Source organism: Tistrella sp., from assembly GCF_002684955.1.
GTDB lineage: Bacteria > Pseudomonadota > Alphaproteobacteria > Tistrellales > Tistrellaceae > Tistrella > Tistrella mobilis.
Genome location: NZ_NYWI01000060.1, coordinates 1 through 115,343 on the forward strand (window position 1 = coordinate 1; position 115,343 = coordinate 115,343).

The window sequence follows — 115,343 nt, forward strand, 5'->3', positions numbered from 1 at the left end:
ACCAGCCTGCCGCCCGTCGCGGCAGCCTGACTATCCCGGACAACCCTGCCGGAGATCAAACGGCGACTGCGCTGTTACACCAATTCTCGGGACACGATCCAGATCTGCTCCCCTCAGATCGGAGACATTCCAGCCGTGACCACAAGCGTATGAGGCCGTCTGCGCATGTCCGACAGGACATGGACTTTGGTTGTCGGCCCGCGCGAGCAGAGCTGTGCCGATCGGCTAAGTTTCCGCCTCCTTTCCAGCATACGCAGACCAGTGGATGTTCAAGTACGTCTAGTGGCGTGTCCAGAGAAGGCAAACGACCGTCGGTCACATAAAAGGCTGCACAATGCCCCGCCTGCCATGCAGGACGCGCAGGATCTCCACCTGTTTCGGCGTGACCCGGTAGAAGACCAGATACCGGCCGGCGAGCAGGTGCCTGATGCCCGGGCCGATATCCTCGCGCAGCATGCCTGAATATGGGTGTCGCGTCAGTTGATCCAGGCGCCGGTGGATGCCGTTGACCAGGGCATCAGAAGGTCCGCGCGCGCCTGCGGCGTGTGGCACAGCGCCCGCGTGGTCAATCGCGTCGTGCCTTGAGTGGTCGTGCCTTGAGTGGTCGGGCCTCGACGGGGCGGGCCTTGAGCAACCGTGGACTCTCGTGGTTGATGCTTTCAGGATCGAAGGGGGTTGCGGGGCCGCCGTCGATGCCGTCCTGCACCAGTGCGCGCAACTCGGCAAGGGTGTAGCCGGAAAGAGTGTGGTGTTCCCGCAGGGAATCGTGATCGGTCGGCATCGGGCGCTTTCTGTGGTCGGGAGATGAGCAAGCCTGTCAATCATGGCGCGACGGCGGCGCCGTGTCTTTGCCGGCTGTCCGACGGGTGAGCCAGGCATCGACCTCCTTTGCAGTCAGAGGCAGACGTGCAGGATCACCGCCCGTTTCCAAAAAATCAACCTGAGGGCGCATTTCTATTGTTGTCTTGTGAAAACATTATATAGTGAACTGCATGTTCTATACGATCTACTTTCATGCGTGGAACCCGCCACCCTGTGAACGAGCGATGCACGGATTGCTGAAAATGGCGATGACAGGGGAAAGATTGCTCAGTCTTTTCGCGAATATTATATCAATCGGGACATTTGCAGCGACCATTCTTGGGTATATGAATATTGATATATTTCAAGGCTATATGGCTCCCAATATTAAATCGGTTGTCATGATATGTTGCGTCATATCTCTAACTATGGGATGCGCGAAATCGCGCTTCATCAAGGCAATGATTGATGAGAACCGTAGAATAGGGCATGTTGTCATAGCATTCTGTGTCTCCTTTTCTTTTTCTGTATCTTATGCTTTTCACGCATTATACGGAAATTTGCCTGCGGAAAAATTCATGGAAATATATATAAAGTCGATGTTTTTGTCAGGATTTATATATATCGCCATGCAATATAGTATGTATTTGAATAAAATGGCGTATCCGAATGGATTCTCATGGTGGAGAAAACACTTCGGGATGTTTACAAAAGAGGGGGTGCGCGTTAACACAATCGTTTTTCCTCAGATATTTATTATGGTTCTCATGTTTGATGCGCTCGTGGGAGATTACTGAGAGTGCAGGTAACCTGGGCCACGCTTGAGCCGACCCGGATGAAGACGGCAGGGTGTGGCTTATCCTGAGAGAGCCGTTCCGCCCTCATTGCCTAAATACCTAAACACAGGCATTATACCCCCAACCCATAAGAACGCGCCCCGCCCATGCAGGCGGTGGCCAGGGAGGAAATGCCTGATGCCCATCGCCGTCGAGCGTCGCGGACGTGTCGCGCAGATCGTGTTGAACCGGCCCGAGACCGGCAATCTGATGAATGCGACGCTGTTCGCGGCGTTGCGGGATGCGCTGCGCGCGGCGGCGGGTGATCCGGCGGTGCGGGTGGTGCGGCTGGGATCGACCGGCGATGCCTTCACCCGCGGCGGCGATCTGCATGAATTCGTTGAAAACCCGCTGAAGGGCGGCTGGGAACAGTCGGCGCTTTACGAATGCACGCTGGAGCTGGCGCGGTTCCAGAAGCCGATCGTGGCCTCGGTGCAGGGGCCGGCGATCGGGGGCGGGTCGACGCTGATCCTGAATTGCGACATCGTGATTGCCTCGGACCGCGCCGGCTTCGTGTTCCCGTTCTCAAGCCTCGGCATCTGCCCCGAGATCGGCTCCAGCTATCTGCTGCCGCTGGCGGTGGGGGAGCGGCGGGCGCGGGACTGGATGCTGACCAGCCGCAAGATCGGCGCCGAAGAGGCGCTGGCCGCGGGGCTCGTGACCGAAATCGTGCCCCATGACATGCTGGAGGCCCGCGCCGATGCGGTCGCCGACCAGATCGCGGGCTATGCCGGCGAGGCGGTGCGGGCCACCAAGAAACTGTTGCAGGACGTCCATCTGGCGGCGCTTGAAGGCGCCATTCAGGCCGAGATGCGCGCGCTGGCCACGCTGATGGAAGGCCCCGCCGTGCGCGAAGCCGTGGGTGCCTTCTTCGAGAAGCGCAAACCCGATTTCTCGGGCCTCGCCTGACCGGGAGGGCGGGGCGATGGCGATGCGTGACGGCGGCAATCCGCGGGTGATGCTGATCGGGCCGGAGCGGCTGTTCTATGCCGGGCTGCTCGGCCGTCCCACCACCCGCAATCTGGGCGGGATCGGCATCTATGTGGCGCCGGAAGGCCGGATCGCGGTGCAGGTGTCAGGCGGCCCCGACCGCGTCGGCAGCTGCGCGGTCGTACCCGCCTACACCCCCCACACCATCCGCGCCGAGGGCCGCGACATTCTGGCGGTGAAGATCGAGCCCGAGACCGTCGATCCGGACGGCCTGCCCGGTTTCATCCGCCGGGCGCTGGCCGCGCCCGAGGCCGCCGGCATCGTCGAGGCGCCGGAAGCGGTCGCCCGCATCCGCGCCGCCCATGCCGATCTCGCCGCCCGCCCGGGCGGTGCCTGCCCCGACAGCCCCGATTTCGACCGCGCCTTCTTCGGCGCCGCCATTCCGCCCCGCCCGATGGACCGCCGCATCCGCGCGGTGGTGCGCCAGGCCCCGGCGGACATCCAGGCCTTCCCCTCGGCCGAGGCCTGTGCGGCGCTGTGCGAGCTGTCGGTGTCGCGCTTCCTGCACCTGTTCCGTGACCAGACGGGGGTGAGCTTCCGCAACTGGCGCGCCTGGAAACGGGCGCGGATCTCGCTCGCCCATGTCAACCGCAATCCCAATCTGGCGCATCTGGCGCTGGATTTCGGCTATCCCGACCAGACCCATTTCAGCCGGTCGATCCGCAACATCTTCGGCCTGCGCCCCCGCGACATCGTCGCCGGCTCCCGCCGGCTCGACATCCGCCTGACCGACGGCGTGCTGCCGCCGGCCATGCGGCCGCCCGCCGTCGCAGGGCTTTCCCGAAGCTGATCCCGACCGGCCGGGATGGGCGGTCCCTCGACCAGAGGTGACGTGACCCCATGACCCGGACCGACGCTTCCACCCCCACCGACCAGCCGGCAACCGACCAGCTGGCCGCCGACCTGACCGCCGCCCATCCGCGGGTGATCGATCTGGTGGCGCGCGGCGCCCGCCTGAACCCCGAGGGCGTGGCGCTGGTGCATCTGCCCACCCCCGACCATCCGGGCACGGACCCCGTCACCCATGACCGGATGATGGGGCTGGCGGCCGCCGCCGCTGCGCGCTTTCGTACCCTGGGTGTCGGCCCCACCGATGCGGTCGCCATCCTGCTGCCCAGCTGCCCGGCGCTGATGGTGTCGCTCTGGGCGGCGATGTGGGCGGGGGTGGCCCAGCCGCTGAACCTGCTGTTCACCCGCGATGCCATCGCCGGCCAGCTGAAAGCGGCGAAGGCGAAACTGCTGATCGTGCCGCCGGAAGGCGCGCCGGCGGGGCTGTATGAAAAGGTCGCGGGGCTGGAGGCGGAGGTCCCCGGCCTGCGGATCCTGACCGCGCCGATCGACGGCAGCGTCGCCCTGGACGGCGAGGCGCTGGCACCTGATCCCGACTGGCGCACCCGGCTCGACGAGGGGCGCGTCGCGGCCGATCCCGACCGGGTGGCGGCGCTCTATCCCACCGGCGGCACCACCGGCGCGCCCAAGCTCGCCCGGTTGACCGAGCGCAGCATGGTCGCCTCGGCCCTGGGCTCCATGCTGTCGATCGATTATCGCAGGGACGACCGGCTGCTGGCCGGCCTGCCGCTGTTCCATGTCGGCGGCGCCTTCGTGGGCGCGCTGGCCGCCGCCGCCGCCGGGGCCGGCATGTGGTTTCCGACCATCGCCGGCTTCCGCAACCCGGCCGTGGTCGCGGCCTTCTGGCAGATGGTCGCCCGCCACCGCATCACCGTGGGCGCGCTGGTGCCGACCAGCCTGGGGGCGGTTGCCGGCACGCCGACCGAGGGCGCCGATCTGTCGTCGCTGCGCGTGGTGCTGACCGGCGCTTCGACCTGCCCGCCGGAGGTGGTGAAGCGCTTCCTGGCCGCCTGGGGCGGCGATGCCGTGCGCCAGGTCTATGGCATGACCGAATTTTCCGGCGCCATCGCCCAGGTCCATCACGATGTCATGCCCGACGGCGCCGCGGTCGGCCTGCCGCTGGCCCAGGTGGAGGTGGCGGTTCTGGCCGAGGGCGTGCTGCACCGCACGGCGCCGACCCCTGCGGGCGAGCTGCTGGCCCGGGGCCCGCAGGTCTTCGCCGGCTATATGGACCCGCGCCAGACCGAGGCGGCGTTTCATGACGGCTGGCTGCGCACCGGCGACATCTGCCGCATCGCCGAAAGCGGCCAGCTGCACATCACCGGCCGGATCAAGGATCTGATCATCCGCGGCGGCCACAATATCGACCCGCTGATCCTGGAGGATGCCGCCATGGCCCATCCGGGCGTCGCCATGGCCGCGGCGGTGGGCCTGCCCGACGCCTATGCGGGCGAGGTGCCGATGCTGTTCGTGGTGCCGGCCGAAGGTGCTGATCTGGCCGATCTGGCGGGCTTCATCGAAACCCGCATCACCGAGCCGCCCGCCCGGCCGAAGCGGATCGAACCGCTCGCCGACATGCCGGTAACGCCGGTCGGCAAGATCTTCAAGCCGCGGCTGCGCGAGCTGGCGGCAGAGGCCGCCGCCCGCGCGCTGCTGGCCACGATCGATCCGGCCGCGACGGAGGCCGTGAGCGCCGCCACCGACGGTGCCAACGGCCTGCATCTGCGGCTGGACCTGCCGCCCGACTGGCCCGCCGCCGGCGCGGCGCGCATCCGCGCCGCCCTTGGGGAATTGCCGCTGCCGGTGGTCGAGGTCGGCTGAGCCGGGGTGCAGAGCAGGGAGGGGGGATCAGACCTCCGCCGCGCCGCCGTCGCAGGGGATGGTGGCGCCGGTGGTATAGGCGCCGGCGCGCGAGGCCAGGAAGATCGCGACGCCGGCGATGTCCTCGGGCTGGCCGATGCGGCCCAGCGGCACCTCGGCGATCACCTCGTCGCCGCGTTCGGCCAAGGTCGCCGCCATCATCTGGCTGGGGAAGGGGCCGGGGGCGATGGCGTTGACCAGGATGTTCTCGGCCGCCAGCCGTTTCGCCAGATGGCGGGTCAGCATGATGCAGCCGGCCTTGGACGAGGTATAGGCATAGGTTTCAAGGAAAGTGGGGTTGATACCGTTGATCGAGGCGATGTTGATCACCCGGGCGGGCGAGGCGGCCGAGGCCGAGGCCCTGAGCAGCGGCAGCAGCTTCTGGGTCATGAAGAAGACCGACTTCATGTTGAGGTCGACCACCTTGTCCCAGCCGCTTTCCGGATAGTCGTCGATGGCCGCCCCCCAGGTGGCGCCGGCATTGTTGACCAGGATGTCGAGCTTCTGTTCACGCGCGGTGATCTCGGCGACCAGGCTTTCGATGCCGGCCAGGGTCGAGACATCGGCCGGCAGGGCGATGCAGGTGCCGCGTTCCGACAGCTTGTCGGCGATCTGCTGGCAGACCGTCGCCTTGCGCGACGACACATAGACCTTGGCGCCGTTCTCGACGTAGCCGGTGGCGATCATCTCGCCGATACCGCGCGACCCGCCGGTGACCAGTGCCACCTTGCCGGAAATGTCGAACAGGTTCTGCATGGGGCCGCAGCCTCCCTTGGATACGGTTCTTGTGGTTCCGCGGGAGCATAGGCGCGTGCGGGGCGGCTGGGAAGGGGCGGTCACCTCTGGTCCGCTCTGCGGATCAGAGGGCAATCTCGACCGTGGTGCCGGCGCCGGGGGCGCTTTGGATGTCGAAACGGCCGCCATGCAGGTCCACCAGATGGCGGGTCAGCGGCAGGCCGAGCCCCGTGCCGGCATGGCGGCGGCCCATGGCGTTGTCGACCTGGCCGAAGGGGGTGAGCGCGACCTGCACCTGGTCGGGCGTCATGCCGATGCCGTCGTCGCGCACCCTGAGCCGGATCAGCCAGGGCGTGCCGGCATCGACCGGCACGGCGGCGAGTTCCAGCCGCACCTGGCCGCCCTCGGGCGTGAATTTCACCGCATTCGACAACAGGTTGAGCAGAATCTGGCGGAGCCGCAGCGGGTCGGCGATGATCCGCTGTGGCGCATCGCCGGCATCCAGCACCAGTTCCACCCGGGCCTCGTCGGCCATCGGGCGGATCATGTCGATACAGCCCTCGGCCACCGACACCGGATCCAGCGCTTCAAGTTCCAGCTCCAGCCCGCCGGCCTCGACCTTCGAGAAGTCGAGGATGTGATTGATCATGTCGAGCAGATGGCGGCCGCTGAAGGTGATGTTGCGGGCGAAATCGACATAGCGCTCATGGCCCACCGGGCCGAGGATCCGGCTTGCGATCGCGTCGGCATAGCCGATGATCGCATTCAGCGGCGTGCGCAGCTCGTGGCTGACATTGGCGAGGAAGCGCGACAGGATGGTGTTGGCGCGGGCGAGTTCCGCCGTGCGTTCCTCCACGCGCCGTTCCAGATCTGCCTTGGCGGCCTTGAGCCCGTCGGTCAGCGCCAGCTGCCGGCGCTGCGCCTGTTCCTGCGCTCTCAGATAGACGAAGGTCAGGATGATCAGGCCCAGCACCGAAATGCCGGCCAGCAGGCCGCCGGCACGGAAGCTGATCAGGACATCGGCGGTGTGGGTGTCCAGTTCCTGCTGTTCGCCCGTGCGCAGATCGGTCAGCAGGCTGCGGATCTGGTCCATGGAGGCGGCGCCCCGGCCCTCGCGGACCTGATCGATCGCGGCGGCAAGCCCGCCCACCCGGCGCAGGATGATGGTTTCCTCAAGCTCGGTCATCTTGCCGAAGACGAGCCCAGGCAGCCGGTCCAGCAGGGCGTGCTGGCGATCGATGCTGCTGAACAGCCGGTCCAGCTCGTCCAGATGGCGGCCGACCAGGGGGCGGGCGCTGTAATAGGGGGCGAGATAGGCTTCGTCGCCGGTGAGCAGATAGCCGCGCTGGCCGGTTTCGGCATCGGTCAGCGCGGTCAGCAGCCCGTCGGCGGCGGCGATCACCGCCCGGGTCTCGCGCACGCGATCGAAGGCATCCGCCATGCGGGTGCCGGCAATGGCGAAGGCGCTGCAGATCGCCAGCGCCAGGATGGCGGCCACGGCGACCTTACTGCGGAACGTCCAGCGTCGTTCCGACGTTTTCAGATCCTCGTCCTCTGCCACCCGATCATCCGACATGAGGATCATCCGTCCACAGGCGGGTGCCGTTCCCCTGCCACATCCGGCATGGACACCCGCCCTTTTGTGGCATGATCATCACGAAGAAAGTGTAAACAAACAGGGTCTGTTCCCCTATTTGAGGTGCGACGCCGGGCCGCATGCTGAAAACCGTCGGACTGTTCGTGATCACCGCGCTTTCCGAGATTATCGGATGCGTATTGCCCGCGCTATGGTTGCGTGGTGCGGCCGGGGCCTGGGTGCTGCTGCCGGGGGTGGCGGCGCTCGCCCTGTTCGTCTGGCTGCTGACCCTGCACCCGGCGGCGAGCGGCCGGGTGTTCGCGGCCTATGGCGGCATCTATGTCGCCACCGCCCTGGTCTGGCTGCGGGTGGTCGACGGCGTGCGGTTGAGCCTGTCCGACTGGGCCGGGGCGGGGCTGGTCTTCGCCGGCGCGCTGGTCATTCTGGCGCAGTGGCAGAGGTAGGGTTGGGGGCAGAGGTAGAGAGGGGGGCAGAGGTAGAGAGGGGGGCAGAGGTGAGCCCCAGCATCCCCCGTGCCCGTGCCGCCCGGTCGTCTGCCGCGCCATCCGCGGCAAGATGATGCCAGTCCGTCGGGCCGCCGCTGCCGGCGGCCCGGGCCAGCTGGGCGCGGACGACATCGGCATCGGCATCCGACGGGTCGCCCCGCCTTGCGGTCACGCGCTCGACCAGCACCGCCTCGGGCGCCTCCAGCCACAGCCCGTCGAAGGGCAGGCCGGCGTCGTCGGCCACGGCGCGGATGCGCGCGCGGGTATCGGCGCGGTCGAAGACGGCATCGGCGATCACCGAATGGCCGGCAGCCAGCGCCGCCGCGGCCTCTGCCGCCATCTCTGCATAGACCCGTTCCGACACCTGGGGGGTGTAGGCCTCGGCGGGCAGGCGGGTGGTGGCGGCCTGGCCGAAGGCGCGTTTGCGCAGCCGGTCGCTGGCGATGATCCGGGCGCCCGGTGCGGCGCCCAGATCGGCCGCAAGGGCTGCGGCGATGGTCGATTTGCCGCTGCCGCTGAACCCGCCCACGGCCACCAGCCGGGGCGGGGCGGGGGCCAGCAGCCGGCGGGCCAGATCCAGATAGGCGCCGGCCTCGGCCGCGATCCGGTCGCGATCCGCACCGCTCGCATCCATCGCGGCGGCGGCCCCCACATGGGCGCGCACCACCGCACGCATGGCCAGGAACAGGGGCATCAGCGCCAGCCCCGGGCCCCGGTCATGGGCGGCACCGGCATCGTCTTCCGGGGCGGCATCCAGATAGCGGTTGAACACCGCGGCGGCGGCGGCCGGGCGGCCCCGATGCAGCAGGTCCATGATCAGAAAGGCCAGATCATAGAGCACGTCGGTGATCGCCAGATCGTCGTCGAATTCGATGCAGTCGAAAGCGGTGGGGCGGCCGTCGATCAGCACGATGTTGCGCAGATGCAGATCGCCATGGCCATGGCGCACCCGGCCGATCCGCCCGCGCGTCTCCAGCAGGGCGGCATGGGTGGCGAAGGCGGCCTCGCTCGCCCCGATCACGGCGCGCACGACCTCGCCATCCAGCAGCCCGGCGGCAATGCCCGCCTCCAGCCCCTGGCGGTTGATCTCCAGCACCCGCCGCACCCGGTCGGCCCCGCCATCGGGCCCGATCACCCGGGCGGCGGCATGGAAATCATGCACCGCCTGGCCCAGCGCCTCGATCAGGCCGCGGTTCAGCCCGTCTCCCTCTCCTGCCCCGTCACGCTCCGCCAGCCGGTCCAGCAGCCCGTCCTCGTCGAAACGGACCATCTCGACCACGGCATCGACCAGCGGGCCCGCACCCTCCATCACCACCCGGCCGTCGGGGCCGGCGGTCAGCCGTCGGACCCCCAGATAGATCCCGGGCGCGGTGCGCCGGTTCAACGCCACCTCGCGCCCGCAGGCGGCCGCCCGCAGCGCCGCGGTGCCGAAATCCAGATAGGGAAACCGCACCGCCTTCTTCAGCTTCAGCACGCGGGTCCGGCCGATGAAGACCAGCGAGATATGGGTCTCCACCAGCCGCGGCGGCACGCCGTCGCCTGCCGCCAGATGCTCTTTCACGCAGGCGATCGCAGCGCTCTGGTCTTCGGTGTGCATCGGATGTCCATCCCCTCGCCGGACCATCGGGCAGCGCCATCATAACGCAAGGCGCGGGTGGGGTGGGGCGGGGATCGGGGGGTGCGGCGATGTGGCGGAGCCTGCGCTCGACCGGTCAGAACATCAGCAGATACACGATGATCATCGCCAGCACCGCCAGCGACAGGCTGATCCACAGCACATGGCGCATGCGGCCGGTGGTGCGGGCCTGGCGGGCGGCGGTGCGGTCTTCGACCGGGGGGTGGCCGGCCGGGTTGACCGGGGCGTCGGGGCCGGGGGTGCGGGGGGCGTCGGCGGCCGGATGGGGGCCGGGGGTGATGCCCTGGCCCTGCTGGCGGGCGCGTTCCTGGGCGGGGGTGGGCTCGTTCATGCGGGCCTCCGCGTCATGTCGCTTCGGGCGCCCGGTTGGGCGTCCGCTTGACCTCAGAACTGCCGGGCCGGGCACAAGGTTCCGGGCAGGGGTCATGTTGCGGGGCAGCAATCCGCCTGCCGCATACGCAAAATAACGTATGGGAGCCGGCCCCCGGCGCCGCTAGGCTGATGGTTCACGGGCGTTGAACCGCGGGGAGGCGGCAGGCGGGCGTATGGCGGATGCCGGGAGGGTCAGCAGCGGGCAGGCGGGTGGCGGCGGCGTGTCGGGCTTCAGGCCGGGCACGGCCGCGCCGCAGCGCATCGTCCGGGTCCGCCGGCAGTACAATCAGTGGGTCGCGAACCAGACGCTGGAAGATTATGCGCTGCGCTTCACCGCCAAGAGCGCGCGGCGCTGGTCGCCCTGGCGGGTGGCGAATACCGCGCTCGGCTCCATCTCGTTCCTGGCGCTGGAGGCGATCGGCGGCGCGATCACGCTGGCCTATGGCTTCGACAATGCGGTCGCCGCGATCCTCACCGTCTCGGCGCTGATCTTCCTGACCGGCCTGCCGATCGCCGCCTCGGCCGCCAGATGGGGGGTGGATATCGATCTGCTCACCCGCGGCGCCGGCTTCGGCTATATCGGATCGACGATCACCTCGCTGATCTATGCCAGCTTCACCTTCATCTTTTTCGCGATCGAAGCCGCGATTCTGGCGATGGCGCTTCAGGATCTGTTCGGGGTGCCGTTCTGGATCGGCACGATCGCCTCGTCGATCGCGATCATCCCGATCGTCACCCACGGCATCACCCTGATCAACCGGGTGCAGAACCTGACCCAGCCGGTCTGGATCGTGTTGCAGCTGCTGCCCTTCATCGCCCTGGCGCTGGCCGATCCGGGGATCTTCAGCCGCTGGCAGGGCTTTGCCGGCACCGAGACCGGCGGCGGCGCCGGGATGTCTGCGGGCGGCTTCGACCTGATGGCCTTCGGTGCCGCATCGGGCGTGCTGTTCGCCCTGGTCGGCCAGATCGGCGAGCAGGTGGATTTCCTGCGCTTCCTGCCCCGCCGCCGCGGCCGGCGCGATCTGCGCTGGTGGGCGGCGATGACCGCGGCCGGGCCGGGCTGGATCATCCCCGGCGCGCTGAAGCTGCTGGGCGGGTCGCTGCTGGCGGTGCTGGCGCTGGAGGCGGGCGTGCCCGCCGCCCATGCCGACGAGCCGACCCGGATGTATCTCGTCGCCTTCGGCCGGATGGTCGGCACCGATCAGGCGGCGCTGGCGCTGGGGCTGACCGGGGTGTTCGTGCTGCTGGCCCAGGTGAAGATCAACGTCACCAACGCCTATGCCGGCTCCATCGCCTGGTCGAACTTCTTCTCGCGGCTGACCCACAGCCATCCGGGCCGGGTGGTCTGGCTGATCTTCAACGTCGCCATCGCCGTGCTGCTGATGTCCTTCGGTATCTATGAAGGGCTGGAACACATCTTGGGGTTGTATTCGATCGTCGCCATCGCCTGGGTGGGGGCGATCACCGCCGATCTGGTGATCAACCGGCCGCTCGGTCTGGCGCCTGAGCGGATCGAGTTCCGCCGCGCCCATCTCTACGACGTCAACCCCGTGGGGCTGGGCGCCATGGGGCTGGCGGCGGCGGGCGCGATGCTCTGCCATTTCGGCGCCTTCGGCGCGGCCATCCAGCCCTTTGCGGCCTTCATCGCCCTGGGCGTGCCGATGATCGCCGCCCCGGCCATCGCGGCGGCCGGCGGCCACCGCTTCTATCTGGCCCGCCAGCCGGCGCCGGTGAGCGATGAACTGGGTGAAGAGGGGGCGGCGCCTGAGCCCTGCGTGATCTGCGAATACAGTTTCGAGCCCGAGGACATGGCGCATTGCCCGGCCTATGGCGGGCGGATCTGCTCGTTGTGCTGTTCGCTCGATGCCCGCTGCCACGACGTCTGCAAAACCGATGCCCGGCTGACCGACCAGTTCGCCCAGCTGCTGCGCCGGGTGATGCCGGCGGCGGCGCGCAGCCGCACCCTGCATCCGCTGGGGCTTTATCTCACCATCCTGACGGTGTCGCTGGGGGTGATCGGCGCAGCACTGGCGCTGGTGGGGGTGCAGGCGCATCTCGACGGCGGGCCGCCGGGGCCTGGTGCCGGGGCCACGCTGTGGAAGGCCTTTGCGGCCATGGCGATCATCGCCGCCGTCGCCGCCTGGCTGTTCGTGCTGGCGCGCGAAAGCCGCCGGGTCGCCCAGGCCGAAAGCAACCGCCAGACCCGGCTGCTGCTGGAAGAGATCGAGGCCCACAAGGCGACCGATGCCGAGCTGCAGCGCGCCAAGGAGGCGGCAGAGGCCGCGAACCTTGCCAAGACCCGCTATGTGGTCGGCATCAGCCATGAATTGCGCGCGCCTTTGAACGCCATCTTCGGCTATGCCCAGATCCTGGAACGCGATGCCGGCATGCCGCCGGCCCGGCGGGATGCCGTGCGGGTGGTGCGGCGCAGCGCCGAACACCTGGCCGGGCTGATCGACGGGCTGCTCGACATCTCGCGGATCGAGGCGGGGCATGTGACGCTGGCGCGGGAACGCATCCGGCTGGGGGATTTCCTGGATCAGCTGGTCGGCATGTTTTCGCTCGCCGCCGCCGAGAAGGGCATCGGCTTCGTCTACGATGCGGCCCCCGACATCGCCACCGTCCAGGCCAGCGGTGCGCCGGTCGAGGTCTGGACCGACGAGAAGCGGCTGCGCCAGATCCTGATCAATCTTCTGTCCAATGCGGTGAAATTCACCGATCGCGGCCAGGTGACCTTCCGCGTCCGCCGCCGCAGCCAGGTGGCGGAGTTCGAGGTGATCGACACCGGCATCGGCATCGCGCCGGCCGATCTTGCGAAGATCTTCGAACCCTTCGAGCGCGGCGGATCGGCCCGGGCGCGGGAATTGCCCGGCACCGGGCTGGGCCTGACCATCGCCAAGCTGCTGACCGAGATTCTGGGCGGCGAGATTTCCGTCACCAGCCCCCCCGGCCAGGGCAGCCGTTTCCGCATCCGCCTGTTCCTGTCGGATGCGGGCGTGCACGACACGGGCGAGCCGGCGGCCCCGCCCCGGCCCGCCCGCGACGTGACCGGCTATGCCGGCCGGCGGCGGATGGTGCTGGTCGTCGATGACGACCCCTCGCACCGGTCGCTGATCGCCGATGTGCTGGCGCCGCTGGATTTCACCCTGCTGTTCGCGGCCGATGGCGAAACCGCCCTGGCGCTGGCCGAACGCTTCCGCCCCGATCTCGTGCTGCTCGACATCTCCATGCCCGATATGGACGGCTGGACGGCGGCCAGGGAGATGCGCCGGGCGGGGCTGGACCATACTGCCATCGTCATGGTCTCGGCCGATGCCCAGATCGACCGCGACCTGATCGACCATGCCGCGAACGGCGGTCCGCCGCCGCCCCATGACGCCTTCGTGCCGAAACCGGTGGATCTCGACCGGCTGGTGGAGACGGTGGGCCGGCTGCTGGCGCTGCGCTGGCTGCATGCCGACCCCGGGGCCGAGGCCGAGGCGGCGGCGGACACGACACCATCTCTGCCCCGGCAGGGTGTGGGCGCGGTTCTGGCGCCGCTGCCGGCAGAGCTGGTTCAGGATCTGCGGCGGCTGGCTGCCATCGGATATGTCCGCGGCCTGATCCAGCGGCTGGAGAGTGCGGCGGCGGACATGCCTGAACATGCAGCGACCGCCGGGCGGCTGGTCGCCATGCTGCAGCGGTTCGAACTGGCGGGGTTCGATGCGGTGCTCGACGGCTGGGATGCGGAAACCGGCCGTGCGGAAAGCCAACGGGAGAGCGGGGGATGATGATGACCAGGCCGCGCGATATCGTGCTGGTGGTGGACGACCGGGCGGAGACGCTGGCCCTGCTGACCGATGCGATCGAGGCGGCGGGGTTGACCGTGCTGGTCGCGGCAGAGGGCGCCCGCGCGCTGGACCTGGTAGAGCGGGTGACGCCCGATATCGTGCTGATGGATGCGGTGATGCCCGGCATGGACGGGTTCGAAACCTGCCGGCGGCTGAAGACCCGGCCCCATATCGCCCATGTGCCGGTGATCTTCATGACCGGGCTGGCGGAAACCGAGCATGTGGTGCGCGGCTTCGCGGCCGGTGGGGTGGATTACGTGCCCAAACCCATCGTGCCCGACGAGCTGATCGCCCGCATCCGCACCCATCTGGCCAATGCCCGGCTGGCGCAGAGTGCCCGCGCGGCGCTGGATGCCACCGGCCGCCATCTGCTGGCGGTGGACGGTGCGGCACGCCTGCTCTGGTCCACGCCCCAGGCCGAGGCCCGGCTGGCGGCGGCCTTCCCCTCGCGCTGCGGCGGGGGCGGGGCGGGGCTGCCAGGTGGGGGCCAGCCCGGTGGGAGCCAGCCCGGTGGGAGCCTGCCGGCAGGCTTCCGGCTGGGGGCCGAGGCGACGGCCTGGCTGGCTGTGCCGGGCGCCGCCGAGGCGGGGCCGCTGACGCTGGCGGTAGAGGCGGGGCTGCCGCTCTGCCTGGCGCTGATCGGCCGGCTGGGGCCCGACGAGATCCTGCTGCGCCTGACCGAAGGCCGCGAGGTCCGCGACGAGGATCTCCTGCGCGAGGCCTTTGGCCTGACGGCGCGCGAGGCCGAGGTGCTGCTCTGGGTCGCCAACGGCAAGGCCAACCGGATGATCGCCGAGATCCTGGAGCTTGGGCCGCGCACGGTCGACAAGCATGTCGAGCGCATCTTCGCCAAGCTGGGGGTCGAGAACCGCACCGCGGCGGCGGCGGCGGCGCTGAAAGTCCTCGCCGGGCGGTGACCGGTCGCCGTAGAAACCGGCGCAGGGCAAAACCGGCGGGGCCTGAACAGGTGCGGGCGCCAACGATCCGTGGCCGAAACCGGACCTTCCGGCGTTATTTGCGCCGGGCTGTGACCTCATGATGGTCGCTTCGTGGCTTCTGCCGTCACCGGCTTGTGCCTGTCCCTCTCCATGCCGATGTCTGAACCAGGACGGCGGATACGAGCCTCCGCCGCATCGACAGCAATGGAGACCGAAGATGGACAAGGATCGCGTTGAAGGCACCGCCCGCCAGGTCACCGGCAAGATCAAGGAAGTCGCCGGCCGTGCCACCGACGACCCCACCACCGAGGCCGAGGGCCGCACCGAAAAGACGGCCGGCAAGGTGCAGAAGGAATACGGCAAGGCCAAGGACGAGGTCCGCGACACGCTCAGGAAGTGAGCCGCCGCACCGCCGACCTGTCCCACCCCGTTACCGGAGACGCATCATGAACGTTACCGACAGGATCATTCGCCTGAAGGTCGATCTCGCCGCGGACCGGCAGACGGTGTGGGAGGCCCTGACCGGCGCGCAGCATGTTCAGGCGTGGTGGGGGAGGCATGTCTCCCTCACACCTCGCGCCGGGGGCAGGTTGTTCGTCCGGGGCGACGGGCGGGAGCAGTCGCGCGAAGTGCGCGGCCGCGTGCTCCGCTGGTCGCCGCCTTCCGCACTCGAACTGGCCTGGGCAGATGCCGCCTGGCCTGCCGAGACGCGGGTCAATATCCGCCTGACGCCCACCCCCGACGGCGACACCCGCCTTCAGCTGGACCATGTCGGCTGGTCGGGCTTCGAGGACAAGGCCCGCCTGCATCTGATGCAGGCCGCAGAACGCGACTGGACCGCCCGGCTGGACCGGCTGGAAGACTATCTCCGCGCCGGCGACATCGCAGGCACGGTTTCCCAGGCCCAGAGCGGCGGGGCACGTGCCTGGTAGGGCACGACCCCGACCTGCATCTATAAGACGACGCGCCGCCGCCGCCCCACATTCAAGGGTTGCGGCGGCGGTGTGCGTGCGGGCCCCAACCTTTTTGCCGGTCGCCCCGCCCTGAAAACCTGTGGTGACATGGACCTGCCGGGATTATCCTCCCCGGGCAAGACTTCCGACCAGCCGGGGACGCGCGCCGATGGCCCAGCACCACGTTTCCGCCGATCTTCCGTCCGATGCCGCCCTGCCGGCCCGTCTGGACCGGGATATCACCCGGCGCCTGACGGTCTGGCTGGCCGCGATCTGCCTGGCCGCCGCGGCGCTGGAGCTGGCCTCGGCCGCCGGCGGAGTGGCGGTGGTCAATGGGCTGTGGTGGAAGCTGGCGGCGGTGGCGCTCTGGATCGGCGTCGCGGGCGGCTTTTCCACCGCCCTCAACGGGGCCCTGTTCGGCAGCCGCAGCATGTCGCCGGCCCTGCGCAGCCACCGCCAGGTGGTGGCGGGCCGGCTGCCGCTGGTGCGGCTGCATGGCAGCTTCCCGATCGCCATCCTGATCTGCGCTGCCCTGCCCGGCGGCTTCGCCTGGCAGACCGGCGGCAGCCTGCCGGTCCAGCTGTTCCAGATGCTGGTCGTGGCCACCTGCCTGGCCCATCGTCCGCCCGTGCGGGGTGCTGCCGTCTGGCGGTGAACGGCCATCCGGGGCCAGCATGCGTGCCGCATCAAAGGAGTAAGTGGTCAGCCGATCGCTGGACGGGCCATTCTCAGTCGTCAGTCTTGGTCCGCGCTCATGTCGCCGACATGGATGGCGCATGCGCCCCAGTTCCAGACCGGCACTCGACCAGGATCCTCCAGCGCCGAGACCATCGTATCGATCTCGCGCTCGCTGAGCGCCCCCCTGGTGGACAGGTGGCGGACAAAGGGCGGCGCGTCGGCGCTGAGTTCGATCACAATGATGCGATGGGGGCCGTTGGTCGTGAACCGCCACCGCCGTTCAGGGGGTAATCTCTGCGGATTCTGTCGAAATATTCCGTCGAAGGTGGCTCCTGGAACATGGAGGAACAGGCCTTCGGGAGCATCTACCAGCAGGTACATCGATTTACCCCGGATGCGCTCCACGTAAACTGAAAAGTGCTGGCCGAGCTTGAGACAGTGTGTTCCGGGCACCGGCTCGACCATCTCGTCCATCATACCGAGCGCATCCTGCGCCGGGTCCAATGTGATCTTGACCTTTGGCTCACGGCTCTTGAGCAGGGCACACAAGTTGCGCCAGTCCGGACGCGGAAACAGCCCGTCCCGAAACACCTCCGCTGAAACATAGCGCCAGTAGCGATACGCCTCCTCAGCAAGAATCGGGCCGGGCGCAAGTAAAGCATAAAGCCGCGCCAACTCCTCGACATGTGCGTTCTGGACGCTGTTGACGGGCCGGTTCTTGTCGTCGTCGGCCTGGGTCCATTCGGTGACGCGTGCGCGCGGGATGTTGAGGTGACGGGCAATCGCTGCCTTGTCTTTGATGGGGAATGGCCCGCCGATCGCCTGACCGGCGAACTCGAAAAAATGGTGCAATTTTAATGGTAGGGCCGTGCAAGAAACCAGAGCCATCAAACTCCTTCCCGAGTCCCCCAGGCGAACTTTGCCCGCCTTTTGGTCCCCGCCCTTCCGGACCACCTGAGATCAATGATTGCTGGTGCTCGAATAGAAGGAGGCACCAGATGATGAATACCTTTCCACTCCCGACGATAATGCTGGCGGACGCGCAGCGCAACGCGCTGAGTGCCCGGATCGCCGCAGAGACGTACCCTCTCAACGGCCCCTTCGCACCTTATATCGCGCGCACCGGCGCAGCAGTTTCCGCGGTTTTGGAGGACGGCCAGCGCCGCATGCTGGCCGATCTTCCCCATCTCGGCGCACTGGTTATCGACAATGTGCCAGTCGATGCGAATGTTCTCTCGGGACCGATCGACCCGGAAGCGCCGATCCGTGCGAAGCCGACCGGTATCAGCGAGGCTGTCCTCACCGGCTTTGTCGCCCAGTGCGGCGTGCCCTATGCGATCGTCCAGGAGGGCCGCAGCCTGGTCAGCAACGTCGCGGCCAAGCTTGGCCGTACGAAGACGCTGACCGGTCTGGGGGCGGTCCAATTGAATCCGCATATCGAGAACGCCTTTGGCCGGACCTTCCGGCAGGACCGTTCGCCGGCAGGGCTCGCTCTGATCGGTGTATGCCGCGAGCCTGGCGGGTCGCCCGCGACTTATGTGGCCGATGGGCGGATCGCGCTCGATATGCTGAGCGAGGAGGACCGGGCGATCCTGTTCGAAGAGCGCTTCTGGATCCGTCGGCCCGAGCGCTGGCGGCGAACGGACATGCCGACCGAACGGCGCACTGCGGTTGTCGTCCCGGGCCCCGGGGACCGCATCGCCCTCATCATCGCCACCTATGGCGATATGATTCGGGCTGACGACGACCGTGCCGCGGTGGCGCTGCAGGCTTTCATCCGGGCGCTGCAGACGGTCGCGGTCGGTGTGGTGATCGACCCTGGCCGGCTCATCCTCATTGACAATCGCTGCATGCTGCACGGTCGCTGCGGCTATGCTGCGACCTTCACCCGCGATGGCGCTCCGTATCGCTGGCTGCAGCGGCTGTTCTGGACTGATGCGCTCGATCAGTTCGGCGGTTGGCAGGCGGGAGATCACCTGATCGATACCTTGCGGGAACCGTGATCTTGCGTCGACTGCTGTTCAAGAGGGACGGGCTGAAGGGCCCGTCCTTTCGTCTATGACGTAGCGACGCGGGATAGTGCCGTCAGAAGACCGGACCACCGCCGGTGGATCCGATCGGGCCGCACCTCGAATCGATGCTGTGCCAGACCCTTGGCCACATAATGTGCCCAGACGTCCGACGGTGCAGAGGGATTGATCAGTCGGCGCAGCCGCTCGGAGGGTGACGGATGATTAAACAGCCTGCTCACGATTGCATCGGCACGGGACTCATCAAACCCGGCGCTGGCCGCGATCGAGCGATATACCGCATCATAGACCGACAGGATCGAGACCGCGGCCGCCCCCATGAGGCTCGGATCATAGTTCCAGAAGCGGCAAACGCAAAGGACCACCGCACGCGCATTTGCATCCGCCTCGGCTTCGATTGAGTCGGTTCGCGCTTTTTGATATCTGGCTGCCTCTTCATCATCGTCCTCGCATTCTTCCATCATTCGAAGAAATTGACCGTGATCGTCGAAATGACCAAGGTGCGCATGAGAGTATTCATGCGCAAGGATGAAGATGGCCGCCAATTGGACAAAGGTCGCCATCACGTCGCGCGAGAACCGGCTTGGCCGGGCAGGCGGGATCGCCATCAGGCTTGAGCCATCAATGATGAAGCCGCGGACGATCTTGCCGAATTGCGTGATCGGACCATCCGCCTTGGTCAGCAATTCCTCGGCGCGGTGCGAGTCGAGGATCATCGTGTCGCGGTGCTCGCCGATGATCTCTGCAAATAGAAATCCCATCTGCGACGCGAGCCGCACGATTTCATCGTCGATCGTGATCGCGAAACTACGGCGGTCTGCACTCGCCCGGATCCAGGCGTCGCATCTCCCGAGCGGGGCGGTGGCGAGCAGGGTCCTGTCGATCGTCTGGATCATGTCGCGACGTGGATCACCTGCGGGCAATTTATCAAGCGCAGCACGTATGAGAGAGCGTATCTCGAGCAGGAAGCTATGGTCGTCGCGACGCTGGTAGCGCGAGACGGGTGCGGGGTCGCGAGCGGTTCGTTCCGCTGTCAGCTTACGCAGCAGCGGCGCCTCGCGCGACCGTTCGCGCGCGTACTCGATGAAGGAACCGATCTCCTCTGCACGATCGCGATGCCCAGTGATCCGGAAGATCAGTCGCAAACCACGTGAAGCGATCCGGATTGGCAAGGTGACTTCGTCAGCGTCCGAGCGCTGAGCAAATGTTTCGGGATCGAATCCAGCGCGAATCAACAGTCGATGCTGAAAGCTCTCCACCTCTGCAATGAGAGCCGGATCGATTGCCGTTGCATCGGACGTCATCGCGTTGTTTCTCCTCAAATCACTGGTGATCAAAGGGGTGTCTCCAGATGCCGGCCGGGTATCTCTCACGCTTGATACCCGATTTCCGCACCGCGATGACGGTATTGAGATCGGCACGCCGGACGATGAGGTTCTGGCGTGTAGTCATGTCCGACGATGAAGCGATCCTCGGGTGGGGGGTCTTGTCTTGGTCACGCCCCTACCCGATCGCCGAAACCAGCTTCTGCAGTTCCAGCAGCGGCCGGTCCAGGTCCGGGTCGGTGGTGGAATAGAGGCTGATCGAGAAGCCCCAGACCGCGCCGGTGGTGACGGGCTGTGTCGCCTGCTGCCACTGGCCGACGGCCTGGATGATCCCCGACACCGTGCCGTTGGTATAGTCGTAGCGCGGGTGCAGCAGCACCGGCAGCAGGGTTTCGATCGAATCGGCCCCCGCCTGGACCAGCGTATAGCCATAGCGGATCGACACCGCGATCTGCTGGCCGGCCGGCTGGCCGTCGAACATTTCGTTGAACACCGCGGTCAGCGGGTTGGTGGCGGGGTCGGTGGTCCAGGCGCCGATATCGATCCGCTCCTGCACCGTGATCAGCGGCACCAGCGGTTCGGGGAAGCCCAGCTGCGGCGTGCGGTAGACGAAGGCCGAGCTGGTCTCGGGCCCCTCGGCGCCCAGCAGCCGGGCATTGCGGATCACCGAAACGCCGGCGGTGGCGTTCTGGAAGGCGGCGATGTGCAGCCCGCCGATGGTGTAGCGGAAGGAGAGCCGCGAGAAGGCCGGCATCAGCGTCGCCCCCTCGCCCAGCGGGAAATCATAGATCCGCATGGTGCCCGTGGGCTCGCGCCCGGTGAGGGCGGCGGTGGCGCCGTCGTCGCGGATCACCAGGATTTCCGGCCAGTCGAAGGGCACGGCCTCCTCGCCCAGCTGTTGCAGCGTGAGGGTGGCATAGACCTGCACCGGTTCGGTGATGCCGATCACGGTGGTGTTCAGCGTCGCCAGATAATGGAAGAAGCTGTTCACCGGCCCCTCGGAGCCGTCGAGCGCCCGGCCGAGCAGGGCCGCCCGGCCCCTGGTGGTGCGGTGGGCGGGGACCAGCCCTTCATGGGCGGGGCGCACCAGGCTCCGTGCCGCCACCAGATCGTCGCAGCTGCCCACCCCCCACCAGGCCGACCAGCGCGCCGCCACCTTGCCGGCCAGCGTCGCATAGGTATCGAGCGTGGCGGCCAGCACCGTGTCTCCCGGCCCGGCGGTCGGCGCCTGGAGCCCGGCCAGGATCTGCCAGAAGGTGTCGGCGGCGGAGGCATACTGGGCGAGCAGGGCGAAGAGGCTTTCATCCTCGTCGAGCATCGCCCGCAGCGTCGGGGCGGGCTGGCGGTTGAATTCCAGCTCGATCCGGATCTGGTCCTGATCGGCGCTCTGATGGGTGTAGGTGAAGACATAGGCCCAGTGCACCGCCTCTGCCACGCTCTGCGGATCGTCGGGCGTGGTCGCGGTCTGCGAAATCAGCGCCGGCAGGTCGGGATAGGCGCGCAGCGGCACCGGCACCTGGGGCGTCTCCAGATCGGCGGTGAAGGCCGGTGGTGCATCGGTTTCGAAAGGCAGAACAAAGGTCAGCCAGTTGGAGGCGTCATAGCCGCTGTCGACGGGCGTGATGCCGAATTCGATCTCGTTGACCGCATAGACCGGCTTCAGCCGCACCGAGCGGTGCAGCGCCGGCTGCGAGACGTCGAGCGTGAACGAGACCGGTGCTTTGGCATCGGCCGGGGCCGCCTTCAGCGGCAGCTTGGCGTTGCCGAGCTGGGAGACCTTCCAGGCATTGGGGTCGCCCTCCGCACCCACGCCGCCATTGCCGTCGACCGGCACCTCGGTCAGCTTGCCGGCGCCCGAGAGACGCGCGGTCGCGGCCGCGGCGGGGGCCGTGACCTCGGCTGCGAATTGCAGCACCGCGGTGGTGTCGTAGCCGGCAGCCAGCGTGCGCAGCAGGCGCTGATACAGCACCTCGCGCGCCGCTTTCCAGCCGGCACCGTTGATGGCGCCGGGGCCCGTATCCTGCTCGGCCAGGATCGCCGACAGCCCGTCGGCCACCGCACAGGCGGTGAGTTTCTTGGCGGCCAGGATCGTCTCCAGCGCCGACGGGTTCACCCGATAGGCCGGCGCGGCATAGGGGGCGGTGCAGATCAGATCCAGCCCGGCCAGCCAGGAGCGGGCCCAGACCTCCAGATCAATCCCCTGAAAGTCGTAGGTTTGAGATTTTCCCCAGGTTCCGGTTGCAGGATCCAGGATACTGATCGTGACCCCGCTTTCCGCTTCCAGCGTGTTGGAGAGCGGGCGGAGACCGAAGCTCCAGGGCTGGGGAGAGGGGTTCCAGTCGACCGTCAGCGGCGGTGCCAGATCCACCCTGGTGATGCCGCCCGGATCGACGAAAGACACCGCCCAGACATCGGTGGGCGCCGGGTCGCGTTCGGCCGAGAGCACCTTGCCGGTGGCGATCTTCAGCCCGTCGATCGCGGCTTCGATGGCCGCGGCGAAGACGTCGAGGGTGACGGCGCCGTCTTCCTGCTGCTCTGGCGCCGCACTGCGGGTGACGGCGATCGGGCTCGCCACCTGCGCCACGGGGCCCGGATCGGCGCCCTCGCGGAGGAAGGCGGGGTCCACCAGCCGCGGGTCGCGCGCCAGCGTGATCCAGGTTCTGAGCGGGAAGATGACGTCGGGGAACTGCCAGCCGCCGGTGCCGAAACCGGCCTCCAGCCGGGTATCGGCCGGCGGCAGCAGCAGTTTCGCGGCCGCCGCGATCCAGGCCTGATCGGCATTGCCGGTGACCACATCGCCGATGGTGACCGCGATGCCGGCCGCGGCGAAGCGGCGAATGATGGCGTTCAGGCTGTCGTCCGCCGCCGTGGTGACGGTGGGGGTGGCGGCAACGGGTGAGGGGCGGAGCGTCAGCCCCGCCACGATCACCCCGGGTGTCGCGGCATTGGCCGACAGGATCAGGGTCGGGTCCAGCCCGTAGCGCGCGCCCAGATCGGGCGGAGTGAGGGCGGCATCTCCCGTCAGCGCCGGGCCGCAGAGCAGCAGCCCGCCGGTCGCCAGCGCGTCCGGATCGTCGGCGATGGCGGCGGCGAAGGCCTCGATCGTCACCGGCGGGTCGGCGCGGGCGATCACCGCATCGAAACTGTCGCCCGGTTCGGTCGCCAGCGCCTGGCCGTCGACGGTGATGCTGCGCCCGCCCGCCACCGTGCCGGGCATGGCGCGGTTGGCCTGGGTCAGCGCCACCTCCGCATCGCTACCGAGGGGCAGGAAGCGTGCGGCGATCGCCGTCATGGTGGTACCGCCCAGGATCCGCCAGGGGATACGGATCGTGGTCGGATCCTGGGGCCAGGCCGAGAGGCCGGGGACGGGCAGACCGCCGCCATTTGCGGGGGCCACGGGCGCCAGCCCGGCATTGTGGCGCAGCAGATCGCCCGGCTCCACCCCATAGGCGCGGGCGGTAGCACCGAGCGGGGCATCTGCCAGGCCGGTGACGCTGGTCGTCTTCAGGAACAGCGGCGCGCCGGCCGGGAAGAGATCGATGGTGGCGGTGTTGAGCCCGGCGAGCGTTGCCGCGGTCTGGCCGGTGTCGTTGTCGTCGAGCGTCCAGCCGTCGCGGATCAGCTTGCGGTCGACGGTCAGGGTCACGCCCGGCCGGAACATGCCCCCGGCCGCGGCATTGGCGCCGACGGTCATCACCGCATCATAGGGCACGCCATTGTCGCGGAAGGTGGCGGCGATGTCGTCGAGCGTGGCATCGGCGCCGGGCTCCCCGGTTGCCGGCACCTCTACCTCGATGCCCTGGGCGCTGAACACGAAGCCGGGGGCAAGCAGGGCCGGGCGGTCCATATTGGCGGTGGTCAGGCTGGCGAGCGTCACGCCGAAAGCCTCGGCCAGCTCGCCGGCCGAGAGACCATCTGCCGGCTGGGCATGTTCCGCCGCCGGGATCACCAGCTCGGTGCCGGGCAGCAACGGCAGCACGATGTTGTCGTCATCGGCGAGCACCGTCGCCGGGTCGAGCCCCGTGGGCACGAGTTGGGCGACCGTGCTGCCGGCGGTAAAGACCACGTAGTCCGGCACCGCAAGCCCCGCCTCGGGCAGGGCGACCAGCTGCCCCACCGGCCGTTCGCCGGCCGCCAGGCCCAGCGCCTGCCAGTCGAGCCCGTAGCGGGTCACCACATCGGCAAGCGTCGGGGTGACGGTTGGATCGGCGAGGCTGGCGCCCATCAATGCGGCGGCGGTCGAGAAGGCATAGCAGGCCGAGACATGGGCGCGCAGCCCGTCCATCGGCACCGGCAGCGCCGTGGGGCTGGCGGCGGCCGGCTGATCCAGTGAGGTGGAGAGTGCCGCGGTCACGTCGGGCTGCATGATCTGGTACCAGATCGCGCCGAAGCGCGCGCCGATATCGGCCGCGGTCGCCGCCGCGGCATCGCCCGCGACCGTGCCGCCGGCGGTCAGCCCCCCCGGCTGCATGGCGATGCGCAATTGCAGCCGGGCACCCACCTGTCCTTCCGCCGCCGAGGTGACCCCCCAGGCGACGCTGGTCACCGGCCAGGAGGTGACGCCGATCATCGGGTCGGTATAGCCGACCACCATGTCCACGGTGCCGGAGGCGGCGTCGAACGAAACTGCGGCGCTCATCATGCGTCTCCTTCGGCGGTGGCGTTGCCGTAGACGTCGTGGAAGCCCAACACCACGGTCGCGACCGGCGGTGCCGTGCGCCCTGTGGCCGAGATGCCGGCATAGGGGTCACCCGCCTGGGGCGGCAGGCCCGGAATCGCCGGCACCGTCGGCGTCTTCGCATAGCGGTGGATGGGGATGACCTGCGACAGGGTCTGGTCGTTTTCATCCACCGCATCGGCCGTCATCCGGGGCGTCATGCGCATCCGGTCCACCGCCGCGGCGCTGCCGTCGACCCGGGGGCCGACCGGGCTGCCGGCATTGCTGGCGGCGAAGACCTCGGTCTCGGGCAGCTGATAGCCGGCCAGGTTGTACAGTCGGCGGGCGCGCAGATCCGGGTCGTCGCCTGCATCCGGCGGGTTCACCAGCCCCATGGTGAAGCCGACATTGCCCTGGGCGACGGTCGCCTGGCGGGTCTGGTCGCGATCATCGGGGGCCGCCACGAACAGGGCGGTGGCGGCAGGGTCGATCGGGTCGGCGACCAGGGCGGCGGTGTTGAAGGAATGCAGCTGCCGGTCGGGATTGGCCGCCGACTGGCTGGCCAGCAGGGCGATGATGGTGACGGTGGCGGTGCCTTCCTGGCTCCAGATCTCGTCGCCATAGCCGTTGCCGTCGCCATCGGTCAGCTCCAGCCAATAGCCGCCGCCGCCCACCACACTCGCCTCCCACACCAGTTTCAGGAACATTTCGGCATCGCCGACCGGGGCGAAATAGGGGCTGGAGGGCGGCAGGTCGCCGTCCGCCAGCGCCAGCCGGTTGGCCGAGAGATTGCCCGAACGGGTTTCGGTCGACAGATTGGTGCGCACGATATAGCTGGCGCTGCGGTCGATGCCGGTGGTGGTCAGCCCGCCGGGCAGGCCGGCGGCCGGCGACAGGCGGAAGCCGAAATACAGCACCGCATTGTCGTCGGGGTGGGTTTCCAGATAGCGCCAGAGTTCCAGCAGCAGCTGGCGGCCCGCCGTATCGGCGCCGGTGACGCTGGCGGTGTTCGGCCGGCCGGGAATGCGGCTGATGCCGATATCGATCAGGCTGGCCCAGATGGAGCGGTGGACCGGCAAAGCGGGGCTGTCGGGCCCCTTTTCCGGATCGGTGCGATAAAGCTGCCAGGGCCCGCCATCGGCCGCGGCGGCAATCGCGGCCAGATCGCTGCCGAAGGGCCAGAAGGACGGCATGCCGATGCTCGCCGTTTCGGCGCCCTCGCCCAGCGCCGGCAGATTGATCTGGTTCGGCGTCTGCCAGATCACCATCTGCGACAGGCCGTGGCGCACCGGCACGTCTTCCCAAAGCTGCAACGGCGCCGGCGGTGCGCTCAACACCGGCGTCAGCGTATCGGCCGGATAGCCGTCTTCCAGCATCTTCTCGGTGACCTGGATGACCAGCTGCGTGGTGTCGTCCACCTCCAGGATCATGCCCGGGCGGATGCGGCCCGCGGCGGCGGCCGGGTTGCGGGCGGCAAGATCGGTGTTGCGGGCGGTGAAGGCGGCGAGCCCTTCGGTCGGCGGCGCGGTTTCGGTCGCAACCAGGGTCAGCCAGGGCACCTCCACCGTTTCGGTGACGGTCAGGGTCAGGCGCACGGTTTCGGGCGGCTGGGTGGTGTCGGGGGCGGGGCCGGTGACCTGCTGGCCGATCAGGTCGTAGAGACCGCTCAACTGGCTGTCGTCGCCCTGGGGGGCGGGCAGGCGCTGGCCATGGAGCATGAAGCGCGAGACCTGGCCCGCGACATCGCGCACCGGCGCATCGCCGGTCAGCGCCGGCATCAGCCGGGCCAGCCCGATGGCGGCAAGATCGGGCACGATCAGCGGCAGCGCGGCATCCACCGCGAAGACCCCCGGCACATCGGCCACCACCATGCCGGTGGTTTCGATCGCCAGGTCGTAAGAGGTGGCGAAGGCGCGCAGCGTCTGATTGTCGATGGTGGTCAGCCGGCAGTCGGTCACCACCACCGGGGCCAGCGGCGCCAGCAGATCGGTGGTCGCCACAACCGTTCGGAAGTTTTCCGAGGGTGTCGCCGGAATTGCGGTTGCATCGGCCACCATCAGCAGCCGCGCCGCCAGCGCGCGCAGGCTTTCATCGGGCAGGAGGGCGGTGGTCGCGGCGGGCAGGGTGACCGGCCCGCCGGCATAGCCGGGGTTCAGCTCGGCGACCGCGGCCGCCCAGGCGGCGAAAGCCGGATCGGTATCGGGGTTCTGCCACAGCATGGTGACGGCGGCGAGCATCGGCAGGGTGTCGCCGGCCAGCCGCGTCCAATCGACCGGATCGGTCAGCACGTCGAAGGCCGAGGGCAGCTTCACCACCGCCGGCAGGCTGCCATCGGCGCCGATGGTATCGCCGTTCAGGCTGGTGATCGCTTCCGCATACCAGCCGGTTTCGGGGAGCAGGGTGACGGCAGGGGTGCCGGCATTCAGCCGGACGTAATAGAGCGCCGCCGCCTGGGTGATGGTCAGGCCCTGAAGCGCCACACCGGCGCCCTGGGGCAGGGCGACCGGCGCGCCCGCGCGGGTGATCGCCGACACGTCGAGGGCGGCCGCCGTCTGCAGCCAGGCATCGACCGAGGCACCCAGCCGGGCGCAGAGCCGGTCCGGGGTGTCGCCGGTCCGGATCTGGGTTTCCAGGGCCGCAACCTGTGCGGTCTTGCCCGGGGTCAGCAGCCGTTCGGGATTGGCGGCGGCGATCGCCGCCGGGGTCACGCCCAGCGTCACGCTCAACACCGTGCCGGGCGCCGCCGCGGCCAGCTCTTCGGTGATGCCGGGGTTCAGCGCCAGGATCTCGTCGGTGTCGTAGCCGAAGGTGGCGGCAAGCTGGGCGACCGTATCGCCCAGATGCACCACATAGGGCATCTGAACCGTCGGGAAGCTGCCGGCCAGGGCGGCGAGGGTGGTGTCGGCGTCGATCTCGACGGGGAAGCGCGCAAACAGCCCTTCGGCCGCCTGGACCATGTATTTGGCGACCAGCAGCATGTATTCGCGGAACACCACCGAGGCGAGCGGTTCGTCGGGCTGGATGCCGGCAGAGGGCTGGCCGCCATCGCCCATGGGCTGCGGCGACAGCTGGCGGAAATAGGCCGCGATCCGGTCGGCATAGGCGTCGTCGACCGGCTGATACACCGCGAAGTTGCGGTCGTTTTCCGGCGGCGGCAGATCGGGGCTGGTCCAGCCCAGCACCGGCGGGATCGGGAAGGCGACGCCGGGCAGGGGGTCGGGATCATCCCCCGAGGGCGGGCCCGAGAGGTGGAAATCGACATTGCCGCCCAGGAAGCCGCTCAGATTGTCGAAGCCGAAGCCTTCGGCAAAGGTTTGCGGGCAATCCATCTGTGCGGCCAGCTCGGCCAGATCGCCGGCGGTGAGCGTGGCGCTGATCGGATCCAGCCCCAGCGCCGACACCGCCCAGCGGAACATCGCCTCGGCCAGCAGGGCGAAGGGCGTCTCCGCCTGGTCTTCCGCCCGCGCGGTGGCGGTGAAGGCGGCTTTGCGGCGGGCCTCCAGCGTCTCGGCATCCACCGCCACCGGGCCGTCGATCGCCAGCATCATCACCATCCGCCGGGCCGGATCGGCGGCAGGCGGGGTGCTGCCGCCGGGCCAGGCCACCGTCATATCGGCGATGGTGAAGCCCGGCACCATGCGCAGATCGAGCGTGTGTGGGTTTGCGAAGACCTTCGCATCCGGTGCGAAGTTCAGCCGGTAGACGCCTTCGGCGCAGGGATCGAGGACTGCGGCGGCGGTCTCTGCCAGCACCGCCATCTGGCGGGCGATCGGATGGGTCAGGCCATGGGCGGCGTCGCTGCGCAGCCGGGCGCGGGTCAGCATCCGGGTCATGCGCGCCATGTCGCCGGGCCGTCGGCGGAACCGCTGGCCCTGCCCGCGTGAGGCATTGGCGAGCGGCACCACGCCGATGGCGGCATAGCGGCCGAGGGCAGCCCCGCCCAGAGCCGCAGAATTCCGCTGATCCAGGCTCCGCCCGGACTGATCGGCGGACAGAATCCAGGGCGTGGTCGAGGCCGAGCCGATGGTGAACGAGACGTCGAGGCTGGTCGAGAAAGAGAAGGAGAATTTGACGAACACGATCTTGATCGAGGCATGGACCCGCACGCCCACGCTCATCGCGATCACGGTCGGCCGATAGGCGGCAAGCGTCAGGGTTGCCGAGGCATAGGCTTCGAAGCTGACATCGACCGCGATGACCTTGAAATCGACCTTGCCATAGACCTTGCCGACCAGGGCCGCGGTGCCCTGCGCCCAGTAATACATCGCCTTCGATGCGGCGGCATCGTCGGGGTGGAACCAGGCGAGCACGCCTTCGAACACCACCTCGACCTGCAGATAAAGCCCGGCCTTCAGCGGCCCCTTGTTGAATTCGCGGCCGACACCGACCGCAAGCCCCAGCCCCAGTTCCAGCACGGGGGAGAAGGTGCCGTTGGTGATGGCCGGCACCCGGGTGGAGGTAGCGCCGTTGAGCAGGCCGAAATAGATGCCGCCTTTGCCCAGGAACGGCCCGTATTGCAGACCGAAGGAGACCGAGAAATCCCGCTTGTGCGGGAAGCCCAGATCGACCTTGAAATTGCCGTTGGTGAAGACGTCGACGGTGATGATGCCGAGCGTGATCGCGACCGCGCCGAAATCCAGCTGGCGGAACATGTCCGGCACCTGAAGGCGGGCATGGAACACGCCGATATCGTCGGTGACCTTCTTGTAGAGCAGTTCGAAACTGAAGCCCGACAGCGTGCCGGCCTCGGGCCCCTGCAGCGCGATCAGCACGCCGTAGAGGATGGGATCGTTCATCACCAGCTTGACGGTCGCCGTGCCCATCAGGGTGACGTCCAGACCGATCAGCCACTGGCTGGATTCCTGGAAATGCAGCTGGTTGCCGCTGGGCTGGTCCAGCGGGTTGCGGTTCGGATCATCCACGGGCCGGAGCTGGGCGCGCATCAGCCGGATGACGTCGGCGAGCGAATCCGGCCGGGTCAGCCCTTCCAGCGTGACATGCTGGCCGAAGCCCATATAGCGCAGATCGACCAGCGAATTGCCCTTGCCCGGCACGGCGGGCGGGCTGTCGTTCAGGGCATCCCAGCCCAGCGGCGACATGCCCGGCTCGCGGCCGTAATCCTTGCCGAGGAAATTGCCGGTGATCTCGATATTGACCTGCGGCTCGCCGGTCTTGCGGTCGTAGCGGATGCCGACCGTCTTGATGGTGATGAAGCCGAGGGTGAGATTGATGGCGTAGTTGAGCGTCACCGACTGTTCGGTCGGGTCGATGATCAGCGTGAAACTGCCCAGATTGATGTCGTTCAGGAAGGTCCAGGGCGCCGACAGCCGGTAATTGGCATTGGGGTTGGCCAGCGCCGCGAAGCTTTCGACCATGGCGCCGAGCGTGACGCCCTTCATCTCCACCGTCAGCACCTGATGGCGCTTCGCTCCCTCGCCGGTCCACGAGGTGCGGGCCTCCAGCGAGAAGCGGTCGAGATCCAGCCGGAACAGCCAGGTGAGTTCCTGGGCAAGGAACGAGAAACCCAGCGTGACGATCAGATTGTTGATCTCGAAGGCGCCTTTGACATTGCCCTCGTAGATCATCTCGGGCGCATCGCCCGCCGCGGCGTCGCGCAGGACCACGGCATGCAGCTGCGGGCGGGCGCGGGAGAGGCCGTCGAGGCGGATGCGGTCGCTGATGGCGAGGGCGCCGGTGCCGGCTTTGGGGCGGCGGCGGATATCGGCCTCGGCAATCAGCGACAGTTTCAGGCCCAGGACTTCGGGGTCCCAGCGCACGGCAACTGCGGCGGAGACCGAATAGGGGTTGCCGGTGCCGGTCGAATAGGCGGCCCAAAGCTTCGTGAGCAGCAGGTCGGGCAGCCAGTCCGGCGGGGTTTCGCCGAGGAAGGCGTAGACGAACTCGCCGAGATTGAGTTCGCCCACGGCCAGACCGCCCTGGAAGCTCCAGCTGCCGTCACCCGGATAATACGCCCCGGCAGAGAGGATGGTGGCCTGTTCTCCGTTGACGTTGACGCCGATCATGCCCGACAGACCGCCCCAGATCCGCGCCTGTGACACCGTCACTTCGAAGGTCACGTTGTCCAGCGTGAAAGTGACGTTGCCGATCGGGATCTCCCAGGTGCCATGGGCGGTGAGGGTGGCGCCATAGGTCTGGGTCGGCAGGGTGGCACTCATCGTAATCCGGTCGACGATCAGCGAGGCGTCGACGTCGGGTTGGGTGCCTGGAAAGAACACCGACATGGCCGAGGCAAGGTCGATTTCGATGGCACCGCGGGTCGCGGCATTGACCGACAGGTTCGGCAGGCTGGCGACCACGTCCAGATAGACCGGCTCGCCGTTGCTGCCGGTCACCTCATCGCCCGGCGGCACATTGCCGTCACCGGTCTTGGAGCCGAACCGCATGGTTCCGAACAGGCTCGCGGTCCAGTTGGGGCGGGCGCCATCCCACATCACCAGCCAGCTTGCGCCGAGCTGATCGATGCGCATGAAAGGGATCGGCACGTCCCAGGCCGTGGTCGAGACCAGCGTGGCGCCGGTGAAGGAAATGCCCGTCGGCATCGGGAAGGTGCCGCCGGTGTTGGGGATTCCGAACCGGAGCTGGGAGAGGCCGAAAGCATCGAGGGCCGCCACCCCTGGCGGCAGCGAGAAGGTGTCGGGAGAGGTGCCCGGGAACAGCTGCAGCAGCGCGATGATACCGTCCGACAGCGTCAGCGGCGGATCGATGTTGCCGTCAATGTCCCAGAGTGATTCCGCCTGAAGCAATGGTACGGTCACGGCCACATCATGACGGGTACCGGTATTGACCTGCAGGACGAGGCGCAGCAGGACTGCCGAGATGAGCGCCGGTGGCTCTTCAAGGCTGTAGATGTCGACATAGTTGGTCGTCAGCACCAGATCGAGCGCTTCGACGTTCATCTTCGACCAGGCAGTGTCGGCATCAGGCGCGCTCGCCTGAAGGTCGACCTTGTCGGCAATGGCGGCCTCGGCCCGCGGATCGAACACGCCCGACAGCGCAAGCCGTGTGCTGCCGAGAAGCTGGGCGTAGGGGGCGAGCGGCGTGTCGGTCAGGACGAGCGTGCCCGAGAGGCCGGGACGGGGCGCTGCGGCCGTCCCGTCGTCGACTGCCGTCGCCGTGACCGTCGCCTGTTGTGGTCCAAGGCCCGCCAGCACCGAAGTGCCGAGCATAACGGTGCCGTTCGACCCCGGCACGGGCACGCGGGATGACGGCAGATCGGGGATCAATGTCGTCAGATCGACGAAACCGTCGGTGGTTCTCGCTTCAAGCGACAGGGCCAGCTGGTCACGGCCCGCATCATCGACGGTGCCGGTGAGTATGAGTGTCCAGCCGGTACCATCGGCCCAGCTGGACGTGCCTGTCAGCCGCGCCGTCGACGGCAGGCGCTCTGCCCGCCCGCCCGTAACCGGCAGGACATCGACCCCCAGAACCGCCACCAGCTTACCCATCAACGGCAGGATCGCCGCATCTAGCCTGCCCTGAGCCGCAGCACGCACGAAGGCGTCATAGAGGGTGGCGACGGACATGATGCGGATCTCCTGGCATCAGCGGGACGATATGGATCAGCGAAGGCAGGGAACTCAGGAAGGCGAGGCGGGCAGATCAGACGGCGATGCGCGGTCTGACCCGGCGCGGTGGCGGGATCGGACGGGCGGATCCGATCGTTGATGCCGCGCGGCCTCTGTCGAGGATCTGGCGGGCCAGGATTTGGCGGGATCGTACGAGATGGCCGCGCTCAAGGCCCGGCAGGACATCGCCGACACGTAGCGGGCCGGGTGGTGCGGTGACGGCAGAAATACCGTCACCACCACCACCACCGCCGCCGCCGCTGCCGTCTTCCTCCAGGATCATCGTGGTCGAATCAGTCTGTGGAACACCGATGATCTGTCGGGCGCCGCCTTCGAAGAACCGGGCATCGGTGCCGAAATGGCCCTGGTCATTGATCCAGAACAGCCAGTCGGCCGATTGCAACGGCTTGTCGGGGTCGAGATCGAGGACCGTGGTGTAGACGTTCCGGTCGACCTCTGGGAGCAGGGTCCAGCGCGCCGTATCGGCCTCATAGGCAACGACCCCATGCGGGTCAGGGTATTCGTGAGAGCCTGTATGTTTAGACAGAGCGACCAGGATGGACAGATAGGGATGCTTGTGATGACTGTAATATCCGGCGCTGGCAAAGATGGAATAGGGTAATGTCAGTTCGACGAAGGTATTCAACTCGGCAAGGTCGCTCTTATCACCGATATTCTTGCGCGTCATGGTATCGAGGGAACCATGATGTGGCGCCGACATCATGTAGATATTGGGCAGCGGCGACTGCGTCCACGCCTGCAGAAGAGTATTGGCAAAGTCCAACGTCTCGTAGGTGGCATCGCCTGGGAGGATGAAAGCCGTCTGGCCATACTGAACGACTGCCACGGCCGAACTGCCGTTCTTGATCAGCGCTTGGGATTTCGTGGCGCTCGGCACATTGGACACGATGGTCCGGATCGAGACCGGGCCGAGTGCCATGGTCTCCGTGACGTCACCATTCGCATCGCCATAGTCGCTGGCATTGGTGAGGTAGGAAACGGGGCCGTCGCCTTCGGGCAGAAATTTCGCGAGACGGCCGATGGTCGCCCTGGCCTGCGGGCCCCAATTCGTGCCGCCGAGCTGGATGCGACCGACCTCTAGTGGAATGTTGCGCGTCGCGACCTGATCCAGGAACTCCTTGGTCAGCGTCCAGTGGTCTGTGTCCTGATGGCTGAACAGCACCAGATCCAGCTTCGGAGGCTTGCCTTGGGCCATTTGCAGCTCAAGCGCTTCGATCAGCGTTCGCACTGGCGGGGTAATGCCCAGAACTTCCTTCGACTGGCTGAGACCGCCGCCCGAATTACCGAAGTCGAACAGCGCCATCATCTCGGCCGCATCCTTGTCCGGCCGCGCATAGCGATCAGTATAGAGCCTGAGCAGATGTGCCATGCCCTGGCCGCACCACATGCCGTCCATATAGGCGAGTTCGATGGTCATGCGGCGCCCTCGTCTCTGGTCCGGTCTGGCGTGGGGCGGATCAGGACGCTGGCGCGTCTGACCGGGGCCGTCATGCCATTGCGGCCTTCCGGAGAGGACCGGAAGCGGAGCGGTGCAGATGGCAGGGGCGTGATGACGGTCATGGCCTCCGTCATGTCGCCATTCATGTCATCGTCCTCGCTGATCTCCATCTCCAGCCCGAACACATCGGGGGAGGTATCGGGGACATTGATCAGTGCCTTACAGGCGCCGTAAAAGGTTTCGACATTGGTCACCATCGGATCATCGGGGGTGAGCGTGTAGAACCAGTTTGCGACCGGTACCGGCGTGTTGAGACCCAGTACGGTGGTGTAGAGGTTGGCCATCACTTCCTTCTGCACACGAAATTCCTTGGCCAAGAGGTCGTAATAGACCACGGGGTGGAGAAGGAACGCCCCCGACCCGGCATATTTGATCAGCTTTTTCAGAACGATCGCGTGCGGGTGGCTGTGGCTGTTGGCGATGCCGGCGCTGGTGATGACGCTGTTCGGCTGCGTGAGTTCGGTGAAGCGGATCAACTCGCTCAGATCGGCGTCGTTGTCGGTCGTGCTGCTCTTGGTCATTGTGGCCAGCGCCCCGTGATGAGGGGCGGACATGAGCGAAACCGGCTGAACCGGACTGTTCTTCCAGGCGCTGAGATAGATGTTGATCTGGTTCAGGGTCTCGTAGGTTGCATCCCCGGGCAGGATGATCCGCTCGCCGGCATAGTCGATCACCATGACCGCCGATGTCGCGTTCTTGCGCTCGTTCGACTTCGCCTTGGAGGTGGTGGGCGAATTGGCGATGAGCGTTCGGATCACGATGTCGCCCAGCGCATCTGCCTGGGTCGGCGGTTTACTCGGATTGCTATAGTCCGAAACCAGCGTGTCCCAGTAGGTCAGATCCTTTTTCGGATTTGCGGTATACGTCCCGAGTTCGATCAGTGTGTTGCGTGCCGTGTTACCCCAGTCGCTGCCGGCATAGATGATCTTTCCGACCGTCATCGGAATTTTGCGCAGTTTGACGGCGTCCATCAGGTAGCGAAGCAGCTTCCAGTGATCTTCGTCCTGGTGACTTATCACCACCAGGTCGATGCGTGGTGGCTTGCCGGCCTGTTCCTGGCTTTCCAGGACCTCGCAGACCCTCTCGACCGCCGGTGCCGCAAGCTTCGGCACCAGGGTTTTCGTGATGAACCTGACGGTGGTCCCGAAGTCGAACAGGGCGACCACATCGGGGATATAGTCGTCCTCGTATTCATTGGCCGTCAGCATGTTGGCCATGCCCTGATCGCACCACAGGCACGACATCGTCACCCGCGCGGCGTTCTCGATCCGGAGCAGATGGGCAAGAGTGATGTCCGGCGTGTCTGTCATGCGCTCTCTCCGCCATCCGCCCGGAGTCTGGCGCCGCGCGCCGCGCGTATGGTCGCCCCGGTCCTGTGTGCCGGCGGCGCCTTCCGGCCGGGGCCGGCGAGACGGCCTTCGGTGGCAGCCGACTTGTTTGCGGGCACCTCCTTGCCGTCGTCATAGGCGGCATACCAGCCGAGTTTGGTGTTCGAGGTCTGGTCGGGATTGCCGAAGACGGTGATGTCGTTCTTGCCGGGCGGGAAGGAGAGGCCCAGGACATGCAGCCCGAAATCCCTGAGCCGCATGAGATACTGACGGCCGTGCTGCTCGTCTTCATAGGTGGTGAACTGAATGGTCCGGAAGCCGATATCCAGGATGCCCTGCAGTGGCAGGCTGACGCCCAGCATGTTTTCGATCCCGGGCAGGGCCACGCCGAAATAGATCCCGGGATTGCCCTTGTCGCCGCCGCCGGCACTCCAGGCCGCCAGCAGGCGCACGGTGATGCCCACCGACCCCGCCAGCGCGCCCAGCGTGCCGAGGTCGACCTCGTAGACCAGCCCGTACCAGGGCTGAGTGAGCTTCCCCTGCTGAAGGGGGGCCGAGATCGATACGAAACCCGCGGCCTCGGGCGTGCGGGTAGACGCCTGGCCGGTGGCCGCCGGATCCGGGGTGCCCATCAACCCCGCCAGCCTCAGCGGGAAGCGTGCGAAGAGCGAGTTCGGCCGCGCCCGGCTGTTTGCCGCATTCAGGGTCAGGTCGGCATCCTGGACCGTGAAGGTCACCGCCGTCGGATCGGACAGCGAAAAGCTCATGGTGATGGCATAGTTCGAATAGGCAAGGCCTGCCGCCGATGCGGCATCGGTCGTGTCTGCCTCGGCCGGCAGGTCGATCCCGCCGTCCACAATCGTTCCGGCCGCGGTCAGTGGCGGCCCCCAGCAGAAGGGGTCGAACTTCTCAGGCTCGGCAAAGCGCAGGCGGCCGGCCATCTGGAAGGCCGCGGTGACCGTGGTGTTGCCGGTCTCAGGGTCGGCGGCGCGGGCCGTGACCATGCGCGTCTGATCGACGGCCATTTCCGACAGCTGGCCCAGCTGCAACTGAAACGCCCCTGCCTCGCGCATCGCGAAGACATAGGTGTCGCGCCGGTCGCCGCCGTCGGCCGCTTCCGACTGATAGACGCCGTCCAGGATCAGATTGTTGCCATGGCCGGTGGGGAAGAGCCGGGTCTGGGCGCCGAACACCCGGTTCCCCATCAGCTGCGCCGAGCTGGTGAAACTCGCCAGCCGGCCGTTCTCGAAGCCGACGGTCAGCTGCTGGACCTTGAAGGCGAAGGCGATGTCGCTGGAGAAATACTGGTCGATCGGATTCTGATAGTCGATCAGGCCGAAGGTGGAGGTGGTGTCGAAGCTGAGCGTGCCGTTGTCCGAGGTGAACGAGGTGGCGGTCAGCCCCAGATGATGGGCATAGAAGCCGGCCGGGTCGATGCCGGCGGCCAGCGGCTGCAGCGGTTCGGGCAGGGTGTCGAGCGGAACCTCGACCGACAGCGCCAGCACGCCCGCCCAGTCGGGATCGTCGATCACCTCGACGAAGCGGTCATAGGGCGAGGCGGTGTTCTTCAGCCGGGCGGTGGCGACGCTTTCGCGCGCCGTGCGGATGATGGCCTGAATGTCGCTGCGCGCGGTTTCGGCCTTGCCGTCGTCCGACGATGCCTCGGGCCAGTTCCAGGCGGCGGTGTCGGAAACCAGATCGGCGAGCGTGCGGCCGCTGACGAATTTGAAGATCATCCGCGCGTTTTTCGGCCCCTGGCGATCGGGGGCGGCCCAGTTGCGCGGGCTCATCCGGAACAGCCAGTCGCCGATCACCGGGGTCAGCAGCCCGGCGAAGCGCTGGAAGACCAGGGTTTCTTCGGCGGTGATCGTGCCCGATGTCGCCTGGGTCAGCATCTGGTCGAAGGCGGTTTCGGTGTCGTAGACCGGATAGCCGGCGCGCGAGACCGTGGCCGAGACCTGGTTCCACACCGTGTCCGACACGCCCTTGCCCGGCGGCAGGGCCTTGATCAGGTTCATCGACGCCTGGGTCAGCTGATAGGCGACCGAGCCCGACGCCATCACGGTCGCGGCCGAGCCCAGCACCATGAACAGGCGGTTGGACAGCAGCGCCTGACGGAAGGCGCCGTCGATGGCGGTGAAGCGCAGATCCGGCAGGCCGTCGCTGCTGCCCATATTGCCGATGCCGAGCCAGGCCCAGGGCTGATTGTCGCCGGCATAGCCGATGGCGATACCGGGCGGGGAGACCGCCGGGGTTACCGTGCCGGCCAGGGCGGTTGCGGCATCCGCGGCCCTTGCCACATTCCATTGCGTGCCGGTGGCGAGCCCGATCCGCCGGCGGCGTTCGGGCGCGATGCCGCGCGCCTCGATGTCGCGCGCGAAAACCGCATCTTCCGCGGCAAGCCCGGCATAGCCGACCATGGGGAAGGCGGGGGCGGGATCGTCGGTCACCAGATCGGTGGCGGCCATTTCCAGATAGGACAGAAAGCCCGAATAGCCGCCGGCATAGAAGGGCGCATCCTCGGGCTGGGCGTATTAGCGCGGCGCGCTGCCGGCCGAAATCCAGCTCCAGGCGGTGGTGCCCAGATCGGTCAGGGCCGGCGGTGCCGGCGCATCGTCCTGGGTGAGCACCGGCGCCTCGTCCTCGGCGCGGGCGGGCGGGGCATAGGCGGCGCGGCCGGCGCGGAAGCTCAACACATTGCCGTCGGCCGTGTTCAGCCCGACATAATCGAGCCCGGTGGTGCCGCAGAGCACGCGCACCGCCGGGGCGGCGGCGGCGATGTCTTCCGACAGCTGCGCCGTCGCCAGCTGGCCGCCCTGGTCCAGCCCCAGCAGGGTGAAATCACCGTCCGGCGTCAGGTAATACGCAACCGGCACATCGCCCGGGGCGCCGCCGATGGCGCCGGTGGTCAGCGGCTGCACCGCCAGCACGAAACCGGGCTGGGTCTGGCTGGCGATCTGCACCGGTTTCAGCTGCACGCCATAGCCGAGGGCGGTGACATAGCCGCTGTCGAAAACCGGCGCGTCGCCCGATGCCGTGGTGCCGAAAGGGGCAAGGCCGAACCGGGTGCGGGCGGGATCGAGCGGTGCCAGCGGGTCGAAGGCGCAATAGAGCGTCACCGCCGCGCGCTGGCGCAGCGGCACCACCTGCAGGCTGCGCACCGCCCCGGTCGGCACCGGCGGTGCCCCGATCGGCAGCATCTCGGCCATTTCGGGGGCGAAGAAGCGCAGGCTGGCGCCCATGGCGGTCAGCACCGGCACCGCGCCCTCGCCCGCCTCATCTGTGGCCGGGGCCGGCAGATCCAGCGTCCAGACCAGCGCGCCCGGCCGGAGCGGGTTGTAGCTGATGCCCCAGAGGTTCTGCGTGGCGGCAAGGCTGGCATCGCCCGCCAGCAGGGTAAGGGCGGTGCCGTCATGAACCCGGAACAGCCAGCTCTGATCGCCGGAGGCCTGTTCCACCATCACCCGGCCGCCGGCCGGCGCCACCACGATGATGCCGCCGGCATCGAAGGTCTGGCCGCCGGTGACGGAGGTGACGTCGCCGCTGCGGGCCATGTCGACGGCAGACCCGGTCCAGCCGTAAACGCCCAGCGCCACGCCCGCGATCCACAGGAAACGCGGGCCCCGGGCCGGCGGCAGCAGGGTGAGAAAGGCCTGAAGCGGGCCGGCGAACCCGGCCGGGTCGGCGGGCGCCTGGTCCAGCCAGAACCACAGCCCCCGGGCATCGGTCCAGCTGGTGGACAGCGTGATGCTGTCGCCGAACCCCGCGGCATCCGAGGCAAGGAACCCCGCCCGGTTGCCGCCATCCGTCAGCCAGTAGAGCGGCGAGCCCGCGGCCGCCCGGCTGAAGGCGGGCTCTGCCCCGCCGCTCATGCGGCACCTGCGGGCGGGGTGCCGATCTCGATCCGGTCGCCGGCCATCAGCGGCAGGGCGGTCATCGCGGCATTCGCCGCGGGCGCCCAGTCGACCCTGAGCGGCTGGCCGCCGCCGGCATTGTAGCTGGCGGGCGTGCCGGCGGGCGACGGGCCGGTGCCGCGGGTCAGGCGGATGCCGGTCAGCGGCAGGCCCACCGTCGCCGGCTCCTGCGCGCGGGGGGCCAGCACATCGCCCAGCGTCGTGCCCAGCGGCACCAGCTGTTCCACCCCGTTCACCAGGATGCGGATCTCGGCCACCAGCGTGGTGCGGCCGCGGAAATAAAGCACCGCCGCCCGGGCGCTGGCATCGGTGCCGTTATGCGCGGCTTCGGTCGCCGCCTCCAGATCCGACAGTTTCGAGGCGGCGAGCAGCACCGCATTCAGTTCCGGATAGGGCGTGCCCGGCTGGGCGCAGGACGGGAAGGCCTGGGGATAGACCAGGCGGAGCAGCGGCTGCTGCATGGTCGACCAGCCGGTATCGATCAACCCGCCGGCACCGGCGACCTTGCGGTTCGACGGCAGCGGCCGCGGCACCGTGGTGCCGCCCTGGCTGGTGACCAGGCCCACGAATTCATCCAGCACCGTGCAGGTGACGCCGTTCTTCACGATCCGCCCCACCTGCCAGCGGGCGACGCCAGAGGTCACGAAGCCGTTCAGATAGGCCTGATCGGGGGATCCGGCCGGCATGGTGGTATAGGCTTCGAATTCCGCGCGCAGCACCATGCCCGGCAGCAGATCGACATGGCCGTTGACCGGGTCGAAGCTGTAGCCGAAGAGCAGGGTTTCGGCGAAGGTCTGCGGCATGGCGCGGGCAATCGCCGCCTGCACCGTCTGGATGGCGAGCGGGGTGGCGGTCGCCGTTTCCAGCGCCGTCAGGAAACTGTTCCAGGCGGTCACCAGCGGCTGGCGCACCGCCTCGGCGGTGAAGGTCCAGGGCAGGGCGTCCGGATCGCCGGCGATGGTCAGGGCATAGGTATAGGGGGCCGTGCCCTCGACGATCGCGAAGGGGGCGACCGCCGGCAGATCGGCCGCGGCCGGCGGGGTGGTGAACAGCTGCGGCAGGCCGATGGTGATCTGATAGGCGGTCATCGCCGGCGCGGTCGCGGGAATGATCGCGGCCGCGGTGTCCTGGGCGAAGGTGGGGTAAAGACCGGCCGTGAAGAGCTGGGCTGCCGCCGCGGGGCCGGTGGTGACGCCGCTGATCGCCTGAACGCTGAGCGTCGGGTTCTGATCGCTGGCATAGGCGATGCCGACCTGGAGTGCGGTCGCCGTGGTCAGCACGCCGGTGGAGTTCGGAATGCCGGTCACCAGATAGGCCGACGCCCCGGCCACCGCCTGCCAGGACAGCGTGGCGGTGGCACCGTCATAGGCGATGGCAAGGCCCGCGGGTGCGATGTCGGCGAGCGGGGTGAACGTGCTCCAGGGCCCCTTGACGGTGGCATTGGACCGCGTCGCCCGGCCGCGCACGGTATAGCTCGCCGGATCGGCGAGGGCGGCGGCGGGGATGGTGACGGTGGTGGTGGCGCTGGTCAGGCTCTGGCTGAGCGTGCCGTTCTTCCACAGCTCCAGCGCATAGCCGTCCTCGCCCTGGCCCGCAGCGCTGAGGGTGACGGCGACGTCGCCGCCGGCGGCGGGGAAGGCGATGCCGGTCACGGCGACCGCCTCGCTGATCAGCGCCAGTGCGACCGAGCCCGGCCCGGTGGTGCTGCCCGTGGCGCCGGAGCCGATGGGGGGGACGACCAGAGACGGCGCGGCACCCTGGGCGCCGGCCGGCAGCTGCGGCACGGACAGGCTGCCGGTCCCGCCGCTGAAGGTGCCCGAGGCCATGACGCCCAGGCCCGAGACACTATGGCCCGAGACCAGATCCAGCCGATAGCCGGTGACGCCGGTATCGGTGACGGTGTTCCAGCTGGCCGTGACCACGCCGCCATCCAGCGTGGCGCCGGTCAGCGCCGCGGCCGAGGTCAGCACCGGCAGGCCGGTGGTGGTATAGGGGCCGGTGGACGAGCCGCGGCAGGCGGCGGCGATCACCGTATAGGCGGCGCCGATGGTCAGGCCCGCGGGGCCGACGCTGTGGCTGAGCCCCGTGCCCGAGGCCTGGCCCCCCGCAACCGGCTGGCCGTCGGCGCCGAGCAGGTTGATCGCCGAGCCGCTGATCGCCGGGCTGCCCGCCGGGGGCGTGATGGTGACGCTGATCGTCCGGTCGGTGCCCGAGGCGGTGGTGACGACGTCGAGCGTGGGCGAGAGCAGCACCAGCCCCATCGACGCGCCGTCGGGCCCGGTTGCGACACCGGCGGTCTGCGACGACAGCGCCGCCGTCACCGCATAGTCATGAGCCAGATCGGCGGCGATGCCGAAGCCTGCGGTCATCGTCCAGGTCCGGGTGCCGGTCAGCGTGCCGGCCAGCGGCGCGGTGGTGGCGACCACCCGGCCCGCCTGCACCAGGCTGGCGACGAACCAGACATCGCCGCTGTCGGGCAGACCGGCGCCCGACACCGTGATCAGCGTGTTGACGGTATCGAGCGGTGTCGTCACCGCCACCGCGCTGACATCGGGGCGGGCATAGAGCACCGTGGCCGGATCGCTGACCGGGCCGCTTGAGATGTCGAAGACCGGCGTGACCTTCACGGTCCAGCTGCCGCCGGCCGTGCGCAGATTGGGGGCGACCACGAATTGCGCGACGGTGCCCGAGGTGACCGAGGCGACCTGCGACCCGCCGCCGGTGGTCAGCCGGATCTGGGTCTGGCCGGCCGGCATGGCCGAGGCGGCCGCCGTCCAGCCCACCGACAGGGTGATGCCGTCATAGGCGGTGGTGATGTTGGTGACCGGCACAAACAGCAGGGGCGCCCGGTCGGAGATGATGGTCGGATCACTCTGAACGGCGACCTGGACGTAATACATCGTGGTCTGGGCGTTCATGTCCTCGCCCGCCGTCCAGGTGCCGCCACTGGGCGTCATGCCCGATGCGGTGCCGGTGACGGCTGTCCCGCCGGCGGTCGTCACGATGATCGTGAACGGGCCGGTATATCCCTGCTGGATAAGCCAGGCCAGGGAGAAGACCGGGCGGGTGCCGCCGGTGGTGCAGGAAACCGACGAGATGACCGGCGCGGCCGGCGTGGTGGCGGTGGACATGCGCTCTTCCCCCGATGCAGAAGCCCGCGCACCCCGCAGGCCCCCATGGGACCGGCGGGATGCGTCGTCGTCCGTCGTGATCTGTGGGTTGGGATCAGCCGTCGATGCGGGCGATCGGCGCCAGGCCGGCGGCGATCCGGCGGGCGTTGGTCACGTCCAGCCGCCAGTCGTCGCCCAGGGTCTGGCCCAGAATCTCGACCGGGTCGGGCAGATCGGCCGGCAGCGCCGCGCGGGCGGCATGCACCGCCTGCATGCGGTTGTCGCCCACCAGAATGCCGCCGGCGATGAAGCCGGTGATGGCGTCGTCGTCGATATCGGCCAGGCTTTCGGCCCCGTCGGGCAGCAGATCCAGGTTGAAGACCTGGCCGTCATGGGACACCCGCTCGACCAGCACCACCCGCGCGGGGCCGTGATCGGTGGTGACGACGGCGCCGGTCTCCAGCGCCTCGGCCAGGATCACGCCCGCGGTGGTCGGCACCGGGTGGTTGTGGGTCAGCAGCACCTCGCCGCCGCCCTCGGTCACCACGCGGACCATGGGCTTGTCTTCGGTGCCGCGCCAGACTTCGGCGATGCGCAGGCTGCCGCCCAAGCCGTCGGCCACCCGTTCGCCCGCGGTCAGGCTCTCGATCGGCCGGGTCGTGCCGTCGGCCAGCTGCACCAGGCTGCCGGCGGCCACGCAGCCCCAGACGAACTGGATCGGCGCGGTCACGCCGATATTGGCCGGCGGCGTGCCAAGGCCCAGCGGCACGCTCGTCACCCGGATGAAGGCGTTCTCGCCGGTCGACAGGCTGAAGTTCAGCAGGAAGTCGAGATCGATGGTCTGGCCCTGATCCCAGGGCGCGCCCTGCAGCCAGTCGGGGCCGATCGCCCAGCTGATCGCGCCGCCGGCCCCGGTGCACAGCCCCGGAATGGCATCCGACGGGAAGGCGATCGCCGCACCATCGCCCTGGCCCGAGCGGCGGAACAGGATGCAGCTGCCGTTGAAATTCGGGTTCTGGGCGACGGTATAGCCCTGAAGCAGGGTCGCCGAACCATTGACCGCCAGGCCCACGATCGGCTTCGAGCCGTCATTGCCGTACTGGTAATAATAGTCGCAATCGCCGACCTGGTTGTCGGTGCGGTTCAGGCCGACCTTGATGTAGTCGCGGGTGGGGTGCGAATTGTGGTTCGGGTCGACCACGGTCAGGGTGTCGATCGCGTCCACGCCGCGCAGATCGGCGGTGGCGACCACGGTTTCCAGGGCATTGGCGCCGGCCGGCAGATAGGCCGCCGACAGCGTGGCCGTCACATCCAGCTTGCCGTCGACCACCGAGGCGCCGGAGGTGAGTTCCACCACCTGGGTGGTGCTGTTGTACTGCTGCGGGATCGAGCTGCTGCCGATCTGCTGACCGGTATGGTTGTCGACCAGGATGAGGTTGAGCGCGGTGACCGTCGAGATGCCGGTCAGCGTCACGATGCCCTGGGCCGAAACCTGGTTGCTGTTCGGCTCCACCCCCAGATAGGTCAGCGTCACCGCCGGCACCCAGCTGCCCGGCTGGGGATCGTCCATCTCCAGAAGCGTGGCCTTGCGGGGCCCGCCGGTGGCGGTGTGATGGGCCTCCGTCAGCTTGATCAGCCGGCGGGTGCTGGGGAAGTGGCGCTCCAGATAGTCATCGCCGCCGAAGCGGTCCAGGATGAACTGCCGATGCGTCTCGTTGCGCATGTCGAGCGACATCACGCCGTTGGGGGTGGCCGCGGCTTCGCGGGTCACCGTCTGGAAAACATCGGCCTCTGCCTTGCTCATCGGGCTTGCCAGCCTGCCGAAGCGGTCGACCCCGATATCCGTCATGCGCCTTTTCATGATCCGATCCCCTTCCCCTCATGTCCTTGATCCGGGAATAAGCGAAACCGTTCACGCCTCTGGGAGAGACGTGTCTGCCGGTATGCTCGTTCCCACTTTCAGGATTATTGCGTGAAAGGTTAGATTTGAGCCGAAAGGGTGTCAATGACCGTTCTTTGAAAACCAACGGTCGTTAATCTGCTGCATAATGCGATGGACAGGCGCCGTGAAGGTGTGCTGCCGGTCAACGCCGATTGGCGAGATGCGCCCGGAACGCGAAGGCGGCGCCGGCAAGGGAGACCAGGCCGAACACCGCGAAGGTGGCGGCATAGCTGCCGGTCAGCCCCTGGGCGGCGCTGAAACCGGCCGGGCCGATCACCACGCCCCCGAAGGTGAGGATCAGCACGCCGCCGGTGACGGCACCGACCAGCCCGGTGGGCGCCCGGCGGGCGGCTTCCGCCAGCATCACGCCATTCCAACCATTAGTTGTGTTACCAATCAGACAAAGCAGGGCCAGTTGCACCCCCGGTCCGGCCGCCGCGGCCGGGCCGATGGCGAGCGCGCCGGCGCCCGAGATGGCGCCCACGATGGCGAGCACCAGGAAACCGGCCCCCAGCCGGTCGGCCAGGAACCCCCAGATCACCCGGCCGAGCGCGCCCGAGGCCTGGATCAGCGCCAGCGCGCTGCCGGCGGCCACCGGCGACCAGCCGTGTTCCGTGACCAGCATCACCACGGTGAAGGTGGAGAGCGACAGCTGGAGCATGGAATAGAGCAGGCCCAGGAGCCCCAGCGCCCTGAGCGGCGCCTCCCGCAGCGTCAGGCGCGGGCCCTGCATCCAGTCCTGCGCGATCCGGGCCCCCGGCTCGCGATCGCCGTCCCAGGCCGGGCGCAGCCGCTGCAACACCAGGATGAGCGCAAGCGGCGCGAGCGCGGCCAGCCACAGCCCCGACTGCCAGCCCAGCGCCACGGCCATCGCCGGGAAGGCGAGCCCCGCCGTCACGCCCCCCAGCGGCACGCCGGCCTGTTTGAGCGAAAACACCGTGTTGCGCCGCCCTTCGGGCGTTACCCGGATCAGGATCTGAGAGGCGGCGGGGTTGTTGAGCCCATAGCCGAAGCCGGCGATCAGGGCGGCCGCCGCCATCAGGGGCAGGCTGCCCGACCCGAAGGCGGGCAGGGCGATCACGAAGGTCGCCATGCTGATCTGCGAGGCCCGGGCCGGACCGAAGCGGCGCACGATGCCGCCCGCCATCACCGAGGTGATGGCAGCCGCCAGATAGACCAGGCTGACCTGGAAACCGACCAGAGACGGCGCGACGCCAAGGGCAGCCCCGGCGATGGGTGCGATGGTCGACAGCGCCAGCGCGCCCCCGGTCGAGACCATCTGCACCGCCATGGTTACCAGCAGCGCGGTCAGAAGCCGCGGCGGCCCTGGAATATCGGCAGGTGTGGAAGGGTGGGGGTTGTCGGCTTGGGCCATGGGGCGGATCCGTTCGGTCTGGTGGTCCCGAATTGTACGGACAAATTATCGGCCGGGGCCAGGCGTTTTCCTGCAAGGGTGTCCTGCGGCCATCGTCATAAAGGTTTCACGAGCGCGGCGCTCATATTTCCTATATTCCGGAATCATGGAAAATGAACTCGCCGCCTATGCCTTCGCCACGCTCGGCCATCCGGGACGTCTCGCGGTCTTCCGCCTGCTGATGCGCTTCGCACCGCAGGGGGTGCGGCCGACCGAGATCGCGGCGGCGCTGGGCCTGAAACAGAACACGCTTTCCCACCACCTGGCCGATCTGGCGGGTGTGGGGCTGATCACGGCCGAACGCCGGGGCCGGTCGCTGCTCTATGCGGTGGATCTGGCCGCGACCGAGCGGCTGATCGGCTATCTGGCGCTCGATCTGGGGCGCGCCCGCCCGGATCTGCTCGGCTCCATTCTGGGGCCTCAAAAGGACACCCCCGCGATGCGCGATGCCGGCTTCAACGTGTTGTTCATCTGTTCGGCCAATTCCGCCCGCTCGATCATGGCCGAGGTGCTGTTGCGTGATCTGGGTGGCGGCCGGTTCACCGCCTTTTCGGCCGGCACCGGCGGCGACGGCCGGCTGAACCCGGCGGCGCTGGAGGTTCTGGCCCGCAACGGCCACGACATTTCGGGGCTGCGATCGAAGCCCGTCGCTGAATTCCAGGCAGCCGGGGCCCCGGTGATGGATTTCGTCTTCACCGTCTGCGACACGGCGGCCGCCGAGGACTGCCCGTCCTGGCCGGGCCGGCCGATCACCGGCCATTGGGGCCTGCCCGACCCGGTGAAGGCGCAGGGTACCGAGAGCGAAAAGGCACTCGCCTTCGCCCGCACCTATGGCGCCCTGCGCCGACGCATCGCCATCTTTACGGCACTCCCCTTCGCGGCGCTCGACCGGCTGGCCCTGCAGGGCCGGGTGGATCGCATCGCCGCCGAGGCTGCGACCAGTGACGAGGTCTGACCCGATGTCTCCCCGCATCGCCCTCAACGGCCTCGGCCGGATCGGCAAGCTGGTGTTGCGCCGCCTGATCGATACCGGCGCCGGTGGCGATATCGTCCTTCTGAACGATGCCGCGGGCGATGCCGCCCAGCATGCGCTGCTGATGGAATTCGACAGCGTCCACGGCCGCTGGCCGACGTCGGTGCAGGTGGCGGACGGCGCCCTGATCCTGGGCGGCCACCGGGTCCGCCTCACCCACGAGAAGACCATTGCGGCGCTGCCGCTCGATGGCGTGGATCTGGTGATCGACTGCACTGGCGTGTTCAAGACCGCCGCGGCACTGGCGCCCTATCATGCCGCGGGCGTGAAGACGGTGGTGGTCAGCGCGCCGGTGAAGGATGGCGGCGCGCTCAACCTGGTCTACGGGGTCAATCACGGGCTTTATGATCCGGCCGCGCACCGCCTGGTGACGGCGGCATCCTGCACCACCAACTGTCTGGCGCCGGTGGTGAAGGTGATCCACGAGGGCATCGGCATCCGCCATGGCGCGATCACCACCATCCACGACGTCACCAACACCCAGACCATGGTCGACCGGCCGGCAAAGGACATGCGCCGGGCGCGCTCGGCGCTGATGAACCTGATCCCGACCACGACCGGCAGCGCCACCGCCATCGGGCTGATCTACCCCGAACTCGCCGGGCGGCTCGACGGTCATGCGGTGCGGGTGCCGCTGCTCAACGCCTCGATCATCGACTGCGTGTTCGAGGTGGCGCGGCAGACGAGCGTGGCCGAGGTGAATGCGCTGTTCGAGGCGGCGGCCGCGGGCTCGCTCGCCGGCATTCTGGGTTATGAGACCCGGCCGCTGGTCTCGGCGGATTTCGTCAACGATCCGCGCTCGGCGATCGTCGATGCCCCCTCGACCCTGGTTGTCGGCGGCACCCAGGTGAAGATCTATGCCTGGTACGACAATGAATGGGCCTATGCCTGCCGGATGGCCGATATCGTGAGCATGGTGGCCGGCAGATGGTGAAGCAGGCAGCCCCCGCCAACCCCTTGCGCGCCTATGCCGCCGTCACCGCCGCCTATTGGGCCTTCATGCTGTCCGATGGCGCGCTGCGCATGCTGGTGCTGCTGCATTTCAACGCGCTGGGCTTCACGCCGGTGCAGCTCGCCTGGCTGTTCCTGCTCTATGAACTGGCGGGGATCGCCACCAATCTGGCCGCGGGCTGGCTGGCGGCGCGGTTCGGGCTGGCGGCGACGCTTTATGGCGGGCTGGGCCTGCAGATCGCGGCACTTGCTGCCCTCACCCGGCTCGATCCGGGCTGGGGCCTGGCGGCTTCGGTCGCCTTCGTCATGGCGGTGCAGGGCGCATCGGGTGTCGCCAAGGATCTCGCCAAGATGTCGTCCAAATCGGCGGTCAAGCTGCTGGCGCCGGCGACGGGTGGCGGGCTGTTCCGCTGGGTGGCGCTGCTGACGGGCTCGAAGAACGCGGTCAAGGGGCTGGGCTTCTTCCTGGGCGCCGCCCTGCTGGCGCTGGCGGGTTTCGAGGCCGCACTCTGGGCCATGGCGGCGGTTCTGGCGGTGATCCTGGCGGCCGTGATCCTGTTCCTGCCCGCAGGGCTGCCGGGGCGGATCAAGGCATCCGAAAGCTGGTCCGGCTGGCGGTCGAAGGATGCACGGATCAACCGGCTGTCGCTGGCGCGGATGTTCCTGTTCGGCGCCCGCGATGTCTGGTTCGTGGTCGGCATCCCCGTCTATTTCCAGGCCGTGCTGTCGGACGGCACGGCCGAGGGGCGGCGCGAGGCTTTCTTCATCGTCGGCGGCTTCATGGCGGTCTGGATCATCGCCTATGGTCTGGTTCAGGCGCTGGCGCCGCGCATCCTGAAGGCCGCCGGCCGGCCGGAGCGGGAAATCCTGCGCAAGGCGGTCCTCTGGGCGGGGCTGCTGGTGCCGGTCCCGCTCTCCCTCGCCGCGATGGTCTGGCTGGCGGGGGATCCGGCGCCCTGGCTCACCCTGCTGCTGGTCGCAGGACTGCTGGTCTTCGGCTTCGTCTTCGCGGTCAATTCCTCGGTCCATTCCTATCTGATCCTGGCCTTCGGCGATGCCCGGCGGATCACCCGCGATGTCGGCTTCTATTACATGGCCAATGCCGCCGGCCGGCTGATCGGCACCCTGCTGTCAGGGGTGAGCTATCAGCTGGGCGGGCTTGGCCTCTGTCTTGCGACCGCAGGTCTCATGGCCCTGTTCAGCTGGCTGGCCGCCCGCCGGATCTGACGCAAAACCAGCGCTCCATGTTGCGTTATGCAGCGTGCTAGACTTGCGGCATGACAACGGCCGGGCAACACGGCCGGGATCACCGGAGGAACGTCTGATGAGCGTGAACGCGCAGGAATTCGGCCCCAGGGTGCAGGCCCTGCTGGACCAGGCGGCCGCGGCCGGCGATGTGCCGGGTGTGGCGGTGGCGATCGGCGATGCCGACGGCCAGATTTTCGAGGCGGCGGCCGGCACCCGCACCGCCGGTGGCGACCAGGCGATGACGCCCGACACCGTGGTCTGGATCGCCTCGATGACCAAGGCGGTCACCGGCACCGCCGCCATGCAGCAGGTGGAGCGCGGGGCGCTGTCGCTCGACGGCCCCGCCGCCGATGTCCTGCCCGAACTCGGCCGGGTCCAGGTGCTGGACGGGTTCGATGAGGCCGGCAATCCCCGGCTGCGCGCCCCGCGCGTCCCGGTGACGCTCCGCCATCTGCTGACCCACACCTCCGGCTTTTCCTACGACTTCTGGAACGCCGATGTGGTGCGCTGCCAGGAGGTGATGGGCCTGCCGCCGGTGGTCAGCTGCCAGCTGGCGGCGCTCGACGTGCCGCTGATGGCAGATCCGGGGACGCATTGGGATTATGGCGTCGGCATCGATTTCGCCGGTCGCATGGTCGAGGCGGTGACCGGCCGCCGGCTGGGCGCGTATCTGGCCGAAGAGGTGCTGGGGCCGCTGGGCATGACCGACACCGCCTTCCGCATCCGCGACGACATGCGCGCCCGGCTGGCGCCGATCCATGCCCGCGGGGCCGATGGCGGGCTGACCGCCACCGACCTCGAAATCCCGCAGGAGCCGGAATTCGAAATGGGCGGCGGCGGGCTTTACGGCACGGTGCGCGACTATCTGCGCTTCTGCCGCCTGTTCCTGAACCAGGGCCGCGCCGATGGCGGGGGTCAGGTTCTGAAGCCCGAAACCGTCGCGCAGATGAGCCGCAACGCCATGGGCGATCTCCGCGTTCGCCCGCTCAAGGCCGTGCTCCACGACCTGACCAATGATGCCGAGTTCTTCCCCGGCCTGCCCAAAAGCTGGGGCCTCAGCTTCATGATCAACGAGGAAGACGCCCCCACCGGCCGCCCGGCCGGCTCCCTCGCCTGGGCGGGGCTCGCCAACAGCTATTACTGGATCGACCCCAAAACCGGCATCGCCGGGGTCTATGCGACCCAGATCCTGCCTTTTGCGGATGTGAAATCGCTGCCGCTTTATCTGGCGGTGGAGGGGGCGGTTTACGGGCGGTGAGGGCGCGCCTTCCTGACGACGGCACCGCCGGATTGCGCGTAACGGTCGGGTAGGGGCGAAGATATACGATCGTGTTCTTCATGCCGTCTTTTGGTAAGACAAGGCAGGCAGCCGGACGCCGGCTGTCTGCCGGCTGCATCCGTGCCGGCGTACCCCCCCCGGCAGGGAGACTGCGAAGATGTCTGACCACATGATCGTCTCCGACGCCAAAGACGCGTCCGCCGAGGATCGCGAGATCTGGGTGAAGCCGGTGGCGCGAACCCGGAATCTGGCCGCCGCGGAGCTCGGTCCCACCGGGAGCACAGATTTTTCCGCGAGCTCCTGATTGAAAAGTTGTCTGCCGTTTCAAAGTCTGGCGTCCCTGCGATGAACTCGGGAACACCACGGCCATGACCGATCGCAACGACGCGACCGTGCAGTTCATGCGCGCCAGTTTCGACGGCTTCATGGCCGGCCGGGGCACCTATCATGTGTCCTGGCTGGGCCATGAGACGATCAAATATCCCACCGACCTGATCATGTATCAGGAACTGATCTGCCGGCGCCGGCCGGCGCTGATCGTGGAGACCGGCAGTTTCAAGGGCGGCAGTGCGCTGTTCCTGGCGTCGGTCTGCGATCTGATCGGCGTGGGGGAGGTGATCAGCATCGATGTCCGCAATGACGAGCGGCGGGCGGTGCTGCCGGTTCACCCGCGCATCACCTTCCTCGCCGGCAGTTCGACGGCGCCCGAGATGGTGCAGGCGGTCCATGACCGCGCCGCGTCCCTCGGCCCCGATGCCGAGGTGATGGTGATCCTGGACAGCGATCACCGGCTGCTGCATGTGCTGGCGGAGCTGGAAGCCTATGCCGGGCTGGTCCGGCCGGGCGGCTATCTGATCGTCGAGGACGGCCATGTCAACGGCCGGCCTAACTGGCCCGATTACGGGCCGGGGCCGAGCGAGGCGATCGCCTTCTTCCTGCCCCGGCATCCGGAGTTCGAAGTCGACCCGGCCTGCGAGCGCTTCATGATGACGCTCAACCCCGGCGGCTATCTCCGCCGCCGCGACGATCCGGCGTGATGAGCCCGACCCGGCTATATCTGGATCTGCTGAAGCAGGTGCTGCTCAACCAGACCGGGCTTGAGGCGGAGCTGCGCCTTGCCCATGTCGCGGCCTGCCATGCGGCCGGGACCGAGCCCGACCCCCGCCATCTGCGTGACATCCGCTTCACCGAGGCAGAGGCCTTCGCGGCGGCGGCCGCGCGGCGGGATGACGGGCGCTGGACGGCGGCCGATCGGGCGGGTTTGGGGCTTGCCTATACCATGACCGGCCGCCAGCGGCTGGATCATCTGGAAGCCTGCCTGGATGACATCCGCACCGGGGGTGTGCGGGGGGATCTGATCGAAACCGGGGTCTGGCGGGGCGGGTGCGGCATCTTCATGCGCGGCTATCTGGCGGTGCATGCCATGGCCGATCGCCGGGTCTGGCTGGCCGACAGCTTTGCCGGCGTGCCGGCGCCGTCGCATGCCATCGATGCCGGCGACACCCTGTTCCGGCAGGACGACCTGCTCGCGATCTCGCGGCCGCTGGTCGAAGACGCCTTCCGCCGCTTCGATCTGCTCGACGATCGGGTCCGCTTCGTCGAGGGGCTGTTCGAAGAGACGCTGCCCGGGCTGGAGACGGGGCCGCTGGCCCTGCTGCGCCTGGATGGCGATCTCTTCACCTCCACCCGCGCCGCCCTGGAGGCACTGTACGACCGCGTGGTGCCGGGCGGCTGGATCATCATCGACGATTACGGCGCCGTGCAGGGCTGCCGGATCGCCACCGACATGTTCCGGCATGTCCGCGGCATCACCACGCCGCTCGACCGGGTCGACTGGACCTGCGTCGCCTGGCGCAAGAGCTGAACGGAACCATCATGACCCAGCCCGGCCCCACCTCGTCGGTTCTCTCGCCCGAAACCCTGGTCCGCATCCGCCCCGGCATCCTGACTGCCGAGATGGATGGCGAGACGGTTCTGCTCGATGCCGAGAGCGGGGCCTATTCGGCGCTGGGCAGCACCGGCAGCCGGATTGCGGCGCTGATCGCCGAGCCGGTCTCGCTGGGGGATCTCTGCCGCCGGCTGACCGCGATCTATGCCGTCGACCCCGAAACCTGCCTGGCCGACGTCACCCCCTTCCTTGAAGGGCTGATCGGCGACGGGCTGGTCGACATCGCCGGCTGAACCGGCCCCGAATGGCCTGGTTCCATACCGCCGCCGGGCTGGTGATCGCATCCGACCGCCCCCTGCCGGCGGCGGCCCTGCCCGCAGCCGTCACCGCCGACCTCGCCACCGCCGACCTCATCATGGCCGATGCGGCCGATCCGCCCGGGATCGGGCGCGACGGAGATGCATCCGGGCCGAACTGGTGCATCCGCCGCTGGAGCGGGGAAGGCGGGCTCTGGATGATCCACGAGCCCGATGGCCGGGCGGTGTGGATGACGCGTCCGGACCGGCTGAACGTCTATGCGCCCGACCCGGTGTTGCGGGATCTGGCCTGGATGACCGCCGCCACCTCGGGGCTTGCCGCCGCCCTGCTGCTGCGCGGCCGGCTGCCGCTCCATGCTGCCGCCGTGGTGGTGGAGGGGCGGGCGGTGCTGATCGCGGGCGCCAGCGGCCGGGGCAAATCCACCCTTGCGGCGGCGCTTATGCGGGCCGGCGGGCAGGTGATCGCCGACGACATGGTTTCGCCCATGGTCACCGGTGGCCGGGTGGTGGCGGCACCGGTTCTGCCGCGGCTGCGCCTGATGGCCGATGCCGCCGGGCATTTCGGCCTGACGGGGCCGGTCGCGCCGGATGGCAAGATCCTGGTGACGCCCGCTGCCGACCCGCCCCCCGATCCGGTTCCGGTGGCGGCGCTGCTTCTGCTGGGCGACAGATGCGATGGCCCCGTCCGGTTGAGCCGGCTTGCCGCCCTGGCGGCGGTGCCGGCGATCCGCGGGCAGATCACCGGCGGGGCCGCGACACTGCCCCTCTATGATCGGACCGCGGCGTTTTCGACCGCCTTGCTGGATCTGGCGTGCCATATGCCCGTGCTCACCCTCTCTCTGCCCGAGGGATTTGGCCGGCTGGAGGAGGTGAACCGGACACTGCCGGCGCTGATCGACCAGATGCAGGCCGTATGCTGACCGGGGCCGCCGCGCTGATGGCCGAAGGCCGCCGCCGCGCGCTGGCCGGCGGGCTGGAAGAGGGGGCCGAATTGCTGCGCCGTGCCCTGGCGATCGACCCCGCACCGCCGGTACGGGAGGCGCTGGCCCGTATCCTGGTCTGGCTCCGGTGCTTCGACGAGGCGGGAGAGCTGGTCACGGCCGGGCTTGTGTATCACCCCGCTCATCCGGGGTTGCGGGCGCTGGCCGGTGACGAGGCCATCCGCCGCCGCCGCCCCACCGAGGCAGCAGACCATGTGGCCGCGGCCTCGGCGATGACGCCCGATCTCTGGCGCATCGCCGGCAATGCCCGCCTGCTGCTCACCGATACCGACGGCGCGGTGGCCGCCTGGGACCAGGGGCGGAGGCTCGATCCGGCCGACTGGCGGCTGGCGGGCAATATCCTCTATGCCGCCAATTGCGACCCGGCCATGACCACGGCCGGGCTGGCCCGGCGGCAGGCGGCCGTCTTCGCCGGGCGGGATTTTCCGCCCCGACCGGCGCCGCGGCCGCGGGCCGCCGATGGCCGGCTGCATATCGGCTATGTCGGCGGCTGTTTCGCCAATCATGCGGCGGCGCGCGTGGTGCTGCCGATGATCATGGGCCATGACCGCAGCCGGTTCCGGATCACCTGTTATCCCACCCTGCCGGCCCCGGTCGATCCGCAGCTGCTGCGGCTGCGGCTTGCGGTCGACGGCTGGTGCGGGCTGGCGGGGCTGGACGATGCGGCCGCGGCCGACCGCATCCGCGCCGACGGCATCGACATTCTGGTCGATCTGGACGGCCATGTCGGCGGCAACCGGATCGGGATCTTCGCCCGCCGCCCGGCCGCGCGGCAGATCCAGGCCTGGGGTTATCTGCCGGGCACCGGCCTGCCGGTGATGGACGGGCTGGTGACCGACCCGGTTCTGCTGCCGCCGGCCGAACGGGGCGATCTGCCCGCCACGCTCCGGGCGCTGGACGTGCCCTGTCCGACGCTCGGCACGCCGCTTGCCGCCCCGCCCGACGGGGATCCGCGGCGCGGCGCCGATGCCGTCCTGCGTCTGGGCTGCCCCGCGCGGCTGGAGAAGCTGCCCGACAGCCTGCTCGACGCCTTCGCCGCCATCCTGACGGCCCGGCCCGCCACCGTGCTGGTGCTGCAGGACGATCTCGTCCGCGACCCGGCGATCGGGGCGCGGCTCGATCGCTGGCAGGAACGCCACCGGCTGGCGCCGTCACGGGTGGAACGGCGGGTGCGCGGGGCGCCCGACTATCTCACCATGATCCGCAGCCTGGATCTGGCGCTCGACACCTGGCCCTATTCCGGTGGGGTGGTGACGCTGGATCTGCTCTCCCAGGGCGTGCCGGTGGTCACCATGGGCGGTGACCAGGCCTGTTCGCGCACCACGGCCTCGATCCTCGGCTGCCTGGGCCCCGAGGGTCTGGTTGCAGAGGGGCGCGCGGCCTGGATCGGGCGGGTGCTGGCGCTGATCGACGACACGGCGGCCCGTCGCGCGCTCAGGGCCGAACTGCGCGCAACCCATGCCCCCCGGCTGGCGGCGGCGATCCCCGCCACCATCCGCGCCTTCGAGGCGCAGCTCTTCAGCCTGGCCGGCGGCTGAGCGGCGGCGCGGCCTGGCCCATCCGGCGGCGATGGGCATGGGCCAGGGCCTCGGCACTGCCGAAGCCGACCAGACGGGCGGCCTCTTTGACCGTGTGCCCGGCATCCAGATGGCGGCGGGCCTCCGCCAGGCGCCAGGCCGTCAGCCAGGCGGCGGGGCTGGTGCCGAGGGCGGTGCGGAAGGCGGACATGAAGGCGCTGCGCGACATGCCGGCGATGTCTGCCATGTCGTCCACCCGCCAGGGCCGTTCCGGCGCTTCGTGCAGCGCCGCCAGCGTGCGGTGCAGCCGGGGATGGGACAGGCCGGCCAGCAGGCCCGGGCCGTCGGCGCCGTCGGCGACCGCGCTGCGCAGCAGGCGGATGACCGCGGCCTCGACCAGCCGTTCGATCATGCCCGCGGCCCCGCAATGGGGATCCTGCCATTCGGCGACCAGCGCCCCCAGGATGGCCCCCAGCCGCGGATCATGGCCGGCCGGCAGCAGGATCGTCCGGTCCAGCGCCGCCAGCAGCGGATTGCCGGCGCCGCCGAAGGCGATCCCGGCCAGCAGCAGAGTCGTATCAGGGGTCGGCAGAGCGGGGCGGACATCCACCGCATCGAACAGCGCCACCGGGGCCGCGGCATCGCCCGCCAGCGCGAACTGCGCCGGGGGCCCGTCCAGCCCGGCCGCCCCGCGCAGCGCCGTGACCCGCAGCGGAAACCGGCGCAGGAAAGCCGACAGCCGGTCGATGCGCAGGGCGCCCGGGGCTGTGACGTCTTCCGGACTTTGGATCAGACCTTCAGGACCATTCATGTCCCGAATTCTGGAAGGATGATTCCACCGCGTCAAGACACCCGTTTCAAGGAGCCCGACCCATGTCCCTTACCCCGCGCGCGCCGGTGCCGGCGCTGGCCGTCGACACGCTCGCCCATGGCCGTTTCGACATCGCCGCCGCCCGACCTGAGCGCATGACCCTGATCGCCTTCTATCGCGGCCTGCACTGCCCGATCTGCATCACCCAGCTGAAAGAGCTGGAGCGGCTGGTGCCCGACTTCGCCGCCCGCGGGGTGGAGCTGATCGCGATCTCGTCCGATGATCAAGACCGCGCCCGGCAGATGGCCGAACGTGCCGGCGTCTCGGCCCTGCGCCTGGGCTATGGGCTGGATCTCGCCACCGCCCGGGCCTGGGGGCTTTATATCTCCGCCGGCCGTGGCACCACCTCGATCGGCATCGAGGAACCGGCGCTGTTCTCGGAACCCGGTCTGTTCCTGGTCCGCGCCGACGGCACGCTCTATTACATGGCGATCCAGACCATGCCCTTCGCCCGGCCACCGGCGCGGGAGCTGCTGGCCGCGCTCGATTTCGTGATCAAGGCCGACTACCCCGCACGTGGCGAATATCAGGGCGCCGTCTGAACGGAGGCGGTCTGAATGGAAAACAGCCCGGCCCCTGAACAAGGAGCCGGGCCGTATCAGGGGTGCGACGGTGCCGTCAGGCGACGGCCGCGGCTTCCGCCTTGGCCTTTTCCTGGTTGCGCAGGATGAAGCGCTGCAGCTTGCCGCTCGGCGTCTTGGGCAGTTCGTCGACGAATTCGATCTCGCGCGGATAGGCATGGGCCGACAGCCGGGCGCGGACATGGCGGCGCAATTCCTCCGCCAGCTCGGGCGTCGGCTCGTAAGCCGGCTTCAGCACCACGAAGGCCTTCACGATCTCTGTCCGCTCGGGGTCGGGCTTGCCGACCACGGCGGTCTCCACCACCGCCTTGTGCTCGATCAGCGCACTTTCCACATCGAAGGGCCCGATGCGATAGCCCGACGAGGTGATGACGTCGTCCGACCGGCCGACGAAGGAGATGCTGCCGTCCTCGTTCAGCTCCACCGTGTCGCCCGACAGGTAATAGCGGCCGCGCAGCGACTTCGTCGGCATGTTCCAATAGCCCTGGAACCAGAATTGCGGCGAGTTTTCGCGATCGACCGCCAGAATGCCGGGCTGGCCCACGGGCAGTTCTTCCAGCGTGTCTTCATCCACCACCACGATGCGGTGGCCGGGCACGGCGAAACCCGCGGCGCCGGCCTGGACCGGATGGTCCAGATCATGATGGTTGCACAGCACCATGCCGAGTTCGGTCTGGCCGTAATGATCGTGGATCACCGTGCCCAGATGTTCGGCGAACCAGCGGATCACCTCGGGGTTCAGCGGCTCGCCGGCGCTGGAAACCGCGCGCAGCCGGCCCTTCACGCCTTCCGCGAGTTCAGGACCGGCGGCCAGAAGCAGGCGATAGGCGGTGGGGGCACCGGCCAGATTGGTGACGCCCAGCTTCTCGATCAGCCCATAGGTGCTCTCGGCCGTGAACGGCCCGTCATAGAAGGTGGTGGCGACGCCCATCGCCAGCGGCCCGGTGACTGCGTAATACAGGCCATAGGCCCAGCCCGGATCGGCGATGTTCCAGAACACATCATCGGCGCGCAGCCCCACCGCCAGCTGCATATAGCCCTTGAAGGCGGCGATTGCGCGCAGCGGCACCATCACCGGCTTGGCCGGGCCGGTGGTGCCCGAGGTGAACATGATCAGGAACGGATCTTCGCCCTGGCGCATGACCGGCGCGAAATCCGGGCTCTGCGCGGCCAGCTCGGCGTCGAAATCCAGATCGCCGGCACCTGCGCCGCCGCGGATGACCGCGATGGTCGCGGGCACGCTCAACTCGTTCAGCTTGTCGCGATTCTGCGCGTCGGTGACGATCAGCTTCGTGCCGGCGGTGGCGGTGCGATGCTCGATCGCCTTGGGGCCGAAGGCGGTGAACAGCGGCTGATAAACCGCGCCCGCCCGCCAGGTGCCCAGAATGGTGACCAGCAGTTCCGGCACCCGCGGCAGCAGCCCGCCGACCCGGTCGCCGGGGCCGATGCCGCGCGCCGCCAGCAGGTTGGCGAAGCGGCCGGCGGCCTCTTTCAGCGCCCCGAAGGTCATGGTGCCACCATGGCCGTCGCGGCTTTCATAGCGCAGCGCCACCCGCTCGGGATCGGCGGCGGCATGGGCGTCGCAGCACTCCACGCAGGCATTCATCGCGGCAAGATCGCCGGCCAGCGACTGGCGCAGCATCGCTTCGAAATCAAAGCCCGCAGCCGCATCTGCCCAGGACTGGGTCATCGGTTGTGTCTCCCCCGGTTCACGAGTGACGGTCCGCCGCTTGTTCCGCAGCGTGACGTTCCGGGCGAAGGTATGCACCGGGCCCCTTGTCGGCAATGGCCGTTCGGGTCACGCCATGCGATATGTTGCGTCATGTGGACCGGGATGAGCATATGAAACCCCGGAAGCGACGCGGGCATCGCACCTCGCCCAAAAAAAACCTCCCGCCAGAGGTCGGGAGGTCGGTATCAGTCGCTCACAAAAGAAAACTCAGCCCTCACAAACGTGAGCTGAACTTATGCTGAGCCGGTGCCATGAGCGTGCGGCTCAAGCATATCATCGCCGTCCCGTTCCCCGTCCGCCATCTTCCGGGGTCTTGACCGCCTGCAACCTGCCTGCAAGATATTCGATGACCAGAAGCACCTGGTCATCTGCCCGTGGCCAGTGTCTGAGTGGCCAGTGCTTGCGGGAGCAGAGATCCTCTACCGTCGCTGCGCCTGGAGCGTCAGGCTTTACGAGAGCGTCCCCAGGTCTGTGGCGCCACCAGCATTGCTCTGGGCGTCATTCATCGGCTCGCAGGAAAGCTCAGGCTTATGCCAGAGGGGGCGGACGCTGACATCCTGTTGAAGCATTTGCTGGCTCATCACGAGATCCTGCTAGCATGTTCGTTTGATAAGGAAAAACAGAATACCAGGACTGGCAATCCTGGCACAAGCCGATTTCCCTGCCGTCACTTGAACAGAGCGGTCAGAACCGGTGCCCCCAGAGCCGGTGAAAAGTGGTTCGGGTCAAGCCAGTTGGCACGGTTCCGCCACCGATCGTCATCGAAGCCCGCCGTGACCAGGGCGATGTCGCAGAATGCCGCCTCCGGACGCCGGTCGTGAAGGGCGGACTGCATGCTGGCGCGTTGAAGGATGGACATGGGACCGGTCGCCGGCAGTTCCGCCTGATCAAAAGACGGCGGTGCGACCAGCCATCGGATTCTGTGCCGGATGCCGGTCCGGGCGCAGATGCGGTCCGCTTCGGCAAGGGCGGTGCGAAACAAACGGTCGTAGTCATCCGCATTTCTGACGGCGACTTGCGCGCGGGTCTCCCGCTGGGCGATGGTGATCTCCGTCTGGTTTTCTTCGATCCATTGCGGCGATGGCCGGCAGCGTGCGACGGCGGGGTCGGTCGGGCTTCGGGCGGTCAGATTGCGGCGGAGCGTATCGATCGACAGCCTGAGCGCCTCATACGAAAACAGGGCGCCGAGTTTGCGTATGACGAGCGAGGGAGGTGGACTGTCGTACTGGACGCGTCTGATCGGATTGATGCCCATTCCGGCCATTTCCATGATCAGCCTCAGCGGCCGGTCCGCCGTGGACAGCAGCCGGGCCTGAATATGTCGGGCATCGGACATGTCGAAGGAGAACAGTGCGATTCTCCGGATGTCCGGCTGCTCGCACAGATCGAAACCGTATTCGACGCGCGACGAGCCGATCAGATACCGGTCGGCCCTGCCATCGATCACGGTGGAGAGGTAGCGATCGACGGCCCCCATGCGAAACTGGTGGACCTCCATCGGCACCACGGCATTCAGCCGATGGGTGCCGGAGATCCCGAACTCGCCCATCGGATCCATGACCAGGTTGAATCCGGCGATAATTCCGGTGGCGATCAGGGCTGAGGTCAGCAGCGCGCGCAGATAGGCCCGCAGCCCCCCGCCGCCCGCGGGATCAGAACCGCGCATAGATGAACTCCTGCTGGCCGGCATCCCGTGTCAGCAGCACGGCGAGCAGGATGATTGCGATACCCGTTGCCCAGCCCCAGCGGCGGTCGGGCTGCCAGCGCCAGCGCAGCGGTGGCCGCCCGCGTCCCTCGATCAGGCCGAAGATCCGCATCGAGTTGGGGGCTGCGAGCGCGATCAGGCTGGCGATGGCGAGCTTCAGCAGCAGACCGGCGCCGATCGGGCCGGGATCGGGCCGGAACAGGCTGGTCATCAGATTGCCGATGCCGTCGAGCGACCCCGCGCGCAGGCACATGACGGTCAGCGAGACGACGACCAGCGTCAGGACCTGACCGCCGAGCCCCCGGATCCGCGCCATTACTGCCGGCGCTCCACCGTTGACGGGCGTGGCGGCACGCCCGGCCCGGCGGATCTGCAGCAGGATCACGATCGCGGCGCCGATGATGCCCTGCAGAATGATGATCGGTGCCGGGCTGTGCCAGACAGCGATGGCGATGAAGGTGGCCATGGTCGCGGCCGCCCAGGCAAGGACGGAGTGGCGGGTTCTCGACAGGGCGGGCAGCGGCAGACGCATCATGATGCGGAACACCGGCTGGAAGACGTAGTCGCGCGCGAAGCGCATCAGGCTCATATGCCAGCGCATGACGTAGTCACCCGCGGATCGCGCCTTCAGCGGCGAGTCGAAATTGACCGGCAGCCTGAGGCCGAAGCACATCGCAAGACCGATCGCCATGTCGGAATAGGCCGAAAAGTCGAAATAGAGCTGGAGCGCAAAGCCCCAGGCCGCCGCCCAGGCCGCCGGAGTGGCGATGGTGCCGGCTTCGGCCGCGGCGTAGAGAGGGTCGACGGCGCGGCCCAGTGTGTCGGCAATCAGGATCTTCTTGAGCAGCCCGAAGAGGAACAGCGTCAGCCCGGCGAGGATCATCCGCGCGGGCGGCCGATCGTGGCCGAGTCTCTGATATTGCGGGGCCGTGGCGGCATAGGGGGCGATCGGGCCGGCCGGCAGCTGGCAGAACAGGGATCCCCAGGCGGCGTAGCGCAGTGCATCCGGACCGTCACTGCCCAGACGCGGCGCATCCAGAAGATAGGTGATCTGCTGCAGGGTGTAGAAGGCGAGGCCCAGCGGCAGGGCGCCGATGCCGTCACCCCCCAGATAGCCGACCACCCCCAGCGCCTCCAGATTGTAGATCTTGAACAGGGCGAGCGGCAGAAGGTTGAGAACGATGCCGGCGGCAAGCAGGCCGCGTCGCACCGCCGCGTCGGGTGGCCATCGCAGCATCAGCCGCATCAGCAGGTGGTTGCCCAGAAGCGAGGCGGCCAGAAAGGCGAGGGCGCGCGGATCGGTCGCGAGGCAGAAGGCAACGGTCGCAGCCGGCAGCACGGCCACGGCAAGCATGGGCCGGCGACCGCAGGCGATCAGGAAGAGCCCGAGCACCACCGGCAGAAAGACCAGAAGAAACAGCGGAGAGCTGAAAGCCATGTCGGTTTGCCGGGATCAGGATGTCGCGCCGCGCTGGTCGGGGCGTTCGAGCAGCAGGTCGCCGATCAGCACGCCGTCAAGCCCGGTGGTGGCCAGAACCGCCATGGCATCCTGTACGCTGTGGACGATCGGCTTGCCCATCACGTTGAAACTGGTGTTCAGAACCACCGGCACGCCGGTGATCGCTTCGAAGCGGTCGATCAGCGCCGACATCCAGGGGGCCGTGGCTGCGTCGACGGTCTGCAGCCGGCCGGTGCCGTCGCGATGACAGACGGCCGGCACCCGCTCGCGCATCTCTGGTTTCCAGGGCAGGGTGAGCGACATATAGGGCGAGGCCTGCGGCCTCTCGAACCAGCGATCCGTGCGATTGACGGGCAGAACCGGGGCGAAGGGCCGATAGGGTTCACGGCCCTTGACCTCGCGATTGATGCGGTCGGCCATATCCTGGGGACGGGGATCGGCCAGAATCGAGCGATGGCCCAAGGCGCGCGGCCCGAACTCGGCCGGTCCGCGCATCACCCCGATCACCGCCCCGGCGGCGAGGCGTTCGGCGACGAGCGCTGCGGAACCCGCGCCAGCCGGCGTGACCCGGGTGCCGCTGCGGGCGGCCGCCGCCGCGATCGCCCGCGGATCGGGGCTGGTGCCGAGAAAGGGCGAGCCATCGCCCAGGGGCACGCGGTCGGTGCCGGCATCGGCCATCCAGGCGAGCAGGGCGGCGCCGATGGCGTTGCCGTCATCGGCCGGGCAGGGCGGCACGAAGAGCCGCCGGATTCCGCCACGGCCGGCGATGGTGCCGTTATACGAAGAGTTGAGCGCGCAGCCGCCGCTCAGGATCAGATCGGTTTCACCGGTCTCGTCATCGGCCACCGCGGCGATGATCCGGTCGGCGAAGCCGGCATAGGCGGCCTGCCCCGAGGCGGCGAGATCGGCCGCCTGCATCACCGGATCACCGGGCGCGCGGGCATGGCGTCCGGCCAGGACGCGGATGCGGGCGATGGTCTCGTCATCGGCAAAGCGTGGCCGGCCGCGGTCGATCCGCAACATCCCGGCCAGCGCCTCGACCAGGTCGGGGATCGGCCGGCCGAAGGCGGCGAGGCCCATGACTTTCCATTCCTCGCCCAGCCGCCAGTCGAAGCCGCACAGGCCTGTCAGCCAGCCATAGAAGGTGCCGAGACTGCCGGGCCCCCAGGATCGCCAGACCCGTTCCAGCCGGCGGCCGCTCATCCGGAAACGCGAGACCGCGCCCACCTCGCCCTCGCCATCGATCACCAGCGTGGCGGCATCTTCGACCGGGGCGAACCAGGCCGCGGTCACCGCATGACAGAGATGGTGATCGAAGCGCCGGATCTCGGGCATCCGGTCGGCCAGCCCCAGACGCAGCAGAGAGGCGCCGGCGGCCTGCTGAACCCCCGCCTGAAGACCACGGATCCACAGCGTATCGGTAGCCGGCAGCAGCGCGTCGTGCAGTTTTACGTCTTGGGTCGCCTTGACGGTCGACCAGCTGGTGGCGACCACCAGCCGATCAGCCGCCGGGTCGAAGGCGGTGGTGGCCAGAGCCGCGGCCAGATGGGCGAAATGATCGGGCGCTGCCCCCCAGGCCCGCTTGTCCTGCAGAAAGCGTTCGGTCGACTCGGCAAAAACGACCTGCCCCGCCGGGTCGACCAGCGCCAGGGCCGGGTCGTGGCCGGATGTCGAAAGGCCCAGATACCAGCTGGTCATGCGCCATCCACGCGGCTGCTCACCTCACGCGCGAAATCGCCCAGGGTCTCGGCATCGAAGATGGTCGTGGGGTCGAGTTCGATCCGGAAACGATCCTCGATTTCGCCACAGAGCAGGACTGCGTCAATGGATTGCAACCCCAGATCAATCAACGCGATGTCGATGCCGATCTCAGACGGTGGGGTGCCGGTCAGCTCACTCAGCCGGCCGATGAGGAAGGCCATGACATCGGGATTGATCTGGCGCACGGTCATAAGAGGTCCTTCCGGGGTCAGCGCAGCCGGCAGGGCAGCCGCTCCAGGGCGACGGCCTGGGTGGTGGGGTGGTACACATGTCCGTGCGTCTGCAGGCGCAGCGTCGGAAAGCGGGCGAACAGGGCCGGAATGGCACTGCGGATCACCCGCTTCGACAGAGACGCCCCCACGCAGTGGTGCAGCCCGTGGCCGAAGGCCAGATGCCCGACGCCGGCCCCACGATTGGCCGACGGAAGCAGCACCCGCACGGTGTCATGGGCGCGCACCGGCAACCCGCCGGCCGTCCCGGCATGTCGCGCCATCCGATAGATGTATTTGGGCGCCGCGGCAAGTGCGATCAGCGCCTCCAGATCCCGCCGCACCGCGGCCGGGTCGGTCAGGGTCGCGCGCTCTTCCGGCGGCAGCGACAGCAGGTGGTCAATCACATTGCCCAGCGTGTGCGACAGATTGAAGGCCGCCCCGTACAGAACCAGCACCAGGCATCTGATGTCGCGCGCGTCGAAATCCGGCAGACCTTCCGCCAGCAGCCGGGTGAGCAGCGGGGTGGCCGGCAGATCGCCGGCGGTGCCCGGCAGGTCCATCAGATCCAGAAGTTCCAGGAATACCTCTTCCAGCCGGGCCAGTTCCTTGAGCGATGCCCAGGGCTCCAGCACATCCTGCAGAACCGGGGCCAGCGCATCGAACCGGGCCGGGTCGCGTGGGGCAATGCCCAGGATCGGCCGGGTCACCGCCTGGAACAGCGGCGTGGTGAAATCGCGGATCAGGTCGGGCCGTGCTGCCACCTCCAACCCGTCCAGGGCGGCGGTGATGCATGCATCGATATGCGGCTGCCACCTGGCCAGACGGTTCTCGCCCAAGCTTTCGGTCACGGTTCGGCGGGCCGCGACATGGCGATCACCGGACATGAAGATCATCGCATTGCGCGCAATCAGGATCGCGCGCGAGAAGTCGCGACCTGACCGTTCGGACAGCGCCCGCAGATGGGCCTCCATCATCGGCGGCGACCACATATCGTCATCGGTGGCGACGGTGCGGCCGTGAACGGCATCCCGCAGCTCCACCAGCCGCGCATTGCGGCGCAGCGGCGTGTCGTCCAGCTCGACGGGCAGGCGGTCCGGATATTGGGCGATCATGAACACATGGAAGGTCACCTGCTCGCGATGCAGGGTCATGCGCGGGAAAGCCCGTGCCAGGGCCGGAATGGTGCGGGCGATCAACAGACGCGAGAGCGCGGCGCCCGGGCATTTATGCGGGCCGGTGCCGAAGGCCAGATGTGCCTGACCGCCGCTTGCAGCCCGCAGCCCGGCATTTGCCGCCACCATGTCGAGCACCACGGTCTGGCCCTGATGGAAGGGGCAGCCGCCAGCCTCGGCATCACGTGTGGCCGTGCGGGCCACGGTCAGGGTCGAGGGGTAGAGCGAGACCACCCGCTCCAGCATCCGCTCGGGCCAGTCGGGCGCGGCTGCGTCCTGCCAGGCGTCGCTTCTGTCGCTCAGCAGGGAATAGAGCGCATAGCTCAGCGACTGGGCGATCGTGTGGCCGGCGACGAGCGCGGTCAGGGCGAAACAGGCCGGATCCGCCGCCTCGTTGCCGGATCGTGCCGCTTCAAGGAAGCCCAGGAGCGGTGCGGGCAGATCCGGTGATGCCGGCGTCGGCGCCATGTAACCGAGCAACTCCCGGATTCCCGCATCGATCCGGGTGAGGGTGGACAGGGACAGCATCGGCGATGTCAGGTCGTTGACCGTCCGGATCAGCGCCAGCACCCGGTCGTCCTCGCCACCCGGCACCCCGATGAACCGGCGCATGACCCCGAGGAAGACCCGCTCCGACAGATCTCGGACCAGATCGGGGGCGGCCAGCGTCGGCAGGACGTCGATGGCCGCCTTAACCTCGGCATCGATGACCGCCGTCCAGCGCGCGACGGCGGCGGGCGAGAAGAAGGGGGCGATCAGCCGGCGTGCCTGCAGATGGTCCGGGCCCGACTGGAAGACGAAGCTGTGCCGCGCCATCGCCCGAAGATAGGGCAGGCTACGCCCGCTGCGCGTTTCAATCTGATCCAGATAGGACAGGACGTCGCTGGTGGCGAAGCTGCTGTCGCGCAGGATGGCGATCACCATCTCGGGATCGGTGACGAATTGCGACGGGTCGCGCCAGGTTTCGGATCTGACCCGGGTCATGCCACCTCCACCACCTCTCCCTGGATCGACGACCGGGTTTCGCGCCAGGCGCGGGCCACCGCCGCGCGGCGGATCTTGCCGCTGCTGGTGCGCGGCAGCCGGCCGCGCGGCACGAATACCACATCTGTCAGCCGGATGCCCCATTCGCCGGCCACCGCCCGTGCAATCCGGCGGGCGAGGGCTGCCGTATCGGGCGCGAGGCGGCAGCCGAGCCGGGGTTCGATGGCCAGCACCGCCAGACCGCTGGATGTCATATCAGGGGCAAAGGCAGCGGCGGCCAGCGGGTTGAGCGCCGGATCAATCCCGGCCGCGAGCCATTCGAGTTCCGCGGCCGAAATCTTCCGGCCATTGCAGATCAGCACGTCTTTCAGCCGCCCGACCACATGAAGCGTATTGCCGGTGACATGCCCCAGATCGCCGGTGCGCAGCCAGACCGGATCCGGGGCTCCCGGTGCGGGTGCCTGGAAAGACGCCGCCGTCTCGTCGGTCCCGCCCAGATAGCCGTCGGCGATCCAGGGACCCGACAGGCAGATCTCGCCGGTCTCTCCCTCGGCCAGAACCCCGGTGCCGGCGGGATCGACGATGCGAAGATGCGCCCGGGTCTCGTCGGTCAGGTGGCATGGGGTGACCGGCTGATCGGATATGGCCGCCCCGGCGCTCTCCTGCGGGACACCGGCAGCGAACAGGGTGGCTTCGGCCAGCCCGTAGCAGGCAAAAACCGCGTCGCGCCGCAACCCCGTGGCGGCAAAACGGGCATGGAAGCGGTCCAGAAGACCGGCCGGCACCGGTTCGGCGCCACAGAATGCGCGTCGCCAGCGGGAGAGGTCGAGCCCGGCGATCTCGTCATCGCGGATCCGGATCAGGCAGTCGGCGAACATGAAGGCGGGGCCGCCGCTGAAAGTCGCCCCGGCCGCCGAGATCGTCTCCAGCCAGGCGGCCGGCCGGCGGATCACCTCGAAAGGCGACATCTGTACAGACTGCCCGCCGCAGAGCAGCGGATACAGAATCCCGCCCATCAATCCCATGTCGTGGTAGTGCGGCAGCCAGTTTACGAAATGCGCGGTCTCGTTCATCCCCCAGGCGCGCATCACCAGGGCGCAGTTCTCCACCACGTTCCAGGGCATGATCCGCACGCCTTTGGGCCAGCGGGTGGAGCCGGAGGTGTACTGGATGATCGCGGGCCGCATCTTTTCCGCGTCTGCCCGATCGATGTCGGGCAATGACGGAAGGGCGGCGCCATCCGGGGGCCAGGCGACGACCGGGATCTGCGGGGCGCCCCCTCCCGGATCTGTACCTCCCGCGTCTGCACCTCTCAGGGCCGCCGTGATCGTGGCCCGGCTTTCGGGCGCACAGAGCACCGCCGCGGCCCCGCAATCGGTCACGATGTGACGGAACTGGCCGGACCGGCTGCCCCGTCGCGGCAGCGCCACGGGAACCGCGGTGATGCCCGCCATCAGGCAGCCCAGGAACAGGGTGACAAAGGTTTCGCCCGCAGGGAAGGCCAGAACCAGCACCCGCGTGCCCCCCCTCATCCAGCTTTGCAGCCGGTCGACTTGCATCCATATCGCTGCGCGCAACTCATCGCCCGTGCGGCCAGTGATCGTGCCGCCCGTCCCGGTGAAGGCGATCGATGGCAGGTCGGCCCGGCCGGCAAGGGCCTTCTCGATCCGGTCAGCCAGGATGTCGCCGTGATGCGGTGCCGTTTCCACTGGCGGGCAGGCCATGAGGGCGCGGTTCCTGATGTCATCTTTCCGACCGTGAACTTATCGCCCGGAGCCGGCACCTGTCATCTGCCATCTCGATCGCGATCCCAGGTGGGTGCGAGGACGGGCCAGGACATGAAACGACCGTTCGAATTATGTTGCCGCGGGCGGCGTCGCGGGCGAGGATATGCGCCACGACAAGAAACAGACCGGAGGACTGCGCCCGATGTCCGCTTCGCCGAAGCTGCCCGAGTTCCGGACCCTCGATTATGTGGTCGAGGACGGGGTCGCGATCGCGACCTTCAACCGGCCCGAGAAGATGAACACCTTCACCTCGGCCATGATGTACGACCTGCTGCACCTCTTCGACGTCACCGATGCCGATGACGATGTGCGGGCGGTGATCGTCACCGGGTCGGGTCGGGCCTTCTGTGCCGGTGCCGATCTGGACAGCGGCGGCGATACCTTCGATTTCGATCGCCATGCCGGGCGCAAGAACCAGATCGCCGGCGTGCATCGCGACGGCGGCGGCCAGGTGACGCTGCGCATCTATGACAGCCTGAAGCCGGTCATCTCGGCGGTCAACGGCGCGGCGGTGGGTGTGGGCGCCACCATGCAGCTGGCGATGGACATCCGGCTGGCCTCGACCGCGGCCCGTTTCGGCTTCGTCTTCGCCCGCCGCGGCATCACGCCCGAGGCCTGCTCGTCCTGGTTCCTGCCGCGGCTGGTGGGCATGCAGACCGCGCTGGAATGGGTTTATACCGGCCGGGTCTTCGGCGCCGACGAGGCGCTGAGCCGCGGGCTGGTGCGTTCTCTGCACGAACCCGACGACCTGATGCCCGCCGCCCGCGCGCTGGCGCGCGAGATTGCCGACAACACCGCCCCGGTCTCGGTGGCGCTGGCCCGCCAGATGATGTGGCGCCTGCACACCGCCGATCATCCGATGGAGGCGCACCGCGTCGACAGCCGCGCCATCGTCTCGCGCGGCAAGACGGACGACGTGACCGAGGGCGTGACCGCCTTCCTGGAAAAGCGCCCGGCCGCCTTCCCGGCGAAGGTGTCGACCGACATGCCCGATTTCTATCCCTGGTGGCCAGATCCCCGTTTTCGCTGATCCGCTCACCGCCGAACGCCTCACCTCAGACAAGAGCGACGCCCGCCCGATGGCCGATACCGAGATCCTGTTCCGCCCCTTCGATCTGGGGCCCCTGCACCTGCCCAACCGCATCGTCATGGCGCCGATGACCCGGTCTTTCTCGCCCGGCGGCATCGTGAACGAGGATGTCGCGGCCTATTACCGCCGCCGTGCCGAGGGCGGGGTGGGGCTGATCATCTCGGAAGGCACCGGCGTCGCCCGGCCCGCCTCGCTCAACGATCCCGCGGTGCCGCGTTTCTGGGGCGAGGCGGAGTTGGCCGGCTGGAAGCGGGTGATCGACGAGGTCCATGCCGCGGGCGGGCTGATGGCGCCGCAGCTCTGGCATGTGGGCTCGGCCCGCAACCCGATGACCGACTGGAAGGCCCCCGGCCCGATCGACAGCCCCTCGGGCCTGTCGTCGCCCGGCAAGCGCTTCACCGAGCCGATGACCGAGGCGGCGATCGCCGACACCATCGCGGCCTTCGCCCAGGCTGCCGCCGATGCCCAGCGCCTGGGCTTCGATGCGATCGAGCTGCACGGCGCCCATGGCTATCTGATCGACCAGTTCTTCTGGTCGGGCACCAACGAGCGCAGCGACGGCTGGGGCGGCGAAACGCTACCGGAACGCAGCCGTTTCGCGGTCGAGATCCTGAAGGCGGTGCGTGCGGCGGTGGGCCCGGACTATCCGGTGATCATCCGCCTGTCGCAGTGGAAGCAGCAGGATTTCACCGCGCGCCTCGCCAACACCCCCGACGAGATGGCCGCCTGGCTGGAGCCGATGGCCGATGCCGGCGCCGATGTCTTCCACTGCTCTCAGCGCCGCTTCTGGGAGCCGGAATTCGAAGGCTCGGAGCTGAACTTCGCCGGCTGGGCGCGCAAGCTGACCGGCAAGCCCACCATCACCGTCGGCTCGGTCGGCCTCTCGGGCGAATTCGTCGCCGCCTTCCGCGGCGAGGGCTCGGAACCGGCCTCCCTCGACGCGCTGATCGAGCGGTTCGAGCGCGACGAGTTCGATCTGGTCGCCGTCGGCCGGGCGCTGCTGAAGGATCCGGACTGGGTCGCCAAGATCCGCGACGGCCGCACGAGCGAACTTCAGGCCTTCACGCGGGAGGCGCTCGGCACGCTTTATTGATCTGTCACGTTTCTTTCCATGAAAGGACGCTGGCGGCGGCGACGGAAAACCGGTTTGCTGGTGGAGGCCCCCAGGCTTACCGCCCTCTGTGCTCCCTGCCGCCGATCGGAGGTCATCCGTGCCCAGGACCGTCGCCGTCCCCGGGACCATCGCCGCCGTCGTCACGTCCTGCCTGCTTCTTGCCGCCTGCGGAGGGGGCCGTTCCGAGACGTCCTCTTTCGCCCAGCTGTCCGGGCCCTGGTCGGCACGGTTCTCCTGTGCCGACGGCTCGGCGCTGAAAGTTCGCTATGAACCCGATCATGCCGTCATCCGAACCGGCGATGGCGAAGGGCTGATTCTGCCGGTGGTGGAGCCCGGCCGCTACGAGACCAATCGCAACGCCCTGCTGCTGAGGGGCACGGGGGCGGCCTGGATGGTCGCGGGGCGGGTGACCGACTGCACGGCGGCCTGATCGCGACCTGCCGCCGTGAGCATTTCCGGGCCGCACTTGCGCTTGTGCCCGGGACGGGATCTGCTGGCCGGAGACCACGAGGGAGGTTTCCGGTGATGTCATCCCCGATCTGGGGCCGCCTGGCCCCATCCGTCATTCTCGCCGGCATGATTGCCGGCTGTGCCGCCGAACGCGACCTGCCGCCACCCCCGCCGCCGGCCCCGGATCCGGTCGCGGCGCCACCTTCAGAAGATGTAAACAGCGTCTACACCGCAACTTATGTGTGTGACGACGGCACGCGTCTCGACGTGCGCTTCATCAACGGCCCGACGCTGGAAGACAGCCGCGCCGTGGTGTCCACCGGCGAGGGCGCACCCCTGGTCCTGCCCCAGAAGATCGCCGCCTCGGGCATCTGGTACGCCACCCCCCGCCATGAACTCCGCGGCAAGGGCCGCGACGCGACCTGGACGGTCGGCCGCCGCACCGCCGCCCATTGCCAGGCGACGGATTAGTCCGCGATCGCTTCCCGGGGCCCGCGATCCCACTACCACGGCACCGTGTCGCCAAACCGGTCGATGAAGCGCAGCCCGGGCCTGCCCTGCTGCGCGATCAACGTGTCGACCAGGGTCGGAATGGTCTCCTCCATGCTGAACGGTGCGCCGGGCCCACCCAGCCCGGTGCGGATCCAGCCCGGCGCCATCAGCACCATCGCGCGCGGATCGCCGGCCTGACGGGCGGCATAGCTGCGCATGAGCTGATTGAGCGCCGCCTTGCTGGCGCGATAGACCTCGAAGCCGCCCCTGGTGTTGTTGGCGATGCTGCCCTGGCCCGACGACATGACACCGATCAGGCCATTGGCCTTGACCAGGTCCTGAAGCCCTTCGACCGTGCGCATCACACCCAGGGCATTGGTCAGCATCACCTGCATAAAGTCTTCGGGTGCGACCCGGGCGGCCGGCACGGCAGCGTCCCGATTGGCGGTTCCGGCATTGACGAACAGGATGTCCAAAGCGCCTGACGGCAGCCGCTCGCGCAGCGCCCCGATCTGTGCGGGGTCGGTGATGTCGAGTGGCGCGATGGTGATCTGATCGGGCCAGGCATCGGCCAATGCGTGCAGGTCCGTCCGGCCGCCGTCGCGGACGGTGCCGATGACATGCCATCCCTTCCCGGCGAAGGCGGCAGCCATGGCCTGACCAAGACCGCGATCGATCTGAACCTGCTGACTGCCCTCGACGTCCTGCTGGCGGAGCGCAGCGTGACCCGGGCTGCCGGGCGCCTTGCCGGACGTCTTCCTGTCCTTGTCCGCGAGGCGCGTGCCGTGCTGACGCCGGCGGCGGCGGATCCGGATCCGGCGTCACTGGCGCGAACCTTCACGATCCGCGCCAATGAAGGCTTCGTGTCGCTCTTCGCCGCCGCGATCGTGGCTGCGATCACGCAGGAAGCGCCACTGGTCCGGCTCCGTTTCGCACCGAAGCCCGACAAGGATGCGCGCCCGCTGCGGGAGGGGCCGATCGACATCGAGGTCGGAACGACCGGCGCCTCGGCGCCCGAGATGCGCAGCCAGATGATCTTTCGTGATCGCTTCATCGCTGCGGCCCGCCACGGCCACCCGGTGTTCGACGGGGTGATGACGCCCCAGCGCTATGCCGCCTGCGGCCATGTCGTCGCGTCGCGCAGGGGGGCCATGACCGGCCCGGTTGACGCGGCACTTCGCGCGATCGGCCTGGAACGCCGGATCGTCGCGGTGGTGCCGGGCTTCCTGGATGCGCTGACGGTTGCCCGCCGGTCCGACCTGGTCGCTCTGGTACCGCAATCCTGCCTCTTGCACGGCCAGGTGGCGCATGGGCAGGGGGCGCACGGCCAGGGGGCGGCGGAGGGCCTGCAGGGGTTCGACCTGCCCGTCACCACACCCGAACTGGCGATCAGCCTGATGTGGCATCCCCGTCTCGACGCAGACCCGGCACACCGGTGGTTCCGGCAGACACTGATGGCGGTGTGTCGGAAGATGACCTGACGCTGATCGCCGCCCCTCCCGGCTTGCAGATCATCGTCGGCACCGGCAGAGTGGCCGACGGGGATGGAGACGGGCATTCGGCCGCGATAATAAGGGACAGTGGAATGATCAGTGGTGCAGACATCGCCGCCGGCAGGGCGGGCGGGCTCAGGATCGGGCCGGAGGTGGTTGTGGATCCGGCGGCCCGGATCGATCGCTCGGCGGCGATTTTCGGCAAGGTGACGCTGAAGGCCGGCGTGTCGGTCTGGATGAACGTGGTCTTCCGGGCCGAGATGTTCGAGGTGGTGATCGGCGAGAACACCAATATTCAGGACTTCGTGATGGTCCATGTCGGCAACAAGGCCGGCACCTATGTCGGCCGCAACTGTTCCATCACCCATCATGTCACCATCCATGGCTGCCGGATCGGCGACAATGTGCTGGTCGGCATCGGGGCCACCATCATGGATGACTGCGTCATCGGCGAGAATTCGATCATCGCGCCGCAGAGCTGCCTGAAGGAAGGCACGGTGATCCCGCCCAATTCGATCGTGGTCGGCACGCCGGGCAAGGTGGTGCGGACCCGCGACAATGCCGCCGCCAACCGGCTGAACGCCTTCCTCTACCGCCGCAATGCTGAAGCCTATGCGGAAGGCGATGACCGTTTGTGGTCGCGCGACAGCTTCCATGCCGAGATGGAGGCCGAGATCGCCCGCATCGCCCGCGAGGCCGACTGACCGGAGACGCCGCGCCCGATCAGAGATCCGAGACCTTGGGCCGCCGCGCCGCCGGGGCCGGCGGATCGGCCAGCAGGCGGGCGCCGCGGCCGCGGGCGGCGGCGCTTTCGTCGTAATAACGTGCGGCGACCGCGATCGACCGATGCAGCGACTGGGCCATGGCCTGCTGGATCGGCACGTCGCGGTTGGCCGCCTCGGTCATGAAGCCGGATCTCAGGCCGTGGGCGCTGATCTGGCGCGGGTCCAGCCCGGCCTGGGCCGCGCGGGTCTTCACGATCCGCGCCACGGCCTGGCCGCTCAACCCGTCCAGGCCGCGCCGGCCGAAGCCGCGGCCGTCGGGGGTGATGCGCGGGTTGCCGTGGCGGTCGATCGGCACGAAAACCGCGCCTGCGCGGATGCCCGAGGCCTGGAGCCAGGCATCCAGCAGCTCCACCGGCCGGCCGATCAGCCAGACCCGGGCGCCGTCCACGGCGCGGGTGGTTTTGGTGCGGGGCAGGGCGATGGTCATCGCCGGCAGCCAGCCTGCGGCCGTGCCCTCGGGCGTCAGCGCGCCGTCCGGGGCGATTTCGGCCGGCTGCGGCCGTTCCCGGCGCAGATGTTCCATCCGGATCATGCCGGCCTCGCTGCGCCGCCGCCCGCCCGAGGCCCACATCACCGCCAGCAGGGCGGCATCGCGCGCCGCGCGCAGCGGCTCGCGGTCGATATCGATCTCGCAGGCCTGAAGCAGGGCTTCCAGCGTGTCGGCCAGAACCGGCGCCTGGGCCTTGCGGCCGGGCATGTAGGTGGAGGCGCGCATCAGCTTGCGCCGCACCTCGCGCACGCCGGGGTCTTCGGTCGGGGGTTTGAGCCCGCGCATGCGGTGCAGCGAAGCCCAGCTGGCCAGACGGCGGGCGACGGTGGCCGGGGCAGCCGGCCCCGCCTCGCGCTTCAGCCCGGCGGCCAGCAGCTTCTCTTCCACCGCCCGCGGCATGCCATGGTCCGGATTGCGGGCGCGTTCTTCCGCATCGTAGAGGTGATGGACCATGAAGCGGACCACCGCCGAAGGGGGGGCCGGCCAGGGCAGATGCTGGCCGCCATTGGCCGCCGCCCACCAGCCGGCCAGATAGCGGGCATCCTTGATCAGCGCCAGGCGGCTGTTGGCGGCGATGCCCGCGCCCAGCAGCACATGCAGGGTCTCGCGCTCGGCCTCGTCCAGATCGCCCAGCCCGCCGGTTTCAACGGCCCCTGGCAGCCCGGCTTCGACATGATCCTGGGTCGCAACCAGGCGCGCGGCCGGCCGGATCGGCTCGTCGGTCAGCACGACCTTGCGGCGGCCGCGCCGTGGTGCGGCGCCGTTGCCCGCACCACCCCTGGCCCCACCGGTCCCACTGCGCCCGGCCCCTGCCGCCATGCCGTATGCCTCCATCTTCAGCCATCCGCACCGCTGCGGATCCGTTCCGGCTTCAGGCTAGGCGTTCCGCGGCGTCCGGTCAAATTGCGGGGGAGATCGGGATGGAGGCGGTATGCATGGAGTGTCACGAATTGCAGGGCTTCGCGAAAATTGCGATGGGGCATTGTAAAGATCATGTTAGTTTTCAGTCATAGATCGGAACAGAACGGATCGGCGCACCCCCCGTGTCCAGATGGTCCCCCAGCCTCGTTATCCTCTGCGCCTTCTTCGTCGGGCTGGTCCTGGCCGGGGCGGCGACCTTCCTTGCCGTCGATCAGCCCTGGACGGGGCTGCGGCTGGTGGATGACGGCGACGCCGCCCCGGCGCGAGAGCCGGGCGTGCGCATTGCCGCCGTCGCCCGCAACGGCCCCGCCGCGGCGGCGGGGGTGGCCCAGGGCATGCGCCTGGTCGCGATCGAGGCCGGCGGCCGGCGCGAGGAGGTTCTGCCCGGCGATCTGATCGAGGAAAGCGACATGCTGCCGGGCTTCCCGGCGATCATCGCCTTCCAGGACCGCCAGACCCGGCTGGCCGCCATTCTGGCCGCCGACTGGGTGGAGCTGCATCTGGTCGACCCCGAGGGAGAGCCGATCCGGCTGTGGATCGCGCCCGCCGACAGCCGGCCGATCCTGGATCTGCCGCTGCTGTTCTGGGTGCAGATCATGACCGGCGTGGGTGCCATGCTGATCGGCGGCTGGGTTCTGGGGCTGCGCCGCGACGGCTCGGGCCCGCTGATGTTCTTCTTAAGCGCGCCCACGCTCGGCGTTTCCGCCTTCGCCTCCGCCGTCTACGGCACCCGGGAACTCGCCATCGACGGCACGCTGTTCCGTGTGCTGTCGGCGATCAACCATCTGGGGGCGATCGGCTTCGGCGTGGCGATGATCGCGCTGTTCCTGGTCTATCCCAAGCGTCTGGTCACCGATCGGGTGCCGGTTGCGGTCGGCCTTGTCGTCACGGTGCTCTGGGTGCTCGACACCCTGCGGCTGACGCCCGGCCCCGGCTATGGCGGCTATTACGCCACGCTGATCGAGATGATCCTGATCGTCACCCTGATCGGGGTGCAGTGGCGGAAGAACCGTCACGATCCCACCGCGCGGGCGGCGCTGCGCTGGCTGGGCCTGTCGATCGTGCTGGGCGCCGGTGCCTTCACCATGGCGATGATGGTGCCGCTGACGCTGGGCACCGAACCGCTGCTGTCCCAGGGCATGGCCTTCGGCTTCTTCCTGCTGATCTATATCGGCCTGGCACTCGGCGTGCGCCGCTATCGGCTGTTCGAGCTGGACGAATGGGCCTTCAAGGTCATGTTCTACACCCTCGGCGCCATGCTGCTGCTGGCCATGGACGGGGTGTTGATCTGGCTGATCGGGCTGGACCAGGCGCCGTCGCTGGGCCTGTCGCTGATCGTGGTCGGTTTCGGCTATCTGCCGCTGCGCGAGATCTTGTGGCGGCGCATGGTGCTGCGCCGGCCGATCGCCGATCACGAGCTGTTCCGCCAGGTGATCGAGGTTGCCTTCACCGGGCGGCCGGCCGAACGCGCCGAGCGCTGGCGCCAGCTGATCCGCACCGTCTTCGACCCGCTGTCGCTGGAACCGGCCCGGGGCGAGGTGTCGGTGGCCCGGGCCGATGCCGATGGCGTGATGCTGCTGCTGCCGCCCACCGCCGACGCGCCGGCGCTGGAGGTGCGCTATCCCTGGCGTGGCCGCGGCCTGTTCGGCCCCGCGCATCTGCAGCTGGCGCGCGAGATGACCCAGCTGATGCGCCATGCCGACGAGGGCCGCGCGGCCTATGAACGCGGCGCCACCGAGGAACGCCGCCGGATCGCCCGCGACCTGCACGACGATGTCGGCGCCCGCCTGCTGACCGGGCTGCACAAGGCCGATCTGGGCGAGACCCGCAGCCTGATCCGTAGCGCGCTCGCCGATATCCGCACCATCGCCGCCGGCCTCGCCCGCGGCTCCATGCCGCTCGGCCGGGTGATCGCGGATCTGCGCCATGAAACCTCGGGCCGGCTGGAGGCCGCGGGCCTGGCGCTCGACTGGCCGCTGGACGACGGCGCCCATGACGAGCTGCCGCTGGATTATGCGGTCTACCGCAACCTGTTCGGGGCATTGCGCGAGATCATCAGCAATGTCATTCGTCATGCAGCGGCCACCACCGTCCGGATCGAGATCCGGGTCGAGGATGGCATGCTGTACCTCTCGGTGGCGGATGACGGGATCGGCCTGGTGGCGGCGGCCGCCGCGGATGCCGACGGGCGCGCGGAGACGGAGGGGGAACGACCCTCCGGCGGCCTCGGCCTCGGCAATCTGGCGCGGCGGGTGGGCGATCTGGGTGGCCGGATCGCCTTCCCCGAACAGCCGAGGGGCACGCGGGTGGATCTTGAACTGCCGCTGGAGGGCACACGTCCGGCGACAGCCGGCTGACATCGGCATCCAAGCTTGAGGACACGGAATGAGCGGCAGCAGCACCGAACAGCGTATCGGTCTCGTGATCGAAGACCTGGCCCCCACCCGTGCCTGGCTGGTCGAGATGCTGACCCTGACCTTCCCGGGCATCCGGGCGGTCACGGCCGACAGCCTCGCCTCCGCCCGCACGGCGTTGGCGTCGTGCTTCGGCCCGGTGGAGGCCGCCCGCAGCGCGCCGCATCTGGCCCTGGTCGATCTGGGCCTGCCCGACGGATCGGGGATCGAGCTGATCCGCGAACTGGCCTGCGCCCGGCCCGATGTGATGCCGATCGTCACCACCATCTATGACGATGACGGCCATCTGTTCGACGCCATCACCGCCGGTGCCCAGGGCTATCTGCTGAAGGATCAGGATGCCGGGCTGCTGGCGCAGTATCTGCGCCGGATCGAGCGCGGCGACCCGCCGCTGTCGCCCTCGATCGCGCGGCGGATCCTGGCCCGGCTGCGCAGTCCCGCCGGGCCGGCCCCCGCCGCCTCCGGCGCCATGCTTTCCCCCGCCGATCCCGGCGTCACCCTCACCCCGCGGGAAATAGAGGTGCTGTCGCTGCTGGGCCGCGGCCTGCGCAATGCCGAAGTCGCCCGGCTGCTGTCGCTGAGCGAGCACACCATCGCCGGCTATGTGAAGGCGATCTACGCCAAGCTCAGCATCTGCTCGCGGGCGGAAGCGGCGCTGGAGGCGGCGAAGCGGGGGCTGGTCTGACCGCCCCCCTCGACGCAGTCAGCGCCCCGCACGCGACCGCGCCCGCCGGTAGAGCGGCGCCACGATCAGCGGCGACAGATAAAGCGGCAGCTGCCCCGCCGCCATGATCAGCTCCAGCGGCCGGTCGCCCTGGCCGGAAATCGCCGCCAGCAGCAGGATCATGTTGCGGTTGCCCGAGACCAGCGCCGCCGACAGCCGCGCCTGGACCGGGACCGGCCCAAGGATCGCAAAGCCGAAGATCGCAAAGCCGAAGACCGCGAAGCCCGTGGCCTGCAGCGCCAGGTTCAGCGCCAGCGTCGACAGGATGGCGAGCGTCATGAAGCCGGGGGCCGCGACCAGCGCCGGCCCCACCCCGTGCATCACCGCCAGCCCCACCGCCGCCACCAGCAGGGTGATGGCGGTGTCGATGGCCGGGGCCGCCCGCCGGATGCGTGGCCGGCCGATCAGCGCGGTGACCAGAAAGGCGCCGCCGAAGCTTGCCCCGATCATCACCGCCAGACGCAGCGCCGTCACCGCCGGGTCGATCGCCGCCCCGCCGCCCAGCAGCAGCGCCACCGCCGGCAGGATCACCGGCGCCAGGATATTGGTCGGCAGCCCGACCAGGGTGAGCAGGGCGACATCGGTGCCGAGCAGCACGCCATAGGCCGCCGCCGACATCATGCCCGGTGTCGCCGCGATCAGGGTCATGGCGCGCAGGAACACGTCGTCGGCCGGCAGCACCAGCCGCCCCAGGCACCAGACCAGCACCGGGCAGGCGAGCAGGATCCAGAAAATCACCACGATGCCGAGCCCCGGCCGGCGCAGCACGGCGATGAAGGCCGTGGGCTCCACCCGAAGCAGCGCCAGGAACATGGTCAGGCAGGACAGCGGCAGCAGCGCCGGATTGGCCGCGGCCGCCAGATCCGGCAGCAGAATGCCGAGCCCGGCGCCCGCCGCCATCAGCCAGGCGCCATGGCGGCGGATCAGGGCGGTGAGCGCGCCGCGGGCGGAGGGGGGCATGATGCGGCAGCGCCTTCAGGACAGTGATTTCGGCAGCGCCGTCACCACCTCGGGCACCAGCACCATCAGCACCACGAAGGTGACCATGATCAGGCAGAAGGGCAGGGCGGCGCGGGCCAGTTTCAGGATGGGCGTGCCGGTCAGGCCCTGGATGACGAACAGGTTGAAGCCGACCGGCGGGGTGATCTGGGCCATTTCGACGGTCACGATCAGGAAGACGCCGAACCAGATCGGGTCGAAGCCGGCGGCGGTGACCAGCGGCAGGGTGACCGGCAGGGTCATCACGATCGCCGACAGCCCGTCCAGAATGCAGCCCAGCATCAGGTAGAAGACCAGCAGCACCGCGATCAGCATATAGGGGTGCAGGCCCAGCGCCTCGATCTGACCGGCGATTTCGACCGGCAGGCCCAGCCGCGCCATCGCCTTGGACAGGAACAGCGCGCCCGAGATGATCAGCCCGATCATCGAACAGGTGCGGACCGTGCCGAGCAGGGCATCGAACAGCTTGCGCCAGGTGAGCGTGCGCTGGCCCAGCGCCACCAGCAGGGCGCCGAGCACGCCCATCGCCGCCGCCTCGGTGACGCTGGCGAAGCCCAGATACATAGAGCCGATGACGAACAGGATCAGGAACAGCACCGGCGCCAGCGACAGCAGGGCGGCGAATTTCTGCCCCCAGCCGAGCCGCGGCTCGCTTTCCGGCAGCAGCGAGGGGTCGATCGTGGTCCGCACCCCCAGATAGCCCATATAGAGCAGTGCCAGGATCAGCCCCGGCACGATGCCGGCCATGAAGAGTTCCAGGATCGAGACATTGGCGAGCACGCCATAGACGATCATCGGGATCGAGGGCGGGATCAGGAAGCCGAGCGTGCCGGCGCCGGCGAGCGAGCCCATGGCGAGGTTGCGGTCATAGCCGCGGGCCAGAAGTTCCTTGAGCGTGATCCGCCCGACGGTGGCGGTGGTGGCGGCGGACGATCCCGACACCGCGGCGAACAGGGTGCAGCCCAGCACATTCACATGCAGCAGCCGGCCGGGCAGGCGCCGCGTCCAGGGGGAAAGCCCCGAGAACAGGTTCTCTGACAGCCGGGTGTGAAACAGCAGCTCGCCCATCAGGATGAACAGCGGCAGGGTCACCAGCTCGGCCGAGGTTGCGGTCGACCAGAGATCGCCGGCCAGGAAGCGGTCGACCCGCATGTTGCGGAAGACCTCCAGGCTGACCAGGCCGATGGAGGTGAGGGTGATGCCCACCCAGACGCCGGCGGAGAGCAGCCCCACCAGCATGCCGAAGACCAGAAGCAGGGGCAGGCTCATTCGATCCCTCCGGCATGTCGGCCGGCATCTTCAACCGGGTCGTTGACCAGCGCACGCAGCACACGGGCGAGGAAGGCGAGGGCGAGCAGCACGAAACCGGCGGCGAGCAGGCCCTGCGGAATGATCAGCGGCGTCGCCAGCGGATAGAAGGACCGCGACCCGATCTCGGCCGTGCGGATCGCCTGCGAGACCATGGCGACGGCGATGAAGCCGGTGACGCCCAGGCCGAAGACGCTGGCCGCCAGATCCATCAGCCGGCGCAGGGCCGGCGGCAGGGCCTGGGTTACCGCCGCGACCCGGATATGGCCGCCGCTGCGGAGCGTCCAGCCGGTGCCGCAGAACAGCACGAAGGCCAGAAGATAGGTGCTGAACTCGATCGCCCAGGGCTGCGACCAGGCGAAGGCCGAGGTGGTGATCACCTCCACGATCAGCAGCAGGGCGAGCAGGGCGGCAGCCAGGGCTGCCACGACCGCCCCGACGAGGTTCAGGCGGTCGATGAAGCGGGTGAGCAGGCGCAGGGCCGTCATGACGCCCCAATCCAATTTGGGTGGTGACCGTGAAGGGGTGGGGGCGGGAGGTGTGGAGGTCCGTCCGCCGGCGCCCGGCCTGAAGGCCGGGGCCGTCGAGGGGGAGGCAGAGACGACCCGGGCCCAAGGGGGAGACAGGACCCGGGCGCCGGCGGTCCGGATCAGTGGCCGACGGCCTTGTGATAGGCGTCGAGCAGGGGGGCGGCGGCCGGGTTGGCCTTCACGAACTCGCCTTCCATCGAGGCGGTTGCCTGACGCATGGCCGTCTTCAGCGCATCCGAGGCGGGCTCGACCGTCATGCCGTTGGCGCGCAGCTCGTCCATGCGCTTGGCGTGTTCGGCCTTGCTGATCTCCCAGAACCGGGGCTCCAGCTTATGGGCGGTGGCCTCGATCATCTTCTGCTGTTTGGGATCCAGCCGGTTCCACTCGTCCAGGTTCACCACCATCAGGTTGGACGCCCACATGTGGTTGGTGTTGTAGGCGTGCTTCAGGAATTCCCAGTATTTCTGCGCGACCGCGGTGGTGCCCGAGGTCATGACCGCATCCAGCTTGCCCGAGGCGAGCGCCGGCACGATGTCGGGATTGTTCATCTGCAGGGCCACCATGCCCAGCCGCGTGACCATGTCGGCGGTCACCCGGTCATAGGTGCGCATGCGCACGCCCTTCAGGTCGTCCAGCGTCGCGACCGGCGTCTTGGTGAAGAAGTTCTGGCTGGGCCAGGGCACGACATACAGCACCTTCTGGCCGCGCTTCTGCAGCTCCGCTTCCCAGACCGGGCGCACGATCTTCATCAGCGCCGCCAGGTCGCTATAGTCCGAAATCAGGAAGGGGATGCTCTCCACGCCCAGCAGCGGGATTTCGCCGACATTCTGGAAGGCGGCGTATTCCGCCATCGGCACCGCGCCGTCTTCCACCGCGCGCAGCGACTCGTTCGCCTTGATGCCCAGCGCGCCGCCGGTGTGGATGGTCATCTCCACCGCGCCGCCGGTGACCGCCTTCACCTCTTCGGCGAATGTCTGCGCATTGGTGGAATGGAACTCGGTCGGGCCCCAGGGCAGCGACACGTCCCACTGGACATCGGCCGCCCGTGACGCCACGGGCTGGAAAAGGGTGAAGGCCGCAGCCGCGGCGATCGCCGCGAAACCGCGGCGCAGCGTCGGATGATGCATGATGGTCGGGCTCCCTGAAGCCTGGGTCTCTGCCGTCCGTGCCCGCTAGGGCCGTCCCCGATAGGGCGCGCCCCGCCGGCCGGACCGCCAGGCCCGGCGCGGCGGCTCCCGACACGCCGTCGCAGGTTGTTATGCCCTTGAGCAAAGCACGGGCGGCCGGCGCTGACAAGAAATATGTACGGACAAATTTTAAAATGTCTGGACAAATATCAGGGCGATCGCGCTAAGCTGCGGCGACCGCAGGCAGGCAATCGGGAGAGGCCGAATGGAGCAGGGGATCTATCTGGAACGGCAGGGGCCGATCGCGCGCATCGTGCTGAACCGGCCGGCGAAACGCAATGCCATGACCGCGGCCATGTGGCAGGCGATCCCGGCGCTTTGTGCCGAGATTGCGGCCGATCCCGAGGCCCTGGTCGTGGTGCTGACCGGTGCCGGCGGCAAGGCGTTCAGTGCCGGTGCCGACATCGCCGAATTCCCCGAGGTCTATGAAACGCCCGAAAGCACCCGCGCCTATAACGAGGCGGTAGAGGCGGCACAAGAGGCGATCGTGGCGCTGGACCGCCCGACCATCGCCGCGGTCAGCGGCGCCTGCGTCGGTGGCGGCTGCGGTCTGGCGCTGGCCTCGGATTTCCGTTTCGCCACGGAAGATGCCCGCTTCGCGATCCCGCCGGCGACGCTGGGGCTTGCCTACAGCTTCAACGCCACCCGCCGCCTGGTGGGCAAGGTCGGCCCGTCGCGCGCCAAGGACATGCTGTTCTCGGGCCGCCTGATCGCGGCCGACGAGGCACTGCGCATCGGCCTGGTTGACCGCGTGGTCGCGGCCGGGGCGCTGGACCAGACGGTCGCCGCCTATGCCGAACGCCTGGCCTCGGTCTCGCAATACACCATCCGCACCATGATGCGCATGGTCGACGCCATTACGCTCGGCGCCGACGCCCCCACCTCCGATCTTGCCGAGGCCTGGGCGGCTTCGTTCACCGGCGCCGATTTCGCCGAAGGCTATCGGGCCTTCATGGAAAAGCGGTCGCCGGTGTTCCGGTGGCGGTGAGGGCGGCTCAGATCGCCGCCCCCTCTTCCTCGGCCTGGCGCATCAGGAATTTCTGGATCTTGCCGGTGACGGTCATCGGCATTTCTTCCACGAAGCGGATGCGGCGCGGGATCTTGAAATGGGCGATGCGGCCTTCGCAGAAGCCCAGCACCGCGGCCTCGGTCAGGCTGTGGCCCTCGGGATTGTCGGCGCGGCGGATCCAGGCGCAGACCTGTTCGCCGTATTTGGCGTCGGCGATGCCGAACACCGCGACGTCCAGAATGCCCGGATGGGTGATCAGGAAGTTTTCGATCTCGACCGGGTAGATGTTCTCGCCGCCGCGCAGGATCATGTCCTTCGACCGGCCGACGATGCGGCAGCGGCCGCGTTCGTCGATCACGCCCAGATCGCCGGTGCGCATCCAGCCGCCCGGGGCGATGGCGTCGCGGGTGCGGGCCTCGTCGTTCCAATAGCCGGCCATCACGTTGTAGCCGCGGGTGTGCAGCTCCCCCACCGTGTTGACCGGCACCACCCGGTCGTCGCCGTCGACGATGCGCACCTCGACGAAGGGATGGATGGTGCCCACCGTCTCGGTGCGGGTTTCAAGGTCGACATCGGCCCGGGTCTGGAAGCTGACCGGGCTGGTTTCGGTCATGCCATAGCAGATGGTGACCTCGCGCATGTTCATCTTGGCGATGACCTCGCGCATCGTGTCGATCGGGCAGGGGGCGCCGGCCATGATGCCGGTGCGCAGCGTCGAGAGATCGAAGCTCTTGAAATCGGGCAGGGCCAGTTCGGTGATGAACATGGTCGGCACGCCGTGCAGCGCGGTGCAGCGTTCGGCCTGCACCGCCTGCAGGGCGGCGCGCGGCTCGAAGGCTTCCGACGGGAAAACCATGGTGGCACCATGGGTGACGCAGGCCAGCACCGACAGCACCATGCCGAAGCAGTGATAGAGCGGCACCGGAATGCACAGCCGGTCGGCTTCGGTGAAGCCCATCAGCCGGCCGACGAAGAAGCCGTTGTTCAGGATGTTGTTGTGGGTGAGCGTGGCGCCCTTGGGCGAGCCGGTGGTGCCGCTGGTGAACTGGATGTTGACCGGGTCGTCGGGGCGCAGCGTCGGGATGATCGCCTGAAGCTTCGCCCGTGACGCGTCGTCGGCATAAAGGGCGATGCGGTCGAAACCGAACATGGCGCCGCGGCTCTCGCCCAGCGGGATCACGAAATCCAGCGCCGGCAGGCGTTCGGCGCGGCTCCCTGCTTCGGCGAATTCCGGCGCGATCTCCAGCAGCATGTCGACATAGCGCGAGGTCTTGAAGGTCTCGGCCAGAACCAGCGCCCGGCAGCCCGACAGGTTCAGCGCATGTTCCAGTTCGAAGGTGCGGTAGGCGGGGTTGATGTTGACCAGGATCAGCCCGGCGCGCATGGCGGCGAACAGGGTCAGCAGCCATTCCACCCGGTTGGGCGCCCAGATGCCGATCCGGTCGCCCGGCTCCAGCCCCAGCCCGATCATGCCTGCCGCAAGTTCGGTGACCCGGCGGTCGAATTCGGCCCAGCTCCAGCGAATGTTCTGGTGCACCACCACCAGCGCATCGCCCTCGGGCCAGGTTTCGGCCGTGCGGGCAAGGGCGGTGCCGATGGTTTCATAGCGCAGCGGCTCGTCGCTCGTGCCGCAGACATAGCTCATGGTCAGCTCGGACATGGGAATGCCGTCTCGGTTCCGGGATATGGAATGATGTCGGTGAGGTCTGGATGGGGCGGGGCGGGGGCGCTCAGCTCACCATGCCGAGGGCGATCATGCCGCCCAGGTTTTCGGGCCAGGTGCGCGTGCGGCCGGCCTGCAGCAGCACCCGCGCCCAGGCCACCCAGCCCGACCAGGCGATGCGCTTGTCCCAGGCCGTGCCCCAGGCCGACAGGATGTCGAGCCCGATGCGGGCATGGGTGGCGGCGGTGTCGTAATCGCCCTGGGTCAGTGCGATCTGTGCCAGAACCAGATGCGGTTCTGCGATGTCGGGATTGTGCGCGATGGCGGTTTTCAGAAGGGAAACCGCCGCGACCGGGGTGGAGATCGCATGGGCGCGGGTGACGACCTGCCAGTAGAGCGCCACCGCCGCCATTTCGTCGGCCTGGGTCAGGATGCGGCGGCAGCGGTCGAAGACCGGCGGCACCGGCAGGCCCAGTTCGGCCGGCAGGTCGCGCAGCGGCCGGGCCATGCGCGAGGCCAGGCTCCAGGCCTCGTTGCTGGGCATCAGCTGGCCGGGCCAGAGCGAGGCGGCCCAGTTTTCTTTCACCGGCTGACGGGTCTGCCAGGGGAAGCCCTGGAACACGTCGTCCACCCAGCTGTGCCACTGTTCGGTCAGATCGGCAATCGAGACGATCGCGAAGATCGCCGCGTCCTTCTGCGACAGATGCAGCATGCTGCCGTCTGATTTTTCAAGATCGAGCCCCCCGGCCGGGATGGCGTCGATCTCGGTCAGTTTCTGTACGAAGCGGGTGCGGGGCATCACGCAGAAGGTGTGGATCAGCCGCTCGGCCTCCTCCCCCACCGCGGCCGCCAGCTCGGCCCGTTTGGCCGAGGCATCGAACAGCTTCAGGGCGACGAATTCATTGGAATAGACGCTGTGGAACAGGCCCAGCACCCGCACATCGCGCGGCTGGTCCCAAAGGGCCAGGGTGCGGTAAACGTCCAGAAGGTGGTTCTTGAAGGTGCCGGCCTTGTGCCAGGCCTCGCCGGCGCTGCGCGAGAACAGAAGGTCGAGCAGGGCGGGCAGCTCGGCATCCACCTTCTCCCAGTCATCCGCCAGCAGGGCCGGCAGCAGCGGGTGCAGGTCGGTGCCGGCCGGATCGGAAGCGGGTACAGGGGCAGGGGCAGTCTGGGCGGTCATCGGTGTTCCCTCCGGCGCCGCGTGCCGGCATGGGGCCGCGGTCGTCTGTTGGTTCGGCAGCAGGTCCCATCCCCCGGGGCCTGCCTGCGTCTGGTATGACACACCCGTTGGCGTTCCGCCGCAAGTGATGATTGAAAAATCAATTAATTCAGGGGCGGAGAGGCCGTGCCCTGGTCGCCCGCCATCCGCAGCCGTGGCCAGCGATCGCGCCACCCCTTGTCCCGAACCCGCTGCAGATGAATGGCGTGGCGCGGGCCCGATGCGAAGCCGGGGGTCGGCCGGGCGATGATCGCGAACAGATCCTCCAGCCCATGCGGCGCCGCCACACGCAACTGCCCATCGGGTGCCAGTTGCACCGCAACGGCGGTCGCCGTCTCGGGCCAATGGCGCATCGCATCCACCGCCGAAGCATAGGGCGGCTCGTTATTGCGCAGATGCATGCGCGCCTGATTATCGACCGACCACCGCACATCCGGGCGTATTGCGGACAATTGTGCCTCCAGCGCCTTGTCCTGTTCGCGATGCGGCCGCAGTGCATCGAACCAGATCACATCGATATCGTTGCGGGGCAATTCCGGAGGTCGGCCGTGCAGATGGTCCCACACCAGATCACGCACGAAACCGGCCGCAATCCAGCAATCGGAGAGGCCACATGCGGCAACCTCACCCAGGATCGACAGATGGGCGGGGGATGCGGTTACAATGGTGATCAGGCGTCGTTCCAGCGTGTCCATGCCGCCCTCTTCTCCGTCCGTCTCGATTTCTCTTTCTGGATCAATGCATTGGAAGCAGGCGCATGCGAGGCGTCACGGAACCGGACCGCCCTGCCCCGGCCAGCGATCATCGCATGATCACCGGTCCTTCGACAGCCTGAAATCCGCCCATTAAAGTCGATAAGATATAGTTATCGTACTTTAACACAAAAGATAACGTAAACCGCCCAGCTCCGGGTACGGCAGCTCCGTCCTGCTCACGACAGCGAAAGACACGACCTCGCATCCATTGCCAGCCAGAACAGAGGGTCAGCCCTCCCATCCGCCATCAGCCCGATAACCGAAGCGCTGCATCATCTCCGCCGACCGGTCCGCCCGCTCCCGCAGCAGCGCCGGATCTGCGTCCTGCCAGCCGATGCCGCTCCGCCCCGCGCGGAAAAACGCCGGCGAGGCGGCCGGCCGTTCGCGGAAGCCGGCTTCACGTTCCTCGGCCTGCAGACGGTCGAAGCGGCTGAAGTCCACCGCTCGTGCGATCAGTCCGGCATCATCCGCCAGCCCGGCCACCGCCGCGGCGCGGGTGAAACCGGCGATCGGGTCGGCGCGCAGATCCTCGTATCGCAGGCTGATCACCGGCCAGGGCAGATCATCGGCGGTCCACGACGCCGCATGGCCGGCCCAGCTGCCGACGCGTTCGGCGGTCGCCATGTGCATGCGGTCGGTCCCCCGGTCGAGCTGATGACCTGAATCCAGCATGGCGCGGATCGTCCGGTCGATCGTCCAGCCCAGATGCGGCGCATAGGATGCCGCCACATCGAAGGGATGGCGCACCAGGTGGATCACGCCCTGGACGATCTCCGGCGGATACAGCCAGTCGCCCAGATCGGTGCGCCGCGCCGTTTCATGGGTCTTGATGATCAGTGGCGATGTGTCGGGTTGTGTCGCCGCGAAGCCGCGCAGCACGTCCGGCCAGTAGCGATCGATTTCGGCCGCGGACAGACTCGCCGCATCGATCGGCGCGAAACCGTCGAAGATCATCCGGCGCAGATTGTAGAAACCGTTATCGATATCGTTGATCGAAATCGGCGCTGTGGCGCGACGGCAGACATGGTCCAGCACCAGCCGGGTCCAGGTATTGCCCGATCGTGGATAGCTTGCGATCACCACCAGTTTCGCGGTCATTACCCGGCCTCCGACATCCAGGCCATCACCCGCGCGCACAGCTGATCGGGCGGCGGTTCCTTTGCCGCCCCCAGGCTCAGCACCCGAAGCCGCGCGGCGACCCGCGATATCAGCGCCATATGGGCGGCCTGCCGACCCATCGCCCGCAGCTGGCGCAGCCGGAAAGATTCGGTGGCCAGAACCCGGATCCGGTCGATGGCCATCGCCGCAACCACGTCCTTCTCCTCGCCGCGATCAAGCAGCACCACATGACCAAGCACTACCGGTGCGGGCACCGATTTGGTTCGCCACAACACCCGGCTGTGGCCCGGCCGTGTCGGCGGCAGCTCCGCCGGGTTCAGATCCAGCATCCGGGCCGTATCCGGCCAGAGCGCCAGCACCGGCGTGCCGGGCCAGACCATGGGTCGCCCGTCACCATCCACGGTCAGCCGCACCACCTCGTCGGCCACGAAATGCCAGCCGCGGCGCAACAGATGCCCGGCCATCAGCGATTTGTCGGCCCCCGACAGGCCGGTGATCGCCAGCGCCGGCCCGCCATCGGGCGGAACCAGACAGGCCGCATGCAGCGCCACCTCGCCGCGCTGCTGGATCACCGCGGTCAAGGGGGTTCGGATGGCGAAATAGGCCAGCTCGTCATCGCCGACCCCTGGCGCGCCGGCCATCAGCAGCCGCCGGCCCTCTTCGGCCAGAAACCGGCCGATACCGGGCATGCGGATCAGCAGCCGGTCGGGCATCGCCTCGACGAAAGCGTTCACCGCGGTGGCGCCGTCCAGATGCGCCGGCAGTTCATCCACCCGCCGGATGTCGAGATCGGGAATATCGGGGAGGGTGAAGGCCGACATGTCGGACGGGGCGGTCATCATGCTCGCGATCTGCGTGGGTTGGGCGGGGCCACTATACACGAAGACGGGTCGCCACGACAAAACATGTGCCCCGGCCTCACCCCTCCCACCCGCCATCGGCCCGATAGCCGAAGCGCTGCATCATCTCCGCCGACCGGTCCGCCAGCTCCCCCAGCAGCGCCGGATCTGCGTCCGGCCAGCCGATGCCACTCCGTCCGGCCCGGAAGAACGCCGGCGAGGCGGCCGGCCGTTCGCGGAAACCTGCCTCACCTTCCTCGGCCTGCAGACGGTCGAAGCGGCAGAACCCGACCGCCCGTGCGATCAGCCCGGCATCTTCCGTCAGCCCGGCCAGCGCGGCGGCGCGGGTGAAGCCGCGGGTCGCATCCGCGCGCAGATCCTCGTATCGCAGGCTGATCACCGGCCAGGGCAGATCATCGGCGGTCCACGACGCCGTATGACCTGCCCAGCTGCCGACGGTTTCAGGCATCGGCAGCTGCAGCCGGTCCATGTCTCCGCCGATGCGGTGTGCCGGGTCCAGCAGGGCGCGAATGGTATCATCGATCGTCCAGCCCCGATGATGGGCATAGGATGCCGCCACATCGAAAGGATGCCGCACCAGATGGATGACACCGCGCACGATCTCGGGCGGATAGAGCCAGGCGCCGGCATCCGTGCGCCGGGCCGCCTCATGGGTCTTCAGAACCAGCGGCGCATCCGCCGGCTGCCCCTTCACCAGACTCCGAAACACCTCGGGCCAGTAGCGGTCGATTTCGGTGACGGTCAGATCCGATGCTTCGACCGGTCCGAACCGGTCGAAAATCATCCGGCGTTGCACATAAAGGCCGGTTTCGATGTCGTTGATCGAGATCGGCGCCCGGGCGCGACGGATCAGGTGATCCAGCACCAGCCTCGTCCAGGTGTTGCCGGATTTCGGATAACTCGCAATCAGCACCAGCGCGGCCGTCACCGCCCGGCCTCCGTAACCCGTTCGGCCAGGCGGTCATAAAGTTCGTCTGGCGAAGGTCTGTGCGCAGCGCCCAGGCGCCACCCCCGCAGCTGTGCCGCAAGCCGTGTCATCATCGCCATATGCGCCGCCTGACGGCCCATCGCCCGCACCTGCCGGGGGCGGAAGACCTCGGCGGCCAGGGTTTCCAGCCGGTCGACCCCGCTCAGCCTGTCCGTATCCCCTTTCCGGTGCAGATCGAGCAGCACCACATGCCCCAGCGCCACAGGCCCCGACATCGGTATCGCCTGGTGCAACACCCGGCCATGCTGCGGCCGCGCCATGGGCAGGTCCGTAAGGGTGATGCCCAGCATCCGGGCGGCATCCGGCCAGAGTGCCACGACCGGCGTGCCCGGCCAGGCAAGCGGCCGCCCCTCGGCGTCGAGCGTGACCCGAACCACCTCGTCGGCCACGAACCGCCAGCCGCGCCCCAGCAGCATTGCCGCCAGCGTCGACTTGCCGGCGCCCGACACACCGCTGATCGCCACCGCCGCCTTGCCCCCGGGGGGCAACAGGCAGGCGGCATGCAATGGCAACTCCCCCCGCTGATGGATCAATCCGGCAAGCGGGGTGCGGACGGCGAAATAGTCCAGATCCGCATCGGACACCTCGGCCTCGCCGGCGATCAGAAGCCGCCGCCCCTCCTCGGCCAGGAATCGGCCGATGCCGGGCATGCGGACCAGCAACCGGTCGGGCGTCGCCTCGACGAACCCGTTCACCGGCACCGCCCCGGCCAGATGTTCCGGAAGGGCCGCGACGCGGCGGATGTCCACATCCGGAAGCTCCGGGATGGTGATCATCGGCGTCTGATCTCTGACGGACATGCTGGTCCCGAGGCTTGATGAGAGATTTACATCGTCGTTGTATACCTGTAACCGCTCGCCGGTACAGGCAGATCATTCTCCCTATCCTGCACCCTGTCGGGTTTCCGATCGATGAATCGGGATCATCCTACTCAGACCTCATATGATATCCCGACAATGAAATCAGAGATGGAAACACTGATGAATTTTGGCTGTCGCCGGCGGCAACGTGCTGCAGTTCGCCGATAACATGTTTTATTGCATGAAGACTTGATCCAGCGATCGGAAACTCGACATGAAAAGCTATATCTCTTCCATCTCGCATCACCATTCGGTTGATGGTCATGGCTATGAAAACGGAGCCCGGCCCGGCTGGTCGCGCCCGGTTCTGCGGCCGCTGGCGATTGTCCTGGACACGTTGGCCGGCGACGGGTCCGCGGGCTATGACGGCATGGGCTGCCCCTCGTGAGTACCGCTGCCCTGTCATGCAGGCCCGGTTCTCCGACGTGATATGCCCTCAGACGTGATGTGACTGCCCGATCGGCGCTGCCCCCGCCGCATCGCGGCGGTGCATGATCAGCCGTCGGATACGTCGCCCTGCCGCTTCCAGCGCCAGAGCCGGCAGCAGAAGCGGCAGCACGCGCCCGAAACGGCGATCGATCCAGGCAATCCGGGCATCCGGGTTCCGGCTGGTCGATCGCCGGGCGGCGTGGTTGCGCAGGATGCCCCGCGCCAGCCGGCCGCGGCCAACCGCCGGTTCCGCCGGCGCCCCCGCCTCGGCCAGGCGGGTCATCAGCCGGCCGATATCCGCCGGCACCGGCCCTTTCGGCACCTCGGCATACCACCAGCCCTTGTGATGCATGCCATGGCTGCGGCAGCGCTCCAGATGGTGCGGATCGGTGGTGCGGTCGGTCGCCAGATCGGCATGGGCGAACCGGCGGAATTTCCAGGCCGGACGTGCCCCCGGATCGACATACGAGAAATGCCGGCCGGCGCCCGGAATGACCGGCGCGGCCCGCAGCCCCCGGCGCAGGGATTGCATCGATCGCGGCGGCAGGCCGCGGGCCGGATCGCCCAGAATATCCATCACCCGCACCACCACGCCCGGCGCACAGGACCACATCGGGTCCAGCGCATCCCAGCGCCCGGGCTTCAGCCGCGGCAGCGCCGTCGCAAAGGGCAGCGCCGGATCGGCACAGCAGGGCGAACGCGGCCCCAGGCGCAGCGGATGCTCGTAATGACGGGTCATGCCCAGCCGCATCGGCCGCTCCAGCCCGTCGCGTTTCAGCCGGCGCAGCACCGCCGGGTCGGGGATCTCGTCCACATCCAGGATCAGCACCAGATCGTCGGGGCGGGCGTCCTGAAGCGCGAACACCGCCGCATTGCGCTGGAAGGCCTCGCGATCCCAGCCCGAACTGTCGGCCGGCCCCAGCCGGGGCAGGCCGACATGGCGGATGCGGGCGGCCAGATCCGGCCGCGTCGCCCGCGCCTCTGCCCAGGCGAGCGGCTTGGGCGCGCCCTGCATGGTCTGCGCGCCCTCGACCAGAATATGCTGGTCGACCACGCCATCGAGTTCGGCCACACGATGCGCGAGCATCACGAATTCGCCGTCGAACAGGAAGCAGTCATAGATACGGCGCATCGGGCGGTTCCTCGGAACGCGGGCGGGGCCCTCGGAACGCGGCAGGGCCGGCCCGTCACCCGGGCCGACCCATTCTTAGCCGATGATCCGGCGGGTGATCAATGCGCCAGCGTCGGTGCCGCCGCCGGCGCCGTGGTATCGGCATGGCGGCGCAGTGCGAAGACCGCAGCCGAGGCGAGCAGGGCCGGCACCACGGCGGCCATCACCACCCATTCGGTGCTCCAGCCGGCACCGAGCAGCAGGCCGCCCGCCACCGGGCCGATGATCGAGCCGATCCGGCCGACGCCCAGCGCCCAGCCGACGCCGGTGGAGCGGATCGCGGTCGGGTAGACGCCTGCCGTCAGCGCATTCATGCCGATCTGCGCGCCGACCACGCCATAGCCCGCCAGGAAGGTGGCCGGCATCAGGATCCAGAGATCCGAGGCGCCGAGTGCGACCAGCGCGATGAAGCCGGCCGAGGCGGCATAGGCCGAGCCCAGCACGAGATGCGGGTTCAGCCGGTCGATCATCCGGCCGAGGGTGATGGCGCCGACCACGCCGCCGAAATTCAGGATGGCGGTCGACAGGATGGCGATCTGGAGCGGCAGGCCGGCGCCGCGCAGCAGCGAGGGCAGCCAGTTCACCAGGAAATACATCACCAGCAGGTTCATGAAGAAGGCGACCCAGAGCAGCAGGGTTACCCGGGCGCGGCCGTCCTCGAACAGTTTGCGGACCGGAAAGCCGGTGGCCCGGGGCTCGTTCAGCACATAGGCATGGGCGCCGCCGGCCGCGATCGACGGGTCGAGCCGGCGCATGATCCGGTCGATCTTCTCGGCCGGTGCCCCGCGCGCCACCAGGTAGCGCACCGATTCCGGCAGCATCACGACCAGCAGCACCAGCACCACCAGCGGCGCGATGCCGCCCAGGATGAACACCGAATGCCAGCCGAAGGCGGCGATCATCTGCGCCGAGAGCACGCCGCCGATGGTGGAGCCCAGCGGAAAGCCGCAGAACATCACCGTCACCAGCGTGGCGCGCAGCCGCGCCGGGGCATATTCCGAGGTGAGCGCGATGATATTGGGCATGGCGCCGCCGAGCCCCAGACCGGTGAGAAAGCGGTAGAGCAGCAGCTCGTTCATCGTGCCGGCCCAGGCAGTGATCAGCGAGAACACGCCGAAAATCGCCATCGAGACCAGGATCACGCTCTTGCGCCCGAAGCGGTCGGCCGCAGGGCTGAGCACGAAGGCACCGACGGTCAGGCCGGCGAGGCCAGCGCCGAAGATCGGCCCGAAACTGGCCATGCTCATCTGCCAGTCTTCGGCGATGACCGGTGCGACATAGGCGATCGCCTGGGTGTCGAAACCGTCAAGTAGTGCGATCAACGCACAAAGTGCCGTGATTGCGAACTGGAACCTGCCGAACCGCGCGCGTTCGATCGCCGCGGTCACATCTATGGTCTCTGGCCGGGCCATAGCCCCCTCCTCCCATGTCTACCCACGTCTTCTGTCATATCGCCCGGTTCCGCAGCACCCTGGCCGGCACCGCGCCCGGATCTTCGCCGTCAATCTCAGGCGTTTGCGACCGCCTCGCGGTAAAGGCCGAGCTTTTCCTGCGCGGCCCGGTCGGAATAGCCGAACAGCACCAGCCGGCTGTCGGCCCTGATCGTCACCTCGCGCCAGGACGGCACGACCAGAAGGTCGCGTTCCGCCAGCGTGAAGACCTCGTCGCCGACCTTCGCCTCGCCCCTTCCTTCGACCACCACATAGACCGTGCCGTCGGAAGACCGCCGCGGCCGGGTCTCGAACCCCGCCGGCAGCAGCCGGACATGGGCGGCGATGGTCGGCATCACCGGCCCGCCTGTGGCGGGGTTGAGGAATTCGAGCGCATGGCCCAGCACCGGATCGGGTGCCTCGGCCGCCGCCAGATCGGCAAGCGCCACCGACCACTCGGCATAAGGGTAGTGGAACAGCGGCTGTGCCGCCGGCCGGCGATCGGCGGTGCTGCCCCGCAGCGGCCGGAGATTGCGGCCATAGCGGCGCGTGCTGTCGCCCGGCGCCACGGTCTCGGGGTGTTCCGCAGCCTCCAGCCGCTCCGCGAAGCTCGCGTCGAAATGGCGCACGGTCGGGATGTCGAGCCCGTCGAGCCAGATCATCGGCTGGCCGGAATGATTGCCGTGATCATGCCACTGCCAGTTCGGCGTCAGCACCAGATCGAAGGGCCGCATCACCGCCTTTTCGCCATCGACCGCGGTATAGGCGCCATCGCCTTCCATCACGAAACGCAGCGCCGACTGGCTGTGGCGATGGCAGGGCGCCACCTCGCCCGGCAGGATCAGCTGCAACCCGGCATACAGGCTGGGGGTGATGCCGGACGTGCCGGGCAGGCCCGGATTCTCCAGGATCAGCACCCGGCGTTCGGCCTGTTCGGCGCTGATCAGGTCGCCCGCGCGCAACAGGTGATCGCGGGCCGAGGCATAGTCCCATTTCCACGCCTGTGCCGGTGAGCGCGGCGTCGGCATCACCAGCGCCGAGAGCACCTCCCACAGGGGATACAGGCTCTTCGGCCGCATCTCCTCGTAGAGCCGGTCCAGCTGGGCGCGGGCGTCATTGGGCAGGGGAGCGGTCATCGGATCAGCCCTCCTCGACCATCACATGCAGCACGCCGTCTTCCACCCGCACCGGATAGGTCCGCACCGGCTCGGTACAGGGGGCGCCACATGGCGCACCCGTGCGCACATCGAACAATCCCTGATGCAGCGGACATTCGATCATGTGGCCGTCCAGATAGCCGTCGGACAGAAAGGCGCGGCCGTGGGTGCAGAGATCGTCGGTGGCGAAGAATTCACCATCGACCTCGTAAAAGGCGATGCGGCGCCCGGCCGCTTCGGCGCAGGCCACGCCCTCATCGGCAAGACGCGCGGTCTCGATGGTCTTGATCCAGCTCATTCTGGCTCGTCCTTGTCTGCAGGCGTGGCGGGCAGGAGAGGGTGGCGCCGTGACAGGAAGGTGGATCCCCGCCTACGCGGGGATGACGGCTTCCTGATTTTTCCCAACGGGACGACGATGGCGGCTGCAGCGACCGACCGTTGATGTAAGACGTCGTCATCCCCGCGGAGGCGGGGATCCACCTTTCTCTCCACCCGGCGGCACTCGCCCACCCCTTCCCTTACGCCGGATAAATCAGGCTGTTCGGGATCATCTCGCTGTCGATCACCACGATCCGCTCGGCGAAGTACAGCCGGCCGTCCTCGTCGACGATCCGGTCGTGGCAGACCGCCGAGAGCACGATTTCCGACTGCCTGTCGATCAGCGTCTGCACGATCAGCAGGTTGTGGCGGGTGCGGATGCCCTCGGGTCCGGCGCTGATCCGGAGCGGCCCGGGAAAGCGGCGGTAATAGCGCGGCGCATACATCTGGGTGGTGGTCAGCCCCGTCACCCGGTCCTGCAGCATGCCGCGGCTTTCGGCCTGCATGGTCGACAGCGTATAGCCCCGCTCGAAATTCTCCCGCGGGATCACCCGATACAGGCAGTCGGGCAGGAAGAAGCCCGGCCAATCCGACAGCCGCACATCGTCCAGCGTGTCGTAATACGCGTCGTAGAGGTCGCGGACCCGGCCGCGCAGGGCGGTATCGGTCTCAGCAGTCGTGATCATCCTGTTCACAGCCCCATCACCTCCCGCCAATAGCGATACATCGACCGGATCGCAGTTTCGGTGACCATGTAATCGGTCGGCGCAATCTCGCGGCCGCCCATCATCACCAGCGCCTCTTCCATGTCCGAGGGCGAGAAGCCCTGCTGGCTCATCTCGATGATCTCGCCGTCATCGGCCGAGACGAAACCGGCCGGGCCGAACAGATTGGCCTGGCGCGTGCGGCGCAGCTTCATTTCTGGCGTGTCGTCGGCATAGCACCAATGGGTCCAGTGGAAATCGAACCCGGCCGGCCCCTTGGGCACGATCTGGCGCGAGGTCAGCGAATTGACCTGCTGCTGCAGGATCACGCTCGGGAAGACGGTGATCATGCCGACCGTCTCCTCGCCCGGGAATTCCTTCACCACGTCCAGGATGCGCGGATCGGCCAGTTTCAGATCACCCTGGAAATTGCGCAGATCCGCGGTGACGTCGTTCACCTCCTGCTCGCCCTTGCGGCTGATCAGGATGCCGTGACGGCCGGTCTCGTCGATGTCGACCGCGGATTTCTGATCGGCGCGGAACAGGCCGAAGGTGACGAAGAACACATGCAGCAGCCCCGCATGATACGGGTCCTTGATGTTCTCCATCATCAGCTTCCAGTTGGCCGGAATGTGCTGGCGGTTATAGCCCAGCACCTCCAGCTTCCGGCCGTCATAGACCCGGGTGTAATGGGCCCAGAACTTCTCGCCCAGATACTCCCTGAAGGGCGGCGTCTCGTCCGAGAAGGTCGCCCAGACCACGCCGTTCACCACCTCGACGCGCAGCCGGTTCAGGCCGTGATTGCCCGGGTCGAAATCCCGCGGCATGCCGCCCTGGCGCTTCACGCCGCGGCGGAAGGGTACGCCGACCAGATTGCCCCTCAGGTCATAGGCCCATTGGTGATAGGGGCAGAGCAGATCCTTGGTATGGCCCTGGCGCGCCTGGCAGAACTTTACGCCGCGATGCGCACAACGGTTCTCCACCACGCTGATCTCATCTTCGGCGGAGCGCACCACGATCACCGGGCGCTCGCCCAGCGTGGTGGTCTTGAAATCGCCGACATTCGGGATCTCGCATTCCAGCGCGCAATAGAGCCAGTGCGGCCCGTACCAGATGCGCTGAAGTTCCCGCTGATAGACGTCCTGATCGGTATAGACCCAGTAGGGCACCCTGCCGGCATCGCCGGTGTCCCACACGCGGCCATTCGGGGCACAAGCGCTGGTCTCCGCCATTCCCGCCTCCCTTGGGCGGCGCCCCCTCGTCCCGGGTTGCCGCCCTGTTGTATTGCATATCGTGTGAGGTTTAGTATGATATGCAACAACGCGACGTCAAGACGGTTCGTCGAAAATGGAATGCCGGCCATGCCGGATCGTCATGAACCGGCACCGTCCTTCAGGGAGTTGAATGGAATGAGCGCAGGCGTGGTCATCATCGGCGCCGGCCAGGCGGGTGGCCGGGCGGCACTGACGCTCAGGGAAAAGGGCTATGCCGGGCCGGTCACGCTGATCGGCGACGAGCCCGTGGCCCCGTATGAACGGCCGCCTTTGTCGAAGGAGATGCTGATCGATCCCGCGACCAGCCCCACCTGGCTGGTGCCGGACGGCGCCTGGGCCGCGCAGGACATCCGGCTGATCACCGGCCATGCGGCCGTGGCGGTGGACCGCACCAGCCGCCGGGTGCGGCTCGACGACGGCAGCCTGCTCGATTACGACCATCTGATCTTCGCGACCGGCAGCCGGCCGCGCCGCCTGCCCTTCCGGGTCTCGCGCCTGGCGGAGCTGCGCACGCTCGACGATGTCACGGCGCTCTCGGCCCGCGCGGTCGAGGCCCGGTCGGTTCTCGTGATCGGCGGCGGGGTGATCGGGCTCGAAGTCGCGGCCACGCTGGTACGGAAGGGGCTGGCGGTCACCGTGGTCGAAATCGGCTCACGCCTGCTCGGCCGCAACTTCCCGGCGCCGGTGGCGGCGGCCCTGGCCCGGCGCCACGCGGCCGAAGGCGTCACCCTGCTGACCGGCCGCCGGATCCGGGATCTGGCCGACACGGCAGACGGTATCCGCGCCATGCTGTCCGACGGGCAGGTGATCACCGCCGATTTCGCCGTCGCCGGCATCGGCGTGGTGCCGGAAACCGGCCTCGCCCAGGCGGCCGGGCTGGTGGTCGATGACGGCATCGTGGTCGACCACGACATGCGCACCGCAGATCCGGCGGTGTTCGCGATCGGCGATGTCGCGGCACAGCCGGGGCCGGATGGCCGGTCGCTGCGCTGCGAAACCTGGCAGAACGCCAACATCACCGCCGAACGCGCAGTGGCGGCGATCCTGGGCAGCCCCCTGCCCGCCCCCGAAACACCCTGGTTCTGGACCGATCAATACGATCTGAACGTCCAGCTCGCCGGCGTCACCGGGCCCGAGGCCGACACAGCACAGATCGTCGAACAGCGGGCCGGCGCCGGCCGGCTGTTCCTGGTGCTGGACGGCGACCGGCTGATCGGGGCCGCGGGCATCAATGCCGGCCGCGACATGGCCGCCTGCCGGCGGCTGATCACCGCCGGCATTCACCTGCCGCCCGGGATGACCGCGTCCGACAGCTTCGATGCGAAGGCGGCGCGCGGCCTGCTCAGCCCGGCTGCGGCCAGCGCCCGCCCAGCCTATGCGTAACCTCGCGCGCGGTCGCAATCAGCATCTCGCGGGCGGCGGCATCGCCGTCGCGGCCGAAACCCGGCGAGGCGATGATCGACAGGGCCAGCACCAGCTGGCCCTGAAGATTGAACACCGGCGCCGCGAAGGCACGCAGCCCCGGCGCGGTGGTGCCGTCCACCGCGGCCGACATTTCGCGCCGGGTCTGGGCGCGCATCGCATCGATATCGACCGGGCCTTCGGAACGGTCCTGCGCCAGTTCGCGCTGCAGCAGGTCGGACACGAAGCCCTCGTTCAGGAAGGCGAGGAAGATCCGGCCGGTGGCCGACCAGGTCAGCGACAGATGCGAGCCGATGGTGAGCATGGTGTAGACCGGTGGATTGCCGGGGTACCAGCGGATGATGGTGGGGCCGGTTTCGGCCCAGACCGCAATCAGCACGGTGCGGCCGCTGGCGGCGACCAGCTCCTGCGCCGCCCGGCTCGCCTCTTCGAACGTGTCGAGCCGGCCCATGGCGGCAAGGCCCAACCTAAGCGCGCCGGTGTGCAGATCATACAGCGCCGTCGCCGGGTCCTGGCGCAGGAAGCCGGTGTTCACGAAGCTCGCCAGATAGCGATGGGCCTGGCTGACCGACTGGCCGCTGGCCCGGGCGATATCGGTCAGAGAGCTGGGCCGGCCCAGACGGACCAGGGCATCGAGCACGCCGATGCCGATTTCGACCGACTGGATGCCCTTGCGCTTCGTCTCGCTGCCGGCGCCACGCCGCCCGACCGCCTTCGCACTCCCCTCCGCCTTCGCGCTCCCCTCCTGCTTCGCCTCCATCGCCCGCCCGTTCTCCTGCTGACGGCTGCCGCCTGATGCAGCGCACCATAGCCCCGGCGCCCCTGCCCGGCAACGGGGCCCGACAGACCATCATGTCAGGCGCCGCGTCAGCCCCCCTCGCCCACACTCGATACCGTCATCCAGGCATCACGCCACCCCAAGGAAACCCCGATGACCAGCTGTCTGTTCGACCCCGCCCCCACCCCGCTCGCCGAAGTCAAAGGCACCGAAGCGCGCTATCCCATCCGCCGGATCTTCTGCGTCGGCCGCAATTATGAAGCCCATGCCCGCGAGATGGGTGTGGTGGTCGATCGCGAGGCGCCGTTCTATTTCACCAAATCGGCCCTGGCCTATGTGCCGTCGGGATCCACCATCCCCTACCCGCCCGGCACGGAGAATTATCATTACGAGATGGAGCTGGTGGTCGCCATCGGCAAAGCCGGTTTCGAGATCGCGCCCGCGGACGCCCTCTCCCACGTCTTCGGCTATGCCTGCGGCCTGGACATGACCCGGCGCGACCTGCAGCTGGCGGCGCGTGCGAAACAGCGGCCCTGGGATCTGGGCAAGGATTTCGAGCAGTCGGCCGTGCTGTCGCCGATCGTGCCGGTGGCCGAAAGCGGCCATCCCGCCACGGGGCTGCTGGAATTGCGGGTCGATGGCGAGACCCGCCAGTCGACCGATCTGTCGCTGCTGGTCTGGTCGGTGGCCGAGCTGATCGCCCATCTGTCGCGCTTCTACCATCTGGAACCCGGCGATCTGATCTATACCGGCACGCCGGAAGGCGTCGGCCCGGTGGTGGCCGGCCAGAGGATCGAGGGCTCGATCGCGGGCCTGGGCGGCATTTCGCTGACCATCGCCTGATCGCCCGGGTTGAGGGCGCGCGGTCGCATGACGGGGGGTGGCACAGGGCTTGCCACCCCCCTGCCCTGGCTGGCTTACCGGCCGTAGATGACGTGTCATGATGCCCCTCGCGCCGCAGCAAGGCTGCGAGTCCTTCCCTGTCAAAGGCCGATAATGTTGCCGCAAGCTGCCGCATCTGCGGGGCTTGACGGTGGATTTTCTTCAGGCAGGGCCAGGGCACCGATGATCAGCGCGTGCAGGCCCTGAACCAGTTCCTGCTCCATCGCCGCCTCTTCCGTGGCCCGGTCCGCCTGCACCACCGGCTCCCGGCCGGCAACCGAATACACCGTGTCGGCCACGGCAAGGGTATGAAAGGCCACCGTCGCGAGCAGCCAGCGCGCCCGGTCCAGAGACAGCCCATAGGCTTCGGCGATGTGCCGCTGATGCCCGTCGATCCTGGCAAGCATCGGCCGGGTTGCGGCCTGACGGCGGATCACATAAGGCGTCACGCCCGGATGCGCCTTCACGAAGGCCTGCAGGGATGCCGCGAAGCGCTGCAGATAGGCCTTCAATCCGCCGCCCCCGCTGCCATCGGCCAGGGGCAGTTCCCAGCGGTTGAAGATTTCCTCGGCCACCAGGCGTTTAAGCTCGTCGAGGCCGGCGACATGCTTGTAGAGCGCCATATGGCTGACCCCCAGTGCCGCGGCGATACCGACGAAGGTGATGTCCGAAAGACCCATCCCGATCCCGGCCTCGATGATCCGTTCGCGCGTGATGGAGGGCGGGCGTCCACGGGCGGCGCGGCGCTGCGGCGGTTTCATGTCTCTCCTCCGGTCGGTCATGCCCCCGGTCGATCAGGGCGGCGGGCGATCAGGGCGGCGGCGGCCCCGCTCTGCTGCGGGTCGCCCTATTTAGTTTATATGATGCAACTAAATCGGAAACCGGTCTATAGTCGGGCAAACGGGCCCCGGACATGGCCCGATCCATCGTGTCTCCCGAGGTTCTCCGTCCATGAGCAGACCTGACACAGCCCCCGCGAAACCCGGGCCGCTCGCCGCGGTGCTCCGCCCCATCCGCGGGCGCCTGGCCCTTGCCGCCGTCCTGGCCGGCCTGGGCAGCATGCTCACGCTGGTGCCGCTGGCCGGCATCGCCCATATCGCCGGGATCGTCTCAACCGGCCCCGACCTCTTTGGCCCCGACATCTCTGCAACTGGCCAAACCGGGATCTGGCAGGCGGTCATCGTCAGCGTCGTCGGCATGTTCGCCGGCATGGCGCTGATATCGGCCGGCGAACTGACCGCCCATCTGGCCGACAACCATATCACGCACCATCTGCGTCTCGCGGCCGCACGCCGCCTCGCCCGCGTACCGCTGGGCTGGTTCACCGACCGGGCCTCGGGCGATGTCAAACAGGCGATGCAGGACGACATCGCCACCCTGCACAGCCTGACCGCCCATTTTTATACCGCCATGGGGCGCGCCACGGGCGCAATCCTGGTCTCGGTCGTCTATCTGTTCGCCCTGGACTGGCGGATGGCCATCCTGTCGCTGCTGCCGTTTCCGGGCTTCTTTCTGTTCCTGCGCCATGCCATGAAAACCAGCGCTGCGAACATGCCGGCCTTTGCTGCCGGGATGCGACGCATCGACAGCGCTACGGTCGAATTCATCGGCGGCATCCCGGTGGTCAAGGCCTTCGGCACCACCGGCCGGGCGCATGGCGGCTACCGCGCGGCCGTCGATGCCTTTGCCGCGGCCTTCGTCGAGGTCACCCGACCGCTGGTGGCGGCGATGGCCCATGCCCATGCGCTGATCGCCCCTGTCACGGTGCTGGGGGTGGTGCTGGCCTTCGGCACGCTGTTCGCGGGCATGGGCTGGATGGCCCCCCTGGAGGTGCTGCCCTTTGCCCTGGTCGCACCGGGGATCTGTGCGCCTCTGCTGCTGCTGCACACGCTGCTGCACGACCTCGGCCATGCGACGAGCGCCGCGGGGCGCCTGCAGGCGCTGCTGGAAACCCCCGTGCCGGCCCCCGTCGCCGCAGACCGGTGGCGGATCCCCGCCGGCCATGACGTCCGGTTCGAGGCGGTCAGCTATGCCTATGGGGACGGGCGCCAGGCACTGTCGGGGGTCAGCTTCACGCTGGAGCCGGGGACGGTCACCGCCGTCGTCGGACCATCGGGTGCCGGCAAGTCCACCCTGGCGCGGCTGTTGCTCCGCTTCTTCGATCCCGACCACGGGCGCATCACCCTGGGCGGGGTGGACCTGCGCGACATGGAGACGGCGCAGCTCTACCGTCGTATCGGTTTCGTGTTGCAGGAGGTGCGCCTGATCCATGCCAGCCTGCACGACAACATCGCCCTGGGCAGACCCTCGGCCAGCCGCCAGGAGGTCGAGCAGGCGGCACGCGCCGCCAATATCCACGCGCGCATCCTGGCCCTGCCGCGTGGCTACGCCTCGGTGATCGGCGAGGATGCGCAGCTTTCCGCGGGCGAAGCCCAGCGCGTCAGCATCGCACGCGCCATGCTGATCGACCCGCCCGTGCTGGTGCTCGACGAGGCCACGGCAGCCGCCGATGTCCGCAGCGAGGTGGCGATCCAGGACGCCATGTCGCGCTTCGCGCAGGGCCGCACCGTGATGGTCATCGCGCACCGGCTGGATACCGTGATGCATGCCGACCGCATTCTGGTGCTGGAAGACGGTGCCATCGTCGAAGAAGGCACGCACGGGCAGTTGCTCGCACGCAACGGCCCCTATGCGCGGTTGTGGGCATCGGGCGGTTACGAGGTGTCTGGAACTCAGGGGGATCCGTCATGCTGAAACCCTTCCTGCGGCTGCCGGGCGAGGACGGACCGGCGCTCCGCCGCTATGCCTGGATGGCCGGCATCTATGGCCTGCTCTGCGGCCTGACCATCACCATCCTGGTGCCTGTCCTCGGTCATCTTCTGGCGGGAGACCTGTGGCGAACCCTGGCCTGGCTGACCGCGCTGCTGGCCGGGTTGATCCTCTGCTGGGGTCTGCGGCGCCTGGTCGAACAGGCCGGTGTGCGCGTGGGGGTGGCCATCCTCCGGCACGGGCGTCACGGTCTGGGCGATCACGTGGCACGCCTGCCGGTGGGCTGGTTCACGCGGCAGAACACCGCCCGGCTCGGCCATGTCGTCACGCAGGGCATGATGGCCGTGGCCCAGCTTCCCGCACATGTCCTCACCCCGATCACCGTCGGCATTATCACGCCGGTGTTGCTCGTCATCGCCCTGTTCCTGCTGCACTGGCCGCTCGGCCTGGTTGCCCTGGCATCGCTGCCGTTTCTGGCCGGCGCACTTGCGCTCTCCGCCAGGCTTTCGCAGCGGGCAGACGATGCCTTCCAGCGTGACTTCGCCAATGCCAGTCAGCGGGTGGTGGAGTTCGCCCAGGCTCAGTCGGTGCTGCGCGCCTTCAGCGGTGCGGATGCGGGCACCCGCTGGCTGGAACAGGAATTTGACGAGCAGCGCCGGTCGGGCCGGCGGCTGATCCGGCTGTCGACGGCGTCGTCGGTGCTGAATGGCTGGGCCGTACAGGCCGTGTTCGCAGCCCTGCTGATCGCCGCCGCGCTGTGGATCACCGGCCGGCCGGATGGCGGCCCGGCAGGCGGGGAGGCCATCGCGATGATCCTTGCCCTGCTGCTGGTCAGCCGGTTCATCGACCCGCTGCTGGATGTGGCGGGCTATGGTGAAGTCCTGCGCGGCGCGCGCGGCCAGCTGGATGCCATCGGCACGGTCTTCGCCGCCGAGCCGCTGCCCGAGCCCGCGGCGCCGCAGATACCGCGCGACGGATCGGTCGAACTGCGCGACGTCCGTTTCCGCTATGCGGCGGACGAAGCCGAGGTGCTGCGTGGCGTAAGCCTGCAGGTCCCGGCAGGCAGCATGATCGCCCTGATCGGCAGGTCCGGCTCGGGCAAGACCACGCTGGTGAGGCTGATCGCGCGCTTCTTCGATGTGGATAAGGATTTCGACGGCGCCGGGGGGCAGGTGCTTGTCGGCGGCGTGGACGTGCGGCAGATCTCAACCGCGCACCTCGCCGGCCGGATCAGCCAGATCTTTCAGGACAGCCATCTGTTCACGGGCAGCATCGCTGACAACATCCGCATCGGCAAACCCGATGCCGGGGATGCCGAGGTCATGGACGCCGCGCGACAGGCCGGCGTCACGGCGATCGTGGCGCGCCTGCCGCAGGGGCTGGACACCCCGGTCGGAGAAGGCGGTGCGCGTCTGTCCGGCGGCGAGCGCCAGCGGATCGCCATCGCCCGCGCGCTCATCAGGGACGCCCCCATCCTGCTGGTGGATGAAGCCACGGCCGCGCTGGATGCCGGGAACCAGGCGATCATCACCGACACGCTGGCACGGCTGCGCGGCCGGCGCACGCTGATCGTGATCGCACATCAGCTGTCCACGGTGGCCATGGCCGACCAGATCGTCGTCCTGGATGGTGGCCGGATCGTCGAACAGGGGCCGCCTGCCCGGCTGCGGGAGAACCACGGCCCCTATGCGCAATTTCTGGAAGAGCGGCAGAAGGCCAGGGGCTGGCGCATTGCCCCTGGCAGAGCCGGGGCGCCGTCTGATTTTTCGCCAGATTAATCATGATTGCGCAATCATGATTGATCTGGCGCGTCTCGGACGAACCGGGTTTCGCGGAAACGCCGGACCAGGAAATCGCGGCAGACCGCGATCCGCGCCAGATGATGCGTGTCCGGATGGGTCAGCAGGTGATAGCGGCGGCGGAAGGTCAGCCCGGGCAGGATCGGCACCAGGTCGGGGGCATCGCGCACCGCAAAATCATGCAGGATGCCGATGCCCACCCCGGCGCAGATCGCCGCCATCTGCCCGACCACGCCGGCGCAGCGGAACTCGCGCTGTCCATACCGCGTCAATGCCTGGCCGTAATCCAGCGACGAGGCATAGGCGTAATCCTCCACCCCCGTCACCACCACATGGCCGGCCAGATCTTCGGGCGTCATGGGCACGCCTGCGCGCTCCAGATAGGACCGGGCGGCATAGACCCCGAGGGTATAGTCGCCCAGCGCCGTCACCAGCAGCCGCCCCTCGGCCGGCGGGTCCAGGCAGACGGCCAGATCCGCCTCGCGCCGCGACAGCGAGAAGGTGCGCGGCAGCGGCACCAGCTCCACCACCAGATCGGGATGCATGGCCCCCAGCCGGCCGAGTTCGGCCGCCAGAAACCAGGTGCCGAGCCCGTCGGGCGCCCCCACCCGCACCACGCCCGAGGGGGCGGCACCCTGGGCGCGGGTCTCTTCGGCGATGCCGAAAATTTCGGTCTCCACCCGCTCCGCCGCCGCCAGCAGCCGCTCCCCCGCCTCGGTGAGGGTGGCGCCCGAAGGCCGGCGTTCGAACAATGGCTGGCCGAGCGAGGCTTCCAGCGCATCCAGCCTGCGGGCGACGGTCGCATGGTTCAGCCCCAGCCCCCGCGCCGCGGCCAGAATCTGGCCGCGCCGGGCGATGGCGAGGAAGACGCGGAGATGGTCCCAGTTCATCGGATGCGAAAACTCCGTCAGGATCAGGCTACAAATATCGCACAACGGCTTCTCGATATCTCCGGTTTCTGTGCGCCGCTTCGTCCGCAATCATACCCCCATCCCAGAACACCGCCGCCCCCGGCCGGTGTCGTCCTTCTGAAGGTGAGCGGAGATGGTCAGGAAGATCGGGCATTACATCGGCGGCCGGCAGGTGCCGGGTGCGGCTGCGCGGACGGTGGCGTCGTTCAACCCCGCGACCGGCGAGCAGAGCGGCGAGGTGGCGCTGGCCTCGGCGGCCGAAGTCCGCGCCGCGGTCGAGGCCGCGAAGGCGGCCGCCCCCGACTGGGCCGAGACCACGCCGCTGCGCCGGGCGCGGATCCTGAACCGCTTCCTGCACATCCTGGAAGAGCGCATCGACGAGCTGGCGGCGGTGATCACCGCCGAGCACGGCAAGGTGCTCTCGGATGCCAAGGGCGAGATCCAGCGCGGCATGGAGGTGGTCGAGTTTGCCACCGCCGCCCCGCAGCTGCTGAAGAGCGAGATGACCGAGAATGTCGGCACGAAGGTCGACAGCCATGCGCTGCGCCAGCCGCTGGGCGTCGTGGCCGGCATCACGCCGTTCAACTTCCCGGCCATGGTGCCGATGTGGATGTTCCCGGTGGCGCTGGCCTGCGGCAACACCTTCATCCTGAAGCCGTCGGAGCGCGACCCCTCGGCCGCCCTGCTGCTGGCCGAATGGCTGACCGAGGCGGGGCTGCCGGCCGGCGTGTTCAACGTCGTCCAGGGCGACAAGGAAGCGGTCGACGCCATCCTGACCGATCCGGATATCGAGGCGGTGAGCTTCGTGGGCTCCACCCCCATCGCCCGCTACATCTACCAGACCGCCACCGCGGCCGGTAAGCGCTGCCAGGCGCTGGGCGGCGCCAAGAACCACATGATCGTCATGCCCGATGCCGATATGGACCAGGCGGTCGATGCGCTGATGGGCGCCGCCTATGGCTCGGCCGGCGAGCGCTGCATGGCGATTTCGGTGGCGGTGCCGGTGGGCGAGGCCACGGCCGATGCGCTGGTCGAAAAGCTGGTGCCGCGCATCCAGGCGCTGAAGGTCGGCCCCGGCACCGATCCCGAGGCCGAGATGGGCCCGCTGGTCACCCGCGCCCATCGCGACAAGGTGGAAAACTACATCGATCAGGGCGTCGCCGAAGGCGCCGAGCTGGTGGTCGACGGCCGCAATCTGCGCCTGCAGGGCTATGAGGACGGCTATTTCACCGGCGCCACCCTGTTCGACCGCGTCACCACCGACATGACCATCTACAAAGAAGAAATCTTCGGACCCGTCCTGTCGGTGGTCCGTGCCGAAAGCTACGAGCAGGCGGCGGGCTGGATCAACGCCCATGAATACGGCAACGGCACCGCGATCTTCACCCGCGACGGCGATGCGGCGCGCGAATTCGCCCACCGGATCAAGGTCGGCATGGTCGGCGTGAACGTGCCGATCCCGGTGCCGATGGCGTTCCATTCCTTCGGCGGCTGGAAGGCCTCGCTGTTCGGCGACCACCACATGCACGGCCCCGAAGGCGTGCGCTTCTACACCCGCCTCAAGACCATCACCACCCGCTGGCCGACCGGCATCCGCGCCGGCGCCGAATTCGCCATGCCGACCATGAAGTGACGGCACGGCATATCCGACCCCGGGCAGCGACCGCACCCCCCGCACCTCCCCCCTTGCGGTCCGCCCGGACCAGAACGGCCCCCGGCTCCCGACCGGGGGCCGTTCGTCGTTCAGGTAGACCGGGGCAGCCGGCTTTCGACCAGGCGCACCAGAGCCGTTGCAACCATCGGAATTAGTCGATCATCGAAATCATAGTTCGGGTTGTGGACCATGCAGCCCCCCTCCCCGCCCTGCCCGAAGAGCAGATAGGCGCCGGGCCGCTTTTGCAGCATGAAAGCGAAATCCTCGGCCGCCATCAGCGGCGGAAAGTCGGGGCGGAAATTCCCGCCATAGAGATCCGCCAGCACTGCGGCGGCGCGCGCCGTTTCGGCCGGGTCGTTGACCAGCACCGGATAGCCGCGGCGATAGTCGACCGCAGCCGTCACCCCGCGCGCCGCCGCCACACCGTTGGCGGTGCGGGTCAGCCCGGCCTCGATGATACCACGGGCCTCTTCATCCAGCGCCCGCACCGTGCCGCCCAGCCAGCCCTGATCGGCCACCACGTTGTGGGTGGTGCCGACATGGATCTGGGTGACCGACAGCACGGCGGCACTGTTCGCATTCACCTCGCGTGACACCAGGCCCTGCAGGCTGCAGGTCGCCTCGGCAAGCGCCAGGGCCGGATCGCGGGTGGTGTGGGGCATGCCGGCATGACCGCCCCGGCCGGTCATCACCACCTTGAATTCATCGAAAGACGCCATCGCCGGCCCCGGCCGGACGCTGGCGGTGCCCAGCGGCAGCAGCGGCATGTTGTGAAAGCCGAAGACCGCATCACAGGGGAAGCGTTCGAACAGCCCCTCATCGACCATGCGCGCACCGCCGCCCAGCCCCTCTTCGGCCGGCTGGAAGATAACGGTCAGCGTGCCCTGAAAGCTGCGGCTCCGGGCCAGATGCCCGGCTGCGGCCAACAGGCAGGTGGTGTGGCCATCATGGCCGCAGCCATGGAACAGCCCGGGATGACGCGATGCCCAGGGCCGTTCGTCCGGGCCCGGCCCCTCGTCCATCGGCAGGGCGTCCATATCTGCGCGCAGCCCGATCGACCCGCCCGCACCGGTGCTGATCCGGCCGACCACGCCGGTGCCGGCAATGCCGGTGGTCACCTCGAACCCCGCCTCGGCCAGACGCGCAGCCACGAAGGCCGCCGTGCGGTGTTCCTCGAAGCCGATCTCGGGATGTGCGTGCAGATCACGCCGCCATGCGGTATGCGTCTCGTTCAGATCGGCCAGTTCGCGGATGATCTGCAAGGCCAAGGGGGCACCCTCCGTTACGGGCCCGGTTGCGGGCGTGGTATATCGTCAATATAGTTTACTATCTTGTAACAAGGGACAAGTCGGGAAAAATGGCAAGCGGACGGGATGGTGATCGTGAAGAGCGTGTGGTGCTGCGCGGCGACGAGCTGGAGAGGTTCCGGCAGGTAAATCTGGGCCGGCTGCTCGACGAGGTGCATATGGGCTTCGATCGTCGCGCGCTGCACTATCTGCGTGAGAGCGGCTATCCGATGCTGAATGCCGCCCATACCCATGTCCTGCGCACCATGCGCTTCGAAGGATCGACCATCACCGACATGGCGGCACGCGCCGGCATTTCGAAACAGGCGATGAGCAAGCTGGTCGCCGCCTTCGAAGACCAGGGTTTCGTGGCCCTTGCCCCCGACCCTGCCGATGCCCGCAGCCGCATCGTCACCGTCACCGAAGACGGCCGTCGGCTGCTGTCGCTGGGCATCCAGGCACTGAAGCGCGCCGAGGCCGATATCGCCCGGGTGATCGGGGGCGACCGCCTGGATCAGCTGATCGACCTGCTGGCCGCCGCCCGCGAGGCGGGCTCCCCCGACGACGAGGCACCGGCATCGGCATATCGGCGCCGACGGAGCTGACGACGCCCGTCTCCCGATGCTATCGGGGTATCGTCACAAGATAGTCAATATTGTTGACTTCCTTCCCGACGCCCCGCAGACTGGATCTTACGAGCCGGAGGGAACCGGCCGCTCTCCTCGACAGGGAAGATCCATCATGCGCCGATATGCATTTGCACCGCGCAGGGCGACGCGCGCCCTGATTTCGGGCGCGGCCCTGGCCGCGCTGTCCCTGGTCCTGCCTGCCGCAGGCCCCGCCACCGCCGCCACCTTCACCTACGGATCGGGCGTGCCGGAACGGTCCAGCGCCAATCAGCAGGGTGTCCTGCCGATCCTGGCCGATATCACCCGGGTGACCGATGGCCGGGTGGCGTTCACCCCGATCCTGGGCGGACAGCTGGTCTCGATCGCCAACGGCTTCGACGGCATCCGTGACGGCGTGGTCGATGCCGGCTTCTTCATCGGCCAGCTGACCGGCAGCCAGCTGCCCTATTCCTCGCTGATCGCCGAGATGACCGGGCTTGGCGGCGACCCCTATGCCACCATGGGGGCGATCAACGAGATCTTCTTCGTCGGCTGCCAGAACTGCCGCGACGAGGTGAAGATGGCCGGGATCGTGCCGATCCTGATGCAGTCCGCTTCGCCGCTCGCCATGATGTGCACGAAGCCGGCCGCCACCGCCGCCGATCTGGCCGGCCGCCGGGTCAGCGTGGTCGGCTCTCCTGAAGCGCGCTGGACAACGGCGCTCGGCATGACGCCGGTGCGCAGCACCATCACCGACATCCTGCCGGCGCTCCAGCTGGGGCAGAGCGACTGCACGCTTCTGGGGATGGCCTGGATCCGCAGCTATGGCCTTCAGGACACGGTGACATCGGTGATCGAGATGCCCCAGGGCATCATCGCCGGCGCGGTGCCGATCGCCTTCAACCGCAAATCCTGGGAGAAGATCTCGAAGGAGGACCGGGCGGCGATCGTGAAGCTGATGCCGGCCGCGGTCTGGAATTATGTCACCGATGCCTACATCACCCAGGATGCCCAGGTGAAGGCATCGCTTGCCGACAAGGTGACCTTCAGCCCCGGCGATGCCGATATGAAGAGCCGCTGGACCGGCTTTCAGGACGGCGAAGTCGCCGCCCTGAAGGCGCTGGCCCGCGATCGCGGCCTCGCCGACGGCGACGCGGTGGTCGACCGGATGGTTGCCACCTTCCGCATCTGGCACGAGCGGCTGCTGCCGCAGTTCCAGGGTGATCGCGCGAAATTCGAGCAGATCCTGAACGAGCGCGTCTTCTCCAAATACCCGTTCTGATCACCACCCCCTTGGCGGTGCACCAGGTCCGGGCCGTCCTCCCCTCCTGACGGCCCGGGCCCGCCCGCCGGCGTCCGGATCCTGCCCCCGGTGGTGCTGCCGGATCCTCCTCCCCCCGTGCGACATGACCTTCTGGCCCGGGTCTCCGGCATCCCCCTGCCGGCGGCGCACGGCCGGTCGTGCCCTGATGTGCGGTATCCGGACGCCTCTTCTTTTTCACGCACAATCCCCTGCCTGGAGTCGCCTGCGATGAAAGCCGTGTATTTTGAGGCCCATGGCCCCCTGGATGCCCTTACCTATGGCGAGATCGCCGATCCGGCGGTCCCCGCCGGCTGGGTGAAGGTGAAGGTCGGCGCCTGCGCACTCAACTATCTGGATGTCTTCTCCCGCCGCGGCATGCCGGGGATCAAGGTGGAGCTGCCGGGCATCACCGGCGGCGACTGCGCCGGCATGGTGGCGGAGACGGGTGACGGCGTCACCGGCTGGGCGCCGGGCGACCGGGTGCTGATCAACCCGGCTTTCGTCGACGACCGGAGCGGCCATTTCGAGATGATGGGCGAAACCCGGCGCGGGGCGATGGCCGAATATTGCATCTGCCGCGCCGATCAGCTGATCCCCGTGCCGGACCATGTCTCCGACGAGGCCGCCGCCGCGCTGCCGGTCGCCTATGGCACCGCCTATCGCATGCTGTTCACCCGCGGCGGGCTGAAGGCGGGGGAAACCATCCTGATCCTCGGCGCCTCGGGCGGTGTCGGCACCGCCTGCCTGCTGCTGGCGAAGATGGCCGGCGCCCATGTCGTCGCGGCCGCCGGCTCGCCCGACAAATGCCGGCGGCTGACCGAGCTTGGCGCCGACGAGACCATCGACTATTCGGCCGAGGCGATCGACGCCTATACCCGCAAGCGCACCGGCTCTCTGTTCCGGGGCGGCGGGTGGGATGTCGTGGTCAATTTCACCGGCGGCGACAGCTGGGTGCCGTCGCTCAGGGCCGTGAAGCGCGGCGGCCGGCTGCTGACCTGCGGCGCCACGGCCGGCTTCGACCCCAAAACCGACATCCGCTTCATTTTCATGGCCGAGATGTCGATCCTGGGCTCCACCGGTTTCACCAAGGATGACATCGCCGCCTGTCTGGATCTGGTGGCGGCAGGCCGTCTCGATCCGGTGATCGACAAGGTGCTGCCGCTGTCGGAAGGCCGCGAGGGCGTGCGCCTGCTGGAAGACCGCGAGGTCTTCGGCAAGGTGATCATCAAGCCGGGGCTGGATGCATGACCGCCGATGCCCATGCCGGGCGGCCGCGCCATCTGCCGCCCTTCCGGACCCTCGCCGATGTCGAGGCGCTGGAACGCGACCCGATCGACAATCATCTGACCGGCCGCACCATGACCGCGGTGCTGGCCCATGCCGCCCGCACCCATGGCGGGCGGATCGCCGCCTCTTATCTGGCCGATCCTGCCGATCCGGACGGGGTGGCGGAAGAGATCGGCTTCGCCGCCTTCTTCGCCCGTGCGATGCAGGCAGCGGCCGTGTTCCGCAGCCTGGGCCTGACGCGCCGCGATGTCGTCGCCTGCCTGCTGCCGGCCCTGCCGCAGACGGTGGAGATCGGCTGGGGCGCCGCCCATGCCGGCATCACCATGCCGGTGAACCCTTTCCTGGAACCGGCGATCATCGGTGCGATGCTGGGCCGGGCGGGGGCCTGCATCCTGTGCATCGAGGGCCCCTCGGGCCGCGATGGCACCTGGGAGAAGCCGCCGGCGATCCTGGCCGCGGCACCGGGCATCCGCCATGTGCTGGTGGTGGGAGAGCCGGCAGCCCCGGATGGTGTTCTGCATTACGAGACATTGCGCGACACCGCCGACCCGGCCGATGCCGGCCCCGATCCGATGCCGGGCGACATCGCCGCCTGCTTCCACACCGGCGGCACCACCGGCCTGCCCAAGATCGCCCCGCTCACCCATTACAACCTCGCCTGCATGAGCCTGATCGCCGGCTTCGGCGCCGGTCTCAGGTCCGGCGACAGGCTGACCAACGGCATGCCGCTGTTCCATGTCGGTGCGCTGGTGATGGGGGCGCTGGCCCCCTTCGCGCACGGCTGCCAGGTGGTCCAGTTGGGCCGGCGCGGCTATCGCGACCCGGCGGTCATGGCCGGGCTCTGGGACATCTTCGGCCGGGCGCGGCCCGATATCGCCATCGGCCCGCCGACCGTGGTCGCCGCAGCGACCCAGAGCTTTGCCGGCACCGCCGGAAAGACCGGCCTGCGCGCCTGGATCTCGTCGGCCTCCTCCCTGCCCGCCGAGGTGCACCGGCGCTTCACCGACCGCACCGGCGTGCCGATCAAAGAGGCCTGGGGGCTGACCGAGGCGACGCTGGTGCTGACCTATATGCCGCCCGACGGCGAAAGCCGCCCGGGCTCGGTCGGGCTACGCCTGCCCTGGTGCGAGCTTGAGGTGGCGCGGGTGACCGATGGCCGGGTGATCGGGTTTCTGCCCCGCGGCACCGCCGGATCGATCATCGCCCGCTCGCCCTCGGTCTTTCCGGGCTATCTCGACCCCGCCGCCAACCGGGGCGTGCTGCTCGACGGCGGCTGGTTCGACACCGGCGACATCGGTGTCATGGATGCCGACGGCTTCCTGACCATCACCGGCCGGGCCAAGGACGTGATCATCCGCGGCGGCCACAACATCGATCCGGCGCTGATCGAGGAACCGCTCAACGCCCATCCCGATGTGGCACTGGGAGCCGCGGTCGGCCTGCCCGATGCCCGGCTGGGCGAGGTGCCGGTCGCCTTCGTCACGCTCACCCGCGGCCGCAACCGCACCGGTGCCGACATCCTGGCCGAGATCGCCCCGACCATTGCCGAGCGCGCCGCCATTCCGCGCTGGATCGAGGTTCTGCCCGCCCTGCCGATGACGGCGGTCGGCAAGGTCCACAAGCCCGGCCTGCGGCGCGAGGCCTGCCGCCGCGCCGCAGCCGCCAGCCTGGGTCTCGATCCCGACCGGATCGGCACGGACGAGCTGCCCGGCGGGCGGATCGTCGTGATCCTGCCCTTTGCCGCCGGCAGCACCGCCTTCGACCAGGCGGCCGCCACGCTTTCAGGGCTCGGCCTCGACGCCCGGCCATCCCCCGCCCCCGCGCCTGAGGAACCCCGTCCTTGAGCATCCTCGACATCGACCATCTGATGATCAAGACCGGCGACCTCGCCGCGGCCGGCGACCGCTTCGCCGAACTGGGCTTCACCGTCACCGCCCGCTCCGACATGCCGGGGCTCGCCAACCGGCTGATCTGCTTCGACGCCATGATCCCGGGCGCCTGCAACTATATCGAAATCATGCAGCTGACCGACCCGGATGCCGCGCCGCCGCCGATGCCCGACGTGCTGGATGCCCCCGACGGCCCGGTTTCCACCGTCACCGCCACCAGCGATGCCGATGCGACCGCGGTCGCACTCAATGCCGCCGGCATCCGCGTGCCGCCGCCGGTGTCGATCCGCCGCGACTGGCCGCTCGACACCGGCGAGGTCATCTCCCCCGCCTTCCGGGTCGCCATTCCGCTGACCGGTCAGACGCCGTTCTACTGGAATGCCTGCCAGCATCACACGCCGCAGCACTACACCCGGCCGGAATTCATCCGCCATGCCAACCATGCCCGGCAGATGATCGCGGTCATCGCCCTGGCTCCCGATCCGGCTGCCGTGGCCGCGGCCTATCGGGGCCCGTGGGCGGCGCGGCTGGACGGCACCGATCCGGTGGCGGTCACCGCAGGCCCCGGCCGGGTCGCGCTCAGGATCTTCTCCGCCGACCGGTTGGTCCATGCCTGCCCGGGCATGGTTGCCGGGCCGCATGACCGGCGGCTGGCCGGCCTGGTTTTCGCCACCGACGATATCGACGCCGCCTTCGCCCGCATCGATGCCACCGATGCCCGGCCGGTGCGCACGGCGCCGGGCCGCTTCCATGTCCTGCCGCAGCACGCCAATGGCTGCCTGATGATCTTCGAGGGACCGGCATGACCGCGACACCCGACCGTCTGAACGACCCGCCCGCACCGCCGCCGCTCGGCGGCCTCCGCCGCCTGGTCGACGGTGCCGGCATCCTGGGCGGGCTTGCCGTCGCCCTGATGGCGCTGCATGTGGTGCTGGATGTGGCGGCGCGCAATCTGGCCGGGCTGCCGCTGTCGGGCACCACCGAATTCGTCGCCGGCTGGTACATGGTCGCGGTGGTGTTCTGTGCGCTGGGCAGCGTCCATGCCCGCGGCGACCATATCCGGGTCGATCTGATCGACATGATCGCCGGCCCACGGCTCGACGGCCTGCTCACCCTCTTCACCAGCCTGGTCTTTCTGGCGGTGGCGGCGGCGATGACCGCCTGGGGCATCGATGATGCGCTCGACGCCACCCTGAGGGGCGAACGGGTGGAGTTCGCCACCTGGGCGCTGCCGGTCTGGCCGGGCCGCTGGCTGGTGCCGGCGGGCTTCGCGCTGACCGGTCTCGTCGCCCTGCTCGATCTGGGCCGGGGGTTCGGTCGCCTGATTCAGCGCCGCCCTGTTCCCGGAGATGGCGCATGAGCCCGGTGCTTCAGGGCTGCATCACACTTGCCGCCATCCTGCTGCTGATCGGCCTGCGCCTGCCGGTCGGGCTGGCGCTGGGCGTGGCGGCCTTCATCGGCACCACCGCCCTGTTGCCGCTGCCGGCAGCGATCAGCGTCATGGCGCGGGTGCCGTATGAATTCTCGGCCAGCTGGGAATTCTCGGCCGTGCCGCTCTTCCTGCTGATGGGCAATGTCGCCTGGCGGGCGGGCATGACCGACGGCCTGTTCCGCATGGCCGAACTTGGCCTCGCCCGCCTGCCCGGCGGGCTGGCCGTCGCCACCAATTTCGCCGCCGCCGGCTTCGGCGCCGCCTCGGGCTCCAGCCTCGCCACCACCGTCTCCATGGGCCGGATCGCGGTCCCCGAAATGCTGCGGGCCGGCTATCACCCCTCGCTCGCCACAGCGGTCTGTGCCTGCGCCGGCACGCTCGCCGCCCTGATCCCGCCCTCCATCCCGCTGATCGTCTATGGCATCCTGGCCGAACAATCGGTGGCGAAGCTGTTCTTCGCCGGCATCGTGCCGGGGGTGCTGACCGCCATCGCCTATACGGCGATGATCGTGCTCCGCTGCCACTTCAACCCGGCACTGGCCCCGCGGGTGGAGGTGACGGCCGCCCCCGGCGAGTGGCGACACCTGCTCACCACTTCGTGGCCGCTGCCGCTGCTGGCGCTGGTGGTGCTGGGCGGCATCTATGGCGGCTGGTTCTCGCCCATCGAAGCCGGCGGCATCGGGGCGGTCGCCAGCATCGCCTTCGCGGCGCTGCAAGGCCGGATGGGGCCGCGCCGGCTCTGGCAGGTCTGCCTCGATGCCGCGCGCACCACAGCCGCGATCCTGTTCATCGCCATCGGCGCCTTCATGCTCACCCGCTACATGACCCTGACCGGCCTGCCGGCGGCGGTGGCGACGGGGGTTGCGGCACTCGACCTGCCGCCGGCGCTGATGATGGCGGCGATGGCGGTGGTCTTCCTGGTGCTCGGCATGTTCCTCGATCCGTTCGGGGTGATGCTGATCTCGATCTCGGTGCTGCTGCCGCTGTTCGAACGCATGGGCTACGACCTGATCTGGGTCGGCATCATCGTGGTCAAATACATCGAAATCGGCCTGATGACCCCGCCGGTCGGGCTGAACGTCTTCGCCGTCAAATCGATCGCCCCCGGCATCGGCCTGCCGACCATCTTCCGCGGCGCGCTCTGGTTCCTGCTCGCCGAGGCGGTGGTGATGGTGCTGCTGCTGGGCTTTCCCGACATCACCCTCTGGCTGCCCGCGCAGCTGCTCTGAAGGATGCGATCCCCGATGACCTTCGACGATCTCAAATCCCTGGTCGCCTCGGCCGAATACCACAAATTCCTGAAGGTGGAGCCGGTCGAGGCCGACGCGGAAAAGGGCGTGGTGGTGCTGAAACTGGCCTTCGATCCGGCCTATACCATCTTCGCGAAAGCCGGCAACTATCATGGCGGCGTCACCGCTGCACTGATCGACGTTGCCGGCGCCATGGCCTGTTCGGTGATGACCGGCTATCCGACGCCGACCATCAAC

92 protein-coding genes (1 of these 92 running past the window's edge) are annotated in these 115,343 nt (G+C 68.4%); 44 read left to right on the forward strand and 48 right to left on the reverse strand.

Features of this window, described 5'->3' with window-relative positions:
* Nucleotides 1-315 precede the first annotated feature (315 nt).
* The gene (locus tag CMO28_RS18560) at nucleotides 316-552 is read right to left on the reverse strand and encodes a type II toxin-antitoxin system RelE/ParE family toxin (protein ID WP_296715760.1); all 237 of its coding nucleotides are present in this window, start codon (nucleotides 550-552) and stop codon (nucleotides 316-318) included.
* Between the two features lie 13 nt (nucleotides 553-565).
* Nucleotides 566-781 (reverse strand): hypothetical protein, encoded by a 216-nt coding sequence (locus CMO28_RS18565; protein ID WP_296715761.1) that lies wholly within the window; start codon nucleotides 779-781, stop codon nucleotides 566-568.
* A 283-nt stretch (nucleotides 782-1,064) separates the two neighbouring features.
* Between CMO28_RS18565 and CMO28_RS18570 the strand changes: the two genes are divergently transcribed.
* The 4 genes from CMO28_RS18570 to CMO28_RS18585 all read left to right on the forward strand — a co-directional run bounded on the left by CMO28_RS18570 (nucleotide 1,065) and on the right by CMO28_RS18585 (nucleotide 5,297).
* A complete protein-coding gene (locus CMO28_RS18570) occupies nucleotides 1,065-1,598 on the forward strand; it encodes a hypothetical protein (protein WP_296715762.1) in 534 nt (177 codons plus the stop codon).
* 177 nt (nucleotides 1,599-1,775) lie between these two features.
* Nucleotides 1,776-2,546 (forward strand): enoyl-CoA hydratase-related protein, encoded by a 771-nt coding sequence (locus tag CMO28_RS18575; protein ID WP_296715763.1) that lies wholly within the window; start codon nucleotides 1,776-1,778, stop codon nucleotides 2,544-2,546.
* 16 nt (nucleotides 2,547-2,562) lie between these two features.
* Complete coding sequence (locus tag CMO28_RS18580; RefSeq protein WP_296715764.1) at nucleotides 2,563-3,417, forward strand: helix-turn-helix domain-containing protein; 855 nt, start codon at nucleotides 2,563-2,565, stop codon at nucleotides 3,415-3,417.
* Nucleotides 3,418-3,467: 50 nt separating this feature from the next.
* Nucleotides 3,468-5,297 (forward strand): AMP-binding protein, encoded by a 1,830-nt coding sequence (locus tag CMO28_RS18585; RefSeq protein ID WP_296715765.1) that lies wholly within the window; start codon nucleotides 3,468-3,470, stop codon nucleotides 5,295-5,297.
* A 27-nt stretch (nucleotides 5,298-5,324) separates the two neighbouring features.
* Here CMO28_RS18585 and CMO28_RS18590 read toward each other — a convergent pair whose 3' ends face one another.
* The gene (locus CMO28_RS18590) at nucleotides 5,325-6,092 is read right to left on the reverse strand and encodes an SDR family oxidoreductase (RefSeq protein ID WP_296715766.1); all 768 of its coding nucleotides are present in this window, start codon (nucleotides 6,090-6,092) and stop codon (nucleotides 5,325-5,327) included.
* A gap of 103 nt (nucleotides 6,093-6,195) precedes the next feature.
* Nucleotides 6,196-7,647, reverse strand: a complete 1,452-nt coding sequence (locus CMO28_RS18595; protein ID WP_296715767.1) for a CHASE3 domain-containing protein — start codon at nucleotides 7,645-7,647, stop codon at nucleotides 6,196-6,198.
* A gap of 140 nt (nucleotides 7,648-7,787) precedes the next feature.
* On the opposite strand from CMO28_RS18595, the gene CMO28_RS18600 reads away from it, so the two are divergent.
* A complete protein-coding gene (locus tag CMO28_RS18600) occupies nucleotides 7,788-8,111 on the forward strand; it encodes a YnfA family protein (protein ID WP_296715768.1) in 324 nt (107 codons plus the stop codon).
* On the opposite strand, the gene CMO28_RS18605 is transcribed toward CMO28_RS18600, so the two are convergent.
* A complete protein-coding gene (locus CMO28_RS18605; RefSeq protein ID WP_296715769.1) occupies nucleotides 8,086-9,750 on the reverse strand; it encodes an AAA family ATPase in 1,665 nt (554 codons plus the stop codon). The two genes, CMO28_RS18600 and CMO28_RS18605, sit on opposite strands and share 26 nt — an antisense overlap.
* Before the next feature lie 115 nt (nucleotides 9,751-9,865).
* Nucleotides 9,866-10,120, reverse strand: coding sequence for a hypothetical protein (locus CMO28_RS18610; RefSeq protein ID WP_296715770.1), 255 nt, complete (start codon nucleotides 10,118-10,120; stop codon nucleotides 9,866-9,868).
* A 214-nt stretch (nucleotides 10,121-10,334) separates the two neighbouring features.
* Between CMO28_RS18610 and CMO28_RS18615 the strand changes: the two genes are divergently transcribed.
* The 5 genes from CMO28_RS18615 (at nucleotide 10,335) to CMO28_RS18635 (ending at nucleotide 16,537) form a co-directional block, all read left to right on the forward strand.
* Nucleotides 10,335-13,931, forward strand: a complete 3,597-nt coding sequence (locus tag CMO28_RS18615) for an ATP-binding protein (protein WP_296715771.1) — start codon at nucleotides 10,335-10,337, stop codon at nucleotides 13,929-13,931.
* Complete coding sequence (locus CMO28_RS18620; RefSeq protein WP_296715772.1) at nucleotides 13,928-14,908, forward strand: response regulator transcription factor; 981 nt, start codon at nucleotides 13,928-13,930, stop codon at nucleotides 14,906-14,908. The genes CMO28_RS18615 and CMO28_RS18620 overlap by 4 nt, the downstream gene beginning before the upstream one ends.
* 238 nt (nucleotides 14,909-15,146) lie before the next feature.
* Nucleotides 15,147-15,329: a CsbD family protein gene (locus tag CMO28_RS18625; RefSeq protein WP_062764016.1), complete on the forward strand. Its 183-nt coding sequence runs from the start codon at nucleotides 15,147-15,149 to the stop codon at nucleotides 15,327-15,329.
* Between the two features lie 46 nt (nucleotides 15,330-15,375).
* On the forward strand, nucleotides 15,376-15,861 hold the full coding sequence (locus CMO28_RS18630; RefSeq protein ID WP_296715773.1) for an SRPBCC family protein: 486 nt from the start codon (nucleotides 15,376-15,378) through the stop codon (nucleotides 15,859-15,861).
* 190 nt (nucleotides 15,862-16,051) lie between these two features.
* Entirely contained in the window at nucleotides 16,052-16,537 is a 486-nt protein-coding gene (locus CMO28_RS18635) for a hypothetical protein (protein ID WP_296715774.1), read from the forward strand.
* Nucleotides 16,538-16,617: 80 nt separating this feature from the next.
* On the opposite strand, the gene CMO28_RS18640 is transcribed toward CMO28_RS18635, so the two are convergent.
* Nucleotides 16,618-17,448 carry a hypothetical protein gene (locus CMO28_RS18640; protein WP_296715775.1) on the reverse strand — a complete coding sequence of 277 codons (831 nt, stop codon included), beginning with the start codon at nucleotides 17,446-17,448 and terminating at the stop codon, nucleotides 16,618-16,620.
* Between the two features lie 110 nt (nucleotides 17,449-17,558).
* On the opposite strand from CMO28_RS18640, the gene CMO28_RS18645 reads away from it, so the two are divergent.
* Nucleotides 17,559-18,563 carry a TauD/TfdA family dioxygenase gene (locus CMO28_RS18645; protein ID WP_296715776.1) on the forward strand — a complete coding sequence of 335 codons (1,005 nt, stop codon included), beginning with the start codon at nucleotides 17,559-17,561 and terminating at the stop codon, nucleotides 18,561-18,563.
* 53 nt (nucleotides 18,564-18,616) lie between these two features.
* Here CMO28_RS18645 and CMO28_RS18650 read toward each other — a convergent pair whose 3' ends face one another.
* The 10 genes from CMO28_RS18650 to CMO28_RS18695 form a co-directional block, all read right to left on the reverse strand.
* The gene (locus CMO28_RS18650; RefSeq protein WP_296715777.1) at nucleotides 18,617-19,894 is read right to left on the reverse strand and encodes a hypothetical protein; all 1,278 of its coding nucleotides are present in this window, start codon (nucleotides 19,892-19,894) and stop codon (nucleotides 18,617-18,619) included.
* Between the two features lie 199 nt (nucleotides 19,895-20,093).
* Nucleotides 20,094-24,557 carry a hypothetical protein gene (locus CMO28_RS18655; RefSeq protein ID WP_296715778.1) on the reverse strand — a complete coding sequence of 1,488 codons (4,464 nt, stop codon included), beginning with the start codon at nucleotides 24,555-24,557 and terminating at the stop codon, nucleotides 20,094-20,096.
* A complete protein-coding gene (locus CMO28_RS18660; RefSeq protein WP_296715779.1) occupies nucleotides 24,554-32,116 on the reverse strand; it encodes a LysM domain-containing protein in 7,563 nt (2,520 codons plus the stop codon). Before CMO28_RS18660 ends, CMO28_RS18655 begins: the two co-directional genes overlap by 4 nt.
* Before the next feature lie 76 nt (nucleotides 32,117-32,192).
* The gene (locus CMO28_RS18665) at nucleotides 32,193-33,596 is read right to left on the reverse strand and encodes a hypothetical protein (RefSeq protein ID WP_296715780.1); all 1,404 of its coding nucleotides are present in this window, start codon (nucleotides 33,594-33,596) and stop codon (nucleotides 32,193-32,195) included.
* Nucleotides 33,593-34,894: an MBL fold metallo-hydrolase gene (locus CMO28_RS18670; RefSeq protein ID WP_296715781.1), complete on the reverse strand. Its 1,302-nt coding sequence runs from the start codon at nucleotides 34,892-34,894 to the stop codon at nucleotides 33,593-33,595. The genes CMO28_RS18665 and CMO28_RS18670 overlap by 4 nt, the downstream gene beginning before the upstream one ends.
* 89 nt (nucleotides 34,895-34,983) lie before the next feature.
* Nucleotides 34,984-37,473, reverse strand: coding sequence for a hypothetical protein (locus tag CMO28_RS18675; RefSeq protein ID WP_296715782.1), 2,490 nt, complete (start codon nucleotides 37,471-37,473; stop codon nucleotides 34,984-34,986).
* A 66-nt stretch (nucleotides 37,474-37,539) separates the two neighbouring features.
* Nucleotides 37,540-38,877 (reverse strand): hypothetical protein, encoded by a 1,338-nt coding sequence (locus tag CMO28_RS18680; protein WP_296715783.1) that lies wholly within the window; start codon nucleotides 38,875-38,877, stop codon nucleotides 37,540-37,542.
* Nucleotides 38,874-42,050 carry a hypothetical protein gene (locus tag CMO28_RS18685; protein WP_296715784.1) on the reverse strand — a complete coding sequence of 1,059 codons (3,177 nt, stop codon included), beginning with the start codon at nucleotides 42,048-42,050 and terminating at the stop codon, nucleotides 38,874-38,876. Before CMO28_RS18685 ends, CMO28_RS18680 begins: the two co-directional genes overlap by 4 nt.
* A gap of 94 nt (nucleotides 42,051-42,144) precedes the next feature.
* Nucleotides 42,145-43,878, reverse strand: a complete 1,734-nt coding sequence (locus CMO28_RS18690; RefSeq protein WP_296715785.1) for a Hint domain-containing protein — start codon at nucleotides 43,876-43,878, stop codon at nucleotides 42,145-42,147.
* 235 nt (nucleotides 43,879-44,113) lie between these two features.
* Nucleotides 44,114-45,346 carry an MFS transporter gene (locus tag CMO28_RS18695; RefSeq protein WP_296715786.1) on the reverse strand — a complete coding sequence of 411 codons (1,233 nt, stop codon included), beginning with the start codon at nucleotides 45,344-45,346 and terminating at the stop codon, nucleotides 44,114-44,116.
* 145 nt (nucleotides 45,347-45,491) lie between these two features.
* Here CMO28_RS18695 and CMO28_RS29940 point away from each other — a divergent pair, with 145 nt between their 5' ends.
* The 10 genes from CMO28_RS29940 (at nucleotide 45,492) to CMO28_RS18745 (ending at nucleotide 54,640) form a co-directional block, all read left to right on the forward strand.
* Entirely contained in the window at nucleotides 45,492-46,340 is an 849-nt protein-coding gene (locus CMO28_RS29940) for a metalloregulator ArsR/SmtB family transcription factor (protein WP_296715787.1), read from the forward strand.
* Between the two features lie 4 nt (nucleotides 46,341-46,344).
* The gene (locus CMO28_RS18705; RefSeq protein ID WP_296715788.1) at nucleotides 46,345-47,352 is read left to right on the forward strand and encodes an ArsJ-associated glyceraldehyde-3-phosphate dehydrogenase; all 1,008 of its coding nucleotides are present in this window, start codon (nucleotides 46,345-46,347) and stop codon (nucleotides 47,350-47,352) included.
* Nucleotides 47,346-48,596: an organoarsenical effux MFS transporter ArsJ gene (arsJ, locus tag CMO28_RS18710; RefSeq protein WP_296715789.1), complete on the forward strand. Its 1,251-nt coding sequence runs from the start codon at nucleotides 47,346-47,348 to the stop codon at nucleotides 48,594-48,596. The genes CMO28_RS18705 and arsJ overlap by 7 nt, the downstream gene beginning before the upstream one ends.
* 97 nt (nucleotides 48,597-48,693) lie before the next feature.
* Nucleotides 48,694-49,875 (forward strand): serine hydrolase domain-containing protein, encoded by a 1,182-nt coding sequence (locus CMO28_RS18715; RefSeq protein WP_296715790.1) that lies wholly within the window; start codon nucleotides 48,694-48,696, stop codon nucleotides 49,873-49,875.
* A gap of 178 nt (nucleotides 49,876-50,053) precedes the next feature.
* The gene (locus CMO28_RS18720; RefSeq protein WP_296715791.1) at nucleotides 50,054-50,200 is read left to right on the forward strand and encodes a hypothetical protein; all 147 of its coding nucleotides are present in this window, start codon (nucleotides 50,054-50,056) and stop codon (nucleotides 50,198-50,200) included.
* A 64-nt stretch (nucleotides 50,201-50,264) separates the two neighbouring features.
* The gene (locus tag CMO28_RS18725; RefSeq protein WP_296715792.1) at nucleotides 50,265-50,933 is read left to right on the forward strand and encodes a cephalosporin hydroxylase family protein; all 669 of its coding nucleotides are present in this window, start codon (nucleotides 50,265-50,267) and stop codon (nucleotides 50,931-50,933) included.
* The gene (locus CMO28_RS18730; protein ID WP_296715793.1) at nucleotides 50,933-51,760 is read left to right on the forward strand and encodes a TylF/MycF/NovP-related O-methyltransferase; all 828 of its coding nucleotides are present in this window, start codon (nucleotides 50,933-50,935) and stop codon (nucleotides 51,758-51,760) included. Before CMO28_RS18725 ends, CMO28_RS18730 begins: the two co-directional genes overlap by 1 nt.
* Before the next feature lie 11 nt (nucleotides 51,761-51,771).
* Nucleotides 51,772-52,077, forward strand: coding sequence for a PqqD family protein (locus tag CMO28_RS18735; protein ID WP_296715794.1), 306 nt, complete (start codon nucleotides 51,772-51,774; stop codon nucleotides 52,075-52,077).
* A gap of 11 nt (nucleotides 52,078-52,088) precedes the next feature.
* Nucleotides 52,089-53,021: a hypothetical protein gene (locus CMO28_RS18740; protein ID WP_296715795.1), complete on the forward strand. Its 933-nt coding sequence runs from the start codon at nucleotides 52,089-52,091 to the stop codon at nucleotides 53,019-53,021.
* Nucleotides 53,015-54,640, forward strand: a complete 1,626-nt coding sequence (locus tag CMO28_RS18745; protein WP_296715796.1) for an O-linked N-acetylglucosamine transferase — start codon at nucleotides 53,015-53,017, stop codon at nucleotides 54,638-54,640. Before CMO28_RS18740 ends, CMO28_RS18745 begins: the two co-directional genes overlap by 7 nt.
* Here CMO28_RS18745 and CMO28_RS18750 read toward each other — a convergent pair.
* Complete coding sequence (locus tag CMO28_RS18750) at nucleotides 54,621-55,430, reverse strand: helix-turn-helix transcriptional regulator (protein ID WP_296715797.1); 810 nt, start codon at nucleotides 55,428-55,430, stop codon at nucleotides 54,621-54,623. The genes CMO28_RS18745 and CMO28_RS18750 overlap by 20 nt on opposite strands.
* A 62-nt stretch (nucleotides 55,431-55,492) precedes the next feature.
* Between CMO28_RS18750 and CMO28_RS18755 the strand changes: the two genes are divergently transcribed.
* Nucleotides 55,493-56,032, forward strand: a complete 540-nt coding sequence (locus CMO28_RS18755; protein ID WP_296715798.1) for a peroxiredoxin-like family protein — start codon at nucleotides 55,493-55,495, stop codon at nucleotides 56,030-56,032.
* Between the two features lie 76 nt (nucleotides 56,033-56,108).
* Here CMO28_RS18755 and CMO28_RS18760 read toward each other — a convergent pair whose 3' ends face one another.
* The 7 genes from CMO28_RS18760 to CMO28_RS18790 form a co-directional block, all read right to left on the reverse strand.
* The gene (locus CMO28_RS18760; protein ID WP_296715799.1) at nucleotides 56,109-57,761 is read right to left on the reverse strand and encodes an AMP-binding protein; all 1,653 of its coding nucleotides are present in this window, start codon (nucleotides 57,759-57,761) and stop codon (nucleotides 56,109-56,111) included.
* A 709-nt stretch (nucleotides 57,762-58,470) separates the two neighbouring features.
* Nucleotides 58,471-59,469: a hypothetical protein gene (locus CMO28_RS18765; RefSeq protein ID WP_296715800.1), complete on the reverse strand. Its 999-nt coding sequence runs from the start codon at nucleotides 59,467-59,469 to the stop codon at nucleotides 58,471-58,473.
* Nucleotides 59,456-60,946, reverse strand: a complete 1,491-nt coding sequence (locus CMO28_RS18770) for an MBOAT family O-acyltransferase (RefSeq protein WP_296715801.1) — start codon at nucleotides 60,944-60,946, stop codon at nucleotides 59,456-59,458. The genes CMO28_RS18765 and CMO28_RS18770 overlap by 14 nt, the downstream gene beginning before the upstream one ends.
* A gap of 15 nt (nucleotides 60,947-60,961) precedes the next feature.
* On the reverse strand, nucleotides 60,962-62,665 hold the full coding sequence (locus CMO28_RS18775; RefSeq protein ID WP_296715802.1) for a carbamoyltransferase: 1,704 nt from the start codon (nucleotides 62,663-62,665) through the stop codon (nucleotides 60,962-60,964).
* Nucleotides 62,662-62,919 (reverse strand): acyl carrier protein, encoded by a 258-nt coding sequence (locus tag CMO28_RS18780; protein ID WP_296715803.1) that lies wholly within the window; start codon nucleotides 62,917-62,919, stop codon nucleotides 62,662-62,664. The genes CMO28_RS18775 and CMO28_RS18780 overlap by 4 nt, the downstream gene beginning before the upstream one ends.
* A gap of 17 nt (nucleotides 62,920-62,936) precedes the next feature.
* Nucleotides 62,937-65,096 (reverse strand): cytochrome P450, encoded by a 2,160-nt coding sequence (locus CMO28_RS18785; protein WP_296715804.1) that lies wholly within the window; start codon nucleotides 65,094-65,096, stop codon nucleotides 62,937-62,939.
* Nucleotides 65,093-66,820 carry an AMP-binding protein gene (locus CMO28_RS18790; protein ID WP_296715805.1) on the reverse strand — a complete coding sequence of 576 codons (1,728 nt, stop codon included), beginning with the start codon at nucleotides 66,818-66,820 and terminating at the stop codon, nucleotides 65,093-65,095. The genes CMO28_RS18785 and CMO28_RS18790 overlap by 4 nt, the downstream gene beginning before the upstream one ends.
* 205 nt (nucleotides 66,821-67,025) lie before the next feature.
* Here CMO28_RS18790 and CMO28_RS18795 point away from each other — a divergent pair, with 205 nt between their 5' ends.
* The 4 genes from CMO28_RS18795 (at nucleotide 67,026) to CMO28_RS18810 (ending at nucleotide 70,008) form a co-directional block, all read left to right on the forward strand.
* Nucleotides 67,026-67,913 carry a crotonase/enoyl-CoA hydratase family protein gene (locus CMO28_RS18795; RefSeq protein ID WP_296715806.1) on the forward strand — a complete coding sequence of 296 codons (888 nt, stop codon included), beginning with the start codon at nucleotides 67,026-67,028 and terminating at the stop codon, nucleotides 67,911-67,913.
* A 49-nt stretch (nucleotides 67,914-67,962) separates the two neighbouring features.
* Nucleotides 67,963-69,066 (forward strand): NADH:flavin oxidoreductase, encoded by a 1,104-nt coding sequence (locus CMO28_RS18800; protein ID WP_296715807.1) that lies wholly within the window; start codon nucleotides 67,963-67,965, stop codon nucleotides 69,064-69,066.
* Between the two features lie 118 nt (nucleotides 69,067-69,184).
* Nucleotides 69,185-69,517, forward strand: coding sequence for a hypothetical protein (locus tag CMO28_RS18805; protein ID WP_296715808.1), 333 nt, complete (start codon nucleotides 69,185-69,187; stop codon nucleotides 69,515-69,517).
* A gap of 95 nt (nucleotides 69,518-69,612) precedes the next feature.
* A complete protein-coding gene (locus CMO28_RS18810; protein ID WP_296715809.1) occupies nucleotides 69,613-70,008 on the forward strand; it encodes an MliC family protein in 396 nt (131 codons plus the stop codon).
* 32 nt (nucleotides 70,009-70,040) lie between these two features.
* Here the strand turns inward: CMO28_RS18810 and CMO28_RS18815 are convergent, their stop codons facing one another.
* The gene (locus tag CMO28_RS18815; RefSeq protein WP_296715810.1) at nucleotides 70,041-70,682 is read right to left on the reverse strand and encodes an SDR family oxidoreductase; all 642 of its coding nucleotides are present in this window, start codon (nucleotides 70,680-70,682) and stop codon (nucleotides 70,041-70,043) included.
* On the opposite strand from CMO28_RS18815, the gene CMO28_RS18820 reads away from it, so the two are divergent.
* Together CMO28_RS18820 and CMO28_RS18825 are read left to right on the forward strand one after the other, a co-directional pair.
* On the forward strand, nucleotides 70,650-71,510 hold the full coding sequence (locus CMO28_RS18820; protein WP_296715811.1) for a LysR substrate-binding domain-containing protein: 861 nt from the start codon (nucleotides 70,650-70,652) through the stop codon (nucleotides 71,508-71,510). The two genes, CMO28_RS18815 and CMO28_RS18820, sit on opposite strands and share 33 nt — an antisense overlap.
* A 104-nt stretch (nucleotides 71,511-71,614) precedes the next feature.
* Entirely contained in the window at nucleotides 71,615-72,226 is a 612-nt protein-coding gene (locus CMO28_RS18825) for a gamma carbonic anhydrase family protein (RefSeq protein ID WP_062764068.1), read from the forward strand.
* 19 nt (nucleotides 72,227-72,245) lie between these two features.
* Here the strand turns inward: CMO28_RS18825 and CMO28_RS18830 are convergent, their stop codons facing one another.
* Nucleotides 72,246-73,631 carry a tyrosine-type recombinase/integrase gene (locus CMO28_RS18830; protein ID WP_296715812.1) on the reverse strand — a complete coding sequence of 462 codons (1,386 nt, stop codon included), beginning with the start codon at nucleotides 73,629-73,631 and terminating at the stop codon, nucleotides 72,246-72,248.
* 209 nt (nucleotides 73,632-73,840) lie between these two features.
* On the opposite strand from CMO28_RS18830, the gene CMO28_RS18835 reads away from it, so the two are divergent.
* Nucleotides 73,841-76,075, forward strand: coding sequence for a sensor histidine kinase (locus tag CMO28_RS18835; RefSeq protein ID WP_296715813.1), 2,235 nt, complete (start codon nucleotides 73,841-73,843; stop codon nucleotides 76,073-76,075).
* A 28-nt stretch (nucleotides 76,076-76,103) separates the two neighbouring features.
* Nucleotides 76,104-76,817, forward strand: coding sequence for a response regulator transcription factor (locus CMO28_RS18840; RefSeq protein WP_296715814.1), 714 nt, complete (start codon nucleotides 76,104-76,106; stop codon nucleotides 76,815-76,817).
* Nucleotides 76,818-76,835: 18 nt separating this feature from the next.
* On the opposite strand, the gene CMO28_RS18845 is transcribed toward CMO28_RS18840, so the two are convergent.
* The 4 genes from CMO28_RS18845 to CMO28_RS18860 form a co-directional block, all read right to left on the reverse strand.
* Nucleotides 76,836-77,816 (reverse strand): hypothetical protein, encoded by a 981-nt coding sequence (locus CMO28_RS18845; protein ID WP_296715815.1) that lies wholly within the window; start codon nucleotides 77,814-77,816, stop codon nucleotides 76,836-76,838.
* Between the two features lie 15 nt (nucleotides 77,817-77,831).
* Entirely contained in the window at nucleotides 77,832-79,124 is a 1,293-nt protein-coding gene (locus tag CMO28_RS18850) for a TRAP transporter large permease (protein ID WP_296715816.1), read from the reverse strand.
* Nucleotides 79,121-79,651 (reverse strand): TRAP transporter small permease subunit, encoded by a 531-nt coding sequence (locus tag CMO28_RS18855; RefSeq protein WP_062761808.1) that lies wholly within the window; start codon nucleotides 79,649-79,651, stop codon nucleotides 79,121-79,123. The genes CMO28_RS18850 and CMO28_RS18855 overlap by 4 nt, the downstream gene beginning before the upstream one ends.
* 161 nt (nucleotides 79,652-79,812) lie before the next feature.
* Nucleotides 79,813-80,820 (reverse strand): TRAP transporter substrate-binding protein, encoded by a 1,008-nt coding sequence (locus CMO28_RS18860; protein WP_296715817.1) that lies wholly within the window; start codon nucleotides 80,818-80,820, stop codon nucleotides 79,813-79,815.
* 265 nt (nucleotides 80,821-81,085) lie between these two features.
* On the opposite strand from CMO28_RS18860, the gene CMO28_RS18865 reads away from it, so the two are divergent.
* Nucleotides 81,086-81,868, forward strand: coding sequence for an enoyl-CoA hydratase-related protein (locus tag CMO28_RS18865; RefSeq protein ID WP_296715818.1), 783 nt, complete (start codon nucleotides 81,086-81,088; stop codon nucleotides 81,866-81,868).
* Between the two features lie 7 nt (nucleotides 81,869-81,875).
* Here CMO28_RS18865 and CMO28_RS18870 read toward each other — a convergent pair whose 3' ends face one another.
* The 13 genes from CMO28_RS18870 to CMO28_RS18930 all read right to left on the reverse strand — a co-directional run bounded on the left by CMO28_RS18870 (nucleotide 81,876) and on the right by CMO28_RS18930 (nucleotide 95,794).
* Nucleotides 81,876-83,549: an AMP-binding protein gene (locus CMO28_RS18870; RefSeq protein WP_296715819.1), complete on the reverse strand. Its 1,674-nt coding sequence runs from the start codon at nucleotides 83,547-83,549 to the stop codon at nucleotides 81,876-81,878.
* A gap of 70 nt (nucleotides 83,550-83,619) precedes the next feature.
* A complete protein-coding gene (locus tag CMO28_RS18875) occupies nucleotides 83,620-84,732 on the reverse strand; it encodes a tetratricopeptide repeat protein (protein WP_296715820.1) in 1,113 nt (370 codons plus the stop codon).
* A gap of 143 nt (nucleotides 84,733-84,875) precedes the next feature.
* The gene (locus tag CMO28_RS18880; protein WP_296715821.1) at nucleotides 84,876-85,466 is read right to left on the reverse strand and encodes a nucleotidyltransferase family protein; all 591 of its coding nucleotides are present in this window, start codon (nucleotides 85,464-85,466) and stop codon (nucleotides 84,876-84,878) included.
* 288 nt (nucleotides 85,467-85,754) lie between these two features.
* Nucleotides 85,755-86,624 (reverse strand): sulfotransferase domain-containing protein, encoded by an 870-nt coding sequence (locus tag CMO28_RS18885; protein ID WP_296715822.1) that lies wholly within the window; start codon nucleotides 86,622-86,624, stop codon nucleotides 85,755-85,757.
* Nucleotides 86,624-87,487: an Hpr(Ser) kinase/phosphatase gene (locus tag CMO28_RS18890; protein ID WP_296715823.1), complete on the reverse strand. Its 864-nt coding sequence runs from the start codon at nucleotides 87,485-87,487 to the stop codon at nucleotides 86,624-86,626. Before CMO28_RS18890 ends, CMO28_RS18885 begins: the two co-directional genes overlap by 1 nt.
* 76 nt (nucleotides 87,488-87,563) lie before the next feature.
* Nucleotides 87,564-88,433, reverse strand: a complete 870-nt coding sequence (locus CMO28_RS18895; protein ID WP_296715824.1) for a sulfotransferase domain-containing protein — start codon at nucleotides 88,431-88,433, stop codon at nucleotides 87,564-87,566.
* On the reverse strand, nucleotides 88,430-89,269 hold the full coding sequence (locus CMO28_RS18900; RefSeq protein ID WP_296715825.1) for an Hpr(Ser) kinase/phosphatase: 840 nt from the start codon (nucleotides 89,267-89,269) through the stop codon (nucleotides 88,430-88,432). Before CMO28_RS18900 ends, CMO28_RS18895 begins: the two co-directional genes overlap by 4 nt.
* Before the next feature lie 520 nt (nucleotides 89,270-89,789).
* Nucleotides 89,790-90,914, reverse strand: coding sequence for an N-acetylglucosaminyltransferase (locus CMO28_RS18905; RefSeq protein WP_296715826.1), 1,125 nt, complete (start codon nucleotides 90,912-90,914; stop codon nucleotides 89,790-89,792).
* A 98-nt stretch (nucleotides 90,915-91,012) separates the two neighbouring features.
* Entirely contained in the window at nucleotides 91,013-92,365 is a 1,353-nt protein-coding gene (locus CMO28_RS18910) for an MFS transporter (protein WP_296715827.1), read from the reverse strand.
* A 95-nt stretch (nucleotides 92,366-92,460) separates the two neighbouring features.
* Nucleotides 92,461-93,519: a gentisate 1,2-dioxygenase gene (gtdA, locus tag CMO28_RS18915; RefSeq protein WP_296715828.1), complete on the reverse strand. Its 1,059-nt coding sequence runs from the start codon at nucleotides 93,517-93,519 to the stop codon at nucleotides 92,461-92,463.
* Nucleotides 93,520-93,523: 4 nt separating this feature from the next.
* Nucleotides 93,524-93,838, reverse strand: coding sequence for a non-heme iron oxygenase ferredoxin subunit (locus CMO28_RS18920; protein ID WP_296715829.1), 315 nt, complete (start codon nucleotides 93,836-93,838; stop codon nucleotides 93,524-93,526).
* 220 nt (nucleotides 93,839-94,058) lie between these two features.
* Complete coding sequence (locus CMO28_RS18925; protein ID WP_296715830.1) at nucleotides 94,059-94,544, reverse strand: aromatic-ring-hydroxylating dioxygenase subunit beta; 486 nt, start codon at nucleotides 94,542-94,544, stop codon at nucleotides 94,059-94,061.
* Between the two features lie 5 nt (nucleotides 94,545-94,549).
* Nucleotides 94,550-95,794 carry an aromatic ring-hydroxylating dioxygenase subunit alpha gene (locus tag CMO28_RS18930; RefSeq protein ID WP_296715831.1) on the reverse strand — a complete coding sequence of 415 codons (1,245 nt, stop codon included), beginning with the start codon at nucleotides 95,792-95,794 and terminating at the stop codon, nucleotides 94,550-94,552.
* A gap of 177 nt (nucleotides 95,795-95,971) precedes the next feature.
* Between CMO28_RS18930 and CMO28_RS18935 the strand changes: the two genes are divergently transcribed.
* Nucleotides 95,972-97,219 carry an NAD(P)/FAD-dependent oxidoreductase gene (locus CMO28_RS18935; protein WP_296715832.1) on the forward strand — a complete coding sequence of 416 codons (1,248 nt, stop codon included), beginning with the start codon at nucleotides 95,972-95,974 and terminating at the stop codon, nucleotides 97,217-97,219.
* Here the strand turns inward: CMO28_RS18935 and CMO28_RS18940 are convergent.
* Nucleotides 97,179-98,018: an IclR family transcriptional regulator gene (locus CMO28_RS18940; RefSeq protein ID WP_296715833.1), complete on the reverse strand. Its 840-nt coding sequence runs from the start codon at nucleotides 98,016-98,018 to the stop codon at nucleotides 97,179-97,181. The genes CMO28_RS18935 and CMO28_RS18940 overlap by 41 nt on opposite strands.
* Before the next feature lie 171 nt (nucleotides 98,019-98,189).
* Between CMO28_RS18940 and CMO28_RS18945 the strand changes: the two genes are divergently transcribed.
* Nucleotides 98,190-98,879 (forward strand): fumarylacetoacetate hydrolase family protein, encoded by a 690-nt coding sequence (locus CMO28_RS18945; RefSeq protein ID WP_296715834.1) that lies wholly within the window; start codon nucleotides 98,190-98,192, stop codon nucleotides 98,877-98,879.
* 140 nt (nucleotides 98,880-99,019) lie between these two features.
* Here CMO28_RS18945 and CMO28_RS18950 read toward each other — a convergent pair whose 3' ends face one another.
* Nucleotides 99,020-99,679, reverse strand: coding sequence for a TetR/AcrR family transcriptional regulator (locus CMO28_RS18950; RefSeq protein WP_296715835.1), 660 nt, complete (start codon nucleotides 99,677-99,679; stop codon nucleotides 99,020-99,022).
* A gap of 190 nt (nucleotides 99,680-99,869) precedes the next feature.
* Here CMO28_RS18950 and CMO28_RS18955 point away from each other — a divergent pair, with 190 nt between their 5' ends.
* Nucleotides 99,870-101,672, forward strand: coding sequence for an ABC transporter ATP-binding protein (locus CMO28_RS18955; RefSeq protein WP_296715836.1), 1,803 nt, complete (start codon nucleotides 99,870-99,872; stop codon nucleotides 101,670-101,672).
* Nucleotides 101,666-103,465 (forward strand): ABC transporter ATP-binding protein, encoded by a 1,800-nt coding sequence (locus CMO28_RS18960; protein ID WP_296715837.1) that lies wholly within the window; start codon nucleotides 101,666-101,668, stop codon nucleotides 103,463-103,465. Before CMO28_RS18955 ends, CMO28_RS18960 begins: the two co-directional genes overlap by 7 nt.
* 14 nt (nucleotides 103,466-103,479) lie before the next feature.
* Here the strand turns inward: CMO28_RS18960 and CMO28_RS18965 are convergent, their stop codons facing one another.
* Nucleotides 103,480-104,376 carry a LysR family transcriptional regulator gene (locus tag CMO28_RS18965; protein WP_296715838.1) on the reverse strand — a complete coding sequence of 299 codons (897 nt, stop codon included), beginning with the start codon at nucleotides 104,374-104,376 and terminating at the stop codon, nucleotides 103,480-103,482.
* Between the two features lie 154 nt (nucleotides 104,377-104,530).
* Here CMO28_RS18965 and CMO28_RS18970 point away from each other — a divergent pair, with 154 nt between their 5' ends.
* Nucleotides 104,531-106,030 (forward strand): CoA-acylating methylmalonate-semialdehyde dehydrogenase, encoded by a 1,500-nt coding sequence (locus CMO28_RS18970; RefSeq protein ID WP_014747640.1) that lies wholly within the window; start codon nucleotides 104,531-104,533, stop codon nucleotides 106,028-106,030.
* A gap of 110 nt (nucleotides 106,031-106,140) precedes the next feature.
* Here the strand turns inward: CMO28_RS18970 and CMO28_RS18975 are convergent, their stop codons facing one another.
* Complete coding sequence (locus CMO28_RS18975) at nucleotides 106,141-107,313, reverse strand: M20 aminoacylase family protein (RefSeq protein WP_296715877.1); 1,173 nt, start codon at nucleotides 107,311-107,313, stop codon at nucleotides 106,141-106,143.
* Nucleotides 107,314-107,408: 95 nt separating this feature from the next.
* Here CMO28_RS18975 and CMO28_RS18980 point away from each other — a divergent pair, with 95 nt between their 5' ends.
* The 8 genes from CMO28_RS18980 to CMO28_RS19015 form a co-directional block, all read left to right on the forward strand.
* On the forward strand, nucleotides 107,409-107,942 hold the full coding sequence (locus CMO28_RS18980) for a MarR family winged helix-turn-helix transcriptional regulator (protein WP_296715839.1): 534 nt from the start codon (nucleotides 107,409-107,411) through the stop codon (nucleotides 107,940-107,942).
* Nucleotides 107,943-108,078: 136 nt separating this feature from the next.
* Nucleotides 108,079-109,227 (forward strand): hypothetical protein, encoded by a 1,149-nt coding sequence (locus tag CMO28_RS18985; protein ID WP_296715840.1) that lies wholly within the window; start codon nucleotides 108,079-108,081, stop codon nucleotides 109,225-109,227.
* A 249-nt stretch (nucleotides 109,228-109,476) separates the two neighbouring features.
* Nucleotides 109,477-110,496 (forward strand): zinc-binding dehydrogenase, encoded by a 1,020-nt coding sequence (locus tag CMO28_RS18990; RefSeq protein ID WP_296715841.1) that lies wholly within the window; start codon nucleotides 109,477-109,479, stop codon nucleotides 110,494-110,496.
* Nucleotides 110,493-112,379, forward strand: coding sequence for an AMP-binding protein (locus CMO28_RS18995; RefSeq protein ID WP_296715842.1), 1,887 nt, complete (start codon nucleotides 110,493-110,495; stop codon nucleotides 112,377-112,379). Before CMO28_RS18990 ends, CMO28_RS18995 begins: the two co-directional genes overlap by 4 nt.
* On the forward strand, nucleotides 112,376-113,230 hold the full coding sequence (locus CMO28_RS19000; RefSeq protein WP_296715843.1) for a VOC family protein: 855 nt from the start codon (nucleotides 112,376-112,378) through the stop codon (nucleotides 113,228-113,230). The genes CMO28_RS18995 and CMO28_RS19000 overlap by 4 nt, the downstream gene beginning before the upstream one ends.
* Nucleotides 113,227-113,784: a TRAP transporter small permease subunit gene (locus tag CMO28_RS19005; protein WP_296715844.1), complete on the forward strand. Its 558-nt coding sequence runs from the start codon at nucleotides 113,227-113,229 to the stop codon at nucleotides 113,782-113,784. The genes CMO28_RS19000 and CMO28_RS19005 overlap by 4 nt, the downstream gene beginning before the upstream one ends.
* Complete coding sequence (locus tag CMO28_RS19010) at nucleotides 113,781-115,085, forward strand: TRAP transporter large permease (protein WP_296715845.1); 1,305 nt, start codon at nucleotides 113,781-113,783, stop codon at nucleotides 115,083-115,085. Before CMO28_RS19005 ends, CMO28_RS19010 begins: the two co-directional genes overlap by 4 nt.
* Nucleotides 115,086-115,100: 15 nt before the next feature.
* Nucleotides 115,101-115,343: the 5' portion of a PaaI family thioesterase gene (locus CMO28_RS19015; protein ID WP_296715846.1), read on the forward strand. Its footprint extends 195 nt past the window's final position; only the first 243 of its 438 coding nucleotides appear in the window; the start codon lies at nucleotides 115,101-115,103; its stop codon lies beyond the right edge, outside the window.

Coding starts and splice junctions, on each gene's coding strand:
- CMO28_RS18880 (WP_296715821.1), bottom strand. CDS start 85,466: ATGGACACGCTGGAACGACGCCTGATCACCATTGTAACCGCATCCCCC.
- CMO28_RS18650 (WP_296715777.1), bottom strand. CDS start 19,894: ATGACGTCCGATGCAACGGCAATCGATCCGGCTCTCATTGCAGAGGTG.
- CMO28_RS18685 (WP_296715784.1), bottom strand. CDS start 42,050: ATGTCCACCGCCACCACGCCGGCCGCGCCGGTCATCTCGTCGGTTTCC.
- CMO28_RS18890 (WP_296715823.1), bottom strand. CDS start 87,487: ATGATGACCGCCCCGTCCGACATGTCGGCCTTCACCCTCCCCGATATT.
- CMO28_RS18825 (WP_062764068.1), top strand. CDS start 71,615: ATGATCAGTGGTGCAGACATCGCCGCCGGCAGGGCGGGCGGGCTCAGG.
- CMO28_RS18960 (WP_296715837.1), top strand. CDS start 101,666: ATGCTGAAACCCTTCCTGCGGCTGCCGGGCGAGGACGGACCGGCGCTC.
- CMO28_RS18630 (WP_296715773.1), top strand. CDS start 15,376: ATGAACGTTACCGACAGGATCATTCGCCTGAAGGTCGATCTCGCCGCG.
- CMO28_RS18980 (WP_296715839.1), top strand. CDS start 107,409: ATGGCAAGCGGACGGGATGGTGATCGTGAAGAGCGTGTGGTGCTGCGC.
- CMO28_RS19005 (WP_296715844.1), top strand. CDS start 113,227: ATGACCGCGACACCCGACCGTCTGAACGACCCGCCCGCACCGCCGCCG.
- CMO28_RS18585 (WP_296715765.1), top strand. CDS start 3,468: ATGACCCGGACCGACGCTTCCACCCCCACCGACCAGCCGGCAACCGAC.
- CMO28_RS18595 (WP_296715767.1), bottom strand. CDS start 7,647: ATGTCGGATGATCGGGTGGCAGAGGACGAGGATCTGAAAACGTCGGAA.
- CMO28_RS18715 (WP_296715790.1), top strand. CDS start 48,694: ATGAGCGTGAACGCGCAGGAATTCGGCCCCAGGGTGCAGGCCCTGCTG.
- CMO28_RS18925 (WP_296715830.1), bottom strand. CDS start 94,544: ATGATCACGACTGCTGAGACCGATACCGCCCTGCGCGGCCGGGTCCGC.
- CMO28_RS18655 (WP_296715778.1), bottom strand. CDS start 24,557: ATGATGAGCGCCGCAGTTTCGTTCGACGCCGCCTCCGGCACCGTGGAC.
- CMO28_RS18780 (WP_296715803.1), bottom strand. CDS start 62,919: ATGACCGTGCGCCAGATCAATCCCGATGTCATGGCCTTCCTCATCGGC.
- CMO28_RS18985 (WP_296715840.1), top strand. CDS start 108,079: ATGCGCCGATATGCATTTGCACCGCGCAGGGCGACGCGCGCCCTGATT.
- CMO28_RS18690 (WP_296715785.1), bottom strand. CDS start 43,878: ATGACGGATATCGGGGTCGACCGCTTCGGCAGGCTGGCAAGCCCGATG.
- CMO28_RS18570 (WP_296715762.1), top strand. CDS start 1,065: ATGGCGATGACAGGGGAAAGATTGCTCAGTCTTTTCGCGAATATTATA.
- CMO28_RS18635 (WP_296715774.1), top strand. CDS start 16,052: ATGGCCCAGCACCACGTTTCCGCCGATCTTCCGTCCGATGCCGCCCTG.
- CMO28_RS18765 (WP_296715800.1), bottom strand. CDS start 59,469: ATGCGCGGTTCTGATCCCGCGGGCGGCGGGGGGCTGCGGGCCTATCTG.
- CMO28_RS18810 (WP_296715809.1), top strand. CDS start 69,613: ATGTCATCCCCGATCTGGGGCCGCCTGGCCCCATCCGTCATTCTCGCC.
- CMO28_RS18565 (WP_296715761.1), bottom strand. CDS start 781: ATGCCGACCGATCACGATTCCCTGCGGGAACACCACACTCTTTCCGGC.
- CMO28_RS18645 (WP_296715776.1), top strand. CDS start 17,559: ATGATGAATACCTTTCCACTCCCGACGATAATGCTGGCGGACGCGCAG.
- CMO28_RS18720 (WP_296715791.1), top strand. CDS start 50,054: ATGTCTGACCACATGATCGTCTCCGACGCCAAAGACGCGTCCGCCGAG.
- CMO28_RS18670 (WP_296715781.1), bottom strand. CDS start 34,894: ATGGCCAACATGCTGACGGCCAATGAATACGAGGACGACTATATCCCC.
- CMO28_RS18865 (WP_296715818.1), top strand. CDS start 81,086: ATGGAGCAGGGGATCTATCTGGAACGGCAGGGGCCGATCGCGCGCATC.
- CMO28_RS18800 (WP_296715807.1), top strand. CDS start 67,963: ATGGCCGATACCGAGATCCTGTTCCGCCCCTTCGATCTGGGGCCCCTG.
- CMO28_RS18815 (WP_296715810.1), bottom strand. CDS start 70,682: ATGGCTGCCGCCTTCGCCGGGAAGGGATGGCATGTCATCGGCACCGTC.
- CMO28_RS18590 (WP_296715766.1), bottom strand. CDS start 6,092: ATGCAGAACCTGTTCGACATTTCCGGCAAGGTGGCACTGGTCACCGGC.
- CMO28_RS18600 (WP_296715768.1), top strand. CDS start 7,788: ATGCTGAAAACCGTCGGACTGTTCGTGATCACCGCGCTTTCCGAGATT.
- CMO28_RS18900 (WP_296715825.1), bottom strand. CDS start 89,269: ATGATCACCATCCCGGAGCTTCCGGATGTGGACATCCGCCGCGTCGCG.
- CMO28_RS18820 (WP_296715811.1), top strand. CDS start 70,650: ATGCCATCCCTTCCCGGCGAAGGCGGCAGCCATGGCCTGACCAAGACC.
- CMO28_RS18735 (WP_296715794.1), top strand. CDS start 51,772: ATGACCCAGCCCGGCCCCACCTCGTCGGTTCTCTCGCCCGAAACCCTG.
- CMO28_RS18575 (WP_296715763.1), top strand. CDS start 1,776: ATGCCCATCGCCGTCGAGCGTCGCGGACGTGTCGCGCAGATCGTGTTG.
- CMO28_RS18620 (WP_296715772.1), top strand. CDS start 13,928: ATGATGATGACCAGGCCGCGCGATATCGTGCTGGTGGTGGACGACCGG.
- CMO28_RS19010 (WP_296715845.1), top strand. CDS start 113,781: ATGAGCCCGGTGCTTCAGGGCTGCATCACACTTGCCGCCATCCTGCTG.
- CMO28_RS18965 (WP_296715838.1), bottom strand. CDS start 104,376: ATGAACTGGGACCATCTCCGCGTCTTCCTCGCCATCGCCCGGCGCGGC.
- CMO28_RS18950 (WP_296715835.1), bottom strand. CDS start 99,679: ATGAAACCGCCGCAGCGCCGCGCCGCCCGTGGACGCCCGCCCTCCATC.
- CMO28_RS18990 (WP_296715841.1), top strand. CDS start 109,477: ATGAAAGCCGTGTATTTTGAGGCCCATGGCCCCCTGGATGCCCTTACC.
- CMO28_RS18955 (WP_296715836.1), top strand. CDS start 99,870: ATGAGCAGACCTGACACAGCCCCCGCGAAACCCGGGCCGCTCGCCGCG.
- CMO28_RS18660 (WP_296715779.1), bottom strand. CDS start 32,116: ATGTCCGTCGCCACCCTCTATGACGCCTTCGTGCGTGCTGCGGCTCAG.
- CMO28_RS18970 (WP_014747640.1), top strand. CDS start 104,531: ATGGTCAGGAAGATCGGGCATTACATCGGCGGCCGGCAGGTGCCGGGT.
- CMO28_RS18995 (WP_296715842.1), top strand. CDS start 110,493: ATGACCGCCGATGCCCATGCCGGGCGGCCGCGCCATCTGCCGCCCTTC.
- arsJ (WP_296715789.1), top strand. CDS start 47,346: ATGGTGAAGCAGGCAGCCCCCGCCAACCCCTTGCGCGCCTATGCCGCC.
- CMO28_RS18640 (WP_296715775.1), bottom strand. CDS start 17,448: ATGGCTCTGGTTTCTTGCACGGCCCTACCATTAAAATTGCACCATTTT.
- CMO28_RS18920 (WP_296715829.1), bottom strand. CDS start 93,838: ATGAGCTGGATCAAGACCATCGAGACCGCGCGTCTTGCCGATGAGGGC.
- CMO28_RS18665 (WP_296715780.1), bottom strand. CDS start 33,596: ATGACCATCGAACTCGCCTATATGGACGGCATGTGGTGCGGCCAGGGC.
- CMO28_RS18785 (WP_296715804.1), bottom strand. CDS start 65,096: ATGACCCGGGTCAGATCCGAAACCTGGCGCGACCCGTCGCAATTCGTC.
- CMO28_RS18775 (WP_296715802.1), bottom strand. CDS start 62,665: ATGACCAGCTGGTATCTGGGCCTTTCGACATCCGGCCACGACCCGGCC.
- CMO28_RS18830 (WP_296715812.1), bottom strand. CDS start 73,631: ATGGAGGCATACGGCATGGCGGCAGGGGCCGGGCGCAGTGGGACCGGT.
- CMO28_RS18740 (WP_296715795.1), top strand. CDS start 52,089: ATGGCCTGGTTCCATACCGCCGCCGGGCTGGTGATCGCATCCGACCGC.
- CMO28_RS18610 (WP_296715770.1), bottom strand. CDS start 10,120: ATGAACGAGCCCACCCCCGCCCAGGAACGCGCCCGCCAGCAGGGCCAG.
- CMO28_RS18790 (WP_296715805.1), bottom strand. CDS start 66,820: ATGGCCTGCCCGCCAGTGGAAACGGCACCGCATCACGGCGACATCCTG.
- CMO28_RS18750 (WP_296715797.1), bottom strand. CDS start 55,430: ATGAATGGTCCTGAAGGTCTGATCCAAAGTCCGGAAGACGTCACAGCC.
- CMO28_RS18940 (WP_296715833.1), bottom strand. CDS start 98,018: ATGGAGGCGAAGCAGGAGGGGAGCGCGAAGGCGGAGGGGAGTGCGAAG.
- CMO28_RS18910 (WP_296715827.1), bottom strand. CDS start 92,365: ATGGCCCGGCCAGAGACCATAGATGTGACCGCGGCGATCGAACGCGCG.
- CMO28_RS18605 (WP_296715769.1), bottom strand. CDS start 9,750: ATGCACACCGAAGACCAGAGCGCTGCGATCGCCTGCGTGAAAGAGCAT.
- CMO28_RS18615 (WP_296715771.1), top strand. CDS start 10,335: ATGGCGGATGCCGGGAGGGTCAGCAGCGGGCAGGCGGGTGGCGGCGGC.
- CMO28_RS18680 (WP_296715783.1), bottom strand. CDS start 38,877: ATGAGCGGCGGGGCAGAGCCCGCCTTCAGCCGGGCGGCCGCGGGCTCG.
- CMO28_RS18875 (WP_296715820.1), bottom strand. CDS start 84,732: ATGACCGCCCAGACTGCCCCTGCCCCTGTACCCGCTTCCGATCCGGCC.
- CMO28_RS18625 (WP_062764016.1), top strand. CDS start 15,147: ATGGACAAGGATCGCGTTGAAGGCACCGCCCGCCAGGTCACCGGCAAG.
- gtdA (WP_296715828.1), bottom strand. CDS start 93,519: ATGACCGCTCCCCTGCCCAATGACGCCCGCGCCCAGCTGGACCGGCTC.
- CMO28_RS18705 (WP_296715788.1), top strand. CDS start 46,345: ATGTCTCCCCGCATCGCCCTCAACGGCCTCGGCCGGATCGGCAAGCTG.
- CMO28_RS18945 (WP_296715834.1), top strand. CDS start 98,190: ATGACCAGCTGTCTGTTCGACCCCGCCCCCACCCCGCTCGCCGAAGTC.
- CMO28_RS18745 (WP_296715796.1), top strand. CDS start 53,015: ATGCTGACCGGGGCCGCCGCGCTGATGGCCGAAGGCCGCCGCCGCGCG.
- CMO28_RS18695 (WP_296715786.1), bottom strand. CDS start 45,346: ATGGCCCAAGCCGACAACCCCCACCCTTCCACACCTGCCGATATTCCA.
- CMO28_RS18935 (WP_296715832.1), top strand. CDS start 95,972: ATGAGCGCAGGCGTGGTCATCATCGGCGCCGGCCAGGCGGGTGGCCGG.
- CMO28_RS18725 (WP_296715792.1), top strand. CDS start 50,265: ATGACCGATCGCAACGACGCGACCGTGCAGTTCATGCGCGCCAGTTTC.
- CMO28_RS18795 (WP_296715806.1), top strand. CDS start 67,026: ATGTCCGCTTCGCCGAAGCTGCCCGAGTTCCGGACCCTCGATTATGTG.
- CMO28_RS18770 (WP_296715801.1), bottom strand. CDS start 60,946: ATGGCTTTCAGCTCTCCGCTGTTTCTTCTGGTCTTTCTGCCGGTGGTG.
- CMO28_RS18860 (WP_296715817.1), bottom strand. CDS start 80,820: ATGCATCATCCGACGCTGCGCCGCGGTTTCGCGGCGATCGCCGCGGCT.
- CMO28_RS18760 (WP_296715799.1), bottom strand. CDS start 57,761: ATGACCCAGTCCTGGGCAGATGCGGCTGCGGGCTTTGATTTCGAAGCG.
- CMO28_RS29940 (WP_296715787.1), top strand. CDS start 45,492: ATGGAAAATGAACTCGCCGCCTATGCCTTCGCCACGCTCGGCCATCCG.
- CMO28_RS18870 (WP_296715819.1), bottom strand. CDS start 83,549: ATGTCCGAGCTGACCATGAGCTATGTCTGCGGCACGAGCGACGAGCCG.
- CMO28_RS18730 (WP_296715793.1), top strand. CDS start 50,933: ATGAGCCCGACCCGGCTATATCTGGATCTGCTGAAGCAGGTGCTGCTC.
- CMO28_RS18580 (WP_296715764.1), top strand. CDS start 2,563: ATGGCGATGCGTGACGGCGGCAATCCGCGGGTGATGCTGATCGGGCCG.
- CMO28_RS18930 (WP_296715831.1), bottom strand. CDS start 95,794: ATGGCGGAGACCAGCGCTTGTGCCCCGAATGGCCGCGTGTGGGACACC.
- CMO28_RS18905 (WP_296715826.1), bottom strand. CDS start 90,914: ATGCGCCGTATCTATGACTGCTTCCTGTTCGACGGCGAATTCGTGATG.
- CMO28_RS18755 (WP_296715798.1), top strand. CDS start 55,493: ATGTCCCTTACCCCGCGCGCGCCGGTGCCGGCGCTGGCCGTCGACACG.
- CMO28_RS18885 (WP_296715822.1), bottom strand. CDS start 86,624: ATGACCGCGAAACTGGTGGTGATCGCAAGCTATCCACGATCGGGCAAT.
- CMO28_RS18845 (WP_296715815.1), bottom strand. CDS start 77,816: ATGCCCCCCTCCGCCCGCGGCGCGCTCACCGCCCTGATCCGCCGCCAT.
- CMO28_RS18850 (WP_296715816.1), bottom strand. CDS start 79,124: ATGAGCCTGCCCCTGCTTCTGGTCTTCGGCATGCTGGTGGGGCTGCTC.
- CMO28_RS18840 (WP_296715814.1), top strand. CDS start 76,104: ATGAGCGGCAGCAGCACCGAACAGCGTATCGGTCTCGTGATCGAAGAC.
- CMO28_RS18675 (WP_296715782.1), bottom strand. CDS start 37,473: ATGGCCGCCACCGATCTGGTGACCGACGATCCCGCCCCCGCCTTCCCC.
- CMO28_RS18855 (WP_062761808.1), bottom strand. CDS start 79,651: ATGACGGCCCTGCGCCTGCTCACCCGCTTCATCGACCGCCTGAACCTC.